87 protein-coding genes, 2 rRNA genes, 3 riboswitches and 1 other annotated feature are annotated in these 81,771 nt (G+C 47.0%); of the genes, 65 read left to right on the forward strand and 24 right to left on the reverse strand.

Going from position 1 to position 81,771, the window contains the following annotated elements; genetic code table 11:
• The 3 genes from ACFVAD_RS21095 to ACFVAD_RS21105 form a co-directional block, all read left to right on the forward strand.
• Window positions 1-202: ribosomal RNA gene (locus ACFVAD_RS21095) — 23S ribosomal RNA — on the forward strand; the annotation flags it as partial.
• 79 nt (window positions 203-281) lie between these two features.
• Window positions 282-398: ribosomal RNA gene (gene rrf, locus ACFVAD_RS21100) — 5S ribosomal RNA — on the forward strand.
• A gap of 379 nt (window positions 399-777) precedes the next feature.
• Complete coding sequence (locus tag ACFVAD_RS21105) at window positions 778-1,314, forward strand: P-loop NTPase family protein (RefSeq protein WP_386645084.1); 537 nt, start codon at window positions 778-780, stop codon at window positions 1,312-1,314.
• 14 nt (window positions 1,315-1,328) lie between these two features.
• Here the strand turns inward: ACFVAD_RS21105 and ACFVAD_RS21110 are convergent, their stop codons facing one another.
• From ACFVAD_RS21110 to ACFVAD_RS21140, 7 genes are all read right to left on the reverse strand, one after another.
• Window positions 1,329-2,105, reverse strand: a complete 777-nt coding sequence (locus ACFVAD_RS21110) for an ABC transporter permease (RefSeq protein WP_386644855.1) — start codon at window positions 2,103-2,105, stop codon at window positions 1,329-1,331.
• Window positions 2,102-2,998, reverse strand: a complete 897-nt coding sequence (locus tag ACFVAD_RS21115) for an ABC transporter ATP-binding protein (protein ID WP_386644858.1) — start codon at window positions 2,996-2,998, stop codon at window positions 2,102-2,104. Before ACFVAD_RS21115 ends, ACFVAD_RS21110 begins: the two co-directional genes overlap by 4 nt.
• Window positions 2,999-3,013: 15 nt before the next feature.
• Complete coding sequence (locus ACFVAD_RS21120) at window positions 3,014-3,199, reverse strand: PLDc N-terminal domain-containing protein (RefSeq protein ID WP_386644861.1); 186 nt, start codon at window positions 3,197-3,199, stop codon at window positions 3,014-3,016.
• Window positions 3,200-3,204: 5 nt separating this feature from the next.
• Window positions 3,205-3,414: a transcriptional regulator gene (locus ACFVAD_RS21125; protein WP_386644864.1), complete on the reverse strand. Its 210-nt coding sequence runs from the start codon at window positions 3,412-3,414 to the stop codon at window positions 3,205-3,207.
• Window positions 3,411-3,740 carry a YxlC family protein gene (locus ACFVAD_RS21130; RefSeq protein ID WP_386644867.1) on the reverse strand — a complete coding sequence of 110 codons (330 nt, stop codon included), beginning with the start codon at window positions 3,738-3,740 and terminating at the stop codon, window positions 3,411-3,413. Before ACFVAD_RS21130 ends, ACFVAD_RS21125 begins: the two co-directional genes overlap by 4 nt.
• Complete coding sequence (sigY, locus tag ACFVAD_RS21135) at window positions 3,733-4,272, reverse strand: RNA polymerase sigma factor SigY (protein ID WP_386645087.1); 540 nt, start codon at window positions 4,270-4,272, stop codon at window positions 3,733-3,735. The genes ACFVAD_RS21130 and sigY overlap by 8 nt, the downstream gene beginning before the upstream one ends.
• A gap of 162 nt (window positions 4,273-4,434) precedes the next feature.
• A complete protein-coding gene (locus tag ACFVAD_RS21140) occupies window positions 4,435-4,878 on the reverse strand; it encodes an Hsp20/alpha crystallin family protein (protein ID WP_386645090.1) in 444 nt (147 codons plus the stop codon).
• A 264-nt stretch (window positions 4,879-5,142) separates the two neighbouring features.
• Here ACFVAD_RS21140 and ACFVAD_RS21145 point away from each other — a divergent pair, with 264 nt between their 5' ends.
• Window positions 5,143-6,390, forward strand: a complete 1,248-nt coding sequence (locus ACFVAD_RS21145) for an MFS transporter (RefSeq protein ID WP_386644870.1) — start codon at window positions 5,143-5,145, stop codon at window positions 6,388-6,390.
• A 65-nt stretch (window positions 6,391-6,455) separates the two neighbouring features.
• On the opposite strand, the gene ACFVAD_RS21150 is transcribed toward ACFVAD_RS21145, so the two are convergent.
• A complete protein-coding gene (locus ACFVAD_RS21150) occupies window positions 6,456-7,988 on the reverse strand; it encodes a glycine betaine uptake BCCT transporter (RefSeq protein WP_386644873.1) in 1,533 nt (510 codons plus the stop codon).
• 208 nt (window positions 7,989-8,196) lie between these two features.
• Here ACFVAD_RS21150 and ACFVAD_RS21155 point away from each other — a divergent pair, with 208 nt between their 5' ends.
• The 14 genes from ACFVAD_RS21155 (at window position 8,197) to purD (ending at window position 22,537) form a co-directional block, all read left to right on the forward strand.
• The gene (locus tag ACFVAD_RS21155) at window positions 8,197-8,751 is read left to right on the forward strand and encodes a DUF2179 domain-containing protein (protein WP_386645093.1); all 555 of its coding nucleotides are present in this window, start codon (window positions 8,197-8,199) and stop codon (window positions 8,749-8,751) included.
• The gene (locus tag ACFVAD_RS21160) at window positions 8,715-8,921 is read left to right on the forward strand and encodes an NETI motif-containing protein (RefSeq protein ID WP_386644876.1); all 207 of its coding nucleotides are present in this window, start codon (window positions 8,715-8,717) and stop codon (window positions 8,919-8,921) included. Before ACFVAD_RS21155 ends, ACFVAD_RS21160 begins: the two co-directional genes overlap by 37 nt.
• A 92-nt stretch (window positions 8,922-9,013) precedes the next feature.
• A riboswitch (purine riboswitch) is annotated at window positions 9,014-9,116 on the forward strand.
• A gap of 135 nt (window positions 9,117-9,251) precedes the next feature.
• A complete protein-coding gene (gene purE, locus ACFVAD_RS21165) occupies window positions 9,252-9,740 on the forward strand; it encodes a 5-(carboxyamino)imidazole ribonucleotide mutase (protein ID WP_386644879.1) in 489 nt (162 codons plus the stop codon).
• Window positions 9,733-10,878 carry a 5-(carboxyamino)imidazole ribonucleotide synthase gene (purK, locus tag ACFVAD_RS21170; RefSeq protein WP_386645096.1) on the forward strand — a complete coding sequence of 382 codons (1,146 nt, stop codon included), beginning with the start codon at window positions 9,733-9,735 and terminating at the stop codon, window positions 10,876-10,878. Before purE ends, purK begins: the two co-directional genes overlap by 8 nt.
• Window positions 10,875-12,167 (forward strand): adenylosuccinate lyase, encoded by a 1,293-nt coding sequence (purB, locus tag ACFVAD_RS21175; RefSeq protein ID WP_204419135.1) that lies wholly within the window; start codon window positions 10,875-10,877, stop codon window positions 12,165-12,167. Before purK ends, purB begins: the two co-directional genes overlap by 4 nt.
• Before the next feature lie 202 nt (window positions 12,168-12,369).
• The gene (purC, locus tag ACFVAD_RS21180; RefSeq protein WP_386644883.1) at window positions 12,370-13,089 is read left to right on the forward strand and encodes a phosphoribosylaminoimidazolesuccinocarboxamide synthase; all 720 of its coding nucleotides are present in this window, start codon (window positions 12,370-12,372) and stop codon (window positions 13,087-13,089) included.
• On the forward strand, window positions 13,082-13,336 hold the full coding sequence (purS, locus tag ACFVAD_RS21185; RefSeq protein WP_386644886.1) for a phosphoribosylformylglycinamidine synthase subunit PurS: 255 nt from the start codon (window positions 13,082-13,084) through the stop codon (window positions 13,334-13,336). The genes purC and purS overlap by 8 nt, the downstream gene beginning before the upstream one ends.
• Window positions 13,333-14,019, forward strand: coding sequence for a phosphoribosylformylglycinamidine synthase subunit PurQ (purQ, locus tag ACFVAD_RS21190; protein ID WP_386644889.1), 687 nt, complete (start codon window positions 13,333-13,335; stop codon window positions 14,017-14,019). The genes purS and purQ overlap by 4 nt, the downstream gene beginning before the upstream one ends.
• A complete protein-coding gene (purL, locus tag ACFVAD_RS21195) occupies window positions 14,003-16,222 on the forward strand; it encodes a phosphoribosylformylglycinamidine synthase subunit PurL (protein WP_386644892.1) in 2,220 nt (739 codons plus the stop codon). Before purQ ends, purL begins: the two co-directional genes overlap by 17 nt.
• Window positions 16,207-17,619, forward strand: coding sequence for an amidophosphoribosyltransferase (gene purF / locus ACFVAD_RS21200; RefSeq protein ID WP_386644895.1), 1,413 nt, complete (start codon window positions 16,207-16,209; stop codon window positions 17,617-17,619). The genes purL and purF overlap by 16 nt, the downstream gene beginning before the upstream one ends.
• A 275-nt stretch (window positions 17,620-17,894) precedes the next feature.
• Window positions 17,895-18,935 (forward strand): phosphoribosylformylglycinamidine cyclo-ligase, encoded by a 1,041-nt coding sequence (purM, locus tag ACFVAD_RS21205; RefSeq protein ID WP_386644898.1) that lies wholly within the window; start codon window positions 17,895-17,897, stop codon window positions 18,933-18,935.
• Window positions 18,932-19,510, forward strand: a complete 579-nt coding sequence (gene purN / locus ACFVAD_RS21210) for a phosphoribosylglycinamide formyltransferase (protein WP_386644901.1) — start codon at window positions 18,932-18,934, stop codon at window positions 19,508-19,510. Before purM ends, purN begins: the two co-directional genes overlap by 4 nt.
• Window positions 19,511-19,698: 188 nt before the next feature.
• A complete protein-coding gene (gene purH / locus ACFVAD_RS21215; protein ID WP_386644904.1) occupies window positions 19,699-21,228 on the forward strand; it encodes a bifunctional phosphoribosylaminoimidazolecarboxamide formyltransferase/IMP cyclohydrolase in 1,530 nt (509 codons plus the stop codon).
• Between the two features lie 34 nt (window positions 21,229-21,262).
• Window positions 21,263-22,537 carry a phosphoribosylamine--glycine ligase gene (gene purD / locus ACFVAD_RS21220; RefSeq protein WP_386644907.1) on the forward strand — a complete coding sequence of 425 codons (1,275 nt, stop codon included), beginning with the start codon at window positions 21,263-21,265 and terminating at the stop codon, window positions 22,535-22,537.
• Here the strand turns inward: purD and ACFVAD_RS21225 are convergent.
• Both ACFVAD_RS21225 and ACFVAD_RS21230 read right to left on the reverse strand, forming a co-directional pair.
• On the reverse strand, window positions 22,509-22,619 hold the full coding sequence (locus ACFVAD_RS21225) for an EYxxD motif small membrane protein (protein WP_386644910.1): 111 nt from the start codon (window positions 22,617-22,619) through the stop codon (window positions 22,509-22,511). The two genes, purD and ACFVAD_RS21225, sit on opposite strands and share 29 nt — an antisense overlap.
• A 135-nt stretch (window positions 22,620-22,754) precedes the next feature.
• Window positions 22,755-23,156 carry a YgaP family membrane protein gene (locus tag ACFVAD_RS21230; RefSeq protein WP_386644913.1) on the reverse strand — a complete coding sequence of 134 codons (402 nt, stop codon included), beginning with the start codon at window positions 23,154-23,156 and terminating at the stop codon, window positions 22,755-22,757.
• 179 nt (window positions 23,157-23,335) lie between these two features.
• On the opposite strand from ACFVAD_RS21230, the gene ACFVAD_RS21235 reads away from it, so the two are divergent.
• From ACFVAD_RS21235 to ACFVAD_RS21245, 3 genes are read left to right on the forward strand one after another with little or no spacing between them, the layout of a single operon-like run.
• A complete protein-coding gene (locus ACFVAD_RS21235; protein ID WP_386644916.1) occupies window positions 23,336-25,081 on the forward strand; it encodes an adenine deaminase C-terminal domain-containing protein in 1,746 nt (581 codons plus the stop codon).
• Between the two features lie 45 nt (window positions 25,082-25,126).
• Window positions 25,127-26,176, forward strand: a complete 1,050-nt coding sequence (locus ACFVAD_RS21240; RefSeq protein ID WP_386644919.1) for a DUF3048 domain-containing protein — start codon at window positions 25,127-25,129, stop codon at window positions 26,174-26,176.
• A gap of 16 nt (window positions 26,177-26,192) precedes the next feature.
• The gene (locus ACFVAD_RS21245; protein ID WP_386644922.1) at window positions 26,193-26,507 is read left to right on the forward strand and encodes a YerC/YecD family TrpR-related protein; all 315 of its coding nucleotides are present in this window, start codon (window positions 26,193-26,195) and stop codon (window positions 26,505-26,507) included.
• Window positions 26,508-26,604: 97 nt separating this feature from the next.
• Here ACFVAD_RS21245 and ACFVAD_RS21250 read toward each other — a convergent pair whose 3' ends face one another.
• Window positions 26,605-26,763, reverse strand: a complete 159-nt coding sequence (locus tag ACFVAD_RS21250; protein WP_386644925.1) for a hypothetical protein — start codon at window positions 26,761-26,763, stop codon at window positions 26,605-26,607.
• A gap of 451 nt (window positions 26,764-27,214) precedes the next feature.
• On the opposite strand from ACFVAD_RS21250, the gene pcrB reads away from it, so the two are divergent.
• The 6 genes from pcrB to ACFVAD_RS21280 all read left to right on the forward strand — a co-directional run bounded on the left by pcrB (window position 27,215) and on the right by ACFVAD_RS21280 (window position 36,262).
• A complete protein-coding gene (gene pcrB, locus ACFVAD_RS21255; protein ID WP_386644928.1) occupies window positions 27,215-27,907 on the forward strand; it encodes a heptaprenylglyceryl phosphate synthase in 693 nt (230 codons plus the stop codon).
• A 68-nt stretch (window positions 27,908-27,975) separates the two neighbouring features.
• Window positions 27,976-30,234 (forward strand): DNA helicase PcrA, encoded by a 2,259-nt coding sequence (gene pcrA, locus ACFVAD_RS21260; RefSeq protein WP_386644931.1) that lies wholly within the window; start codon window positions 27,976-27,978, stop codon window positions 30,232-30,234.
• Window positions 30,235-30,253: 19 nt separating this feature from the next.
• Complete coding sequence (ligA, locus tag ACFVAD_RS21265; RefSeq protein ID WP_386644934.1) at window positions 30,254-32,260, forward strand: NAD-dependent DNA ligase LigA; 2,007 nt, start codon at window positions 30,254-30,256, stop codon at window positions 32,258-32,260.
• Between the two features lie 13 nt (window positions 32,261-32,273).
• Entirely contained in the window at window positions 32,274-33,461 is a 1,188-nt protein-coding gene (locus tag ACFVAD_RS21270; protein WP_386644937.1) for a CamS family sex pheromone protein, read from the forward strand.
• Between the two features lie 429 nt (window positions 33,462-33,890).
• A complete protein-coding gene (gene pruA / locus ACFVAD_RS21275) occupies window positions 33,891-35,438 on the forward strand; it encodes an L-glutamate gamma-semialdehyde dehydrogenase (RefSeq protein WP_386644940.1) in 1,548 nt (515 codons plus the stop codon).
• 164 nt (window positions 35,439-35,602) lie between these two features.
• Entirely contained in the window at window positions 35,603-36,262 is a 660-nt protein-coding gene (locus ACFVAD_RS21280; RefSeq protein ID WP_386644943.1) for a DUF4397 domain-containing protein, read from the forward strand.
• Between the two features lie 356 nt (window positions 36,263-36,618).
• Here the strand turns inward: ACFVAD_RS21280 and putP are convergent, their stop codons facing one another.
• On the reverse strand, window positions 36,619-38,127 hold the full coding sequence (gene putP / locus ACFVAD_RS21285; protein ID WP_386644946.1) for a sodium/proline symporter PutP: 1,509 nt from the start codon (window positions 38,125-38,127) through the stop codon (window positions 36,619-36,621).
• A 433-nt stretch (window positions 38,128-38,560) separates the two neighbouring features.
• Between putP and gatC the strand changes: the two genes are divergently transcribed.
• Genes gatC through gatB form a run of 3 tightly spaced genes read left to right on the forward strand, consistent with a single transcriptional unit; the run spans window position 38,561 to window position 41,766 of the window.
• On the forward strand, window positions 38,561-38,851 hold the full coding sequence (gene gatC / locus ACFVAD_RS21290) for an Asp-tRNA(Asn)/Glu-tRNA(Gln) amidotransferase subunit GatC (protein ID WP_386644949.1): 291 nt from the start codon (window positions 38,561-38,563) through the stop codon (window positions 38,849-38,851).
• 15 nt (window positions 38,852-38,866) lie between these two features.
• Entirely contained in the window at window positions 38,867-40,324 is a 1,458-nt protein-coding gene (gatA, locus tag ACFVAD_RS21295; RefSeq protein ID WP_386644952.1) for an Asp-tRNA(Asn)/Glu-tRNA(Gln) amidotransferase subunit GatA, read from the forward strand.
• 11 nt (window positions 40,325-40,335) lie between these two features.
• A complete protein-coding gene (gatB, locus tag ACFVAD_RS21300) occupies window positions 40,336-41,766 on the forward strand; it encodes an Asp-tRNA(Asn)/Glu-tRNA(Gln) amidotransferase subunit GatB (protein ID WP_386644955.1) in 1,431 nt (476 codons plus the stop codon).
• A 571-nt stretch (window positions 41,767-42,337) separates the two neighbouring features.
• Here the strand turns inward: gatB and ACFVAD_RS21305 are convergent.
• The gene (locus tag ACFVAD_RS21305; RefSeq protein ID WP_386644958.1) at window positions 42,338-42,469 is read right to left on the reverse strand and encodes a hypothetical protein; all 132 of its coding nucleotides are present in this window, start codon (window positions 42,467-42,469) and stop codon (window positions 42,338-42,340) included.
• Window positions 42,470-42,538: 69 nt separating this feature from the next.
• Window positions 42,539-43,420 carry a M15 family metallopeptidase gene (locus ACFVAD_RS21310; RefSeq protein WP_386644961.1) on the reverse strand — a complete coding sequence of 294 codons (882 nt, stop codon included), beginning with the start codon at window positions 43,418-43,420 and terminating at the stop codon, window positions 42,539-42,541.
• A gap of 285 nt (window positions 43,421-43,705) precedes the next feature.
• Here ACFVAD_RS21310 and ACFVAD_RS21315 point away from each other — a divergent pair, with 285 nt between their 5' ends.
• From ACFVAD_RS21315 to ACFVAD_RS21375, 13 genes are all read left to right on the forward strand, one after another.
• The gene (locus ACFVAD_RS21315) at window positions 43,706-44,245 is read left to right on the forward strand and encodes an NfeD family membrane protein (protein ID WP_386645099.1); all 540 of its coding nucleotides are present in this window, start codon (window positions 43,706-43,708) and stop codon (window positions 44,243-44,245) included.
• Between the two features lie 12 nt (window positions 44,246-44,257).
• Window positions 44,258-45,811: a flotillin lipid rafts scaffold protein FloT gene (locus ACFVAD_RS21320; protein ID WP_386644964.1), complete on the forward strand. Its 1,554-nt coding sequence runs from the start codon at window positions 44,258-44,260 to the stop codon at window positions 45,809-45,811.
• A 298-nt stretch (window positions 45,812-46,109) separates the two neighbouring features.
• On the forward strand, window positions 46,110-47,030 hold the full coding sequence (locus ACFVAD_RS21325; protein ID WP_386644967.1) for a diacylglycerol kinase: 921 nt from the start codon (window positions 46,110-46,112) through the stop codon (window positions 47,028-47,030).
• 198 nt (window positions 47,031-47,228) lie between these two features.
• A riboswitch (SAM riboswitch) is annotated at window positions 47,229-47,333 on the forward strand.
• Window positions 47,334-47,501: 168 nt separating this feature from the next.
• Entirely contained in the window at window positions 47,502-47,624 is a 123-nt protein-coding gene (locus tag ACFVAD_RS21330) for a YezD family protein (protein ID WP_386644970.1), read from the forward strand.
• A gap of 94 nt (window positions 47,625-47,718) precedes the next feature.
• Window positions 47,719-48,432 carry a phosphoadenylyl-sulfate reductase gene (locus ACFVAD_RS21335; protein WP_386645102.1) on the forward strand — a complete coding sequence of 238 codons (714 nt, stop codon included), beginning with the start codon at window positions 47,719-47,721 and terminating at the stop codon, window positions 48,430-48,432.
• Between the two features lie 30 nt (window positions 48,433-48,462).
• A complete protein-coding gene (locus ACFVAD_RS21340) occupies window positions 48,463-49,524 on the forward strand; it encodes a sulfate permease (RefSeq protein WP_386644973.1) in 1,062 nt (353 codons plus the stop codon).
• 25 nt (window positions 49,525-49,549) lie between these two features.
• A complete protein-coding gene (gene sat / locus ACFVAD_RS21345) occupies window positions 49,550-50,695 on the forward strand; it encodes a sulfate adenylyltransferase (RefSeq protein WP_386644976.1) in 1,146 nt (381 codons plus the stop codon).
• Between the two features lie 14 nt (window positions 50,696-50,709).
• Window positions 50,710-51,309: an adenylyl-sulfate kinase gene (gene cysC / locus ACFVAD_RS21350; protein ID WP_386644979.1), complete on the forward strand. Its 600-nt coding sequence runs from the start codon at window positions 50,710-50,712 to the stop codon at window positions 51,307-51,309.
• Between the two features lie 12 nt (window positions 51,310-51,321).
• Complete coding sequence (locus ACFVAD_RS21355) at window positions 51,322-52,953, forward strand: nitrite/sulfite reductase (protein ID WP_386644982.1); 1,632 nt, start codon at window positions 51,322-51,324, stop codon at window positions 52,951-52,953.
• Window positions 52,937-53,155, forward strand: a complete 219-nt coding sequence (locus tag ACFVAD_RS21360) for a DUF3906 family protein (RefSeq protein ID WP_386644985.1) — start codon at window positions 52,937-52,939, stop codon at window positions 53,153-53,155. The genes ACFVAD_RS21355 and ACFVAD_RS21360 overlap by 17 nt, the downstream gene beginning before the upstream one ends.
• A 3-nt stretch (window positions 53,156-53,158) precedes the next feature.
• Entirely contained in the window at window positions 53,159-53,935 is a 777-nt protein-coding gene (gene cobA, locus ACFVAD_RS21365) for a uroporphyrinogen-III C-methyltransferase (protein ID WP_386644988.1), read from the forward strand.
• A 17-nt stretch (window positions 53,936-53,952) separates the two neighbouring features.
• Window positions 53,953-54,708: a sirohydrochlorin chelatase gene (locus ACFVAD_RS21370; protein ID WP_386644991.1), complete on the forward strand. Its 756-nt coding sequence runs from the start codon at window positions 53,953-53,955 to the stop codon at window positions 54,706-54,708.
• Window positions 54,689-55,315, forward strand: coding sequence for a precorrin-2 dehydrogenase/sirohydrochlorin ferrochelatase family protein (locus ACFVAD_RS21375; protein ID WP_386644994.1), 627 nt, complete (start codon window positions 54,689-54,691; stop codon window positions 55,313-55,315). Before ACFVAD_RS21370 ends, ACFVAD_RS21375 begins: the two co-directional genes overlap by 20 nt.
• Before the next feature lie 26 nt (window positions 55,316-55,341).
• Here the strand turns inward: ACFVAD_RS21375 and ACFVAD_RS21380 are convergent, their stop codons facing one another.
• Entirely contained in the window at window positions 55,342-55,815 is a 474-nt protein-coding gene (locus ACFVAD_RS21380; RefSeq protein WP_386644997.1) for a hypothetical protein, read from the reverse strand.
• A 47-nt stretch (window positions 55,816-55,862) separates the two neighbouring features.
• Window positions 55,863-56,315, reverse strand: coding sequence for a DinB family protein (locus tag ACFVAD_RS21385; RefSeq protein WP_386645000.1), 453 nt, complete (start codon window positions 56,313-56,315; stop codon window positions 55,863-55,865).
• A gap of 181 nt (window positions 56,316-56,496) precedes the next feature.
• Here ACFVAD_RS21385 and ACFVAD_RS21390 point away from each other — a divergent pair, with 181 nt between their 5' ends.
• From ACFVAD_RS21390 to proS, 3 genes are all read left to right on the forward strand, one after another.
• Window positions 56,497-56,973, forward strand: coding sequence for a hypothetical protein (locus ACFVAD_RS21390; RefSeq protein WP_386645003.1), 477 nt, complete (start codon window positions 56,497-56,499; stop codon window positions 56,971-56,973).
• A gap of 4 nt (window positions 56,974-56,977) precedes the next feature.
• Window positions 56,978-57,739 (forward strand): kanamycin nucleotidyltransferase C-terminal domain-containing protein, encoded by a 762-nt coding sequence (locus ACFVAD_RS21395; protein WP_386645006.1) that lies wholly within the window; start codon window positions 56,978-56,980, stop codon window positions 57,737-57,739.
• Window positions 57,740-57,784: 45 nt separating this feature from the next.
• Window positions 57,785-57,993, forward strand: a binding site (T-box leader).
• Between the two features lie 42 nt (window positions 57,994-58,035).
• The gene (gene proS / locus ACFVAD_RS21400; protein ID WP_386645009.1) at window positions 58,036-59,466 is read left to right on the forward strand and encodes a proline--tRNA ligase; all 1,431 of its coding nucleotides are present in this window, start codon (window positions 58,036-58,038) and stop codon (window positions 59,464-59,466) included.
• 303 nt (window positions 59,467-59,769) lie between these two features.
• Here proS and ACFVAD_RS21405 read toward each other — a convergent pair whose 3' ends face one another.
• A complete protein-coding gene (locus ACFVAD_RS21405; protein ID WP_386645011.1) occupies window positions 59,770-60,681 on the reverse strand; it encodes a ketopantoate reductase family protein in 912 nt (303 codons plus the stop codon).
• 193 nt (window positions 60,682-60,874) lie between these two features.
• Between ACFVAD_RS21405 and ACFVAD_RS21410 the strand changes: the two genes are divergently transcribed.
• Window positions 60,875-61,882: a serine hydrolase domain-containing protein gene (locus ACFVAD_RS21410; RefSeq protein WP_386645014.1), complete on the forward strand. Its 1,008-nt coding sequence runs from the start codon at window positions 60,875-60,877 to the stop codon at window positions 61,880-61,882.
• Window positions 61,883-61,928: 46 nt separating this feature from the next.
• On the opposite strand, the gene ACFVAD_RS21415 is transcribed toward ACFVAD_RS21410, so the two are convergent.
• Window positions 61,929-62,738 carry an SDH family Clp fold serine proteinase gene (locus ACFVAD_RS21415; protein ID WP_386645105.1) on the reverse strand — a complete coding sequence of 270 codons (810 nt, stop codon included), beginning with the start codon at window positions 62,736-62,738 and terminating at the stop codon, window positions 61,929-61,931.
• 371 nt (window positions 62,739-63,109) lie between these two features.
• On the opposite strand from ACFVAD_RS21415, the gene ACFVAD_RS21420 reads away from it, so the two are divergent.
• Window positions 63,110-63,871, forward strand: a complete 762-nt coding sequence (locus tag ACFVAD_RS21420) for a class I SAM-dependent methyltransferase (protein ID WP_386645016.1) — start codon at window positions 63,110-63,112, stop codon at window positions 63,869-63,871.
• A gap of 44 nt (window positions 63,872-63,915) precedes the next feature.
• Here ACFVAD_RS21420 and ACFVAD_RS21425 read toward each other — a convergent pair whose 3' ends face one another.
• Entirely contained in the window at window positions 63,916-64,122 is a 207-nt protein-coding gene (locus ACFVAD_RS21425) for a zinc ribbon domain-containing protein (RefSeq protein WP_224837938.1), read from the reverse strand.
• A gap of 191 nt (window positions 64,123-64,313) precedes the next feature.
• A riboswitch (SAM riboswitch) is annotated at window positions 64,314-64,419 on the forward strand.
• Window positions 64,420-64,559: 140 nt separating this feature from the next.
• On the opposite strand from ACFVAD_RS21425, the gene ACFVAD_RS21430 reads away from it, so the two are divergent.
• The 4 genes from ACFVAD_RS21430 to ACFVAD_RS21445 are packed head-to-tail and all read left to right on the forward strand — an operon-like array spanning window position 64,560 to window position 67,676.
• Window positions 64,560-65,129, forward strand: coding sequence for a carboxymuconolactone decarboxylase family protein (locus tag ACFVAD_RS21430; RefSeq protein WP_386645019.1), 570 nt, complete (start codon window positions 64,560-64,562; stop codon window positions 65,127-65,129).
• A 14-nt stretch (window positions 65,130-65,143) separates the two neighbouring features.
• Window positions 65,144-65,965, forward strand: a complete 822-nt coding sequence (locus ACFVAD_RS21435; RefSeq protein WP_386645022.1) for an ABC transporter permease subunit — start codon at window positions 65,144-65,146, stop codon at window positions 65,963-65,965.
• Entirely contained in the window at window positions 65,965-66,684 is a 720-nt protein-coding gene (locus tag ACFVAD_RS21440) for an ATP-binding cassette domain-containing protein (protein ID WP_386645024.1), read from the forward strand. The genes ACFVAD_RS21435 and ACFVAD_RS21440 overlap by 1 nt, the downstream gene beginning before the upstream one ends.
• A 2-nt stretch (window positions 66,685-66,686) precedes the next feature.
• Window positions 66,687-67,676, forward strand: a complete 990-nt coding sequence (locus ACFVAD_RS21445) for an aliphatic sulfonate ABC transporter substrate-binding protein (RefSeq protein ID WP_386645027.1) — start codon at window positions 66,687-66,689, stop codon at window positions 67,674-67,676.
• A gap of 44 nt (window positions 67,677-67,720) precedes the next feature.
• Here ACFVAD_RS21445 and ACFVAD_RS21450 read toward each other — a convergent pair whose 3' ends face one another.
• Window positions 67,721-68,545, reverse strand: a complete 825-nt coding sequence (locus tag ACFVAD_RS21450; RefSeq protein WP_386645030.1) for a MerR family transcriptional regulator — start codon at window positions 68,543-68,545, stop codon at window positions 67,721-67,723.
• A 151-nt stretch (window positions 68,546-68,696) separates the two neighbouring features.
• Between ACFVAD_RS21450 and corA the strand changes: the two genes are divergently transcribed.
• Window positions 68,697-69,656 carry a magnesium/cobalt transporter CorA gene (corA, locus tag ACFVAD_RS21455; RefSeq protein WP_386645033.1) on the forward strand — a complete coding sequence of 320 codons (960 nt, stop codon included), beginning with the start codon at window positions 68,697-68,699 and terminating at the stop codon, window positions 69,654-69,656.
• Here the strand turns inward: corA and ACFVAD_RS21460 are convergent.
• A complete protein-coding gene (locus tag ACFVAD_RS21460; RefSeq protein ID WP_386645036.1) occupies window positions 69,649-69,822 on the reverse strand; it encodes a hypothetical protein in 174 nt (57 codons plus the stop codon). The two genes, corA and ACFVAD_RS21460, sit on opposite strands and share 8 nt — an antisense overlap.
• A gap of 116 nt (window positions 69,823-69,938) precedes the next feature.
• On the opposite strand from ACFVAD_RS21460, the gene ACFVAD_RS21465 reads away from it, so the two are divergent.
• From ACFVAD_RS21465 to ACFVAD_RS21485, 5 genes are all read left to right on the forward strand, one after another.
• Window positions 69,939-70,637: a response regulator transcription factor gene (locus ACFVAD_RS21465; RefSeq protein WP_386645039.1), complete on the forward strand. Its 699-nt coding sequence runs from the start codon at window positions 69,939-69,941 to the stop codon at window positions 70,635-70,637.
• On the forward strand, window positions 70,630-71,643 hold the full coding sequence (locus ACFVAD_RS21470; RefSeq protein ID WP_386645042.1) for a sensor histidine kinase: 1,014 nt from the start codon (window positions 70,630-70,632) through the stop codon (window positions 71,641-71,643). The genes ACFVAD_RS21465 and ACFVAD_RS21470 overlap by 8 nt, the downstream gene beginning before the upstream one ends.
• A gap of 78 nt (window positions 71,644-71,721) precedes the next feature.
• Complete coding sequence (locus ACFVAD_RS21475; protein WP_386645045.1) at window positions 71,722-72,492, forward strand: ABC transporter ATP-binding protein; 771 nt, start codon at window positions 71,722-71,724, stop codon at window positions 72,490-72,492.
• Window positions 72,482-74,452 (forward strand): ABC transporter permease, encoded by a 1,971-nt coding sequence (locus tag ACFVAD_RS21480; protein ID WP_386645048.1) that lies wholly within the window; start codon window positions 72,482-72,484, stop codon window positions 74,450-74,452. The genes ACFVAD_RS21475 and ACFVAD_RS21480 overlap by 11 nt, the downstream gene beginning before the upstream one ends.
• A gap of 158 nt (window positions 74,453-74,610) precedes the next feature.
• Window positions 74,611-74,949, forward strand: a complete 339-nt coding sequence (locus tag ACFVAD_RS21485) for a hypothetical protein (RefSeq protein WP_386645051.1) — start codon at window positions 74,611-74,613, stop codon at window positions 74,947-74,949.
• 36 nt (window positions 74,950-74,985) lie between these two features.
• Here ACFVAD_RS21485 and ACFVAD_RS21490 read toward each other — a convergent pair whose 3' ends face one another.
• On the reverse strand, window positions 74,986-76,290 hold the full coding sequence (locus ACFVAD_RS21490; RefSeq protein WP_386645054.1) for a uracil/xanthine transporter: 1,305 nt from the start codon (window positions 76,288-76,290) through the stop codon (window positions 74,986-74,988).
• Between the two features lie 253 nt (window positions 76,291-76,543).
• Between ACFVAD_RS21490 and ACFVAD_RS21495 the strand changes: the two genes are divergently transcribed.
• Window positions 76,544-77,416 (forward strand): LysR family transcriptional regulator, encoded by an 873-nt coding sequence (locus ACFVAD_RS21495; RefSeq protein WP_386645057.1) that lies wholly within the window; start codon window positions 76,544-76,546, stop codon window positions 77,414-77,416.
• Window positions 77,417-77,754: 338 nt separating this feature from the next.
• On the opposite strand, the gene ACFVAD_RS21500 is transcribed toward ACFVAD_RS21495, so the two are convergent.
• Complete coding sequence (locus tag ACFVAD_RS21500; RefSeq protein ID WP_386645060.1) at window positions 77,755-77,925, reverse strand: hypothetical protein; 171 nt, start codon at window positions 77,923-77,925, stop codon at window positions 77,755-77,757.
• 236 nt (window positions 77,926-78,161) lie between these two features.
• Between ACFVAD_RS21500 and ACFVAD_RS21505 the strand changes: the two genes are divergently transcribed.
• Genes ACFVAD_RS21505 through ACFVAD_RS21530 form a run of 6 tightly spaced genes read left to right on the forward strand, consistent with a single transcriptional unit; the run spans window position 78,162 to window position 80,915 of the window.
• Entirely contained in the window at window positions 78,162-78,353 is a 192-nt protein-coding gene (locus tag ACFVAD_RS21505; protein ID WP_386645063.1) for a hypothetical protein, read from the forward strand.
• 6 nt (window positions 78,354-78,359) lie between these two features.
• A complete protein-coding gene (locus tag ACFVAD_RS21510) occupies window positions 78,360-78,695 on the forward strand; it encodes a YdbC family protein (protein ID WP_386645066.1) in 336 nt (111 codons plus the stop codon).
• On the forward strand, window positions 78,692-78,838 hold the full coding sequence (locus tag ACFVAD_RS21515) for a hypothetical protein (protein WP_386645069.1): 147 nt from the start codon (window positions 78,692-78,694) through the stop codon (window positions 78,836-78,838). The genes ACFVAD_RS21510 and ACFVAD_RS21515 overlap by 4 nt, the downstream gene beginning before the upstream one ends.
• 2 nt (window positions 78,839-78,840) lie before the next feature.
• Window positions 78,841-79,383 carry a GNAT family N-acetyltransferase gene (locus ACFVAD_RS21520; RefSeq protein ID WP_386645072.1) on the forward strand — a complete coding sequence of 181 codons (543 nt, stop codon included), beginning with the start codon at window positions 78,841-78,843 and terminating at the stop codon, window positions 79,381-79,383.
• On the forward strand, window positions 79,384-80,601 hold the full coding sequence (locus ACFVAD_RS21525; protein WP_386645075.1) for an MFS transporter: 1,218 nt from the start codon (window positions 79,384-79,386) through the stop codon (window positions 80,599-80,601).
• A gap of 5 nt (window positions 80,602-80,606) precedes the next feature.
• The gene (locus ACFVAD_RS21530; protein WP_386645078.1) at window positions 80,607-80,915 is read left to right on the forward strand and encodes a DUF962 domain-containing protein; all 309 of its coding nucleotides are present in this window, start codon (window positions 80,607-80,609) and stop codon (window positions 80,913-80,915) included.
• A gap of 44 nt (window positions 80,916-80,959) precedes the next feature.
• Here the strand turns inward: ACFVAD_RS21530 and ACFVAD_RS21535 are convergent, their stop codons facing one another.
• Window positions 80,960-81,376, reverse strand: a complete 417-nt coding sequence (locus ACFVAD_RS21535; RefSeq protein WP_386645081.1) for a GNAT family N-acetyltransferase — start codon at window positions 81,374-81,376, stop codon at window positions 80,960-80,962.
• Window positions 81,377-81,771: the final 395 nt, after the last annotated feature.

The following is an 81,771-nucleotide window of genomic DNA, read 5'->3' on the forward strand; positions in this document are numbered from 1 at the left end:
TCTTGCCAAAGGCATAGCTGGGTAGCTACGTGCGGACGGGATAAGTGCTGAAAGCATCTAAGCATGAAGCCCCCCTCAAGATGAGATTTCCTTTTGCTTCGGCAAGTAAGATCCCTGAAAGATGATCAGGTAGATAGGTTCGAGGTGGAAGCATGGCGACATGTGGAGCTGACGAATACTAATCGATCGAGGACTTAACCCAAAAACAATGAACGACATTTGTGAATCTTGATAAGAAAAACGTTATCTAGTTTTGAAGGAACATCCTTCAACTGAATATGTCTGGTAATGATGGCGAAGAGGCCACACCCGTTCCCATACCGAACACGGAAGTTAAGCTCTTCAGCGCCGATGGTAGTTGGGGGCTGTCCCCCTGTGAGAGTAGGACGTTGCCAGGCAAGTTTAGAGAGAAGATCAGTGCTTAGGTGCTGGTCTTTTTTTTGTTTTGGTTTTTGTTTTTTGAATAGGTTGTTGTGGGGGGCGGTGCTGAGTAGTGCCAGGCCCCTCTTTTTTGTCTTGGGGAGAAAGAGGTTGGGTGGTTGGTGGAGGGGCCAGGCACTAGTGTGGTGTGGAAGTTGGTTTGTTTATTTATTGTTCTTTAGATGAGAGTGGTGAGGGGGCGGTACTAATCAGTGGCATGCCCCTTTTTGTTTGTTTTGGGGAGAAAGAGGTTGGGTGGTGGAGGGAGGGGCCAGGCACTGGTGTGGTCAGGTTACTTGTCGCCACAAACGATAAATTAGGCTATACTAATAATCTACAACAAAGGGAGGGATTTCCATTAAACGGATTATGGTTATAGGGGTGTCTGCAGGTGCTGGGAAGTCTACGTTTGCGAGGAGGTTGGGAGAGGCATTGGGGATTGAGGTGCATCATCTGGATCGACTTTTTTGGAAGCCGAATTGGGTGGAGGCAAGTATTGAGGAATTTGGACAAGCACAGCAGAAGATAGTTGACGAGAAGCAGGAATGGATCATCGAAGGGAACTACACCGGTACTTTTGATATCAGGGCAGAGTATGCGGATACGATGATATACCTGGAAATTCCACTGTATACGTGCTTGTACCGGGTGATCAAGCGCTGGCTGACAAACCTGGGCAAGACAAGGCCCGACATGGGGGTTGGCTGCAAGGAAAAGATGGAGTGGACGTTCATAAAATTCATTTATAGCACCTATTATCCTCGTAAAAAAAAGATGAGAGAGCGATTCCGCCAATACGGAAAAGGGAAAAACATCATTGTACTGAAAAATAAAAGGGAAATTGAAGATTACATAAGTCGGTTGGAAAATCTAAAAAGGGTGGTTGCCAACTAAGCAACCGCCCTTTTTTAAAATTGTTCGAATCTCTTGAAATTAAAAGTGGCAAACAAAACAAATATTAACGACAATCCAACTGTGGTGAGAATCACCAGCAGACCATTGTCCAATAGCTCCCCGTTCATGAGGACCCCGGATGCATGGCTTCTCAGGTTTGTCGGACTCCATTCCATAAATCTGGTGAACAATCCGGATGAAACGGATAGGACGGCTAGAAGGCTGATGCTGATTCCGGCGATTCCGCTGGATGCTTTAAGTAAGGTTCCTGCAAGTGTGGTAATTGATATGATAAATAGGATCCATAGGCTGTATATGCCGAGACTGGAGAGCATGAGTTTCCAATCGACAGGATTGAATAATAGATTCGTATAATACCAGACAAGTACATAGCTGGCGATGAATGAGACCAGCGCAATAATCAGCTGGGCAGCCCATTTGCTTGCGATGTATTGGAAAGGGCTGACCGGACGGACCATCACAAGTGTCAGGGAGCTGTTTTGCCTTTCCGTTGATATGGCACTCATGGACCCTAGAACGAATAAGAGGGTCCCGATCGTACCGAATTGCCCTAAGGTGGATGCCAGCACTTCTTCTCCTGAAGGAGTCGGTATTTCAATGACTGCCCCTTCAGGCAGGTTGCCGGCAGATTCCAGGATCTGTGGCATGTAATAGGTAGTGATTGGCTGGCTGATGCCGATCAGGATGATGGCGATCGGAAGCCAGATCCATTTTCCGTTACGGAGGCTTTCTGTCAGTTCTTTTTGTAATAAGGTCAGGAAATTTCTCATGAGTTCATCACCTTCATATACGCATCCTCTAGGGAATCTTGTAGTTTTTCAAAATGTAATAGGGTCATTCTATTTTCTACTAATCTGCTTAAAAGTTGATGGGTGCTGAAGGATGTTTCTTCATAGTAAAGGGTCGCAGTATGGGTATCCTGGTAGTCGATATGGGTCAGGCTCGGGATTCCGTTAAAGGTCTGTTCCATTGATTCTGCCGTTTTGATCCTAATGGCGGAGGTGGAGTGGTTCTCCTTTAAGGAAGCCAAACTGCCGTCCCATTTGATTTCCCCGTCTTTCAGCATGATTACGCTGTCGCAAACCTGTTCGGCATCGTGGAGTACATGGGTGGAGAAAAGGATGGTCATTTTGCTTTTCAATTCTTCCAGGATTCTTAGTACATCACGTCGCCCGTTCGGATCAAGCGCCGATACCGGTTCGTCGAGAATGAGAAGCTCGGGGTCATGCAGGAGGGCCTGCGCCAACCCGAGGCGCTGTTTCATCCCACCGGAGAAGCCACCGATCTTTTTATTTTTCACTTCTGTAAGGCTGACAAACTCCAATACTTCGTCAATTCTGACCGCCAACTGTTTTTTAGGCAAATGTGAAAGCTTGCCGGCAAATTGCAGAAACTCCTTGGGCGTCATCCAGGAAAAGAAGGAAGGATGCTGCGGCAGGAAGCCGATCAGCTCGCGATAGTCCTTTTTTGTATGCTCCGGAAATTGAATCGTGCCGGAAGTAGGTGTCAGGAGTCCGGCGAGCATTTGGAGGGAGGTCGTCTTTCCTGCGCCATTAGGACCGAGGAGAGCGACACATTGCCCTTTTTCAATTTGAAAGGAAATGCCTTTCACTGCTTGATGCTGTTTATATGTTTTGGTTAATTGTTTAACTTCTACTAACACGAACTTCGCCCCTATCTAGTTTTTTCGTCCAACAACAAAATATAGGATCGGACCGAGGATGTTGATGAAAAGTATAATGATGATCCACAACCATTTAGGTCCGTTTGTTTCTTCCTGCTTGATGCAGCTTACAAGTGCAGCAATCGTGAGTATTGCTTGCAGTATAATGATCGGTGTGACAATAGCCCAGTTTAATTCCATGATATTCACAGCTCCTTTTTCTTTTTTCTATGGTAAGGCAATATGACGAACAAGAGGTAAAACAAGGTTGGCATGGGAAACTGGATAAGTCCCCATATTCCCCAGAACCAGGCGTAGCTTCCTTTCTTTTTTGCATCGATGAATAGTAGGATGCTTTGTGTCAAAAGAACGGGAATGAGCAGCGGCAGTAGAATGTATAATTCTTTATCGGTCATGATAGGATGCGGCCTTCCTGGTTTCTTTTGGTTAACACATAGAAAATGATTGGTGCCACGATCAGTGCGGATACTTGCGTGACGATAAAGATGGTTGGTGCTTGCAGGACTGCCGCAGTCAATGCAGTCAGGATGACAAGCGCCGTTATGATGAATATGCTCAATTCTTTGTGAAATGCTCTTTTTCTTTCGACTTTTGCGGCGTAAAGCTGTTCGTTCAATGTTTCCAAAGTGGGGATAGGAGGCGTCCCAAGTTCATCAAGCTGTTTCCAGTCCTTTTGGAGCTTTGATATTGTGTTGTCTTTTTCATTATCCTGTCTACTCATCGACTTCCCACTCCTTTCGCAGCATTTTGATTCCATTGTGGACCCGTGACTTTACCGTTCCAGGTTTGATTCCAAGCATGTTTCCAATCTCCTCATAGGTGTAGCCGTAATAGTGCCTTAGGAGTATGGGGGTTCGGACTTTCCCATCCAGCTGATTGAAGTCTGTAAAGGTATCGCTCCATTCCATCCCACTGTTTTGGGAATTCCAGTTCAGCTGTCTGGATAAGGTGTGCATGATTCTCGTGATTTTCTTCTTTTCCCGCTCTTTCTTACGGATGGTGTCGATGTACAACCGGGATGCAACGGAGATCATCCATGTGGAGAATTTCCCTTCCCCTTTGTAGGAGGCAAGGTTTTGATAGCATTTGACCATCGTTTCCTGAGCCAGTTCGCTGCTGGTATCTTCATTCAGGGTTAGCTTCAAAAGATATTTATATAAAAAAGTATAATAGCGCTGAAACAGCAGCGTAAAAGCATCACCGTTCCCGGATATCGCTTTGTTTATTAGAGAAACATCATCTTCCTGCTCCAACTGGATGCCTCCTTTCCATGCGTCAACCATGAGACGCTCCTAAATATAATATCGTTCAACTAAAAATAAAAAATATGTGAAATTAAAAAAATGGACCAACCTGATATTATTCGACATAAATAAGAAAAACCCTGTGGGGGTCTGGCCCCTCCACAGGGTTTTTTATCCTTTTTTTATTCCGTGCTGGATGATGATTTGTTTTTTTGTGTCGCTTGGGATGTGGCGGTGGAGTTGGATGTAGAGGAGGCCGTTTTCGTAGGTGGCGTCGACTTTGTCATCCCGGACTGGAAAGGGTAGTTCGAAGCTGCGCTGGAAGTCGCCCTGGGTGATGCCTTCCTCGATTAGTTCGTAGCCTTGGATCCCCAGGTTGATCTGTCCTTTTACCTCGAGCTGCTGCGGCCGGATGAAGAGCTGCACTTGCTCCGGATTGACCAGCCCAGGGAGACACATGACACATAATAGTTCATTTTCTTTTTTATAGAGGTTCGTCTGGGTCTGCATGTTCTGGAAATATGGCTCAAATCCATTCCAGAATTCATCCCCGAAAAACTGATCCCATTGCTTGCGCCAATCCCCCATATTCTTAAATTGATTAAAAGGCATCATCACGCATCACGCTTCCTTTCTTCCAATATCATCTTTCCCTTAGCCTATGCAACGGAAAGTGGGTAAGTGCCTACTTAAAGTATGTCGAAATATTTTTGAATACAAAGGTTTCCAATTTTGATATATTTCAGATTGGAGGTGTTTAACATGTCAAAAAACTTTACATGTGCACATAAACAATACACAGGGGAAACGACAAAATAATAAGTAACAGCATGGAACATAAATGAAGAAGTGTTGTTACTTATTGGAAGGTAGGTAACAATGAATTCACTTGAAACAAAGCATATCTATTACACGATGCATTTTTTGATCTCGCTTGCGAGCGCTATTATGTTCACCACCTATGCCATTTACTATATCGAAGAGCTTGGGTTAAATCCCTTTCAGCTCATTCTCATCGGGACTGTCCTTGAGATGACGATCATCCTTTTTGAGGGGATAACCGGCGTGGTGGCGGATACCTATAGTAGAAGGTTTTCGATTATCACTGCGACCTTTATACTTGGCGGTGCGTTTATATTGGAGGGCTCGATCCCTTATTTTACGGATGCATTCGCATTTGGGGCTTTGGCTATTTTCGCATCCCTATTAGTGGCGGAGATAATCCGCGGACTCGGTGAGACTTTCCTAAGCGGAGCCGATCAGGCATGGCTTGCGGATGAAGCGGGAGAGGAGACAATAGCTGCCATTTTTGTGAGAACCAATCAGCTTCGTCTAGTTGCAAGTCTTATCGGAATCGTGGGAAGTGTCGTATTGGCCGGCATCGCATTGAATCTTCCTTATATAGTTGGGGGATGCATTTACGTGTTACTGGGGATTTTCCTATGTTTCTTTATGAAAGAAGAAAGGTTTGACAGAGCACCGGCAGCGATCGAAATGCCGTTCCGTGCCATGAAATCCACTTTTGTTTCAGGAATCGGTTTTATCAAAAAGAAGCCGGTTCTCTGGATGCTTCTCCTTGTTACGGTATTGATGGGAGCCGCTTCGGAAGGCTTCGACCGTCTATGGGAAGCGCATCTGTTGGAGGCCTATGCCTTTCCAAGGATAGGGGACTTAAGTCCGGTTGTCTGGTTCGGCATTATCCACTTCGTCGGTACCCTGATCAGCATCGGGGCCATGGAATGGTATCAGCGGAAATTTGATGTGAATAGGTCCCGTGTCATACGAAACAGTTTGTTCTTTTTCACGCTTGGTCAAATAGTCTTCACTGTCATTTTCGGCCTCGCTCCATCCTTCTATTGGGCAATCTTCAGCTTCTGGGTGCTTGGGATCATCGGTTCCATTACAGCTCCGATCTACCAGACATGGCTGAATCAGCAGCTCGAAAGCGGTTCGAGGGCAACGGTCCTTTCCATCATGGGGCAGGGAAACGCCGTTGGCCAAGGACTGGGGGGACCATTTGTCGGAGTTATCGCAACCAGATATTACATCCGAAGCGCGATCGTCCTCAGTGGACTACTGATCATTCCTGCGGCTGTGCTGTATGGGAAGGTAAGGAAGGTGAAATAGAAGAATAGAAATAGGGGCCTGACCCTCAACGCTTTAAAGCGTTGAGGGTCAGGCCCCTTTCAATGTTATTTCATCTTCCGTTCATCAGGTTTTATTTCTGTAAATCTTTCGTCTTTAAATGCCTTGATCAGCGAGAACACCATCAGGATCATGATGATGGCAAATGGGAAGGCGGCGATGATGGAGGCGGTTTGCAACGCTTCGAGGCCGCCTGTCCATAGCAGGATGGCTGCTGCCGCTGATTGGATGATACCCCATGTGAATTTCACAGATCCAGGCGGGTTCAAGCTTCCATTGGTCGTTTGCATTCCCAGAACAAAGGTCGCAGAGTCGGCTGATGTGATAAAGAACGTACAGATTAAGAATATCGCCAATCCTGACATAATCATGCCAAGCGGGTAATTCTGCAGGACAGAGAACAAGGCAACTTCCATTCCTTGTGATTCAATGACGCTGTATACCGGGATGTCATTGAAATACTCCAGGAAAATGGCTGATCCTCCGAATACGGAGAACCAAAGTCCACCGAATATCGTTGGAACCAGAAGTACGCCAAGTAAAAACTCACGGATGGTCCGGCCTTTGGAGATGCGGGCAATGAAAGTGCCGACAAATGGCGCCCATGCGATCCACCATGCCCAGTAGAAAATGGTCCAGTCCTGTACCCATGTGTTGTCCAGATCAAATGGAAACATTCTGAAGCTCATGGAAGGAAGACTTTGCAGATATCCTCCGACTGTTGTCGTGAACAGGTCCATAATAAAGTTGGTAGGACCGGCAAAAAGCAGGAACAACATCAATCCTATTGCCAGGATGACATTCAGATTGCTCAAATATTTGATTCCTTTGTTAAGGCCAGTCTGTGCAGAGAGCATGAACAGAACCGTCACGACCAGTATCACCACAAGCTGCGTCGCGATATTGTTCGTGATAGCAGGCGTGATGCTCGAAAGTCCTCCACTAATTTGAATGGCGCCAAGACCAAGTGAGGTAGCCACACCGAAAATGGTCGCAAAGACTGCGATGAAGTTGATGAATACACCGATTTTTCCATCCACCTTGTTGCCAAAAATCGGACGCAGGATCTGATTGATGACACCTGGTGTTCCTTTACGGAATTGGAAGTAGGCCAGCGCCAGGGCAATCACCGAATAGATGGCCCATGGGTGGAACCCCCAGTGGAAGAATGAATAGCGCATTGCTACCCGGGCTGACTCAGCAGTTTGCCCTTCACCTGTTGGTGGGGCATAGAAATGATACATCGGCTCTGAGGCACCCCAAAATACTAATCCGATACCCATACCGGCACTGAATAACATGGCGAACCAGGTCAGATAACCGTACTCCGGTTCATCCGTGTCCTTGCCAAGTTTAATGCGGCCGTACTTAGTGAATATAAGAATAACACTAAATAATAGGAAAAAGGTGGCGGTCAATAAGTAGAACCATCCAAATTTCTCTACAATGAAGCTCTGGACATCGCCTGTAACAGCATTCAGGCTTGCGTTACCAAGCATACTGGAAGGCAGAACACCCCAGATGATGAATAAGACTGCAACGATAATAGAAACAATAAATACAGGGGTTGTTTTCTTCAATTTGTCTTCACTCCTTTAAAAATGATCATCACTTCTCTCTTCTAAAAGTATTTGTCTCCAAAAGGACAACTATACAAGCCTACCATTTATAGGGCAATGGTCCAATTAATTTGCTTTTGGTGTTTACATGTAATAGCAGATTCCCGTACAATTAGTAACTGAATTTGCAACTAGGAGGCAGAAAATTTTGCTAGAAAACAGCTTTGTTATGGTAGCAATCATCATTTTAATAAATATTGTCTATGTGTCGTTTTTTACTATAAGGATGATTCTTACGCTAAAAGGGCAGCGCTACTTGGCGGCAGGGATCAGTATGGTGGAAGTCGTGATCTATGTCGTCGGCCTTGGGCTTGTGTTGGATAATCTGAACGAGATACAAAATCTGGTCGCCTATGCGTTAGGATATGGAATTGGTGTGATTGTCGGGATGAAGATCGAGGAGAAACTGGCACTCGGCTATACGACCGTCAACGTGATTACCAAAGAGTATGACAAAGATCTGCCAAGGCTTTTAAGGGAAAAAGGCTATGGGGTGACAAACTGGCAGGCGAATGGCCTCGAAGGTGACCGCATGGCGATGCAGATTTTAACGCCGAGAAAATATGAAGTAAGCTTATACCATGCAATAAAGGAATACGACCCGAAAGCATTCATCATTGCGTATGAACCGAAAACAATCCATGGCGGGTTCTGGGTAAAAGCTGTGAAGGAAAGGAAAATCAAAGAATGGGCAAGACGCCGCGAAAACGAAGCTTTGAAGTAATGGAAAACGAAAGCATAGGCCAGTGCCTCGACCGTATGGAAAAAGAGGGGTACAAGCCATCACGGAGAATGGAAGAACCGATCTTCCAAGAGGTGGTAAAGGATGGACATAAAGAAATACTACCAATTGGCAAAAAAATCATATTTGAAGGTAAATTGGTGGAAAAATAACACCAAAATACGAACATTATTTCATAAATAGACCTTAATGTTCATGATATCCGTTGACAAAAACCGAATTTGCCGATAAGATAAACGTAGATAACAACGAAATAATGAAACCTCATATAATTTTGGGAATATGGCCCATAAGTCTCTACCTGACCGCCGTAAATTGGTCGGACTATGAGGGGAAGTTACGATCATCTATGTTTGTTATGGCAAAGGCTTATTTTGTTATGACAGGAGCCCAGGTGGATCGCTTTCCCTCTAGCAGGGGGCGATCCATGCTGGGCTTTTCCTATTTTCAAAAAAAAACAGCACCTGAAAGGATGGAACAGGATGAACGTATTAGTTGGAGTTATCATGGGAAGCACTTCAGATTGGGAAACGATGAAGCATGCTTGCGAGGTGCTGGATGAATTACATATACCATACGAGAAGAAGGTCGTCTCGGCACATCGCACACCGGATTTGATGTTTGACTATGCTGAGCAGGCTCGTACAAGAGGCTTAAAGGTCATTATTGCCGGAGCGGGTGGAGCAGCGCATCTGCCTGGAATGGTCGCAGCCAAAACCACCTTGCCTGTAATCGGGGTTCCTGTTCAATCCAAAAGCCTGAACGGTCTCGATAGCCTGCTATCGATCGTCCAGATGCCAGGCGGTGTGCCTGTTGCAACAGTGGCAATCGGAAAAGCTGGTGCAACGAATGCAGGCCTTTTAGCCTCACAGATGCTCGGTGCCTTTGACGAACAGATTGCTTATCGCCTCGCGGAAAAGAGAGAAAAGACACGCTTGCAGGTGTTGGAAAGTAGTGAGCAGCTTGTTTAAAAAAATCCTACCACCAAAAATGATTGGCATAATAGGCGGCGGACAGCTAGGCAGGATGATGGCGATTGCGGCAAGGGCGATGGGCTATCGAATTGCAGTAATGGACCCGACACCAGATTCCCCATGTGGTATTCTTGCCGATGTGGAAATCACGGCAGCCTTTGATGACAAAGAAGCGATCAGGAAGCTGGCAGAGATATCCGATGTAGTGACTTATGAATTCGAAAACATCGATTACGAGGCGCTGACCTGGTTGGAGGAGAACGCGTACCTTCCTCAAGGAAGTCAGCTGCTCCAGGCTACACAGCATCGTGTGACAGAAAAAAAGGCGATTGAGGCAGCCGGCCTTCAGGTCGCTCCATACAGTGAAGTCCACACGCTTGAAGAGCTCATGGAAGCGGTCGTGGAACTTGGTTATCCAGCGGTACTGAAAACTTGCCGCTTCGGCTATGATGGAAAAGGCCAGGTGGTCCTGAAGGATGAGTCGGCACTTGAACAAGCAGCAGCGCTCCTCGTACATGGAGATTGCGTGCTGGAAAAATGGATCCCTTTTCAAAAAGAAATTTCGGTTGTAGTGGCAAGAGGAACGGACGGACAAATTGCAGCCTTCCCTGTTGCGGAAAACGAACACCGGGAAAACATCCTCTATAAATCAATCGTACCTGCAAGAGTAGCGGAGGAAGTAAAAGTAAAAGCCCTCGAATATGCAGCAGCACTTGCAGAAAGCCTGGGGCTGATCGGGACGCTTGCGGTGGAGATGTTTCTCCTTGAAGACGGCACAGTCTACATCAACGAATTGGCACCGCGCCCCCACAATTCAGGCCATTTTACAATAGACGCCTGCGAAACATCGCAGTTCGAGCAGCACATCCGTGCGATATGCGGCCTGCCGCTTGGAAAAACCACCTTATGGAAGCCAGTGGTAATGGTTAATCTATTAGGGGAGCATGTCGAGTGTGCGTTAGAGCAGACTTCGGACTACGAAGACGTGAAGCTTCATCTTTATGGGAAAAAGGAAAACAAGGAAAAACGAAAGATGGGACATATCACAATCCTAGCTGATACAATGGAACAGGCTTTGGAGCGAGAGGCTTCACTGCAGATCTGGAAGAAAGACGAACGGAGGATTTTAACATGATTGAACGTTATACAAGACCCGAAATGGGCGCTATCTGGACAGAGGAAAACCGATTCCAGGCATGGCTTGAAGTAGAGATTCTGGCATGTGAAGCATGGGCCGAGCTTGGGGACATCCCGAAGGAAGACGTAAAGGTCCTTAGAGAGAAAGCGTCATTTGATATCGAGCGCATTAAAGAAATCGAAGCGGAAACGCGCCATGATGTGGTTGCTTTTACAAGAGCGGTATCCGAAACGCTTGGCGAAGAAAAGAAGTGGGTGCACTACGGATTGACTTCAACAGACGTGGTGGACACAGCGTTATCCTATCAGCTGAAGCAAGCAAATGCCATTTTACAGGCGGACTTGGAGCGCTTTGTCACTATTTTAAAAGAAAAAGCGCAAGACCATAAATACACCGTCATGATGGGACGTACACATGGCGTGCATGCAGAGCCGACAACATTCGGTCTGAAGCTTGCCCTTTGGTATGAGGAAATGAAACGTAACCTCGAGCGCTTCAAGCAGGCGGCAGAGGGAATTGAATTCGGAAAGATCTCCGGAGCGGTTGGAACATACGCCAACATCGATCCATTCGTTGAAGAGTATGTGTGTGAAAAATTAGGCCTGCAGCGCGCACCGATCTCGACACAAACATTGCAGCGTGACCGTCACGCTCATTACTTAGGCACACTTGCCCTAATCGCGACGTCCATCGAGAAGTTCGCAGTAGAGGTCCGCGGACTGCAAAAGAGCGAAACACGCGAGGTTGAGGAATTCTTCGCAAAAGGTCAAAAAGGCTCTTCTGCAATGCCGCATAAGCGTAACCCGATCGGCTCCGAGAATATGACAGGCTTGGCGCGCGTGATCCGCGGCTACATGATGACTGCTTATGAGAATGTGCCGCTATGGCATGAAAGGGACATTTCCCACTCATCAGCGGAGCGCATCATCTTGCCGGATTCCACGATTGCATTGAACTACATGCTGAACCGCTTCGGAAACATCATCAAGAACTTGACGGTATTCCCGGAGAACATGAAACGCAACATGGACCGCACACTCGGGTTGATCTACTCACAGCGTGTACTTCTGGCTCTGATCGACACAGGAATGTCCCGTGAGGAAGCATACGACACGGTTCAGCCGAAAGCGATGGAAGCGTGGGAAAAGCAGGTCCACTTCCGCGAACTGGTGGAAGGCGAAGAGAAAATCACATCCCGCCTCACTGCAGAACAGATCGAAGACTGCTTCGACTACAACTACCACCTGCAGCACGTAGATACCATCTTTACACGACTAGGACTTTAAAAAGGAGTGCTGGGGTTCAGGGAAAGCTTGAGCCCCTGCAATAATAAAAAGACTAATGTGCGTTTTTAAGGTGACTAGCTGTTGATTGGAGCAATAGGCGAAGGCTCCAGCACCGCCCCGCGGAAAGCGCAGCCTAGTGCGGAAATCAACAGCGGTGTTTACCGGGTAAAATTATCTTCCACATCTAAAGGAGGCAACCCCAATGCAAAAAGCAGACCTTATGTACGAGGGCAAAGCGAAAAAGGTGTATGCAACAACAGATGAGAACGTTGTCTGGATTGAGTACAAGAATTCTGCAACCGCTTTTAACGGGGAAAAAAAGGCAACAATCGATGGCAAAGGCCGTTTAAATAACGAGATTACAAGTTTACTATTTTCCATGCTTCACGAAGCCGGCATCGAAAATCACTTTATCGAAAAGAAGTCCGAAACCGAGCAACTCGTCCAGAAGGTAAGCATCATTCCCTTGGAAGTGGTCGTCCGCAACGTGACTGCAGGCAGCATGGCGAAGCGCCTTGGCATCGACGAAGGCATCCCATTGGAGCAGCCGATAGTGGAATTCTACTATAAGGATGACAGCCTGGGAGACCCGCTGATTACGGAAGATCACATTAGGCTCCTGAAGCTTGCCACACCTGCTGAAGTGGATGTGCTAAAGCATCTAGCGCAGAAGGTCAACGCTCTATTATCGGAATTTTTTGTAAAAAGGGGCCTGAACCTCATCGATTTTAAGCTTGAATTCGGCAAAACGGCAGACGGCAAGATCATCCTGGCTGATGAGGTTTCGCCTGACACATGCCGCCTTTGGGATAAAGAAACGAACGAGAAATTGGATAAGGATGTTTTCCGCAGGAACTTAGGAAGTTTGACAGATGCATATGAAAAAATTCTAGCGCGTATCGGAGGAGAGCAGCATGTATAAAGTGAAGGTATTTGTAACGTTAAGAGAGAGTGTACTAGATCCGCAGGGAACAGCTGTTAAAAATTCGCTTCATAGTCTTTCCTACAAAGAGGTGGTGGAAGTGCGCATCGGGAAGTTCCTCGAGCTGACGATTGAGAAAACAGACCGTGACCTTGATGTTCTTGTAAAAGAGATGTGTGAAAGATTACTGGCCAATACCGTGATTGAAGACTACCGCTATGAGGTGGAGGAGGTAGTGGGATCGTGAAATTTGCAGTCATCGTGTTTCCGGGCTCCAACTGTGATGTAGATATGTATCATGCAATCAAGGACGAACTAGGCGAAGAAGTGGAATACGTATGGCATGATGCCACGAACCTTGAGGAGTTTGACGGGATCTTGCTTCCGGGCGGATTCTCGTATGGGGATTACCTTCGCTCCGGCGCCATCGCACGTTTTTCCAATGTAATGCTTGAGGTGCAAAAGGCGGCAGAAGCAGGAAAGCCGATTTTAGGGGTATGCAATGGGTTTCAGATTTTACTGGAGTCAGGTCTTCTTCCAGGGGCAATGAGAAGAAATCAGAACTTGAAGTTCATGTGCCGACCTGTCAGGTTGAAGGTCGAAAACAATGAAACGCTTTTTACATCAAGCTACGATAAAGGTGAGATTATCACCATCCCCATCGCACATGGGGAAGGAAACTATTATTGTGATGAAATAACCTTGGGGAAATTAAGGCGCAATGGGCAAATTGCTTTTTCCTATTATGGTGATAATCCAAATGGTAGTTTACAGGATATCGCAGGTATTGTAAATGAAAAGGGCAATGTACTCGGTATGATGCCACATCCTGAAAGAGCGGTTTCCAGTCTTTTAGGCAGTGATGATGGGTTAAAACTCTTTAAATCTATTGTTCGCAATTGGAGGGAATCACATGTCGTTACTTCTTGAACCAAATCCAGAGATGATCAAGCAAGAGGGCATTTATAAAGAAATGGGCCTCAGTGATGAAGAGTTTTTAATGGTAGAAAAGATTCTTGGGCGCCTGCCGAACTATACGGAGACAGGACTTTTCTCTGTAATGTGGTCGGAGCACTGCAGCTACAAGAACTCGAAGCCGGTTCTGCGCAAGTTCCCAACGGAAGGGCCAAAGGTATTGCAGGGTCCTGGTGAGGGTGCGGGTATCGTGGACATCGGTGACAATCAGGCGGTAGTTTTCAAGATTGAGAGCCATAACCACCCTTCCGCCATTGAACCTTACCAGGGGGCGGCAACAGGAGTGGGTGGGATCATCCGTGACGTCTTCTCGATGGGAGCACGTCCGATCGCGCTATTAAACTCGCTTCGATTCGGAGAGCTGACATCTCCACGTGTGAAATATTTGTTTGAAGAAGTAGTGGCAGGAATCGCGGGCTACGGCAACTGTGTCGGAATCCCGACTGTTGGTGGGGAAATCCAGTTCGATCCTTCCTATGATGGCAATCCACTAGTGAATGCAATGTGTGTCGGATTGATTAACCACGAGGATATCAAAAAAGGGCAGGCGAAGGGCGTCGGCAATACGGTCATGTATGTAGGGGCAAAAACAGGACGTGACGGCATCCACGGTGCAACTTTCGCTTCCGAGGAGCTATCAGATGCTTCCGAGGAGAAGCGTCCGGCTGTTCAAGTGGGCGATCCGTTCATGGAGAAGCTTTTACTTGAAGCATGCCTCGAGATAGTAAAGTGGGACGGCTTGGTCGGTATCCAGGACATGGGAGCTGCAGGTTTGACAAGCTCTTCAGCAGAGATGGCATCCAAAGCGGGTTCCGGGATCGAAATGAATCTTGACCTCGTACCACAGCGTGAAACAGGCATGACAGGCTATGAAATGATGCTTTCCGAATCCCAGGAGCGCATGCTGATCGTCGTGGAAGTGGGCCGTGAGCATGAGGCACAGGAGATTGTAGCGAAATACGGCTTAGAAGCAGTATCAATTGGAAAAGTGACAGATGATAAAATGCTTCGCCTGATTCATAAAGGCGAGGTAATCGCAGATGTTCCGGTGGATGCACTAGCAGAGGAAGCTCCTGTCTATCACAAGCCTTCTGTTGAACCGCTTTACTACAAAGAGTTTCAGGAGATGGAAGCGGACGTACCGGCAGTGGATAGCCACGAGGATACGCTTCTTGCCCTATTGCAGCAGCCTACCATCGCAAGCAAGGAATGGGTCTATGACCAGTATGATTATCAAGTCCGCACGAATACAGTCGTAGTACCTGGCTCCGACGCTGCGGTTGTCCGCATCCGTGGAACAGAAAAAGCGCTCGCAATGACAACGGACTGCAACTCCCGCTATCTCTATCTGGATCCTGAAGTGGGTGGGAAAATCGCGGTGGCGGAAGCGGCTCGTAATGTCGTCTGCTCTGGCGCGAAGCCTTTGGCTATCACGGACTGTCTGAATTTCGGGAATCCGGAAAAGCCGGAGATTTTCTGGCAGATCGAGAAAGCGACAGACGGCATGAGCGAGGCGTGCAGAACACTTGAAGCACCGGTAATCGGCGGAAACGTGTCTTTATATAATGAAACAAACGGTGTAGCGGTGTATCCGACCCCTGTTGTAGGAATGGTCGGGTTGATCGATGACCTTTCACATATCACGACGCAGGAATTCAAAGCTGCAGGCGATCTGATCTATGTGATCGGAGAAACCGGAGCGGACTTTGGCGGCAGTGAGCTGCAGAAAATGACCTATGGCAAGATTTTCGGAAAAGCGCCTGCGATCGATCTTAAAGTGGAAGCATTCCGTCAAGGGCAAGTGCTGGCTGCAATCCGTGCTGGGCTTGTGGCATCTGCTCATGATATCTCAGAGGGCGGACTTGGTGTAGCGTTGGCTGAAAGTGCGATGGGTGCAAAAGGCCTGGGAGCAAGAGTGACAGTCGAAGGCGAGCTGACTTCAGTCTTATTCAGCGAAACGCAATCACGTTTTGTCCTAAGTGTGAAACCGGAAAACAAAGAGAAGTTCGAACAGATGGTAAAGGCGAAATGTATCGGGGAAGTGACTGCAACGAACACGCTTCATATCGAAACGAAATCCCGTGAGGTTGCAGTTCATCTTTTAGTAGATGATATGAGAAGTGCTTGGAAAGGAGCAATTCCATGCTTGCTGAACTAAAAGGCTTAAATGAAGAGTGTGGGGTGTTCGGGATCTGGGGACATCCCGAAGCCTCCCAAATCACCTATTACGGGCTGCATAGCTTGCAGCACCGTGGCCAAGAGGGAGCAGGAATTGTGACAACGGATGGGGAGAAGTTGTCGGCGGTAAAAGGGGAAGGCCTTGTGAACGAAGTGTTCGGAAATGGAAAAATGAATGACCTGCACGGCAAAGCGGCAATCGGTCATGTCCGCTATGCAACGGCAGGTGGCGGCGGCTACGAGAACGTTCAGCCGCTATTGTTCCACTCGCAAACTGGCAGTCTAGCTTTGGCGCATAACGGAAACCTGGTGAATGCCAACGCATTGAAGCATCAACTTGAAAGCATGGGCAGCATTTTACAGACAACGTCCGACACCGAAGTGCTGGCACATCTGATCAAGCGCAGCGGCTATACCCTTTTGAAGGATCGGGTGAAAAATGCCCTTTCCATGCTGAAGGGTGCATATGCATTCCTGATCATGACGGAAACGGAGATGATGGTGGCGCTGGATCCGAATGGATTGCGCCCATTGTCACTCGGAAAATTGAATGATGCGTATGTGGTCGCATCCGAAACCTGTGCTTTTGATGTGGTGGGAGCGACTTTCATCCGTGACATCGAGCCAGGCGAATTGTTGATCATCGATAACGGCGGCCTACATTCAGAGCGCTTCACGATGCATACACAGCGTGCGATGTGCAGCATGGAATACATCTATTTTTCCAGACCTGACAGCAATATCGATGGCATCAACGTTCATACAGCACGTAAAAGCCTTGGTAAGCAGCTGGCAATGGAAGCACCGATCGAGGCGGATGTCGTGACTGGTGTACCGGATTCCAGTATTTCAGCGGCGATCGGCTATGCAGAGTTTTCCGGCATACCGTATGAGCTTGGCCTGATCAAAAATAGATATGTAGGCCGGACCTTCATCCAGCCATCCCAGTCTCTTCGTGAGCAGGGTGTGAAGATGAAGCTTTCCCCGGTACGCGGAGTGGTCGAGGGCAAGCGTGTCGTCATGGTCGATGATTCCATTGTTCGTGGGACAACAAGCAAGCGTATCGTCCGCATGCTTCGGGAAGCGGGAGCAACAGAGGTCCACGTCCGGATCAGCTCACCGCCGATCAAGAACCCGTGCTTCTACGGCATCGACACCTCCACCCATGAAGAGTTGATCGCCTCGTCCCATTCCATCGAGGAAATGAGAGAGCTGATCGGCGCGGATACCCTTTCGTTTTTGACTCCAAACGGCATGGTGGAAGCGATCGCGAGACCATTTGAAGGCGAAACAGGCGGAGCGTGCATGGCATGTTTTACAGGCAAATATCCGACCGAGATTTTCCCTGATACGGTATTGCCGCATGAGAAGTGCTGATTTTTTAAAAAAGGCGGCGGGGAGATTCGTCGCTTTTCTATTGGTGTGGTGTCGAGTGGGGTCGATTTTTGGCGAGCGGATTAAATAATAGAGTTATCGGATTAATTATGCGGAGTCCCGGATTAATTATCGGGGTATGCGGATTAATTATGGTATGAACCGGATTAATTGCCTGATAAAAGTAAGGGAAATCACCGAATATTGCAATGAACAACGGTAAATTGCACAATAACCAACAAAATAAAGATACTTTTTTCCACGGAAGGGAGACACATATGGCAAATGCATACAAGCAAGCAGGTGTAGATATAGAAGCAGGCTACGAAGCGGTGTCACGCATGAAAAAGCATGTGGCAAGAACGATGAGACCAGAATGTTTGGGAGGTCTCGGAGGATTTGGCGGCCTTTTTGACCTATCCGCAGTGAACGTGAAGAACCCGGTGCTCGTATCAGGGACAGACGGTGTGGGAACGAAGCTGATGCTTGCCTTTCATCTGGATAAACATGACACAATAGGATTGGATGCAGTTGCGATGTGTGTCAACGATGTAGTGGTCCAAGGCGCGGAGCCTTTATATTTTCTGGACTATATTGCATGCGGGAAGGCAGATCCCGAAAGAATCGAAATGATCGTAAAAGGGATAGCCGATGGCTGCGAGCAGGCAGGCTGTGCACTTGTTGGCGGGGAGACGGCGGAAATGCCTGGCATGTATGATGAGCAGGAATACGACTTGGCCGGCTTTACGGTTGGCGTTGTAGACAAAGAACGTCTCATCACAGGTGAAAATATCAAACCGGGCAATGTGCTGATTGGCCTTTCGTCAAGCGGAATCCACAGCAACGGCTATTCGCTGGTGCGCAAAATTGTCTTTGAAAAAGGCCAGTTGGATTTGAACCAAAAGTATGAAGGACTTAACCGCACGCTTGGAGAAGAGCTTTTAACACCGACAAAAATTTATGTAAAACCGATTCTCGAAGTGCTGAAAAAATATGATATCAACGGCATGGCGCACATTACCGGCGGCGGCTTTATTGAAAATGTCCCGCGCATGCTCCCAGAAGGGCTGCAGGCGGAAATCGATTATGGCACATGGCCGATCCCGCCGATATTCGACCTTCTGCAGGAAGTGGGAGAATTGAACCGCACGGAGATGTTCAATATTTTCAATATGGGAATCGGCATGGTGCTTGCGGTGAATGAAGAGATTTTACCGGAAGTGGTCCAGATCTTAGAGGCTAATGGAGAAAAAGCCTACCTCATCGGCCGTGTAAAAGAAGGAGAGGGCATTACCTTTGGCGGGGGAGAAATCCGATGAAACGAATCGCCATTTTTGCATCAGGGAGCGGCTCCAATTTCCAGGCGATCGTGGATGCATGCCAGGAAGGTCTGCTTGATGCAGAGCCGGCTCTATTAATCTGCGATAAGCCTGGGGCGTATGCGATCGAGAGAGCGGAACGTGCAGGCATTCAGGCAGTGTCGTTTGTTCCAAAAGAGTATCCGAACAAGGCAGCATATGAAAATGCAGTTTTAGAGCAGCTTCTGGCGAACAGTATAGATTTCATCGTCCTTGCCGGCTATATGAGGCTGATCGGACCAACCCTGCTTTCAGCATTTAAGGGCCGTATTGTGAACATTCACCCTTCGCTTCTTCCGGCTTTTCCAGGACTGGATGCAATCGGGCAGGCGTTTGAATACGGGGTGAAGATTACTGGAATCACCATTCATTTTGTGGATGAAGGCATGGACACAGGACCAATCATTGCCCAGGTTCCGATTGAGGTGGCTGATGATGAGACAAGAGAAACCTTACAAAAGAAGATACAGACAATAGAGCATATTTTTTATCCTAAGACATTACACCAACTTTTATCAAATAAGCTCTTTTCTTAAAGTTTGTTGCTTTTGTCCGTAAAAAATCGGCTTTTGGATTTTTTTACTGCATTAAATACGTCAAGTTTATTGGGTAACCAATATTCCAAATTGGAAAAGAGCAAGAAGACGAGTAATATTACGGGCTATAATTGTATACGAAAGTGTATGCGAAAACAGCCCTTAAATAAAGGAGAGAAAATCACCCTATGAGAGCAATAGTCAGTGTTTCGAATAAAGCAGGAATCGTACCATTTGTACAGCAACTTGTTGAATTAGGTGTGGAGGTTATCTCTACAGGCGGAACAAAATCAATTCTGGAGGAAAATGGGGTCCAGGTAACGGGGATTTCCGCAGTTACAGGCTTTCCGGAAATTCTGGATGGTCGTGTCAAAACGCTTCACCCGATGATACATGGGGGACTTTTGGCGAGAAGAGAGGACGCAAGCCACCAGCAGCAGCTTTCCGAACATGGCATCACTCCGATTGATCTTGTTGTGGTTAACCTCTATCCATTCAAGGAGACGATCTCCAAAGAGGGCACAACCTTTGAGGATGCGATTGAAAACATCGATATCGGCGGCCCTACAATGCTGAGAGCTTCGGCAAAAAACCATCAGGATGTAACGGTGATGGTAGACCCGGCCGATTATGAAGGAGTCCTGAACGAAATCAGGGAATCCGGCAAAACGACAGCAGAAACACGCCGTCGTCTAGCGGCAAAGGTTTTCCGCCATACAGCAGCTTATGACGCCATGATTGCCGGCTATCTGACGGAAGCGGTGGAAGAAGCACACCCTGAATCCCTGACCGTTACGTTTGAAAAGAAACAGGACTTGCGCTACGGAGAGAACCCGCATCAGAAAGCGGCATTCTATGAAGCGCCACTGGCTTCCAAATTCTCAATTGCTGCTGCAACCCAGCTGCATGGGAAGGAATTATCCTACAACAACATCAATGACGCGGACACTGCGATTCAAATCGTGAAAGAATTCACCGAACCGGCAGTTGTTGCAGTCAAGCACATGAACCCTTGTGGAGTGGGTGTCGGGGCAACTGCGCTTGAAGCCTATCAACGTGCATACGAAGCGGATCCGGTTTCCATCTTCGGTGGCATTGTCGCATTCAATACGGAAGTGGACAAAGAGACGGCAGAGCTTTTACATGAGTTGTTCCTTGAAATCATTGTGGCTCCATCCTTCGCAGACGATGCATTGGCGGTGCTGAAACAGAAGAAGAACCTTCGACTGATGACACTCGAGATGGGCGAGATTGGTGGCACTGCGACTCGTTACGCATCCATCCGCGGCGGATTGCTTGTGCAGGAAGAGGACTATGCGGGTCTTGATGAAGCGAATATTACCGTACCGACAAAGCGCGAGCCGACAGAAAAGGAATGGGAGGACCTCAAGCTTGCCTGGAAAGTGGTGAAGCATGTGAAGTCCAATGCCATTGTCCTTGCAAAAGGGAACCAGACGGTAGGTGTCGGCGCAGGACAGATGAACCGTGTCGGCGCAGCAAAGATCGCCATGGAACAGGCCGGAGAAAAAGCGGTTGGGTCAGCACTGGGATCTGACGCATTCTTCCCGATGGATGACACCGTCGAAGCCGCAGCAAAAGCAGGCATAACAGCCATTATCCAACCAGGAGGCTCCATCCGTGACGAGGACAGCATCAAAAAAGCCGACGAATACGGAATCGCGATGGTGTTTACAGGAGTACGTCATTTTAAGCATTGATCCTAGATTACTTTTTACGACTGGAGGAGTTTCAATGAGAGTATTGGTAGTTGGAAAAGGTGGAAGAGAGCACGCAATTGTCTGGAAGCTTTCACAAAGCCCATCCGTAACAGAAATATTTATCGCACCAGGTAATGTTGGAATGGAAGGCCTTGGCACAAATGTACCAATCGATGAAACGGATACGTCCGCCCTGATCTCTTTTGCAAAGGAAAAAGCGGTCGATCTCACAGTCGTCGGCCCGGAAGTTCCCTTATTGAATGGGATTGTCGATGCGTTTCAGGAAGCGGGGCTGCAAATTTTCGGACCAAGCAAAGCCGCGGCTCTGATCGAAGGGAGCAAAAGCTTTGCTAAAGACCTGATGAAAAAGTACGGCATTCCGACAGCAGGCTATGAGGCATTTGATTCGTATGAGGATGCAAGAGTTTATATAGAAAGCAAGGGAGCACCGATCGTGCTGAAGGCGGACGGATTGGCGGCAGGTAAAGGGGTCGTCGTTGCCATGACGGATGAGGAAGCACTTGAAGCGATCCGTGAAATGATGGCCGATTCGAAATTCGGGGAAGCTTCAAGCAAAGTGGTGGTCGAGGAATTCCTTGCAGGCGAAGAGTTTTCGTTCATGGCTTTTGTGAATGGCAAAAAGGTATATCCGATGGTCATTGCGCAGGACCATAAGCGCGCGTTTGATGGGGACCAGGGACCGAATACCGGTGGAATGGGTGCCTATTCACCAGTCCCCCATATCCCGAAAGAGATCGTGGACGAGGCGTTGGAAACGATTCTGATTCCTGCAGCTGAAGCAATGGTCAGTGAAGGGACACCATTTGTGGGGATATTGTATGCAGGCTTGATCCTGACAAAGAAAGGCCCGAAAGTGATCGAATTCAATGCGCGATTCGGCGATCCGGAAACACAAGTGGTATTGCCGCGGCTGGAGTCCGATTTGGGCGAAGTGTTCATGAAGGTCCTCAAGCAGGAGGATTTGGAGCTGGTTTGGTCCGATGAAGCTGTTGTCGGTGTCGTGTCAGCTTCCAAAGGATACCCGGAAGCCTATGAGAATGGTGGGCTGATCGAAGGGCTTGATGAGGTAAACGGGGCGATGGTCTTTCACGCGGGCACAGCAAGGGGTGCGGCAGGGACCCTTGTTACAAAAGGCGGTAGGGTACTGCTTGTGGCAGCAAAGGATCCATCGTTGGTGTCCGCTCAGCAAAAAGTATACGCAGAGCTCAGCAAGGTGAAGAGCGACAACCTCTTCTACCGAAAGGATATTGCCTACAAAGCTATTGCGGCCGGCGTTTCTTCCGTTTGACAAACACAAACAGAATCGCAACAATGCCACCGATTACCGAAGCCAACACAAACGACATATCAGTCAAGTACTCCAAGAACATACGGACCAGCCTCCTTTAATGGGGAAATGGAATGAAAAAGCATAAACTATGTTAGGTTCGACAAGAAGAATGAAATTCCTTTGGGGGTCTGGCCCCCAAAGGAAATTTTTTTCTCTTTTTTACCCTAAGGATGTCTTATGATGGATTATAGGAGCTTGCACCAGTGCCATCGCCATCGCCGTCGCCTTCTAGCTGTTGGCGAAGGTCGTCAAAGTCCAGGTCGAATTCACTTGCTGTTTTTTTGAAGTCTTTGTTGGTGCTGCTTTCTTGCTTGTGGTCGGTTCCGGATTCGTCTCCACCTCCGAAGTCAAAGTCATCATCCTTGTGGCCGCGATTCCCTTGATAGCGCTCAAACAGGTCCGTTATTGGGCAATACTTCAAAATGCCTTCCCCGATTTTCATGGCTGCTAGCAGGGCAACAAGTATGTAGGAATCACGATGTGGCTTTCTCACCATTTTGCTGATAATCCATGCAAGAATGGTAAATCCTGCTGTCAGACGGATCAACGCGTTGATTATTCCGATATTCGGTTTCATAAAAATCTCCTCCTGTTTTTTGTCAGCATGAACTTCTACTTAAAAGATTTCGAAAAATTTCCAAAATCGTTAATGCGGTAAAGACTGTGATATGGTACCATGGTAAAAAGAGGTTATATCACGATAATAAATGGTCAGTAAAAGACCATTTTACTAATGAACCAAAGTAGGTGATAATTGTGCACGAACAGAAATATAGATGGAAAAGTAAAAAGCTGAGAGAACATGTAGCAGTAGTGGACGGAAAGAAGGCGCCTAGCATCATTCTGACCAATGCCACCTACCTGAATGTTCACCTTAAGGCCTGGTTGCAGGCGACTATTTGGATTTACGAGGATCGCATCATCTATGTCGGGGACAATATGCCCGAAAACACAGAGCAGACAGAAGTGGTGGACTGCACCAATCAGTACCTTGTGCCAGGCTATATTGAGCCGCATGTGCATCCATTTCAATTATATAATCCCCTTTCATTTGCCCAATATGCATCCAAATCAGGCACAACCACTTTTGTGAATGATAATTTGATGCTTATTTTACAATTGACAAAAAAGAAAGCGTTTTCTTTTATTGAAGAGATGAACAAAACCGCTGCCACGATGTATTGGTGGTGCCGCTTTGACGCACAGACGGAAATCCAGCAAGAGGACGCCATTTTTTCAACACCTGCGATGAAGGAATGGCTCAATCACCCTTCTGTTCTGCAAGGGGGAGAGCTGACGGCCTGGCCGAAGCTGATGGCTGGGGACGATTTGCTTCTTCACTGGGTCCAGGAGGCGAAGGTAAGGAACAAGCCTGTGGAGGGTCATTTTCCTGGAGCTTCAGAAAAGACGCTGACAAAAATGAAGCTGCTTGGCATCGACAGCGACCATGAGGCAATGACTGGCGCCGATGTGGAAAAGCGCATCAAGCAAGGCTATACTGCAGCGCTGCGCTACTCGTCCATACGACCGGACCTTCCTGTCATGCTGGAGGAGCTGGAGAAATCGGGCATCCATTATTATGACCAGACTTTCTTCACAACGGACGGCTCCACGCCAAGATTTTATGAAAACGGTGTCATTGATCGTACGCTTGCGATTGCGCTCGATAAAGGGGTTCCTGAAATAGAGGCGTACCGAATGGCGTCTTTTAACGTGGCAAAGCATTTTCAGATGGAGGATCTCCATGGAAGCATTGCTCCTGGCCGTATTGCCAACATCAACTTCCTGGCGGATATGGGAAATCCGGTTCCTGCCTCCGTTCTTTCCAAAGGTCAGTGGATCAAAAAAGACAGAGAGCCTATACAAGATGCATTCCCTGCAATGAACTGGGAGAAAGCAGGCTTGGAGCCATTGAAGCTTGATTGGGACCTGACAATTGATGACCTGCAGTTTTCGATGGCGCTTGGAATGGAAATGATGAATGAAGTGATCATCAAGCCTTACTCCATTACATGTGATGTTTCGGGCGACACCTTATCGGAGAAGCATGACCAGTCATTCCTGATGCTGATCGACCGTGCGGGCAACTGGCGCGTTAACACCATCATCAAAGGCTTCGGCTCACATGTTCAGGGATTTGCAAGCTCCTACTCGAATACGGGTGACATTGTCCTGATCGGCAAAAGAAAAGATGATATGATGAAGGCCTTCCAGCATATGAAGGCGATCGGCGGAGGCATGGTGCTTGTGGAGGATGAGCAGGTGGTGTGCGATATTCCATTACCGATCGGCGGGGGAATGTCCAAGGAGCCACTTGAGGACCTGATAGAGCAGGAGACCGCGCTTCGCAATCATCTATTTGCGAGAGGGTACGGCTTCAACGATCCGATCTACACCTTGCTATTCCTGTCATCCACACATCTTCCTTATATCAGGATAACTCCTAGAGGAATATACGATGTGATGAATAAAACGGTACTCTTTCCGTCAATAATGCGTTAAAATATAAAAGTAACTTGAGCAAAGATAAAGGTTGTGCGTAAGTAGATGTTAAATAGAAAAATAATGCTATTGATTGCCTTGATGACAATCCTTTTAATAGGATGTAATACCAATGGATCAAGTCCTAATGCAGGTGAAAGTCCAGTGGGAGAAAATCCTTCCCAAGAAACAGAAAACGGACAACAACAAGAAGAGGAAGAAGATGAAGTAGAAGAAATCTTCCCACTTACAGGCACACCAGGAGAAACAGCTACAGACAAAAGACCTTTTGCGGTTGTCATAAATAATGATGTGAAAGCAAGACCACAATCGGGGCTGCATAAAGCGGATATTGTCTACGAGGTATTGGCTGAAGGCGATATCACCCGGTTACTCGCAATTTTCCAAAGTCAAGTGCCACCCGATTCCATTGGACCTGTAAGAAGTGCCCGGTCCTATTTTATCGACTTGGCAAAAGGCTATGATCCGATATTCGTGTTCCATGGCTGGAGCCCGGTAGCCCGCGAGAAAATCGAAGCGGGGGAAGTGGACGGAATCAACGGATTGTCCTATGACGGGACGCTCTTCAAGCGGGCAAGCTTCCGGGTAGCCCCTCACAATTCCTATATTACGTATGATAATATAGAAAAAGGTTCGGACAGGCTCGGCTACTCCTTGGAGCAAGCTGTACCTGCGCTATCCTTTCACAAAAAAGAGGATATACCAGCAGGAGATGAAACAGGTTACGTGAAAATATCCTATTCCAAAAGAGCGGCTACCCATGTGGAATACAGCTATGAGGAAAATGAAAACCACTATGTACGCTCAAGTGGCGGGGAGAAAAACATCGACCTCGACACATCAGAAGAGATCGTGGCCCATAATATTTTCATTGTAGAATCTTACCACCAGATTGTGGACGATGCCGGCCGCAGAGAAATAGATATCACTTCCGGAGGACGGGCAATCCTCATTCAGAACGGTGTCCGAAGCGAAGTGGAATGGAAAGAGGATGAAGGACGAATCCTTCCATACCTGAATGGAAGTCCCGTACCGTTCACACCCGGGAAAACGTGGATACAGATCGTTCCAGATTTAACTATCGTGAGCTATTAGAAAAGGAGAATAACATATGCAAATTAATAAATTAAGAGGAAAAGAGCTGGATCAGTTATTTGAAGCGGTCCTCTCGCTGAAAGATCTGGAAGAGTGCTATCGATTTTTTGATGACCTCTGTACGGTAAACGAAATCCAATCCTTAGCTCAGCGACTGGAAGTGGCAAGAATGCTGAAGGAAGGCTTTACGTACCATAAAATCGAAACGGAAACAGGTGCAAGCACAGCGACAATCTCCCGTGTGAAGCGCTGCCTGAACTACGGAAACGATGCGTACGAAATGGCATTGGACCGTGTTCATGCGGAGAAGAAGGAAGAAGTTGGAGAGTAAGTTTCTCTCTACATATAGAAGGCGGCCCCGCGCAATGCGAGGGGTCGCTTTTTTTGCCATGGGGACAGGTACAGTGGTCCTTATCCCCGGTTTTGCCCTATCGATAAAAAGTCTCCTGCTTCGTTTTTACCCGGTCGACGCCTTCTTGCACACTTGCTGGGTCTGTGCTCCGCTTTCTTTTTCCCATATAATCCACCATCGCACCGAACGCTAACAGAATGGCAAATCCAATCACGAACCAAAGCCATACAGGCATTTAGGACACCTCCTTTTGAAAAAGGTTTGAAAAAAGCTGCTGGAAAATGATTAGTTCTTTCTAATTTCACGTTGTTGTAATGGATATACCCATTATTATGTTGTGGATAGCCTTTGTAATGTAATTTTAATACTTTTGGCCGCTTATTTGAGTGTCCTGCTGAAGAGGGGTACGGGGTAATCTGTCCGAAATGGACCATAATCTGTCCTCTTTCCCCATTAATCAAGCGGAAACGTGCAGCAATCTGTCCACTTTCCAGGCTAATCGGTCCAGAATCACACTTAATCTGTCTACTTTCCATATAACGGAAAATACAGCGAGCACAAACAACACCACACTAACCCTAAAATAGGTCGCATCTTCCAGAAAACATTCTGCCTACATCTTTTTCGTATTCGCTCTGATTTTGTTATAATAGACAAATGGAAAATTAGAATGGGGGACGTTTGCAGTGTTACAGGAAATACGTGAATGGCAGCACGTTTTTAAATTAGATCCTAATAAAGAGATAACGGATGAAGATTTGGAGCATGTGTGCGAATCCGGGACGGATGCTATTTTGGTTGGCGGAACGGACGGTGTGACATTGGACAATGTCCTGCACCTGATGAGCAGGGTTCGCAGATATTCGTTGCCGTGTGTGCTTGAGGTGTCCAACATTGAATCGGTCACTCCGGGCTTTGACTTTTATTTCATCCCTACCGTATTGAACAGCCGTAAAACCGATTGGGTCGTGGACCTGCATATCGAGGCGCTCAAGGAATATGGGGATATCATGAGCTGGGAGGAAATTGTCGCAGAGGGCTATTGCATCTTGAATGCGGACTGCAAGGCAGCGCAATTGACCGAGGCTAAAACGGACCTGACAGAAGAGGACGTCATTGCCTATGCGAGGCTCGCCGAGAAAATGTTTAATCTCCCTATCTTTTACTTAGAATATAGTGGGACATATGGTGACGTGGAAATGGTTCAAGCCGCGAAAAAAACGCTGGAAACCACACAATTATTTTATGGCGGCGGGATCACATCAAAAGAGCGTGCAGCGGAAATGGCGCAATTCGCAGATACTGTCGTGGTAGGAAATATCGTATATGACAATCTATCAGAGGCCTTGAAAACAGTAGCGGCCGTTAAAAATAAATAAGAGACATTTCCAATAAAATCTAGTAGAATAAAAATAAGAACATATGTTTGTATAGGCGGTGGGAAAACATGCAATATTTAAGTCAAAGACTGCTCGAAGGGTTGAACCCGATGCAGCAGGAAGCGGTAAAGAAAACGGATGGTCCCCTGTTGATCATGGCAGGAGCGGGCAGTGGGAAGACGAAGGTACTGACACATCGTATCGCATACCTCATGGCGGAAAAGGAAGTGGCCCCGTGGAATATCCTTGCGATCACGTTTACGAACAAAGCGGCCCGCGAGATGAAAGAGCGTGTGCAGGTATTGCTTGGACCGGCTGCGGAGGATATCTGGATTTCTACGTTCCACTCCATGTGTGTGCGTATCCTGAGACGTGACATCGACCGCATCGGGATGAACCGTAATTTTACGATTCTCGATACAACCGACCAGCTTTCCGTGATAAAAAATATCCTGAAGGACCGAAACATCGATCCGAAGAAATTTGAACCGCGTACCATTCTCGGTACCATCAGTTCAGCGAAGAACGAACTGATGACACCTGAGGAATATGCGAAGCAGCCGATGGGCCCATATGAACAGAAGATCGGGGAGGTCTACACAGACTACCAGAAGCGTCTCAAGAAAAACCAGGCGCTCGATTTTGATGATCTCATCATGACGACGATTCATCTGTTCAAGCGCGTACCGGAAGTATTGGAGTACTATCAGCGCAAGTTCCAGTATATCCACGTGGATGAGTACCAGGATACGAACCGTGCCCAATATACTTTGGTAAAGCTGCTTGCGGACCGACTGAAAAACCTATGCGTAGTAGGGGATTCCGATCAGTCCATCTATCGCTGGCGCGGGGCGGATATCGCGAATATCCTTTCTTTTGAAAAAGACTACCCGAATGCCGAGGTTGTATTGTTGGAGCAGAACTACCGCTCCACGAAACGTATCCTTGAAGCGGCAAACCGCGTGATTGAAAATAACATCGGCAGAAAGAAAAAAAATCTCTGGACGGAAAATATGGAAGGCCAGAAGATTCTTTACTACCAGGCCGATTCAGAGAAATCAGAGGCGCAATTTGTGGTAGGGAAGATGAGGGAGATCCTTCAAAAGGACCCGAAACGAAAGCTTTCCGACTTTGCGATCCTGTACCGTACGAACGCCCAGTCCCGTGTGATGGAGGAAATGCTGTTGATGTCCAACATCAACTACTCCATCGTAGGCGGCACAAAATTCTACGACCGAAAAGAGATCAAGGACATTCTTGCCTACTTGCGCCTGATTGCAAACCCTGATGACGATATCAGCCTTGCCCGTATCGTCAATGTCCCGAAACGCGGCATCGGCGCTACGACCATTGATAAAGTGGCACATTACGCTGCACTGCATGACATCTCCCTTTTCCAGGCATTGGCGGAGATCGACCTGATCGGGGTAAGTGGACGTGCAACGGCTGCTTTAAAAGAATTCCATGCATTGATCAACAACTATGTGCAAATGCAGGAATATATCTCCGTAACGGAGCTCGTAGAGGAAATATTGGACAAATCAGGCTACAGAGAAATGCTGAAAGCCGACAAGACGATCGAGTCCCAGAGCCGTCTCGAGAATATCGACGAGTTTCTTTCCGTTACCAAGAACTTCGAGGAAAAATACGATGATAAGAGCCTGCTTGCATTCTTGACGGATCTTGCGCTTGTAGCGGATATCGATAAATTGGATGAAGAGGATGAAGCGCAGCAGGAGTCCGTCATCCTGATGACCCTGCATGCTGCAAAAGGCCTGGAGTTCCCGGTTGTATTCCTGATCGGCCTTGAGGAAGGCGTCTTCCCTCACAGCCGCTCCCTTTTTGAAGAAATGGAGATGGAAGAGGAACGTCGCCTTGCTTATGTAGGGATTACACGTGCGGAACAGGAATTGTTCATCACAAGCGCCCAGATGAGAACATTGTTTGGACGTACCAACATGAATCCTCCTTCCCGTTTCATCAAGGAAATTCCGGAAGAACTTATAGAGAACTATGCAAAACAGGAAACAAGAGCGGCATCAAGGCCGACTCCATTCGGAAACACTCGCTCTCCATTCGGCGGCTCTCCATCCGCCCCGGCACAGCGACGTGCGACGTCCTCTGCTGTCAACCGTGGCCTCCAAGCAACAGGCGGCGAAAGCCTCGATTGGGGTGTTGGAGACAAGGCGGAGCACAAAAAGTGGGGAATCGGTACTGTTGTAAGTGTAAAAGGAGAAGGCGACAACAAGGAGCTTGATATCGCATTCCCAAGTCCGACCGGTGTCAAAAGGCTGTTAGCGAAATTCGCACCAGTTACGAAAGTTTAGAAAAGAAAGGGCGACAAGCATGGAAAGAGATAAAGCAGAAAAGCGGGTTCTGGAGCTTCATGATATTTTGAATAGATACAACTATGAGTATCATGTACTGGACAAGCCATCGGTTTCTGACGCCGAATATGATTCCCTTTTGCATGAGCTTCTTACACTGGAAAAGGATTTTCCTGAGCTGCAGACTCAGGATTCCCCATCACAGCGTGTGGGCGGGAACATTTTGGAAATGTTCAACAAGGTCGAGCATCGCACACCGATGCTCAGCCTTGGAAACGCCTTTAACGAGGACGACCTGCGCGATTTCGATCGCCGTGTCAGACAGGGAGTCGGCGATGAGGTCACTTATGTCTGTGAGTTGAAAATAGATGGGTTGGCCGTGTCCCTCCGCTATGAGGATGGGGTGTTTGTCCAAGGTGCGACCCGTGGGGATGGTACTACAGGGGAAGACATCACGATGAACCTGAAGACGATCCGTTCCATTCCTTTGCGCCTGAAGGATCCCGTATCCATCGAAGTACGCGGGGAAGCTTTTATGCCCAAAAGATCGTTTGAAAAGCTGAACGAGGCAAAGCTTGAACGCGAAGAGGAGCCTTTTGCAAACCCTCGCAACGCAGCAGCCGGTTCCCTGCGCCAATTGGATCCGAAAATTGCTGCACAGCGCAACCTTGATGTGTATGTATACAGCTTGGCTGATGCCGGGGAGACAGGCATCGAATCTCATAGCGAAGCCTTGAATTACTTGGAGAAGGTCGGATTCAAAACGAACAAAGAGCGAAAAAAATGCGCATCCATAGAAGAAGTGATCGAATATGTCACAGCTTGGCACACAAAACGCCCAGACTTGTCGTATGATATAGATGGAATTGTCATCAAGGTCGATGAAACGGAGCAGCAGGAACAGCTCGGATTCACGGCGAAAAGCCCCCGCTGGGCCATTGCATACAAGTTTCCGGCAGAAGAAGTCGCGACAAAGCTGCTCGATATCGAATTGAATATCGGGAGAACGGGCGTCGTCACGCCGACTGCGATCCTTGAGCCTGTCCGTGTAGCGGGTACGACCGTTGGGCGTGCGTCCTTACATAATGAGGATCTGATCCGCGAAAAGGACATAAAGCTTGGCGATTATGTTATTGTAAAAAAAGCGGGAGATATCATCCCTGAAGTAGTGAACGTCCTTGTGGAAAAACGCACCGGGGAAGAAAAGGACTTTCACATGCCGACGCATTGCCCTGAATGTGAAAGTGAATTGGTCCGCCTTGAAGGGGAAGTGGCACTTCGCTGCATCAACCCGAAATGTCCGGCGCAGATCCGGGAAGGATTGATCCACTTTGTTTCACGAAATGCCATGAATATCGATGGACTCGGCGAAAAGGTGATTGCCCAGCTGTTCCGAGAAAATTTGATTGAAGATGTTGCAGACATATATAAGCTGACAAAAGAACAGCTTCTTGGACTCGAGCGAATGGGTGAAAAATCCGCAGACAATCTGATCTCCGCGATCGAAAAGACGAAGGAAAACTCCCTGGAGCGCCTTCTATTCGGTCTTGGAATCCGTCTGGTTGGAGCCAAGGCGGCGAAAACGTTGGCGCAGGAATTTGATCATATGGATCGAATCGCGTCTCTTACAAAAGAAGAGCTGACTGCGATTCATGAGATTGGCGATAAAATGGCGGATTCCATTGTGGCATATTTCGAGCAGCCGGAAGCAATGGAATTGATGCAGGAACTGAAAAGTGCCGGTGTCAATATGGAATACAAAGGTCCTAAGAAGGTTAGTGCGGAAGATGTTGATTCCTATTTTGCCGGAAAAACCATCGTCCTGACAGGTAAGCTTGAGGAGATGTCCCGTAACGATGCCAAGGCGGCCATTGAGCAGCTCGGCGGTAAGGTGACAGGCAGTGTAAGCAAAAATACACACCTCGTCATTGCAGGGGAAGATGCGGGTTCGAAGCTGGCAAAGGCGAACGAACTGGGCATTGAAGTATGGAACGAGGCGCAAATGCTTGAAGAAATACAATCATAAGAGGTGTTGTAAGGTGAATAGGTTTTTGGCGATTCTCCTTGTTGTTTCTCTCGCAGCAACGGGCTGTGTTCCCGGCTTTGAGAAAGAAGAAGTGATTCAAGATCCAGGCGAACAGGAAACCATGGAAAAGGCGATTGTTCCAAGATACAAAATATCAGACGACTACTACCAGACGATACTTCCCTTCAAAGCGGGACAGACTCGTGGACAGGTAGTGGCACGCCTAAATAGCAGAGTGGACGTCGAGCAGTTTGAAACAGGTCTCATGCGTCTATCTCAAGAGCCGTTCCCTTCCGATAAGTATCTGTATCAGGAAGGGCAGTATATCGATCGCACGACGGTGAGCCAATGGCTGGCCCGTAAACTGACTGATGCTCAACTTGAGGAAAAGAAAGCGGCTGATAAAAATTATAAAACCCCTAATAATGGACTTAACCCTGTATTTGTAAAAGGGAAGACCACAGAAGAAACGAATAAAAAAAGCCCGATCTATCTGGCTCATATCATGGAACAGAACTATCTGGTGCGCAAAGACGACGGCACCGTAGAACTTGGAGGAGTATCCGTGGGCATTGCCCTGAACTCCGTGCATTATTACAACTTGACAGTTGCTGAAGGAGGCTTTCCAAGGGAATATGCAATTGATGACGATGAGCTCGAAAAGGCCGGAAAAGAAATCGCCGAAGAGGTTGTCCGCCGAATGCGTAAAATAGACGGGCTCGGCAATGTACCGATTGTAGTCGGCCTATTCAAGCAAAGCCCTGCAACATCCATTGTTCCCGGCCACTTCATTGCAAAAGCGAACATCCCTTCAGGAGAAGGATCTGTAAGCAATTGGGAAGAATTGAATGAGGAATATCACCTCTTCCCATCAAAGGATGCAACAGAAAAGTACCGTGACGATGCAGTCCGGTTTGATAACTTCAAGCTCGATATCGATGATTATTTTCCAAATCATACAGGTGTCATTGCAAAAGGGTACTACCGTGATCAGGAACTGCAGCAGCTGAATATTGAAATCAACATGGATTTCTACGGGAAATCAGAGTTGATTGGGTTTACCCAATATGTAACAGGACTTGTCATGGAGCACTTCCCGAACTATATTAATCTACAAGTTTCCATCACTTCCATCAATGGCGAGGAAGCCCTCATCGTCAGAGATGCGGGTGCAGATGAGCCGTTTGTTCATATTTATTAAAAGAGAAAACCCGCTATGAATGGCGGGTTTTTATTGTGTCTTCTGGTAAAGTAACAACAATTCAATGCTTTTTACAAACTACTATTCTTTTCTAAATGGCTGTGTTAGGAGGATAGTGTTGATCTTCAAGTTCTCCAGCTGTTGATTGGAGCAATAGGCGAAGACTCCTGCGGGAGGTAGCGGTTAGTGGAGACCCCACAGGCGAAGCCGAGGAGGCTCCGCAAGCGCCCCGCGGAAAGCGAAGCCTAGTGCGGAAATCAACAGCGGTGTTTAACGGAGTTTACTAAATATAAGCCTTCACTAGCCGAGTAAAGTAAGAGAAAATCGCCCCCTCAGATTTTCCATTAAACAATATTTGAAAGACCCGTAAGTATAGGGTAGAATGAGAAATGTGTGCAAGCGCTTTAGAATGCAAAGGAGGCGAATGTAATGGTATTACCTTACAAACATGAACCATTTACAGATTTCACTAATGAGGAGAACAAGCAGGCCTATCTAGAAGGCTTAAAGCTAGTAAACTCCTACTTAGGACAAGATTATGACCTGGTAATTGGAGGAGAGCGTGTTACGACGGAAGATAAAATCGTATCCGTGAACCCTGCTAATAAAGAGGAAGTTATTGGTCGTGTGTCAAAAGCTGATCGTGAGTTGGCGGAAAAGGCAATGCAGGCTGCCGATGAAACGTTCAACACTTGGCGCAAAGTGAAGCCGGAAGTAAGAGCGGACATCCTGTTCCGTGCGGCTGCAATCATTCGCCGTCGCAAGCATGAATTCTCTGCATTATTAACAAAAGAAGCGGGTAAACCTTGGAATGAGGCGGATGCGGACACAGCGGAAGCAATCGATTTCCTTGAGTACTATGCTCGTCAAATGTTGAAATTAAAAGACGGTATGCCTGTGGAAAGCCGCGTAGGCGAATATAACCGTTATAACTATATTCCACTAGGTGTAGGTGTCATCATCTCCCCTTGGAACTTCCCATTTGCAATCATGGCTGGTACAGCAGTAGCAGCGATTGTAGCGGGTAACACTGTATTATTGAAACCTGCATCTACGACTCCGATCGTAGCGGCTAAATTTGTGGAAGTGATGGAAGAGGCAGGTTTACCTGCAGGCGTTCTTAACTTCGTACCAGGTAGCGGTGCGGAAGTGGGAGACTATCTTGTTGACCACCCTCGTACACGTTTCATTTCCTTCACAGGATCTCGTGACGTAGGTCTACGCATCTATGAGCGTGCTTCAAAAGTAAACCCTGGCCAAATCTGGTTGAAGCGAGTTATCGCTGAAATGGGTGGAAAAGATACGATTGTGGTAGACAGCGAAGGCGATCTTGAATTGGCTGCTCAAGCCATCGTAAAATCTGCATTCGGATTCTCCGGTCAAAAATGTTCTGCGTGCTCCCGTGCGGTAATCGTGGAAGATGTATATGACCAAGTGTTGAACCGTGCAGTAGAATTAACAAAAGAATTAACAGTGGGAGATCCTACTGACAACTCCAACTACATGGGGCCGGTCATCGATCAGGCTGCATTCGATAAAGTCATGAAATATGTTGGCATCGGTAAAGAGGAAGGACGCATTCTTGCAGGTGGAGAAGGAGACAGCTCCAAAGGATTCTTCGTACAGCCGACAATCGTTGCAGACGTAGATCCACAAGGCCGCTTAATGCAAGAGGAGATCTTCGGACCAGTTGTAGCATTCTCCAAAGCAAAGGATTTCGATCATGCACTTGAGATTGCCAACAACACAGAATACGGTTTGACTGGTGCGGTTATCACAAACAACCGTGAAAAAATCGAAAAAGCTCGTGAAGACTTCCACGTTGGGAACCTATACTTCAACCGTGGATGCACAGGCGCAATCGTTGGGTACCAGCCATTCGGCGGATTCAACATGTCAGGAACAGACTCCAAAGCGGGCGGACCTGATTACCTGTTGCTTCACCTTCAAGCAAAAACAACATCTGAAACTTTATAATGCATGTGGAAGCCCAAATCTCATGAGGATTTGGGTTTTTATTTTGAGTGAGATATCACAAAACAGTTGAAAAAAGGCTATTTTTTACATATTATCCTTTGTTCTCTACATACTAAGCATTGTGCAAAGTTCGTTTGCATCCGTCAAATTGAAGGAGGACTATAATGAAAAGATTAATGTTTATGCTCACGGCTTTCTTGCTCATGTTTGTGGTAGTCAATGATGTCTCAGCAGCAGAGAACAGAGTAACAGATGCAAAAGTAAGAATCGTCCACGCTTCCCCAGATGCCCCTGCTGTTGATGTGTATGTCGATGGAACGGCTGTTGTGCAAGATGCAGAATTCAAGGACGCAACGGATTACCTCCCACTTAAAGCAGGCGAGTACAAAGTGGAGATCTACCCAGCAGGGAAAAAGGACAAGGCTGTGTTATCGCAACAGGTGGGGGTGGAAGCAGGCAAAGCCTACACGGTTGCTGCTGCGAACAAGCTTGCCAACCTTGAACTGGTGATTGCGGAAGATTCCACAGAACCTGTAGAAGGGAAAGCAAAGGTCCGTGTGGGCCACCTTTCACCTGACGCTCCTACAGTGGATGTTGGGCTAAAAGGAGGAGATGCTCTTTTCACAGGCGCTTCCTTTAAAGGAATCACTGATTACAAGGAAGTTGATCCTGGAACCTACGATTTGGAAATCAGGACGCCTGATGGAAAGAAAGTACTCGATCTTACCGGAACAAAGCTTGAAGCAGATACCGTATACAGTGTATTCGCAGTGAACACGGTAAATAAATTGGAAGTAATCCTTTTGATTGACTCGGAAAAATGACAAACAGGGTCTTACTATATTCAGTAAGACCCTGTTTTATTGAAATAGCTTAATTTAAACAAACGTTTGATTAAGCGCAGGTGAAAAGTGAGGAGTATCAAGGGGTTCAGCGCTTGGTTGCCAAATTAACATTTTGAAAAGTTATATTGGAAACAGCGTTATTTTCAGCTGAAAAAAGTAAAGTCGCCCGTAAATACTTTCCCGGGAAAGTATTTTTTAAACAAACGTTTGATTAATTTTTTTGCAATCTGAACTGCCCCAAGGGATTGAAAAATTTTCAACAAATTAACTTTTAAAAAAGGATTTTCGAAATAACAAAAAGGAGAGCCTGCATAAGGCTCCCCTCGAGTAAATCATTAATCTACTTTATTATGTTCCTCAACCATTGTTTCTTCCATTTCCGTAAATGTCTCACGGACCTTCTTGCGAGGGAAGTTCGTCAAGTAACTTACGATGATAACTGCAAGTGTGCTCAGGAAGAACCCTGGAATCATTTCATACAAGTATTTGGTTGTGGCAATACCATTGATTTTAAATGGACCATAGATCCAGATCAGAACAGTCAATGCCCCGACGATCATACCTGCCAGTGCACCCCAACGGTTCATACGTTTCCAGTAAAGACTTAATAGCACAACTGGTCCGAATGCGGCACCAAATCCTGCCCAAGCCTGTCCTACAAGATCAAGGATTGTATCGTTTGGCGTGTAGGAAAGGAGGATGGAAACAATAGCGACCACAAGTACGGAAATACGACCGATCAGTACCAGTTCCTTATCTGTGGCTTCTCGGCGGAAGAATGTTTTATAGAAGTCTTCCGTTAATGCACTGGATGTTACAAGCAATTGAGAAGAGATCGTGCTCATGATAGCTGCTAAGATAGCTGCCAGTAAGAACCCTGTGATTAATGGATGGAACAGTACCTGTGAGAATGCAATGAAAATGGTTTCGGGATCGTCCAAATCCATTCCAGTCCGGTTTACGTATGCATAACCGACAAGACCGGTAGCCATCGCACCGATTATGGAAACGATCATCCAGCTCATTCCGATACGGCGAGCTGCTTTGAAGTCACGGATTGATTTGATTGCCATAAATCGTACAATGATATGCGGCTGACCGAAGTAGCCAAGCCCCCATGCAAGCAGGGAGATGATCCCGAGGACGGTCGTTCCTGTAAAAAAGTCCAAATGAGTAGGGTCTATTGCACGAACTTCATCTATCGTTGTACCAACTCCACCCAAGCTTGTAAAAGCAACGATCGGCACAAGGACCAGGGCAAGCAGCATGATGACTCCTTGTGCAAAGTCTGTTAAGCTTACCGCTAAAAATCCGCCGAATAGGGTATATGCTACAACTACTCCAGCTGTCACAAATAGACCCATTCGATAGTCCAATCCAAAGGCACTTTCAAAAAGTGTTCCGCCGGAAACCATCCCAGCAGACGTGTAAAGTGTAAAGAATATGATAATAACGATTGCAGATACAAAACGAAGGATTCGAGTACCATCGTAGAAGCGATTCTCGAAGTAATCGGGTATTGTGATAGAATCATTCGCTACTTCCGTATAGGTTCGAAGACGAGGTGCTACGAGTATATAGTTCAAGTATGCCCCGATGGTTAGACCGATGGCCAGCCAAATACTCGAAATCCCTGTTGCATACATCGCTCCAGGCAATCCCATCAGCATCCAGCCACTCATGTCGGATGCCCCTGCAGATAATGCAGTAACACCAGGACCTAGCTGGCGGCCCCCAAGCATATATTCGGATATGTTATCCGTAGATTTTTTATAGGCATAGTATCCAATCGCCAACATCCCGATGAAATACAAGCCTAAAGATATGAATGTTTCAAATTCCAACAAAATCAACTCCTGTGTTTTCTCTCTTTTTTCAGCAATTTCGGCGCCCCAAATTGCTCTGATACCGGTTACGAGTATCTAAGCTAACAAAGTATTTCCCTTATTTCAAGCGAATGAAACTATTTTCAATAGGTAGAAAAGAGTTGTATCCCTTGAGGCTTGGGGGATAAGAGAGCATTAGAAACAAATTGAAGTAAAACTATTTAGAATTTTCAATCACGTAATATTCCTGTAATTTGACTGACATTTTTAGAACTATTTCTTGTAGTTATTTTCCCCAAAAAAGGATGAAATACATATAAGGCATTTACATTTAATTGTCTTTGTGAAGAAACGTACAAGGAACGGGGGCTCTCTATTGCTTGAGCGGGGTAAAGTTTAGTATGATAAAAGGATATTGTGCAAGTTTCGATATTTTGCGGAGGTGGATAGGATGTCCCGTATTTCTGAGGATCAAGTAAAACACGTGGCACATTTGGCTCGTCTTGCGATCAGCGAAGAGGAAGCGGTAATGTTCACAAGTCAATTGGATGCAATCATTTCATTCGCGGAGCAGCTGAATGAATTGGATACAGATCATGTTGCACCGACCACTCATGTACTTCCTATGAAGAATGTCATGAGAGAGGATGTAGCAAAAGAAGGCCTACCGGTTGATGAGGTATTGAAAAACGCGCCGGATCATAAGAATGGCCAGATTCGCGTACCGACAATTCTGGAATAGTAAGGAGGGAAAACCATGTCATTGTTTGATAAGAAGCTATCGGAATTACATAGCCTTTTACATAAAAAAGAAATCTCAGTTTCGGATCTAGTTGATACATCCTACAAACGTATAGGTGAAGTGGATGGAAAAGTCCAGGCATTTTTAACGCTTGACGAAGAACATGCCCGCAAACAGGCAAAGTTGCTCGACGAAGCGCTTGGCACAGAGAAGGAGCATGGCCTATTATTCGGTCTTCCTGTCGGTGTGAAGGATAACATCGTGACAAAAGGAATCCGTACAACATGTGCGAGCAAGATCCTTGGCGACTTCAACCCGATCTATGACGCAACTGTTGTAGAAAAACTGAAGAAGGCAGAAACCATTACAATCGGTAAAATTAACATGGATGAGTTTGCAATGGGTTCCTCCAATGAAAACTCTGCGTTTGCAGCGACCCGCAATCCATGGGATCTCGATCGTGTACCAGGTGGATCAAGCGGTGGTTCCGCAGCTGCAGTAGCGGCAGGAGAGGTTTTCTTCTCCCTTGGCTCTGATACAGGTGGATCGATCCGCCAGCCGGCAGCATTCTGTGGGGTAGTAGGATTAAAGCCTACATATGGCCGTGTGTCTCGTTACGGATTGGTTGCTTTTGCATCCTCCCTGGATCAAATCGGACCAATCACACGTACCGTTGAAGACAACGCCTACCTTCTGCAAGCGATCTCCGGGATGGACGAGATGGATTCCACTTCTGCGAACGCGGATGTTCCAGACTTCTTATCCAGCATGACTGGTGATGTGAAGGGTCTGAAAATCGGTGTGCCAAAGGAATACCTTGGTGAAGGTGTAAGTGAAGAAGTGCGTAAATCCGTACTGGATGCTCTGAAGGTATTGGAAGGGCTTGGTGCAACATGGGAAGAGGTGTCACTGCCTCACTCCAAATATGCATTGGCTACCTACTATCTATTGTCTTCATCAGAAGCGTCCGCCAACCTGGCTCGCTTTGACGGTGTCCGCTACGGATATCGTACAGACAATGCGAAAAACCTTTTAGAGATGTACAAGCAGACGCGCAGCGAGGGCTTCGGTCCGGAAGTGAAACGACGCATCATGCTTGGTACATATGCGCTGAGTGCCGGTCACTATGATGCATACTATATCAAAGCGCAGAAGGTTCGTACCTTGATCAAACAGGACTTTGAAAAGGTCTTTGAAAAATATGACGTAATCGTTGGACCGACAACGCCGACTCCAGCATTTAAAGTTGGCGAAAAGACGAAGGATCCGTTAACGATGTATGCGAACGATATCCTGACCATCCCGGTTAACCTTGCGGGCGTACCAGGAATCTCTGTCCCAGCAGGATTCGTGGATGGATTGCCAGTTGGCTTGCAGATTATCGCGAAGCATTTCGATGAAAGTACCATTTACCGTGTTGCACATGCGTTCGAGCAGGCAACCGACCATCATAAACAAAAACCACAACTGTAAGGGGTGAGACGATGAACTTTGAAACTATTATTGGACTTGAGGTACACGTAGAGCTAAAGACAAAATCCAAAATATTCTCGGCAAGCCCGAACGAATTCGGCGCAGAACCGAACTCCAACACAAGTGTCGTGGAACTGGGGTACCCTGGAGTGCTCCCTGTTTTAAACAGGCAGGCAGTGGAATACGCGATGAAGGCCGCAATGGCATTGAACTGTCAGGTTGCAACAGATACGAAATTCGACCGTAAAAACTACTTCTATCCGGACAACCCGAAGGCTTACCAGATTTCCCAATATGACAAGCCGATTGGTGAAAATGGCTGGATCGAAATCGAGGTGGGCGGCGAAAAGAAACGCATCGGAATCACTCGTCTTCACCTTGAGGAAGATGCAGGAAAATTGATGCATACAGGCGACGGCTATTCTCTTGTGGACTATAACCGTCAAGGAACACCTCTTATCGAGATCGTTTCCGAGCCGGACATCCGTACGCCGGAAGAGGCTTACGCTTATCTTGAAAAATTGAAAAGCATCATCCAGTACACAGGAGTATCCGATTGTAAAATGGAAGAAGGGTCCCTCCGCTGTGACGCGAACATCTCGCTTCGTCCGGTTGGGCAAGAGAAGTTCGGGACCAAAGCGGAGCTGAAAAACCTGAACTCCTTCAACTTTGTCCAAAAGGGCTTGGAGCATGAAGTGGTTCGTCAGGAGAAGGTACTTCTGTCAGGTGGAGTGATCGAGCAGGAAACCCGCCGCTATGATGAAACGACAAAAGAAACGATCCTGATGCGTGTAAAAGAAGGATCGGATGACTACCGTTACTTCCCGGAGCCGGACCTTGTGGCGCTTCACATCGATGACGAGTGGAAAGCTCGCGTCCGTGCCGAAATCCCGACACTTCCGGATGAGCGCAAACGCCGTTACGTGGAAGAGCTTGGCTTGCCTGCGTACGACGCACAAGTTCTCACCCTGACGAAGGAAATGTCCGATTTCTTTGAACAGACAGTGGGCGAAGGTGCAGATGCGAAGCTTGCCTCCAACTGGCTGATGGGAGAGGTTTCCGCATACTTGAATGCGGAGGGGAAAGAGTTGGATGACGTTGCGTTGACTCCAGCCGGACTTGCCGGCATGATCAAGCTGCTGGAAAAAGGCACGATCTCTTCCAAAATTGCGAAGAAGGTATTCAAGGAGCTTATCGAAAACGGCGGCGACGCAGAGACGATCGTCAAAGACCAAGGTCTTGTTCAGATCTCTGACGAAGGCACTCTTCGTAAAATCGTCGGCGAAACGCTTGATGCCAACCCTCAATCCATCGAGGACTTCAAAAGTGGGAAGGAACGCGCTATCGGCTTCCTTGTAGGGCAGATCATGAAAGCGACAAAAGGACAGGCAAACCCTCCGATGGTCAACAAGCTGTTGCTTGAGGAGATTAAGTTGAGATAATTTTAGTGGGACTCCGGCTTTTGGGCTGGGGTTCTTTTTTGTTGTTTCAGTGGGATGGCGGTGGAGCGGGGTTGCGATGGTGCGGGTCTGGGAAGCAGATTGTGGGATTTGTCGGATTTTGGCGTTCGGGCGAGAAGTAGGTGTAATCGGGCGAAAAGCCCACAACATCGGGCGCAAACTTTGTTTTTCGGGCGCAAATGCGAGAAAGCGGGCGTAAAATCCAATAATCGGGCGTAAACGTATAGAATGGTGGTTTCGCGGATGGAAATGGAGCGCGGTGTAGGGATTTTCATTCCCGGAATTAGAAACGTGCGAGGAAAAGAACCAATTTGTTAGTTTCAGTGGTGCGAACGGCTGGTATTTTGTTTAAATGGGGAGAATGGGGCGTTGTCGGATTCGATGATGAGCTTTTCCACCAAACAAACGAAGCGAAAAGCTCATCATAAAGCCGATGATGAGCTTTTCCACCAAACAAACGAAGCGAAAAGCTCATCATAAAGCCGATGACGAGCTTTTTCACTAAACAAGCGAAGCGAAAAGCTCATCATAAAGCCGATGACGAGCTTTTTCACTAAACGAGCGAAGCAAAAAGCTCATCATAAAGCCGATGACGAGCTTTTTCACTAAACGAGCGAAGCAAAAAGCTCATCATAAAGCCGATGACGGGTTTTTCCACCAAACGAAGAAGCAAAAAGCTCATCATCCCTCAACCGCAACCCACATAAAAAGGGCAAGGCACCGCATTCCCGCAGCACCTTGCCCTCACAAAATCTTAAAACTCCCGAACATCACCCATATATTCTTCCAACGTAATCCCTCTATTAAAAATATCAGTTGCGATATCCACCCCGACATAGCGGTAATGCCACGGTTCAAATGCATAGCCGGTAATATTCGTCTTCCCTTTCGGATAGCGCAGGATGAAACCATAGTGATGGGCGTTGGCCGCGAGCCATTTGCCCTCGGCGGTGTTTTCGAAGCTCTCGACAAGCTCCAATCCTACGCTTTTGGCGGTGATGTCCATCGTGAGTCCGGTCTGGTGCTCACTTGTTCCGGGACGGGCCACATATAGAACGGCCTGTTCGTAGCCATAGGTTGCAATTTCATTTTTGAAAATGGATTCCTGGGTTTCGAAGGATCGGAATCCGGAGCGGGCGTAGAGCTCGATGCCTTCAGAAGCAGCGCCGGCAAACATCATCTCCAATGCTTCGGCAGCCTCCATGCGCAGCTTGGAGCGGTCGCTGTTTTCGTTGCCAAAGGAAAATGGCACATTCGGACGGATCAAATCAGGTGGGCGGTACCCATCCGGCAAGGCCCAGAATTTATTGACCATCACATTGATCGCTGTCGGGTTCGCGACAACAGGGATTGCTTCTTCTTCAGGGGGAGCATCCGATGGTTCGCCGGTCACGGGTTCGCTAGGCTCTTCATCAGTTGGCTCTGCTGGGGTTTCTTCTTCGGGTTCTTCCTCCACAACCGCTACCTCCTTGTTGAAAAATCCTTCCCATTTCTCTTTGGTAGGGGAAAGCTCAGGCGATTTTGAAGAGTGTCTACTGCTTATCATTACAGGTTCTTCACCGGATAAGGTTTCAAGGGGACTGCATGCTGCAAGGAGTGCGATGCAGGATGATCCAATCAGTAACTTTTTTATCATTTGCAATGGTTTTCCTCTCTGTATTGGTTTATTATGGAAGAGATGTAGTTAATTTTTCGTATATTCATAATAGTCTCTATTCTATTTTACACCTTCCACAAGCTTTTAAACAGTTGGTAAATAATCTTTGCCGATTTTTGAAACCTGGGAGGGATTTCTTCCGTATATACTACTGGAAGTACAAATGGGGGAGGCGATCAGTGGAAGTGAAGTTGGGAGTAGCCTGATTAGATTTGGAGAAAAGGTGGGACAAGGAACCTGTCCCCAGGAAAGGACCGATTGCCTATGGCGTTGTTTGGAATGGAAATGATGCAGGTTTATTTTTGGGGCCTCATTGTTTTTGGAAGCTTGACACTTATTTATATTCTGCTGTCTGATATTGTGGATGGAATTTTTGATGTCATACCTGTGGATCCGGCACTTATTTTATCATTTTTGACGGTGTTCAGTGCATCAGGCTATTTGCTGGATAAGTTTTCACCACTGACAGATTGGTTTGTGTTGGGCGCATCCACCGTTATCTCGAGCATATTAGTCACTTTGCTGCATGTATTCGTTTTTGTGCCGATCCGTTCTGCCGAGGCTTCACTCGGATATTCGGATGATGACATGAAAGGGAAGCTTGCCAAGGTCATCATTTCCATACCGAAGGACGGCTTTGGGGAAGTGGTACTGAGCATCGGCGGCAGCACCGTCTCCAAATCGGCGCAGAGCTTTGAGAATGAAGCAATCCCATACGAAACGGAAGTACTGATCATCGATGTCCAAAAAGGGGTAGTTTTTGTGACCCCGTACGAAAAAGTATTAGAATCTTATAATCAATAGGGGGAAAAGCACATGGTATTTGGAGAAATCGCCATCATTATCGCAGTCGTCGCCATCCTGATTTTTGCACTGGTAGTCGTGTTTGTTGCACGCTACAAGACGGCAGGACCGGATGAAGCATTGATTATCACTGGTAGTTATCTAGGCGGAAAAAATGTACACGTGGATGAATCAGGAAACAAGATTAAGATTGTACGAGGCGGCGGAGCGTTCATCGTGCCGGTGTTCCAGCAATCCGATCCACTAAGCTTGCTATCTATTAAACTGGACGTAAAAACTCCGGAAGTATACACAGAGCAAGGTGTACCTGTAATGGCGGACGGTACGGCAATCATCAAGATCGGCAACTCGATCGGCGATATTGCAACAGCTGCCGAGCAATTTTTAGGGAAAGCTAAAGAAGACATGGAAAATGAGGCGCGTGAAGTACTTGAAGGTCACCTGCGTTCTATTTTAGGATCTATGACTGTAGAAGAAATTTATAAAAATCGCGAGAAATTCTCACAGGAAGTACAAAGGGTTGCATCACAGGATCTGGCGAAAATGGGATTGATCATCGTCTCCTTCACAATCCGTGATATTCGTGATAGCAACGGTTACTTAGAATCCCTTGGTAAACCACGTATTGCGCAAGTAAAGCGTGACGCAGACATTGCAACAGCAGAAGCGGACAAAGAAACGCGAATCAAGCGTGCGGAAGCATCCAAAGACGCGCAACGTGCAGAGCTTGAGCGTGCGACTGAAATCGCGGAAGCGGAAAAGCATAACCAAATGAAAATGGCTGAATATCGCAGAGAGCAAGATATTGCTAAAGCTCGTGCCGACCAGGCGTACCACCTTGAGGAAGCGCGCGCGAAGCAGGAAGTAACCGAGCAGCAAATGCAGGTTCAGATCATCGAGCGTCAAAAGCAGATTGAGCTTGAGGAAAAAGAGATCCTGCGTCGTGAGCGCCAGTATGATTCCGAAGTGAAGAAAAAAGCCGATGCGGATCGTTACTCTGTAGAGCAGGCAGCAGCAGCGGATAAGGCCAAACAAATGGCAGAAGCTGATGCAACGAAATATCGCATCGAAGCAATGGCAAAAGCGGAAGCGGAAAAGATCCGTATCGACGGTGTGGCAAAAGCCGACGCACAAAGAGCGCAAGGGGAATCCGAAGCGGAAGTTATCCGCCTGAAGGGTCTTGCAGAAGCTGAAGCGAAGGAAAAGATCGCAGAAGCATTCGAACAGTTCGGCCAAGCGGCTATCTTGGATATGATCATCAAAATGCTTCCTGAATACGCGAAGCAAGTGGCAGCTCCACTTGGTAACATCGATAAGATCACGGTTGTTGACACTGGCAGCAGCGGTGAAAACGGCGGTGCCAACAAAATCACAGGCTACGCAACGAACCTGATGTCCACGCTTCAGGAATCCCTGAAAGCATCATCCGGCATCGACGTAAAAGAGCTGATCGAAAACTTCTCAGGCAAAGGCAACATCCGCCACAGCATCGACAGCCTGACAAACGAAATCAGCACAACAAAAAGCACCGACAAAAAAGAAACAAACGTAGAAGAGCAAAAATAAGCAAGCAGGTTGAAAAAAATTTAAAAAAGAGGGCCAGACCCCGGCAGGAATTTGCTACAGAATGTAGTACTGCTTGGGGTCTGGCCCTTTTTGTTACAAAGTTTACGGTTCTCGAAATTTTCGTTTTAATTGCATCTGATGCTGGGAATAGGCTAATATGTTATCTGGGGTCATTTTGAGGTTGACCCAGGTTCGTTTGGAAATTATAGTTAAATTAGAGTGACTTCAAAAAGTGCCAGTAGACATCGAGAGAATTTAATATAGAAGCGTTTAAATATAAATATAGGATGATGGGAAAATGAAACGAGCGAGAGTAATATATAATCCAACATCTGGGCGTGAAGCGTTTAAAAAACACTTGCCAGAGGTTTTAGTGAGGTTGGAACAGGCTGGATATGAAGCCTCCTGTCATGCTACCACCGGTCATGGAGATGCGACGGTGGCTGCAAGGCTTGCGGTTGAACGCAGATATGACCTGGTTGTCGCTGCAGGTGGTGACGGAACAATCAACGAAGTGGTCAACGGACTTGCGGAACAGGATTATCGTCCACAGCTAGGGATCATCCCGGTTGGAACGACCAACGATTTTGCGCGCGCCCTTGACCTGCCGAGAGATGACATCATCGCATGTGTCGATGTCATTGCAAACGGAGTCCCGATGCCGGTCGATATCGGGAAAGCCAATGACCAATACTTCATGAACATCGCAGGTGGCGGAAAAATGACCGAGCTTTCCTATGAGGTTCCTAGCAAGCTGAAAACGATCATCGGACAGCTGGCCTACTACCTGAAGGGGATGGAAATGCTGCCTTCGATCAGACCGACCAATGTACAGATCGAATATGATGGAAAAATCTTTGAAGGCGAAATCATGCTATTCCTCGTATCACTGTCCAACTCTGTCGGAGGATTCGAGAAGCTTGCACCGGACTCCTGCATGAACGACGGGATGTTTGATTTGATCATTTTGAAGAAAGCAAACATCGCCGACTTTATCCGTGTCGCGACGCTTGCTCTTCGCGGTGAGCACGTGAAGGATCCTCATGTGATCTACACAAAAGCCAACCGTGTAAAGGTCCATACCGATGAGAAAATGCAGTTGAACCTGGACGGAGAGTACGGCGGTCTGCTGCCAGGAGAATTCGTCAACCTGTATCGCCATCTGAATGTACTGGTGACGGAAAAACGTAAAGAGATTGAAATGAATAAGTGTATATAAGAAAAAGCTGCAGGTGTTTTTACATCTGCAGCTTTTTTGCATAGAGGGGAATCGACAAGTCTAGGACCATCCTCCCAAAAAATAAAAAATTCAAAAAAATAGGCAAAAACATTGTTGACAATTCATATGTGTATGGTAGGATTAATTTTAATATCAAGCAGTAACAAACGTAGCTAACATCGTTCAAACAATAATAGACGCTTATCTAGAGCGGCTGAGGGACTGGCCCGTTGAAGCCCGGCAACCTGCTGTAAGCAAGGTGCCAATTCCAGCAAAATGGATACCCATTTTGGAAGATAAGGTGCTGCATATTTAATTTATGCGCCTTTTCCAAATGGGAGAGGCGTTTTTTATTTTCTAAGACCCAAGTTTGCTTACTGTCCAGCTCTGGCGCTTTCCCCCCTTAGAGGCGTCGGAGCATTTGAATAGAGGAGGCGAGCCAATCTGAAATCGGCGGAATGGGAAGATGTCATGGTTCATTTGGAAAGAATGCTGCAATCTGTGAAATTCGGATCTATCACCTTGGTGGTACAGGATGGAAAAGTCATTCAGATCGAAAAAAATGAGAAGGTTCGCCTTCAGAAAAATCAATAGGCGCTGACTAGAAAACTAGAGGCGGTCCTTCTGCATGTACACACATGCAGAAGGGCTGCCTTTTTTCGTGGACAAGAAAGGAGCAGCAAAACAGATGACGGAGAAAATAACGTACAAGAATTGGAAAGAAGTTTCCCATTTTCCGATGGAGACCAAAACAAAAGGTGCAAAGGAATTGCTCGAATGGGCCTACCACACCTACAGGGATAACGAAATTGTCTATGCCTCAAGCTTTGGGGCGGAGGCGATGGTCCTGATTGATCTGATTTACGAGGTGAAGCCCGATGCACACATTGTGTTCCTGGACACTGAGCTACATTTTCCGGAAACCTATGAGGTGATCAGGAAGATAGAAGCGCGGTTCCCAAACCTTCAAATCGAAAAAAGAAAGCCAGCGCTCACATTGGAGGAACAGGCCGCCATTCACGGAACCGCCCTTTGGAAAAGAGATCCGGGACGATGCTGTCAGATAAGGAAAGTGGAACCGCTAAGGGAAGCTTTAACCCCGAAAGAGGCTTGGATATCCGGTCTTAGAAGGGAGCAGTCACCGACTCGTGCACAAACAAACTTTCTGAATCGGGATGATAAGTTCCAGAACATCAAAATCTGTCCCCTCATCCATTGGTCGTGGGAGGACGTCTGGATGCACATCCGCAAGCAAGATCTGCCCTATAACGAGTTGCATGACCATGGCTATCCGAGCATCGGCTGCTTTCCCTGTACGCAGGCGGTCGGCGACGGAGGGGACTCCAGGGCAGGGCGCTGGGTCGGCAGCGGCAAAACGGAATGCGGCCTTCATACAAATTAGGGATGGTCTGAGGTTAAAGGAGGAAGAAGCATGCTAGTTACCATAGCCGTCATCGTTGGTCTTTTTTTCGCCATGAATATTGGAGCGAGCGGTGCGGCAGCATCCATGGGAATCGCCTATGGGTCAGGCGTTGTGAAGAGAAATGCAGCTTTGGTTTTATGTGGGATCGCCGTGTTCTTTGGAGCGTGGCTCGGTGGCGGAGAGGTGGTCAAAACGATGGGAAGCGGGATTGTGCCGCAAAGTACTTTTACCGTTGCGGTGGCACTGATTGTCATTACGTCCGCGGCACTATCCCTATTTTTAGCGAATCTATTCGGCATCCCCCTATCCACGAGCGAAGTGACAGTCGGGTCGGTAGTCGGTGCAGGAATCGTCTATCAATCTGTATTTGCCGGAAAGCTTGCTTGGATTGTACTGTTTTGGCTTCTTACACCGGTAGTCGCCTTCTTCATCGCGATTGCGGCTGCCTGGTTGCTGGAGCATAGATTCATAGACAAATGGGTGAAGTCAAAAAAGTCGGTCCCGGTCTTATCGGTCCTTGTTATCGTGATGGGCGTATTCGAAGCCTTCTCGGCAGGCATGAACAATGTCGCAAATGCCGTTGGTCCGCTGGTCGGTGCAGGCATCATGGACACAGACCAAGGAATTTTTTGGGGAGGATTGTTCGTAGCGGCGGGAGCACTGCTTCTTGGGCAGCGGGTGCTGGAGACGAATGGCAAGAAAATCACGAAGATCAAGCTGGAGGAAGGCTGTGTGATCTCCGGGACAGGAGCGGGAATAGTGACGGCGGCGTCCCTTTTTGGCATACCTGTACCACTCACCCAGATCACGACTTCATCCATTATCGGCATCGGGTTTGTGAAACAGGGAAGAGCGGTGCTGAAAAAGGATATTGTCGTGCAGCTGCTGGTCGTCTGGGTTGTCTCCCCGGTTCTATCGATGGTGCTTTCCTACACATTGATTCAGCTGCTGATCGAACAGAATATGTATCCGGTCATTGCGATGCTTGGCGTGCTCGTTTCCGTGTTCGGGGTGAGATTTTTGATGCTCCGTACAACGGCGCAGGCAATACCGGTATCGAGTAAAGATTAATTTTAAAAAAGAGAGGTTGAATAAAATGTCCTTGCCAACACCACATGGCGGCACACTCGTGCAGGCCTATCATCCAAATTATGATACGAGTCTTATAGAAAGAGAGATTCAAATAGATGCCATCGCCCTGAGCGATCTCGAACTGATCGGGGTCGGCCTCTTCAGTCCGTTGACAGGCTTTCTCGGAAAAGGGGATTACGAATCGGTCGTGGAAAATCTGCGCCTCGAAAATGGCACCGTCTGGTCGGTTCCCGTTACCCTGCCAGTGACAAAAGAAGTAGCAGCAAGCTTCACAAAAGGCGAGACCTATAAGCTTACACACGAAAACGAAACCTACGGCGTGATCACGGTGTCCGAATGGTATGAACCCGACCTATCCAAGGAGGCGAGGGAAGTATACAAAACTGAAGAGCTTGCACATCCCGGCGTCAAGCGGCTATTTGAACGTGGCGACATTTATGTGGCGGGAGAGGTGACACTGATCAAAAAGCCTGACAAGGGTGTTGCGGCAGATGTCTGGCTTGAGCCGAAAGAGACGCGGGCACTGTTTGAGGCGAAGGGCTGGAAAACGGTCGTCGGCTTCCAGACGAGAAATCCAGTGCACCGCGCTCATGAGTATATCCAGAAGGCGGCGCTTGAAACGGTCGACGGACTTTTCCTCAATCCGCTTGTAGGTGAAACAAAATCAGATGACATTCCGGCAGATGTCAGGCTCAGAAGCTATCGCGTCCTCTTGGAAAACTATTATCCGAAAGACCGTGTTCAATTGGCGGTCTACCCTGCAGCAATGCGCTATGCGGGACCGAGGGAAGCGATTTTTCATGCCATCGCCAGAAAAAATTTCGGCTGCACGCATTTTATCGTCGGCCGCGACCACGCAGGTGTTGGCGACTATTACGGAACCTATGATGCACAGCATATTTTCAGCCATTTTACCGAAGAGGAACTCGGCATCAAGCCATTGTTCTTTGAACACAGCTTCTACTGCAATAAGTGCGAAGGGATGGCATCGGATAAAACCTGCCCGCATGGTAAAGACGACAGGGTTATTTTATCAGGGACGAAGGTTAGGGAGATGCTGCGTTCAGGCGAGCTTCCGCCTTCCACCTTCAGCAGAAAGGAAGTAATCGAGGTATTGATCGAAGGACTCAATAAAGCAGCGGCCGTATAAGGAGGAACGTTTTTATGACAAAAGCAACGAACATCACCTGGCATGAAACTGCCATTACAAAAGAGGAGCGCAGGGTGCAGAACGGCCATGGAAGCAGTGTGCTCTGGTTTACAGGCCTGTCGGGCTCCGGAAAATCCACCATCGCCAATGCCGTATCCAAGGAGCTGTACCGCCAGGGCATCAACGAGTATGTGCTTGATGGGGATAACGTCCGGCATGGATTGAATCGGGATCTTGGCTTCTCGGAAAAGGACCGAAATGAAAATATCCGGCGTATCGGGGAGGTGGCGAAGCTCTTCGTCGACAGCGGGAAGATTGTCACGACCGCCTTCATTTCGCCGTTTAGGGCAGACAGGGAGCAGGTCCGTCAGCTGTTTGAAGAGGCGGAATTCATCGAAGTCTTTGTCGACTGTCCGCTTGAGGAATGTGAAAAAAGAGATCCGAAGCAGCTGTACGCAAAGGCGCGCCGCGGGGAAATCAAGGATTTTACAGGAATCGATTCCCCTTATGAGGCACCGGTAAAGGCGGAGATCACCATCCATTCCGAACGTTCTAGTGTGGAAGAGTCGGTAACGACCATTCTTGACTACCTGCGATTACAGAAAATTATCTAGGAGGGGAACAGATTGGCATATGTAAAGCATTGGAAAGATAACGAGAAGTTGAACAAGACGGAGAAGGCGAAGCTCGAGAAGGATGGGCTGCGGATTTTGGAGGACATCCCCTACTACGCACAAAATGGTTTTGCGTCCATCCCGGAGGATCAGTGGGATCTATTCAAATGGGCGGGACTCTATTTGCAGCGACCGAAGGAGGATGGCTACTTCATGATGCGTGTGAATGTGCCATCGGGGATCCTTTCAAAGGCGCAGGTCGAGACGCTAGCGGGGATTGCCAGGGATTACGGTCGGGGTGTGTTTGATATCACGACAAGGCAGGCGATTCAGTTCCATTGGCTGGAGATAGGGCAGATTCCCGATATTTTCAAGCGCCTGGAAGCGGTAGGACTTTCGAGTGCCGGGGCGTGCGGCGATATAACGCGGACCATTGTCGGAAATCCGATCACAGGCCTTGATCCGGATGAGCTGTTTGACACGAGCGCCATTGTAAAAGAGGTCTATGACTTCTTTCAGAAAAATGAGGATTTTTCGAACCTGCCACGAAAATACAAAATGTCGATCAGCGCCAACAAGAAGAACGCATCGAACGCGGAAATCAACTGTGTCTCTTTTACGCCGGCAACAAAGGTGATCGATGGGGTGGAGAAGAATGGCTTCCATCTGAAAGTGGGTGGGGGGTTATCCTCAAGACCTTTCCTGGCAGAAACGATCGATGTGTTCGTGGAACCGGAGCGGACGCTTGAAGTGGCAATTGCGGTTACGACGATTTTCCGCGATTTCGGCTACCGGGAGAAGCGCCATCTCGCCCGCTTGAAATTCCTTGTCGCGGATTGGGGACCGGAAAAGTTCAAGGAAAAGCTCCTGGAATACACAGGTCCGCTTCCTTCCAAGGGCGAGGAGCCAAAGGAAGAATGGAATGCCGGCTATTTCTACGGTGTCCAGGATCAGAAGCAGGAAGGCTTGAAGTTCCTCGGTTTCAATGTACCTGTAGGGCGCCTCGATGCAGAAGAGGTGTTTGAGCTCGCGAGAATCTCCGGAAAATATGGAAACGGGGAGATCCGTACCTGTAACTCCCAGAATCTGATCATCCCGAATATCCCATCTGAAAACGTAGAGGCACTGCTGAAGGAGCCGATTTTCGAGCGCATCTCGATCAATCCGAATTCCTTCATCGGCCATGCGGTGTCATGCACAGGAATCGAATATTGCAATCTTGCATTGGTGGAAACGAAGGAACGGATGCGCCTCATCGCCGAGGAACTGGATGCACGGATCAGCCTTGATGTGCCGATCCGCATGCATATGGTCGGCTGCCCGAATTCCTGCGGACAGCGCCAGATTGCCGATATCGGCCTCCAGGGGATGAAGGTGCGCAATGAAAAGAAGGAAATGGTCGAAGCCTATGAAATCTATGTAGGAGGCACATTGAATAAAGGCGGGAAGTTCAATGAAAAGCTGAAGGGGAAGGTTGAGGCTGATGATTTGACGGATGTCCTCGAGGAGCTGCTTCTCTACTTCCTGGCCGAGAAGGATAAGGGTGAGTCATTCTTCGACTTCGTGGGACGGGTCGGAGTTCCTGCTCTTCAGCATGTACTCGATACTATTTTAGGAAAAGAAATCGATGGCATATCTGTATAGATTTGATGTAGCCCTCGAGGCAAAGGAAATCGTATCCGTTATTTTTGCAGAGAATGATGAAGCAGCATTTCAGCATCTGGATGTGGAACTGGAGAAGTTTTATCTGAAAGGACCAAGAGTAAAGGAAATTATTTTACGAGAGAAAAAACGCCTGGGAAAAAAGAGCGGCTATATTTTAGATCCAGAGGAGAAAGGGTGGTAGCGCATGACAGGAAAGGTGTATTTAGTTGGTGCAGGACCTGGGGACCCCGAATTGATAACGGTGAAGGGATTGCGCTGCCTCGAGAAGGCCGACGTCATCCTGTACGACCGTCTCGTGAATCCTGAACTATTAAACTATGCAAGAAAGGAAGCCCAGCTTGTCTACTGTGGAAAGCTCCCGCATTACCACACTATGAAGCAGGAGACGATCAATCACTTTCTCATCAAATATGCAAAAAAAGGACTGCAGGTCGTGCGATTGAAAGGTGGAGACCCTTTCGTGTTCGGCCGCGGCGGCGAGGAAGCGGAGGAGTGCGCAAAGAATGATGTGCCTTTCGAGGTAGTGCCAGGAATCACGGCTGGTATCGGGGCTGCAGCTTATGCAGGGATTCCGGTCACTCACCGGACGTTAAGCAAAAGCTTTGCCTTTGTGACGGGACATCAGGCAGGGGATAAGGAGGCGGAGCACCAATGGGCCAATCTTGCGCATGCGGTGGATACGATCTGCGTCTATATGGGCGTCTCCCAGCTGCCGAACATCCTCCGTCACCTGCTGGAGAATGGGAAATCCCCCAGAACTCCGATTGCACTTGTTCACTGGGGTACGTTGAATGAGCAGCGGACAGTTGTCGGCACACTCGCAAACATAGAACGCAAGGTGAAGGAAGCCAGCATCAGCAACCCAAGCATGATTGTCATTGGGGAAGTGGTGAAGCTTCACGAAAGATTGCACTGGTTTGAGGAGGAGATTGTCCCTCACTTGCCGGTTGTTCATGGATAAAAGGAGGTTTACCGCCTGTGTCGAAAGCGATTCTGTACATTGGACATGGAACCCGTTCCAAACAGGGAGCGGAAGAAGCGAAAGGATTTTTGCAGAAGGTAATCGAGAAAGTGCCTGTTCGCATTCAGGAGATCAGTTTTCTGGAGCTGGCCGCCCCTTTTATTGCGGAAGGATTTGAGCGCTGTGTGATAAGGGGTGCGACGGAAATCACTGTCGTCCCGATCTTTCTTTTAACCGCAGGACATATAAAAGAGGATATCCCAGAAGCGTTGGCGCCTTTGCGTGAAAGGTATCCCAGAGTGAGCGTCGAGATGGCTGAAGCCTTTGGGGTGCAGGAGAGGATCGTCAGGGGAATCTGTGAGCTGGTTAGGGCGAATGCCGGGGAAGTGACGGCTTTCGACTCCCTTCTGCTGGTGGGGAGGGGAAGCAGCGATCCTGCCATCCATGAAGCCTTTGCTTTGATAAAAGAAGGCATAGGTGAGAGGTTTGGAAACTCCCGGGTGGAGGTATGCTATTTGGCGGCAACCACGCCTTTATTTGCAGAGGGAATCGAGGAGATCAGCAAAGTTGCAGAAGGGAGAGTGATTGTTGTTCCGTACCTGCTATTTGCCGGACTATTGTTGAGTGAAGTGTCCCGTGAGGTGAAGAAAAGACGGGGTGACGGACAGGACATCGTTCTGATCGAGCCGCTGAGCCGTCATCAGGCTATCTTGGATATCGTCGTGGAACGAACGTTAGGAAAGGAGGCGGAATATGCAGCCGCTAGTCATTGATTTGAGAGGAAAGAGGGTAGTGATTGCCGGTGGCGGCAGAATAGCTGCGCGCAAGGCGAAGGTGCTGGATGCGGAGCAGGCGGATATCACCTTTATTGCGCCAGAATTTTCGGAGGAGGTGCAGGAGCTTTCTGTAATAAAAGGATATAAGCTGGTGGAACGGGGAGCGTTGGCTTCGGATTTTACAGAAGCATTTCTTGTCATTCTGGCCACGAACAACCGGGACGTGAACGCGGAGTTGGTTCGTACGCTGCCGCCTTCGCAGCTTGTGTGTGTTGTGGATGAATCCGGAGAAGGAAATGTTACCTTCCCTGCAACGGTGAGGCGCGGCAATCTGCAAGTGGCGGTCACCTCCAATGGTGCCAGTCCCAAGCTGACCCGCAAGCTGAAAAGGGAACTGGAGGAGCAATTTGATCTTTCATGGATTTCCTATACGGAGTTTCTGGCTGAGTATCGGACGATTGTGAAGCGGCTACCTTTGTCCATTGAGGAAAAGGGAGAAAGACTGTGGGAGATATTGGAGGATAAGTATCGATTGGATGAAGAAGCACGTGAGGAAAAGCTAGCAGAATTGGAGCTGCTGTCTGCGAGAGTGATAGGTGGGTAGGGGGCGGGAGGGTTATCCCGGCCCGCTTACTCCAGCTCGATGACATAGGTATAGGAAATTTCTCCGTTATCCCATTTTGCCAATACTTCATAAATGTACCTGCCCTTTTCTGTTGGGGTGTGGAATTTTTCATCCTGGAGTTCAATTTCTTTTTCGCGGTCCTGCTCATTCCAGAGGTAGACCGTAATTGTAGGATCGCCGACAAGCTTAAATGACATTTCCGTGTCAGGCGGAGCAGAAATCGCTTCAACGTTTTCTGCTATCTGATTGGGAGAAGCCGCATCAGTCTGGATAACCTCTGAGGATAATCCCTTTTTCAATTCCCAAAAGTAGTTCCCTTTTTCTAATTTTTTCTCTTCACCGTCAATCATCACGTACCCCTGTTCATCAGGAGGGTATATTTTCTTCCCTGCAGCATCCGTTGCTCCTGTTTTGCCACAGCCTGCTAATGCGAGTAGTAGCAAAAGAAAGAACGCAAGCAAAATAAATTTGGATTTCATAGTTAATCCCCCTTTAAAACACTAGACGGCAACAGGCAGAAAAAGTTTCAAAGGATGGCTTTGATTTGGTCAGCGTGATGGTTATCATGTTTGGCAAGTTCCGTAAAATAATCCGATAGTCTTATAGTAGTCGTACCGATTGTAATCTCCTGCTCCCAATAGTGCGCCTCGATTTGCCCGATCTCCTCCAACAGCTGCCTCCTAGTAGAAAGAAAGCGCCGGATGGTCACTTGATAATCTTCTCTTCTCGCATCCTTGGCCCCGAGTTCGTTTACCACTTTCGGGTTTGGTGCTGCCGGTAATGTTTCGCCAGTCAGAAAATAAGGTATTCTCTTATGTAGGACAAATTCATCCCATGGAATCAGATGGCCGATCACTTCTGCGACGGTCCATTTTTCATGTGAAATGGGTGCTCTCCATTGAGGTTCTGAGAGGTCGCCCAGTGTTTGTACCCAGTTCATGAATTGTTGATGGTGCTGGATGATTTGTGCTTTGGTCATGTGCGGTCCCTACTTTCATTTTCAGATTGGAGGAATGCCTCGCCTCCCTACTATTCTAGTTATACGGAACTATAAATGTAAAGTTTCAAAAAATCTGAAAATAAGGAAGCTATCCCTCTCCATTTTCAGGAAATTATGTTAAGATTTTAAACGAGCGCATTTTTAAAAAGGAGGCAATCTGATGAGTGCCGCAAAATGTAAGGGCTTTATTTTTATTGTCCTGTTCGCATTCCTGCTGGGTGGCTGTAGTGCAGATCCGCAAACGAGCGAGCCCATGGAGGTAAGCCTTAACGAAATGACCTTTTCGGTGGAAGGGGACGAGGAACTGGGCCATCAGCTTTTGACATATGATATCACCTTGACCCATAGTAAGGGGCTTGCGATAAATGTAGATAGCATCGAACCGCTGATTGCCGGTTGGATTGAAGAAAGAATGCTGGACCACGAGATTGTGGAACTGGAGAAGCTCGAAGACAACGACCTAAGAATAAAAGGCACGGTTATGTTTGATTCCAATGAACTATCAAAAGAAGAAATGCTGGAATTGGCCAGTCAGGATGAATCGGTACAGGGAATCCTTTTTCGAACGGTTGCAGGAGCAAGCTATCAGGCCGTGAAAATAGGGACGAAGACAGAATTGATTGAGATTGGGGATTAAGAGCATGCTGGCATACCCTTCACCTACAACGAGGGAAGAGAAGATGAACATGATCCGGACTATAACAGATCGATTGATGAAAAGATATGGGGAGGATATCATAGCGGTAGGTGTGTACGGCTCCACTGCTTATCAAAAAGAGGGCCTTTATTCCGATATAGAGATGCACGTGGTGACAAAGGACGGCGTATCGATTCCGGGTCATGAATTCATTTACGGCAAGTTCAAACTGGAGCTCAGCTGCCGCGAAAAGAGCAAGCTGTTTGAACGGGCAAGAAGGATGGATGATAACTGGTCCATCTGGGCAGGATCATTCGTCAATGTTTTAGCTATCCATGATCCGGAGGGGATTTTTGCTGAGTTGAAGGAAGTACCGTTTCAGGCATCGGAGGAATCGGTGCGGGACATGATGCGGATATTCATGATCTGGGAGCCGTATGAAACGATGGGCAAAATCAGGAACAATTATGAAAATGGGAATTCTAGCTATATTCAGCTTGGAGCAAAGGATCTGGCCTGGCAGACCGCAAAATTGGTCGGGTTGGCCAACCGTACATACTACACAACAAGAGCTCGGACCTATGAGGAGTCTCTGCATTTGAAATCAAAGCCGAATGGCTACCGGGAGCTTGTGGAGTTTCTTGAAGCTGGGGATCTTCGCGATAATGAAACTCTCTATATACTCTGTGAGAATTTATGGTCGGGCCTGAATGCTTGGTTTGAGGAGCTTGGCATCGACTACATGACGAACGAGCTTCCTTTTTAGGAATATTGACAATACATACCAAAGTGGATATAATCTTTTCAAATAATGAAAACGTGGAAGAGGACTAGTAGGATGGTCGCGTCTATTTAGAGAGGGTGCTGATTGGTGAAAGGCGCCTATGGATGTTCATTCGAACCTGCCTCGGAGTTCTGTATCGGATAAGTGTGAAGATGCAGCGGTTCAAAACCGTTACCATGGAAGAGTGTAAAGCGATGCTTTGAATGAGGGTGGTACCGCCAGAAATGGTCCCTTATACGAGCGTGGCTTTTTTTATTTTGATAAAAGAGGTGTTTGCGATGAGCAAGAAGTTTGTAGAGAGAATTACCGGAATGGATGAGGATTTCGCACAGTGGTATACCGATGTCGTGACGAAGGCGGAGCTTGTGGATTATTCAAGTGTGCGCGGCTCGATGATCATCCGTCCTTATGGCTATGCACTATGGGAAAATATCAGGAATGAACTGGACCGCCGCATCAAGGAAACCGGCCATGAGAATGTGTACATGCCGCTTTTCATTCCGGAGAGCCTGCTGCAAAAAGAGAAGGACCATATCGAAGGCTTTGCGCCGGAAGTGGCTTGGGTGACACATGGCGGCGATGAGAAGCTTGGAGAGCGTCTGGTCGTGCGCCCGACATCCGAGGTGCTTTTCGGGGAGCACTACAAAAATATCATCCATTCCTACCGCGACCTGCCGAAGCTGTACAATCAATGGGCGAACGTGGTGCGTTGGGAGAAGACGACCCGTCCATTTCTTCGTACACTAGAGTTCCTGTGGCAGGAGGGTCATACGTGCCATGAGACAGAGGAGCTTGCCCAGGAGGAAACGGTGAAGATGCTCGAAGTGTATGCGGAGATCTGCGAAAAGTTCCTCGCGATTCCGGTCGTGAAGGGGCAGAAAACAGAGAAGGAAAAGTTTGCCGGAGCGAAGCATACGTATACGATCGAAAGCTTGATGCATGACGGGAAGGCGCTTCAGTCCGCGACGTCCCATCATCTTGGGGACGGTTTTGCGAAGGCGTTCGGCATCCAGTTCCTCGACCGCGAAGGAAAGCAGCAGTATGTGCAGCAGACCTCATGGGGCTTTACGACGCGCATCATCGGCGCCATGATCATGGTCCACGGTGATGACCGGGGCTTGGTCGTTCCACCCCGAATTGCGCCAACCCAGCTGATGATTGTTCCGATTGCACAGCATAAAGAGGGAGTGCTTGATTTTGCCTACGACTTGAAGGAGCGTCTGGATGCACAGTTCCGCGTCGGCATTGATGCGAGCGACAAGAAGCCAGGCTGGAAATTCAATGAGTATGAAATGAAAGGAATTCCACTTCGCCTCGAGGCTGGTCCTCGTGATATCGAGCAGAACCAGGTCGTGCTCGTGCGCCGTGATACGGGTGAAAAACTGACGGTATCGGTGGATGGATTGGAAGCGACCATTGCTTCGGTGCTTGAGGATATCCAAGCGAGCCTGCTGGAAAAAGCAAGACAGCATCGGGAGGAGAAGACAAGCGTCGCCGTGACCTTTGACGAGTTCAAGACGCAGCTCGAGGAAAAAGCGGGCTTCATCAAGGCGATGTGGTGTGGCGAGCAGAGCTGCGAGGACAAGATCAAGGAAGAAACAAGTGCAACCTCGCGCTGCATGCCGTTTGAGCAGGAGAGCTTGGCGGATGAGTGCGTGTGCTGTGGTTCGAAAGCGAAGCATATGGTGTATTGGGCGAAGGCTTACTAAAAGAATGATGGCGACCTCCCGCGCTTTTTGTGTGGGAGGTCGCTTTTTTTGGTCGGAATACGGTTTTGGGTAACTTGTTTTTTTCCAGTTATTGTATAGATGACAGATTAAAGCAAAAAGTGGACAGATTAAGGTGGGTTTTGGACAGATTACTGCATGAAGTGGATTGATTATGCATGATTTTGGATCGATTAACCATCGTTTTGGATCGATTCGTAATTTCAACCAAAGTCAAACCCCTTTATTACCTGCTTATAATTAAAAGAAGGGTGCCCCTGTCCGCCAGGAAGCACCCTTTTCACGCTATTGTCCTTCATAAATACGCAAATTGGCGTAGATTTTCTCCAAAGTCGGTACGGAAATCTCTTTGTCTGCCGCAAGCCCAAGCAGATAACCGAAAAAGTGGTCCGCTTCAACCGGTAATCCTTTTTCCATGTCACGCTGCATGGAGGATTTCATGCCAGCTTCGATGCTGTGGAGCTTGTCCCAGTTCAGGTCCACGATATTTTCCGCAATCGGGGCATTGACACTGCGCATCACGGCCGCCACTTCATGCAAGGTATCTTTTACCGTAGCAGCGCCCAGAGAATCTTCCCTGATTGGCCCTATCGGGGAGCGGAACAGAGTCGTCACACCTGCCAAAGTGGCGATAAACAGATACTTATGCCACATATCCCGGTTGATATTTTCAGATAGGACAAAATTGCTCTTCGTACCACCAAACACTTCAGCAAGCTTCATCACACGTTCGGTCTGTTCTCCCGTGCGCTCGCCGAATACCAGATCATGGATGCCACTCGTCTGCACGATGCTGCCCTCTGCATCCAGCGTCGATTCCACAAAGCACAAGCCGCCGAGGACATTCTTTTCATCAAAAGCGGTAACGAGCTTTTCCACATGTGATATGCCGTTCAACAACGGAACGATCATCGTCCCAGGACCGACATACGGTTTGAAATCCTCCACTGCTGCCTCCAAGTGATAAGCCTTCATGGATAATAAAATGACGTCATAGGCTTCCACCTGTTGACCGCTTGTAAGGAGAGAAGGCTGCAACACTGCATCCCCATGTACACTTTTGACAACCAGGCCGGTCGCCTCCAGCTGTTTTTTCCGCTTCTCCCTTACCAAAAACGTCACGTCTTCGCCTTTTTCCAACAGCCTGCCGCCAAAGTAGCCGCCGACTGCCCCTGCACCAACAACAAGTATTTTCATAGAGAGTTCCCCCTTTGATATTCTATATTTTCTATTGTATCAGGTAATGGGATGAACTGTTGCGGAAATGATTCGCAATATTTAGTATGTTGCCAGAAGAGAAAGAAGAATAATATGGTAATATTGTTAGTGAGTCCCTAACCAATTAGTAGTTGCATTAGCCATTGGAACAAACAATAGGATGTGTGAGTAAATGAAGATAAATAGTGTGATAGAGGAAAAAGCCAGGGAAATTGATTTTTCTGGTGTAGTATGGATGCAGGACAAAAATGGAGATGTATATAGTTCTGCCTACGGATATTCCAATCGGTCTGATAGATTGCCAAATAAGGTGGAAACCAGGTTCGGGATTGCTTCGGGCTGCAAGCTTTTTACCGCCATTGCAATCGGACGGCTGGTACAGGAAGGGAAGCTGGGTTTCGAGACGAAAATCAGTGATGTTCTAGAGTACGATTTTCCTGAATTTGATAAGAGTGTGACCGTTCATCACCTGTTAACCCATACCTCAGGAATACCGGATTATTTTGACGAAGAGGTAATGGAGGATTATGAGGATCTGTGGAAAAGCAGGCCCATGTATCAAATAAAGCAATTGGAAGATTTTTTGCCAATGTTCCAGCAGGGTAAAATGATGTTTCCGCCTGGTGAGAGATTCCATTACAATAATGCCGGATTTGTTTTATTGGGCATGGTGGTTGAACGCGTCACCGGTGAAAGCTTTACGCATTATGTCGAGGAGAATGTATTTCTTCCTTGTGAAATGAAGGGCTCAGGATATTTCTCCTTCGATCAATTACCTGCCGACACTGCGACAGGCTATATAGACAACGAAGATGGAACCTGGAGAAGCAATATCTATTCAGTACCTATCAAAGGTGGAGCGGATGGCGGTGCTTATGTAACAGCACCAGATATGGGGAAGTTTTGGACAGCCTTAATGGGACGGAAATTATTGAATGAAGAAATCACAAGCCGGCTTTTGACCCCGCATGTAGAGGTGGGGGCAGATAGATATTATGGGTACGGTATCTGGATCGACAAACGAAACGATAGCATATATAAGTATCATGTTATGGGATATGACCCCGGTGTAAGCTTTGCCTCTGGTTACTATCCGGCTACAGGTAACATATTGGTTATTCCATCGAATAAAGGTGTAGGGCCACATAAGTTGATGGCTGTCATTGAAAAAAATTTGTGAAAATAAAGAAAGGCATGTCTCCCAAGCTGACATGCCTTTCTTTTCATCAGGATAATAGTTTCGCCTTCGTAAACCTCTCATTTTCATCTATCCAACCCTCATATTCCTTGGTGTTGATACAGACTGTCTTTCCGTATTCATTCGATTGAATAAGCGCCTTCACCTTTCCTCGTTTATTTTCATGGTTATTCAGATCGAGTTCCTTAGAAATGTCCTCAAAAATAGATAAGATCAGATTTTCTTCCGCTTTGGTGGGATGGATAACGTTAAGTCCTATGCGTTTTACCTCATCCCTATAGAATCGAAAGTTATGATGGGTATTGGATTCCAGGAAATGATGGATGATTTCTTCCGGTGGACGGCTGCTGCGGGTGCCAAGCAGGTGAGGGGCATACGTCCTTATCTGTGAGACGGTTCTTTCCGCATGTCCGATCAGTAAGGGGTGGACCTGACTTTCAATAAGCGCATGTAACGACTGTGTTTGATCATTAGTGGACATGTTCGAATTTTCATGAGCAATGGACTTAAAATAGTTCATATCGCGCCAGCTAATATTCATGCCATCGTTAATACGTTCATTCCGGACAGATGGATCAAACGGGCTTAAAGATGCCTGTTTGGTCATGAGCAGTTGGCTTGCACCAAGTGACAGTAGTGTTCCTGCACTATGGGCTACATTCGGGATGATAATCTCAAACTCTTTGAAATACTGCTTGATCAGATTCACTATATTAAATGCCGTGGTAGTATCCCCGCCGCCAGTTCGCAAAAATAGAGATAGCCGTTCCGATTCATCCATAGCCTCGAGATGCCTAGCCAGCGGCTCCAGGACATCTTCATAAATACCGCTAACCATCACGAGGATGCTTGTGCCCCGCTAGCTTTCCAAGGATTTGATATATTGTGATCTCATTGTTTTTCCCCCATTAAAAAGTGCTTGTTCGAATTTCCGGATAGTACCTGTATATGTTGAAAAAGTAAAATGTAGAACTTTTTCAATACTATTAATATCGTCAAATTTCCAGATAGCTAAAACATCGAAATATGGTAATATTTACAGAATAGGTACAGTAAGCGGCAGAAAACATTCGAAAGTTTTGATAGGATTAGGAGAAAAAAGAAAGGACTGCAGAATATGAATCTATTGGAGCATGATATATAAGACCGTTCTCGCGGACCTCCGGCGGGCAATCCTACACAAAGCATAATAAAATTGGAGGTAATCGCATGTTAAATGACAAATCATTCATCCACTATTTAAAAGAGGCCGAACAGGATTTTTCGGGTTGGGATTTTTCTTATGTGACGGATACAGGACGCATGGCTGCAAGCCTACTATCCTGGTCTTACGGCAGCATGGCGAAAAAGCTGATCACAGAAGCGACAAGCTTGCTCGATATGGGAACAGGGGGCGGAGAGCTTCTTGCCAAACTCCAGCCGTTTCCACAATCCGTGTTCGCAACGGAAGGTTACAAACCCAATTTTCCCATCGCCACAAAGCGGCTAGGCCCATTGGGAGTAACCGTGGTCGAGATAGAGGAGGACAATCTCCTCCCTTTTGCAAAAGGTCAGTTCGACCTCATCATCAACAAACATGAAGCCTATTCTGCACCCGAGGTAAGAAGGGTCATCTCGGACAGAGGGATTTTTCTGACGCAGCAGGTCGGAGGGGCGGATTGTGCCGAAATCAATGAAGCGCTCGGGATACCGTTGAACGACGAGTATCTCCACTGGCAGCTGGACTTCGCTAAAAGAGAGCTTGAGGAGAATGGTTTTCGTATAACTTTATTCAAAGAGGAATCGCCTATCCAGCGTTTTTATGACGTGGGGTCATTGGTTTATTATTTGAAGGCCATTCCTTGGCAGCTACCGGACTTTGAGGTTGTTAAATATAAGGAACAGCTTTATAGCATCCACCGCAGCATCGAGTCAAAGGGTTATTTTGATGTCACGCAGCAGCGGTTCATCATAAAAGCTGAAGCAATCTAAGAGGAGGGCGTCTCCATTGTTTGGGACGCCCTCTTTAAAGAAACTCACCCACCAAAAAAGAAATCCAACACATTCGAAGCTGTGGAAGTGTCCTTATTATAGAATTCCGAGTAGCCGCAGTTCTTGCAGAATACGACGATGAAGCGGTTATGCTGGATATCGAACATTTTGGAAAGCCCTGTTCCGGTTGTGGCGATTTCTTTTGTTCCTGCGTTGGTGGATCCGCATTTGATACAGCCTTTTTCTTTCATGTAAAATTCCCCCTTAAATAGTTTTCCTTCTACTAGTAGTTAGTACGCAGAGAGTGGAAGGAGGTTTCGTACTGAAATGATAAATAGTTATAAAAATTGAAAAAGTTCTTGTGAAGTAAATAAATACCTGTTAAGCTAATAAACAATTAAACTTACCTGTTAACTACGAATTAAATTAAATTATGATTTACTTCTTATTAAGAGAGGTGGAGGGTCTGGCCCTGCGAAACCTCAGCAACCGCAATCGAATGATTGAATGGTGCTAATTCCAACAGAGCATGCTCTGGAAGATGAGAAGGGGATTTTTTTGATAAACCCTCTTCTTATTTATTGGAAGGGGGTTTTTTTATTGGGGGGAATAGTGCATATCTTAAACCAACCAAACATATAAGTTTAATTATATTTTGATGCTCGAAAAAATGGAGGGGGAAAACAATTTGTCAACATATCAAGAGGTTCGCAGGAATCTAGGAGAGGCTCTGAAAAAAGCGCCGAAACCATTCAGAAAATACCGCAATTTTGCAGATGAAGTATGGTCTGAAGGTTCACTTGATTCAAAGACCAAGGAAATCATTGCGGTAGCAGTAACTCATGTAACAAAATGCAGCTATTGTGTGGATTATCACACAAAAAAAGCCAAAGAGGCAGGAGCCTGTGTAGAAGAACTGGTGGAGGCTGCGGTACTATCGGCATCGATACAGGCAAATCCTTTACTCGACGATGAAGAGAACATTCGAGTGTTTTCTTCCAAAAGTGCAGAAGAGTTCTTTACATATCCAATAACCGAGGATTGTTTTCACCTGGATAGAAAAACGAAGATCTTAATAGGGTTATCCATCAGCTACGCCTTGAATAACCGCTACAGTATCTCGTTGTTCAGGGAGCAGGCAGTAAATTGGTCCATCAGCGAAGAGGAAATCAAGGAAACAAGCAGTATTGCATCCGCCCTGTTAGCAGGTGCAGCTATCAGGCACATCGATGAAGTATTGCTTGCTTATGGTGAATAACAGGAGGAATTCAAATGTGGAAAGGAAAGAATAATAGATTTGTGAATCATGTTCTCCCCTGGCTGGTCCCAATCATCTTTATCGGAGTGTGGCAGGTGCTCGGGCAGGCAGGTTATATCGCCAAGAACTTTTTGCCAACCCCATTAAGTGTGGTAGAAGGAGCAATCAGGCTCACCAGGTCAGGTGATCTTTTCGATTACATAGCGGTGAGTACAGGAAGGGCATTGATAGGGTTTTTGATAGGAGGCTCGATTGGGTTTGTACTTGGTCTGGTGAATGGAACCTTCTTGATTTTTGAAAGACTGTTCGATACTTCCATCCAAATGATCCGTACCATTCCCCACTTGGCTTTGATCCCATTGGTCATCATCTGGTATGGGATCGGGGAGGAGGCCAAAATATTCCTGGTAGCCCTTGGTGTCGCTTTTCCCATTTATTTGAATACCTTCCATGGAATCAAAAACGTGGATAAGGGACTGCTTGAAATGGGACGCATCTACCGTCTTAAGCCATTGCAGCTGTTCACGAACATCATTCTACCAGGAGCATTGCCTTCGATACTGGTTGGAGTGAGATATGCCCTGGGGATCATGTGGATGTCGCTGATTGTGGCGGAGACGATCGGTTCTGATTCCGGAATCGGCTATATGGCAACCTCGGCAAGGGAATTTGTGCAGATGGACATTGTGATATTGAGTATCATTTTATATGCGTTGTTAGGGAAGCTGTCAGACTACATCGCGACCATACTTGAACGAAGGTGGCTGCAATGGCATCCCAATTTCTTCAAAAGCAAGAAACGTTCGACAAGAAAGTTGAAAAGGAGAGCGTTATAGTGGCAGGAGTAGAGATCAATATTAAAAATCTGGACAAAAGCTTTGGTTCGTTGAAAGTGCTGCAGAATATCGATTTCCATGTGAAAGCAGGAGAGTTTGTAGCCATTGTGGGTAAGAGCGGCTGTGGGAAGAGCACCCTCCTTCGAACGATAGCGGGATTGGAGAGCATAACAGGGGGAGTCATCACCTTCAACAGCAAAGAGGTAAAAGGAGTGCAGGAAACAACAAGAATGATGTTCCAGGATGCGAGGTTGCTCCCATGGAAAGACGTGCTGACCAACGTCAGGGTAGGAAATTCCGATCGCACCAAAGCGGAGCAGGCTTTGGGCAATGTTGGCCTGCTTGAAAAAAGCAGCGAGTGGCCAGGGGTTTTATCCGGCGGACAGAAGCAGAGGGTATCACTTGCACGGGCTTTGGCAGGAGATCCGGATCTGATTCTATTTGATGAACCGCTGGGTGCACTGGATGCCTTAACAAGAATTGAAATGCAATCACTGATTGAACAGCTTTGGAAGCAGCAGCGCTTCACCTCGATATTGGTGACACATGATGTCAGTGAAGCGATCATTCTCGCTGACCGGGTCGTCCTGATAGAAGATGGAGGGATCTCCTTGGATGTGAAAATTGATTTGCAGCGTCCCCGTGTAAAGGATGCGAGGTTTACAGATTACGAGAACATGATTCTTGAAAGAATTTTGGATAAGGGAGAAGGAGTGTAGAGATGAAGAGAATTTTATTAGCAATAATTGCGATTGCAAGCTTATTGGTAGCAGCAGCGTGTGGTTCCTCGGACAGTACGGGAGGGGATGCATCTGGTGCAGGGAAAAAGGTGATCATCGGCTATCAAAAAGGCAACACGCTGAACATTCTTAAAGCAAGGGGGAATCTGGATGACAGACTGAAGGAAGAGGGCTATGAAGTAGAATGGAAGGTCTTTACCATCGGAACAGCCTTGCTGGAAGCATTGCATGCAGGGCATATAGATTTCGGCCATGCTTCAGATGCGAATAGTGTCTTTTCCCAAGCAGGTGGAAAGCCGATTCAATATGCAGCTTCCGAAACGCCCTATCCTAAAGGGGTCGCCCTTGTAGCGAAGAAGGATTCAGGACTTGAGAGTGTTACAGATTTGAAAGGTAAAAAAGTAGGCGTGACAAAAGGCGGGAACATGCATTATCTTTTGCTGAAGGCACTGGAGAAAGAGGGATTGTCGGAAAGTGATGTAGATGTTGTCTACTATGCGGACGCCGCTGAAGGATCAGCCGCTTTTTCATCCGATAAGATCGATGTCCTGGGAACATGGGATCCTTATCTATCCATTGTTGAAAGTTTGTTTGATACAAGAACAATTGTGAATGGAGAAGGGTTAACGGAGAATAGAACCTTCTATTTCGGTTCTGAAGAGATTTTGGAAAACAATCCGGAGCTTGTGAAAATCATTTTGGAAGAATTGGAGAAATCCAACCAATGGGCAAACAAAAACAAAAAAGAGGTAGCCGAAATTCTTGCGAAAGAGCTTAATCTCGATGAAAAACCATTGATTAACGCAAATGAAAGAAGGGACTTCGGCGTATTGAAAGTGGACGAAAACGCCATAAAGGTTCAACAGGATCTGGCGGACACCTTCCACGGAATCGAACTGTTCCCGAACGGAATAGAGATATCGGATGCAGTGGAACTTAATCCGGATTGGCTCCCGGAAGGAATAGAATAAACAAGAACAAAGAACCCACTGAATGTTCAGTGGGTTCGTTCTTGTTATTCAATCGGCACCTGCAGCTCAGTCACATACTCACTCGTATCCTCCGTCACCCAGTCCCCTTTATGATAGATCTCCCGCACAGGACCACTCACGCTGTAGCGGTTCTCCGCAATCCACTCAAACAAGGCACGCGATGTTTCTCCAATAGTGGAAAAAGGTCCTTTATGCACCACACAAGCCATTTTTTCCACGGCAGGCAGTTCGTGCACTTTCACGGTCGCATTTCCGGGTATCACCTTCGTGATCGGCTCTGCAACCTCCAAATCGATTGCAGAATCAGTATGAACATACAAACCTGAATGGTAAATCGTCATACAAGGTATGGTCCGCTTGGCTTCTGAACGGTCAATGTGATCGTTTACCTGTCCCCACAGCCTTTCGCAAAATGCATCAAAGCTCTCTTCTTTAAACTCTTCCCTGATGGACGCCACTAATATCGGCTCCACTTTTTTAATTGAGATGTCATTCATCATCGGTACCCCTCCGTTTTTTATGAGAAAAATGTTGGTACGGAGACGTTCGAGTCTGTTGGTTTCCTGTTCGAGCTGTTTTTCCAGGGATTCGGCTTTCGATTCGAGCATAGGGATGAGTTCCTTGGTGACCGGCGTGTCCCCAAGGACCTTCCCGATTTCCCCAAGTGAAAATCCCGCATCCTTAAGCGCGGCGATTTTATTGATGAACACCAGCTGCCCCGCGTCATAATAACGGTAATTGGTATGCGGATCGACAAAGCCTGGCTCTATCAAGCCGATGCTCTCATAATGGTATAACGTATGAATTGACAGGCCACTCATCTTAGCAAATTCCCCGATTTTAAACATGCTTCCACTCCTCCAAACAGACTTTACAGATGTGCACCTCTGCCGTCTATCTTAAGTATAGGGCCTAGGGTTACCCAAGAGTCAACGCCTGATTTAAAATTTCCGGAAAAGGGGTATAAGTAAAGGAAAGAAACAGCGAGAGGAAGATACTGTGATACGAATTGCGGGAATGACAAAGGATCATCATTTAAATAAAGATATATCGATCGACAACTTGGATATGAACGCCTATAAATGGGTGTGGGTGGACTTTGACCAGCCTACAGAAGCGGAAATTGGGCACCTGGAGACTACTTTCCATTTTCATCCCCTGGCGATTGAGGATTGTATACATAGACTGCAGCGGCCGAAGCTGGATTATTATGAGGACCATACGTTTTATGTGACACATTGCATCGAGGAAAAGGATGAAGAAATCACCAAAGAGGAACTGAATTTCTTTTTGGGAGATAAGTATGTCGTCACCTTCCATCATGCCCCTTCTAAAGAGGTGGATGAGGTGTGGGACAATTTGATGGCGAGTCCGAAAAACGTAAAAAAATGGGATGAACATTACGTTTTCTATGAAGTCCTGGACAATGTCGTAGATAATTATTTTCCATTCCTTTATAACATGGAGGATCAGCTGGACAAGATCGAGGACAATACCCAGAACAAGTCGATGAACCAACTGATGGAGGAGCTGTTCGATACGAGGTATGCGTTGTTGAACTTGAGGCATACGATCAATCCGATGCGCGATCTGCTTTACCGGATGCTGAATTCGCATCGCTTGAGTGGCGTTTTGAAAAGAAAAGAATATTTCTCTGATATCTATGACCACCTTCTCAAGCTCTCTGAAATGGTGATGAACAACAGGGAGTTGACGGCAGATATCAGGGACAATTATCTTTCCTTGAACTCTCATCAATCGAACAATGTCATGAAGGTCCTCACCATCATCACGTCCATCTTTGCACCGTTAACCTTTATTGCTGGGATCTATGGAATGAACTTCGAGAACATGCCAGAGCTGAGATATCATTACGGATACTTTGTCGCGCTTGGTGTCATGGCGGTCATGGGTGTGAGCCTGTTCATCTGGTTCAAGATGAAGGGATGGTTCAAGTGACATTGACGAGCCACTCTGTAAATTGAAAAATAATCGACGAGGGCTGCCTGGTAAAGGTGGTCTTTTTTATGTGCGGATCCAAAACCGGGAGATTCGGATCCGAAAATGCGGATACCGGATCCAAAACAGGACAATCCGGATCCAACGTTCCATCGAAAGGATCCAATCGGGCAAAAACCTCCACAATTTTCTCAAACCCTGATAAGTTTCTGTTAAAATATACCTGTAGCACAAGTCTACCAATCTACAGGAACCATGCTTTTTAAAAAAAGGAGTTTAACCATGCACAGATTGATGCTTATTGAAGATGATGGGCAGCTGAGTGAGCTGATAAGCGGCCATTTGGGACGGTACGGGTATGAGGTGCATGCACCGACGGATTTCCGGAATATCGTCTCGGAATTTACGGCTGTTCAGCCGGATCTAGTTTTATTGGATATTAATCTGCCATATTATGATGGTTATTTTTTATGCAGGAGCATTCGCCAGCAGTCGAAGGTGCCGATCATCATCATTTCTGCAAGAAGCTCGGAAATGGATCAGATTATGGCGATCGAGCTTGGTGCCGATGATTATATAACAAAGCCTTTTACGTTTGAGATTCTCCATTCGAAGGTGAAAGCAGCGATACGACGGACATATGGGGAATATGCAGGACAGGACAATTCAAATGTGTCGGTGGGATCGCTGAGCGTGGATAATCACACGCTTAGCGTAAATTTCAAAGATAAGAAGCTTGATCTTAGCAAAAACGAATTTAAGCTATTGAAAAAGTTGATGGAAAAGCATCATACATATATTTCGCGGGAGGCCTTGATGGAAGAAGTGTGGGACACGTTGACGTTTGTCGATGATAATACGTTGACGGTCAATATGACGCGGATCAAGCAGAAGCTCGCATCGCTCGGCTTGCCGAACGTAATAACCAGCAAGAGAGGGGTGGGCTATATGCTGAATGTTCCGGGTGAATCCAATGATTAAGTTGGTTTTCATGAAATACCTAAAAGACCGAATGCTCCTCATCCTTTTTTACCTCCTCAACATGGCAGCTGTCATTACCTTTTTCCATCTAAGCGAACCCGCAAACACGGAGCTTTGGTACCCGCTGTCGATAGGGGGCTTCCTGCTGGTTGTCTACCTGGTCGTGGATTGGTTCCGCTATTATCAACCAAGTCAGGCGCTCGAGCAGATGCTCCAAAATCAATATGCGGAGTATCAACCGCACACAGAAGAACAGAAAACATTTCAACAATGGATGAGCAAGGCGAACCATGAGCATTCAAGAGAGATGAACGACCTAAAAGAACAGAATAAGGAAAGACTCTATTTTCTTTCCCATTGGATACACCATCTCAAGACGCCGGTTTCCGTGATGGAATTGATAGTCCAGAATGAGAAGGATACACAGGATAACCCGGCGGTGCTGGAGAAAATCCAGCTCGAGAACAGACGGTTACATACTTCCATTAAACAAGGGTTGACGATGATCAGGATGGATAGCTTTGAAAATGACCTGGAAGTCCAGGGGGTGGACCTGCTTTCATCCTTGCGAAAAATCATCAATAGTAGAAAAAGTGAGTTTATCTATCATTCTCTTTTTCCGGTGATTGAGTGTGAGGAGGAGGCATCTTACATCATCACCGATCCAAAGTGGAATGAAGTGATGGTGGAGCAGATCATCTCCAATTCGATTAAATACTCGACCATGAAAAAAGGCACCAAAAAACTGCGGCTCGTCGTAGCCAAGGAAGGTACAGACACGCTGCTTTCCATTATAGATGAAGGGACGGGTATTCCGTCCTATGACGTGGAGCGGGTGTTTGAGCCGTTTTTCACAGGAGAAAATGGGAGGAAGTTCCGGAACTCTTCAGGCATCGGCCTTTACCTCTGCAGGAAAATTGCCGACAAGCTGAACCACACGATCAGCATCGAATCGGAAGCAAAAAAAGGAACCACGGTCACCATCCGATACCTTACAAAACTGTAAGGTATTTTTAGTGGGGAAAATGGTTGCAACTGTATGTACCCTTTAAAATGAAAATAGAAAGAAGAGGGGGACATTGAAATGACAGAACCAATCTTAAAAGCCAGCAAGCTAGTCAAAATATATGGGGAATCCAGCGGCGAAGGCTCCACAAAAGCGATTGACGGGGTGGACCTGTCGATAAATAAAGGCGAGTTCATCGCGATCATGGGGCCATCCGGGAGCGGCAAGACGACACTGCTCCATTGCTTGAGCGGCATCGATAAGCCGACTTCAGGCGAGGTGGAGATCAAGGGACGCGTGATCAGCTCCATGAGCGGAGAGGAATTGGCACTATTCCGCCGCAGGGAGCTTGGATTTGTTTTTCAGGAATTCAATCTTCTGGACAGCCTGACGGTAAGGGAAAATATCCTCGTCCCGATGGTGCTGGAGAAGAGGAATGCAAAGGACATGGAGGAAAAAGTGAATGAGCTCGCCCATCTATTCGGGATCAATACCATCCTGAGCAAATACCCTTTCAAAATTTCCGGGGGTCAGCAGCAGCGGACAGCTGTCAGCAGGGCGCTTGTGAACGATCCCGGCCTTGTTTTTGCCGATGAACCGACCGGCAATCTCGATTCCAAATCTTCCTCGGTCATCATGGAGTGCTTCGAGAAAATAGTGGAGGAGCTTCAAACAACGGTCTTGGTGGTCACGCATGACGTGTTTGCGGCGAGCTACTGTCGCAAAGTGGTCTTTATAAAAGATGGGCGAATTGATTCCTATATCGTAAGAAAAGGTGACAGAAAAGAGTTTTTGGACCAGATCATGGATAACCTTGCCGTGCTTGGAGGCAGAAGCCATGACCTTTAATCAGCTTGTCTGGAAGATGGCTAAACAGAATAAGGGGAAATACATTTTTTACTACTTATGCAATAGTTTCGCTGTCATGTTCTTCTTCATGTATGCCACGGTTTATTTTAACGAGAAGATAGTAGAAGTAAAGGAGCTGGAATCGATCCAGGACGCACTTGCCATTCCGGGGGTGGCACTGATCGTCTTCACGGTCTTTTTCATCAACTATGCCCACAGGGTTTTCACGAGGAGACGGCGGAAAGAATTCGGATTGCTGATGACCCTGGGCATGTCCAACCGGGATATCGTGAGGCTCCTGCTGGTTGAAAATGGCGTGATCGCGGCAGCCTCCATTGCAAGCGGGCTATTGGCCGGGACGGTTTTTTCAAGACTGTTCTTTCTGATATTGATGAACAGTGCCGGGATGGGGCAGGTACCGTTTCATCTTTCCTTCGAGATGTTCAGCTATTCCATCGCAGCCTTCTTAATCGTATTTCTTATATCTGTTGGAATCACGCTTTACCTTACGTTATTCCGATCGCTTTCAGATAGCCTGAAAAGCGACCGAGTTGCCGATACGATCATGCTGCGAAGCCCTTTGCTTGGCGGATTCGGGGTCGCGCTCGTCATCGGCTCGGCACTGATGCTCTATTTCAACTATCTGAATGAGTCAAATCCGGGTGGTGATGGACTGACCCTCTTGGTTTGGACCATCGCGCTCTTGTTTGGCCTCTATATCGCGCTTTCGCAATCGATGAGCTTCTTAATTGAAATGGCGAAGAAACATAAACCCTTCTATTATCGGAAGCTATTATTTTTGACGAGTCTGGAATATAAATTTAAGCAGCTTACTGCGATCCTGATGCTGGTGACAGTCATGGGAATGGTGACGATTTTCTACACGACGTTACTCTTGTTCATCTATTCGGGTACAGAAAAACAGGTGGTTGAAAATCACCCATATGACATTGCGTTTGTAGAGACGGAAACGAAAAACATCCTATCGGAGGAAGAACTAGTTTCCCTATTGGATGAAGAGGATAATCCCATTAAGGAACATATTGCGATAGAGCTATTCGACTACTATGAACAGGATGCAGTTTGGGAGGAGATAACCAACCGCTATACATTCATGCGCATATCTGATTTTAATCGATTAACAAATATGGACAAAAAGGTAGGGGATGGAGAATACCTCTACTTCCACAATCAACTGCTTGAATATGCCGGTGGGATCAACATTTTTGAAAATGGCCTCTCTCTTGATAACAGGCAGATCACCTTGTCCTTCAAGGAAAAGATCGTGGAAAAAAAGCTCAATAGCTTGAATTATGATTTTTCGGAGTTTGTGGTTGTCAATGATTCGGAGTTTAATAAGCTGAAGCCCAGGTTGGCTATGGAAGAAGCAGTCATCCATCTAGTCAATGTGGAAAATTGGAAGGATTCATCCTCTGCCGTGGAGGATTTGACGCAAAAATTGGAGGACAGCAATAACTCTACCCCACCGTACGGCAATGAACGCTTTTCCTATATGGCGGAAGAGGACCTCTTCCAGCCTGCATCCAAAATAGCAGATTACAACTACCAACGAAACTCCAGCGGGATCATGTTCTTCGTCTCCACCTTTATCAGCGTGCTCTTCTTCTTCGGTTCGTTCATCTTGCTTTATCTGAACGTCTTTTCCAATATCGAGCAGGATAAAGAGAAATATCGCAAGTTGCATAAACTCGGAATTACGAAAAAGGAAATCCAGCGCCTCATCGCGGGTGAGCTGAAGGTGCTGTTCTTCTTCGCACCGCTGCTCGGAACGGCCGTAGCCTTCCATTACATTGTCGTGTTTGCCAAGGATGCGGGGGGAATCATGCAGAACCCAAGCTTTTTCCTACACTTCCTCACGATTGCGGGCATCTATCTCGTAATTCAGACAGGGTACTATTTTTACTCGAAAAGGAAGATGATGAGGCAGTTGGAAATATAGCTGTAGAAAAACGGGCACAACCTGATTGGCGGGTTGTGCTTATTTGCATGGAATCCCTTTGTAAAATGACATTTTTCCCTGCAAATCATTCAGAAAAAGGAAGCCGATTCGTGTATACAAATGTGCTATAATCGAAATATAAAAGGGAGGTGTGAAAAATGGATAACGAAAAAATGTTAAAGGTAATCATGGAGCGGATGGATAATCGATTCGATAGGATAGATCGGCGCTTAGATGCGATGGACAATCGATTGGATGCGATGGCCAATCGATTGGATGGAATGGCCAGTCGATTGGATGGAATGAACAGTCGGTTAGATGGAATGGATCAGAAGCTTGACAGAATTGAAAAAAACCAGCAAGAAGATATTCAAAGTATGCTGGGATTGATTAATGGTAAAGTGGATCGCATTTCCTATGAGCTTGATTATCTTAGCGAAAAGACCGGCAGGCATGATACCAAAATAAACACTCTTGAAAAGAAAATCACGACATGAAATCGGTACAAAAAAAAGCCTGAGAAACAACATTTCTCAAGCTCTCCTAACTTCCTTATCCTCAAACTGTCCCCAATTCGTGACTTTTTCCAACACGATGGAGAGCAGTACCCCCATGATCAATCCGTTTGTCAAAAACGGCTGCAATAATACGGGCATCGGTCCAAATACGGACGGTGACGTATTCATCAGGCAAACTCCCAACAGTACCGGAGCTGCAAGACGGAAGATCGTATCCGAATTGAACACCGCTCCACGCAAGCTTCCATAAGCAGTACCGAACAACTGCAGATATGCCACAAACAATACCGCATTCCCGACAGTCATCGGCATCGTTACGAGGAACGAGGTCAATGGAGGCAGCAGCCCGATCACAGCAAGCAGCATCCCGCCTATAAAGAACGGCCGCTTATCCAAAATGCGTGTACTTTGTAAAAATCCAATGGTGGAAGTGAATGGCGTGTACGGTACAAGCCCGAACAAGGACGCCACCATCGAAAATAATCCTGTAAAAAAGAACGAGTTCCGGAACTGGCCAGGATTTGCTTTTTCACGATAGAGCTCTGCTGCTGCCTGAACGGAAGCAATCGTGTTGCTCAGATTCAGCATGCCAGCGAAGAACGCAACGGCGATAATGCCATATTCCAGATTAGGTGCACCAAGTGGAAACAACCCGAAGGAAAAGGCCGCGGCTGGCGATTCCTGTCCGCTTTCCGGGAATAGAACCACATACAGAATCCATCCCACCACAATTCCAATCAGTATCGCAAAGTTCCCGATCACTTTTGGTGCCTTTATTTTCAGTACACTTACAAAGATAACAAGGAATAGAGATAGCAAGCTGACTCCTACGTTCATGGTGCCGTCGTCTGTAATCCCGAGCATCCCCTGGAAGAATACCATCATAAGCTGGAATGTCAGCAGGAATAAATAGACTGTCATTACCATCGGTGTGAAGATTCTTGGTAGGATGGTGGTCCAGCCGAAAAGGGCCATCAGCATCGTCACACCGCCAGCCAGCAGAAGTCCTGTAGCCAGACCGCCACCGATCTCCGTGAAGCTCATGCCAAGTGAAGAAGCAGTCAGGCCAAGGTTCAGCATCACGCCCCATAATAGACCGGAGTGCCCTTCCAATAACGGATAGCGGTGGCCCATCCAGCCCTGGAAAATGCACGCGAGACCAGTGAACAAGAGCGATGCACTCAGCATCATCCGGCTCGCTTCCGGTGAAACGTCAAAAGCCGCCCCAATCGACAGTGGGACGACTACCGTGTTGGCAAAAATAAAAAACAGCCATTGTATCGATGAAAAGACTGTAAAGGATGATAGCAGATTTTTCATAGTAAAACTCCTCTTTTATCTGTTTCCACAAAAACTTCGATTTCCTGAAGGGGGGCCACGCGTTTTTTCGAATCGTTTGAACCCCATATATTCACAAGTATTAAAATAAAAATCAATATCAAAAGAAATAGAATTGTTCGCATATATTCATCCTGCCTTTCCCCTAATATATGGTACCATATGTACAACTATATGTATGATATTTGTTTTGTTGAGAAATCATAGGTAAAACATATGATTAGGAGGGAGAACCATGGATATCCGGCAGTTGCGCTATTTCACTGTTATTGCGGAGGAGAAAAACATATCCCAGGCCGCCAGAAAACTGCATATGTCCCAGCCGCCGCTGAGTCAACAGCTGAAGCAGATGGAGGAGAATCTTGGTGTTGCGCTTGTCTACAGAGAGGGTAAAAAGCTCCATCTCACAGAAGCAGGGGAGAGGCTCTACCATCATGCGGTACAGATCACCAAGCTGATGGAGGAGGGCATGGAGGAAGTGAAAGAGGTGGGACAAGGACTGACGGGAGCGCTGAAATTCGGTGTGAACACACTGTCTGAAACCTCTCTGCCACAGCTTCTATTTGAATTCCGGGAGCAATACCCCGCCGTTACCTATGAAATCCACCAAAATGAGTCAGTGCAGCTTTTTCAGCTTTTGAGGGAAAGAGTAATAGATCTTGCAGTTATTCGTTTTCCTGTGCATTCCGAGGAGTTTGCTAGCATCATGCTGAAGACCGAGCCGTTCTATTTTGTAATAAGTGAGGTTTGGACCGGTGAGGTAACGCTCTCGAACATTGCTCAGGTGCCGCTCATTCTGCCTAGCACCAAAGGACAGGGACTTTATGACTTCACAGTTCAATCCTTTACTAAACACGGTCTGACTCCCAATGTTGTCTGTGGGTGCTCGGATCTGACTCTGCTTGCCAGGTTGGTCCAGCAAGGGTTCGGTGCGACGTTGGTTCCGGAGAATGCGATGCACGTGTTTTCGAAAACAGATGTTCATTCCTATCTCATGGAGGATGGGGAGCTTGTGTCCCAGTATGGAATTGCCTGGATGAAAAAGTATTATCTGTCCAATGTGGCGGAGCGGTTTTTGGAGATGTATCGGCGGAGTGTTGGTGGTTAGTTTTACTGGCTTAGGAAAGTTAAAATAACTGTCTGCAGCTAAATATTATTCGTTCTGAATCATGTTCATGTAATGTGCCTAACTTTTGCGTTAGTTCTGAACCATGTATGGAGATTATTTTTGAGGTTCGTGCTACTGAAGGTTTTAATAAGCCGGCGGTTTCCCAATATTATATACCTACGTCAAACCCATTCCTGGGAACTTTACTGGTGACAGGGGCAATAATAACATCGACATCAAGTGCCAATTCGTTTCCAACAATAATTACAGGGAGTTTTTTGGTTTGGAGGATATCCTTAAAAAGTACATTTGCCAGCCAAACATCGCTCTAAAAAAAACTATTTTTCATTATACACATCATCCTCCTCGTTATCCCACCACTCATAATTTTTACTTAGTAAAACAACATCTTTTGTCAGGTATTTTTCTTTAATTTTTTCTAATACCTCTTGTCTTTCACGTTCATCTAACCTATCAAGTTCTTCCATTATTTTTTCTGAGATAGACATGTATTTCACCTCCTCCATTCAATTACTACTATTATAGCTCATATATCTTAAGGAACAACCTTGGAGGTATGAACTTAAGACATTAAATTCCATTTTAAATCCTTATAACCGGTTCCGTGAGTCACATACTACTTTTTATCAATTAGTAAGCCGAAATTTACATTTTCTAGTGAAATTACCATTCTATTATGTTACATTTTTTAATATTCAATCATTTCTGGCTGAAAGGAGTCACGATGAAGCTTAGTGATAAGAAAAAAAGCGTTCAGTCGTTGTATCGTGAGAAGGTAAAGGCCAAGGAGAAGAAGAGTCAATTAGAAATTATGGTTATTTCCATTATAATCATCATTGCGCTGGGATTGGGAATTTTTTACGGAATCGGGCCGTTTGTGAAAAAGGATGATCCTGTCATTTACAAGGTGGAGTAGAACGGGGTGGAAGGTTTGCTGGTCAAATACATTAAGTGTGAGGTAGAGGAAGAGAAGAAATCTGCATTCTCGAAAGCCCAGGAGGAATGGGACCATCTGGCTGAGGTGGAAGGTTTTCTGGGACAGTTTGGTGGCTGGAGCGGGAGTGGTGAAGCGGTGATTTTCGGATTTTGGGAGAGCAGGGAAGCCTATCAGTATTTTATGGAGCATGTTCATGACACCATTTTTCTTGAAAACAAACAGGGCAAAACGTATCGTTCCATAACGGTCACGCTGTATGAGGGGGAAGTTTACAAGCAGGGATGGATAGACAATATCGGTTCGGCTGCAGGTTATATGTGAGCGATACCGCAAACGAGGAATCCGCTGTTACATTTTTTAATGAAAAGCGGGAAAGCCTTAGCATAGCATTTTCGGAAATGGATGGTGCAAGTGTAATAGACTTGGAGCCAAAATGGAATGTGATGAAAAAAGGAGAGAATTAATCATGGCAACTCTTGAGACAAAACGACTTATTCTGAGACCTGTACATACAGACGACGCAGCACGGATAGAGGAACTGGCAAGTGATTATGAGCTTGCAAAGACAACGTTGAATGTTCCGTCACCTTACCCGGAAGGCGGAGGAAAGGATTTCGTTGAAGTGTTCAGCAAAAAGGAAAATCTTGTGCTGTTCGCGATGGTGGAAAAAGAGAGTGATAGTTTGATAGGGCTGATTAATCTCAATCTGACTCCAGCCTATGAACGCGGGGAGCTTGGGTACTGGGTCGGTCGGCCTTACTGGGGCAGGGGATTTGGAACGGAGGCTGCTCAGGCGGTGACGGAATATGGCTTTGACGAGCTCAAGTTGAATAAGGTTTTTGCAGGGGCATACAGTGATAATCCTGGATCTTGGCGCATCATGGAGAAGCTCGGCATGACGCATGAAGGAACCTGGAAGCAGCATGCCAAGAGGTTTGGGCGCTACATTGACCTGACTTATTATGGACTTTTACGGGAAGACTACGAAAAAGCCAAAGCGGGTGAGTAGATGAAAAGCTGGAAGTTTCCTTTTCTGCTGCTTGCAGGAATCGGCGTGTCGTATCTGGGAAACTGGATTTACCTCATCGCTATCAATCTATCGATACTAGACCTGACCGGTTCGGCAGCTGCGGTTGCCGGACTTTACGTGATCCGGCCGATAGCGATCCTGATTACGAATACCTGGGCGGGGAGTGTCATCGACCGGGTCAATAAAAGGAAGCTGATGATAGGAGTGGATGTGGTACGGGGACTGCTTGTCTTCCTGATCCCGTTCATCGGGTCCTTGTGGGTCATATATTTTCTGCTATTGCTGATTAATATAGCGGGTGCTTTTTTCGGCCCGAGCTCTTCTGTATACATAACGAAATTGATTCCTGCGGCAGGCAGAAAACGGTTCAACTCACTGATGAGCATGACAAGCTCAGGCGCCTTTCTGTTGGGACCAGCGATTGCAGGGGTGCTTATCATGCTTGTGGGGACGGAGCTCTGCATTTTCATCAACTCGGCAACATTCCTGGTTTGTGCGTTCTTCATCTACCTATTGCCGGATGTCGATGATCTCGTAAAAGAAAAGCGGGAACATGTCACCTGGAGAATGCTTGTTGGAGACTGGCGGATTGTAAAAAAGTTTGCGCAGGGCGCCACCTACTTCATGGTCGTGTATCTTTTATTCCAGGGTGCGATGCTGACGGGATTTGCGCTCGATTCACAGGAGGTTACGTTCATCAAGCAGCATCTGTTGCTGACCGATCAGGATTACGGATTGATCGTGAGTCTGACGGGTCTTGGGGCATTAGCAGGTGCGGCGGTTGCTGCGATGGTGGCAAACAGGGTGCCGCTTCGGGTATATATCGGTGCGGGGATGCTTTTTACGAGCGTCGGGTATTTGTTGTTTTATGCATCCTTCAGCTTCTGGACGGCCACTTTGGCTTTCGTGTTTCTTGGATTTTTCATGGCCTTCGCGAACGCGGGCTATGCAACGTTTTTTCAACAGAGTGTACCTGTTGAGATCATGGGTCGGTTCGGCAGCTTGGCTGAAATGCTGCAGGCGATTGTGCAGATTGTGTTGACCTTGATACTTGGTGTCGCGGCAGATTGGTTTACGATCCAGACGGCATGCATCGTTTTCAGTGTTGCTGGGGTGGTATTGGCTGTGGGACTGGTTATCACGGTGTTGCTGCCGTCCAAACAGGTCCATTTTAACGAGGGGAAATTGGAGGCGTAGTAGGGATGAGGGAGCGTATTCGAAGTGACCTGATTAACTATCAGAAGGCGCACAGCAATAAGTGGAACCAAGTGCTGCATTACTTCGCGTTCCTGTTTGCGTTTCTGGCGTGGATTTTCCTGTTTATCAATGTTTACGTGACAATCTGTTTGGCGGTGCTGCATTACCTTTTTTCGTGGATTGGTCATTTCTACTTTGAAGGAAATAAGCCAGCCTCGTTCAAACGGCCGTGGCTTGGGTTTTATGCGGGGTTTACTTGGTTTTTTATGAGGAGTTTCGAATTGGTGACGGGGAGAAGGGTGTTGCCGAAATAATGGAGGAAACGCTTGGGAGATGGGATCCCAAGCGTTTTTGCGTTCTATGGCTTTACTTTGAACATTCCTGTCATATTTGGAGCATAATTTTTAAAATCATACTTTTTATAAAAATCTCCTTTTCCCTCAGCGGCGAACAATCCGATAAATGCTTTAGTTGGAGCATGTTCATCTATATTTTTCATTAAATCGTCCATAATGGCTTTACCTATTCCGTACCCTTGGTAATCAGGATGAACCACAATATCCTGAACATAGAAATAGATGGCACCATCCCCTACAATCCTACCCATACCGATTATTTCGTTCTTGTCCTTCACAACAACAGAATAGAGTGAATTTCGAAGAGATGTTTCCGCAACATCAAAGTTCATATAATCTTTCCATCCGACACTTGAACATAAGTAAATGTATTCATCCAGTGTTGGATATGTATTTTTTAGAATCTCATATTCTATCATCCAGTTGTCCTCCTTTTCATTCGCATCTATTACTTATTATTCAGGGAATCTAAAAATCCTTCATGGTTGTCTTATATATTATAGGCTGATGGAGGGGGATGGTACCGTCACGGTCGGGTGAAGGCAGGAGGGGCGGTGCGAAAGAGAGGGGTTTGTACCGTGACTTTGGTGGAATGGTAGGACAGGCGGTGCGAAAGCCCGGGAATGATTCCCCCACCCCAGTATACCCGCCCGAATGAAGAAATCAAAAGCCCAGAATGATGCGCTCACCTCAGGAAACCCGACCAAGTGAAGGAATCACCTCGGTTGAGACCACCAAACCCGGAAACCGAGAGAATGGTGGTATCAAAAGCTGCGGTTGAGACCACCAAACCCGGAAACTGAGAGAATGGTGG

The organism is Sutcliffiella sp. NPDC057660, assembly GCF_042800035.1.
GTDB lineage: Bacteria > Bacillota > Bacilli > Bacillales > Bacillaceae_I > Sutcliffiella_A.

Bases quoted from the DNA above. Each gene is read 5' to 3' on its own strand.
- ACFVAD_RS21110 (WP_386644855.1), bottom strand. From the start codon at position 2,105: ATGAGAAATTTCCTGACCTTATTACAAAAAGAACTGACAGAAAGCCTC.
- ACFVAD_RS21120 (WP_386644861.1), bottom strand. From the start codon at position 3,199: ATGGAATTAAACTGGGCTATTGTCACACCGATCATTATACTGCAAGCA.
- ACFVAD_RS21125 (WP_386644864.1), bottom strand. From the start codon at position 3,414: ATGACCGATAAAGAATTATACATTCTACTGCCGCTGCTCATTCCCGTT.
- ACFVAD_RS21130 (WP_386644867.1), bottom strand. From the start codon at position 3,740: ATGAGTAGACAGGATAATGAAAAAGACAACACAATATCAAAGCTCCAA.
- ACFVAD_RS21140 (WP_386645090.1), bottom strand. From the start codon at position 4,878: ATGATGCCTTTTAATCAATTTAAGAATATGGGGGATTGGCGCAAGCAA.
- ACFVAD_RS21145 (WP_386644870.1), top strand. From the start codon at position 5,143: ATGAATTCACTTGAAACAAAGCATATCTATTACACGATGCATTTTTTG.
- ACFVAD_RS21155 (WP_386645093.1), top strand. From the start codon at position 8,197: ATGGTAGCAATCATCATTTTAATAAATATTGTCTATGTGTCGTTTTTT.
- ACFVAD_RS21160 (WP_386644876.1), top strand. From the start codon at position 8,715: ATGGGCAAGACGCCGCGAAAACGAAGCTTTGAAGTAATGGAAAACGAA.
- purE (WP_386644879.1), top strand. From the start codon at position 9,252: ATGAACGTATTAGTTGGAGTTATCATGGGAAGCACTTCAGATTGGGAA.
- purB (WP_204419135.1), top strand. From the start codon at position 10,875: ATGATTGAACGTTATACAAGACCCGAAATGGGCGCTATCTGGACAGAG.
- purC (WP_386644883.1), top strand. From the start codon at position 12,370: ATGCAAAAAGCAGACCTTATGTACGAGGGCAAAGCGAAAAAGGTGTAT.
- purS (WP_386644886.1), top strand. From the start codon at position 13,082: ATGTATAAAGTGAAGGTATTTGTAACGTTAAGAGAGAGTGTACTAGAT.
- purL (WP_386644892.1), top strand. From the start codon at position 14,003: ATGTCGTTACTTCTTGAACCAAATCCAGAGATGATCAAGCAAGAGGGC.
- purF (WP_386644895.1), top strand. From the start codon at position 16,207: ATGCTTGCTGAACTAAAAGGCTTAAATGAAGAGTGTGGGGTGTTCGGG.
- purM (WP_386644898.1), top strand. From the start codon at position 17,895: ATGGCAAATGCATACAAGCAAGCAGGTGTAGATATAGAAGCAGGCTAC.
- purN (WP_386644901.1), top strand. From the start codon at position 18,932: ATGAAACGAATCGCCATTTTTGCATCAGGGAGCGGCTCCAATTTCCAG.
- purH (WP_386644904.1), top strand. From the start codon at position 19,699: ATGAGAGCAATAGTCAGTGTTTCGAATAAAGCAGGAATCGTACCATTT.
- purD (WP_386644907.1), top strand. From the start codon at position 21,263: ATGAGAGTATTGGTAGTTGGAAAAGGTGGAAGAGAGCACGCAATTGTC.
- ACFVAD_RS21225 (WP_386644910.1), bottom strand. From the start codon at position 22,619: ATGTTCTTGGAGTACTTGACTGATATGTCGTTTGTGTTGGCTTCGGTA.
- ACFVAD_RS21230 (WP_386644913.1), bottom strand. From the start codon at position 23,156: ATGAAACCGAATATCGGAATAATCAACGCGTTGATCCGTCTGACAGCA.
- ACFVAD_RS21240 (WP_386644919.1), top strand. From the start codon at position 25,127: ATGTTAAATAGAAAAATAATGCTATTGATTGCCTTGATGACAATCCTT.
- ACFVAD_RS21245 (WP_386644922.1), top strand. From the start codon at position 26,193: ATGCAAATTAATAAATTAAGAGGAAAAGAGCTGGATCAGTTATTTGAA.
- ACFVAD_RS21250 (WP_386644925.1), bottom strand. From the start codon at position 26,763: ATGCCTGTATGGCTTTGGTTCGTGATTGGATTTGCCATTCTGTTAGCG.
- pcrA (WP_386644931.1), top strand. From the start codon at position 27,976: ATGCAATATTTAAGTCAAAGACTGCTCGAAGGGTTGAACCCGATGCAG.
- ligA (WP_386644934.1), top strand. From the start codon at position 30,254: ATGGAAAGAGATAAAGCAGAAAAGCGGGTTCTGGAGCTTCATGATATT.
- pruA (WP_386644940.1), top strand. From the start codon at position 33,891: ATGGTATTACCTTACAAACATGAACCATTTACAGATTTCACTAATGAG.
- ACFVAD_RS21280 (WP_386644943.1), top strand. From the start codon at position 35,603: ATGAAAAGATTAATGTTTATGCTCACGGCTTTCTTGCTCATGTTTGTG.
- gatC (WP_386644949.1), top strand. From the start codon at position 38,561: ATGTCCCGTATTTCTGAGGATCAAGTAAAACACGTGGCACATTTGGCT.
- gatA (WP_386644952.1), top strand. From the start codon at position 38,867: ATGTCATTGTTTGATAAGAAGCTATCGGAATTACATAGCCTTTTACAT.
- gatB (WP_386644955.1), top strand. From the start codon at position 40,336: ATGAACTTTGAAACTATTATTGGACTTGAGGTACACGTAGAGCTAAAG.
- ACFVAD_RS21305 (WP_386644958.1), bottom strand. From the start codon at position 42,469: ATGATGAGCTTTTTGCTTCTTCGTTTGGTGGAAAAACCCGTCATCGGC.
- ACFVAD_RS21310 (WP_386644961.1), bottom strand. From the start codon at position 43,420: ATGATAAAAAAGTTACTGATTGGATCATCCTGCATCGCACTCCTTGCA.
- ACFVAD_RS21315 (WP_386645099.1), top strand. From the start codon at position 43,706: ATGGCGTTGTTTGGAATGGAAATGATGCAGGTTTATTTTTGGGGCCTC.
- ACFVAD_RS21320 (WP_386644964.1), top strand. From the start codon at position 44,258: ATGGTATTTGGAGAAATCGCCATCATTATCGCAGTCGTCGCCATCCTG.
- ACFVAD_RS21325 (WP_386644967.1), top strand. From the start codon at position 46,110: ATGAAACGAGCGAGAGTAATATATAATCCAACATCTGGGCGTGAAGCG.
- ACFVAD_RS21330 (WP_386644970.1), top strand. From the start codon at position 47,502: ATGGTTCATTTGGAAAGAATGCTGCAATCTGTGAAATTCGGATCTATC.
- ACFVAD_RS21335 (WP_386645102.1), top strand. From the start codon at position 47,719: ATGACGGAGAAAATAACGTACAAGAATTGGAAAGAAGTTTCCCATTTT.
- ACFVAD_RS21340 (WP_386644973.1), top strand. From the start codon at position 48,463: ATGCTAGTTACCATAGCCGTCATCGTTGGTCTTTTTTTCGCCATGAAT.
- sat (WP_386644976.1), top strand. From the start codon at position 49,550: ATGTCCTTGCCAACACCACATGGCGGCACACTCGTGCAGGCCTATCAT.
- cysC (WP_386644979.1), top strand. From the start codon at position 50,710: ATGACAAAAGCAACGAACATCACCTGGCATGAAACTGCCATTACAAAA.
- ACFVAD_RS21360 (WP_386644985.1), top strand. From the start codon at position 52,937: ATGGCATATCTGTATAGATTTGATGTAGCCCTCGAGGCAAAGGAAATC.
- cobA (WP_386644988.1), top strand. From the start codon at position 53,159: ATGACAGGAAAGGTGTATTTAGTTGGTGCAGGACCTGGGGACCCCGAA.
- ACFVAD_RS21375 (WP_386644994.1), top strand. From the start codon at position 54,689: ATGCAGCCGCTAGTCATTGATTTGAGAGGAAAGAGGGTAGTGATTGCC.
- ACFVAD_RS21380 (WP_386644997.1), bottom strand. From the start codon at position 55,815: ATGAAATCCAAATTTATTTTGCTTGCGTTCTTTCTTTTGCTACTACTC.
- ACFVAD_RS21385 (WP_386645000.1), bottom strand. From the start codon at position 56,315: ATGACCAAAGCACAAATCATCCAGCACCATCAACAATTCATGAACTGG.
- ACFVAD_RS21390 (WP_386645003.1), top strand. From the start codon at position 56,497: ATGAGTGCCGCAAAATGTAAGGGCTTTATTTTTATTGTCCTGTTCGCA.
- ACFVAD_RS21395 (WP_386645006.1), top strand. From the start codon at position 56,978: ATGCTGGCATACCCTTCACCTACAACGAGGGAAGAGAAGATGAACATG.
- proS (WP_386645009.1), top strand. From the start codon at position 58,036: ATGAGCAAGAAGTTTGTAGAGAGAATTACCGGAATGGATGAGGATTTC.
- ACFVAD_RS21405 (WP_386645011.1), bottom strand. From the start codon at position 60,681: ATGAAAATACTTGTTGTTGGTGCAGGGGCAGTCGGCGGCTACTTTGGC.
- ACFVAD_RS21410 (WP_386645014.1), top strand. From the start codon at position 60,875: ATGAAGATAAATAGTGTGATAGAGGAAAAAGCCAGGGAAATTGATTTT.
- ACFVAD_RS21415 (WP_386645105.1), bottom strand. From the start codon at position 62,738: ATGGTTAGCGGTATTTATGAAGATGTCCTGGAGCCGCTGGCTAGGCAT.
- ACFVAD_RS21420 (WP_386645016.1), top strand. From the start codon at position 63,110: ATGTTAAATGACAAATCATTCATCCACTATTTAAAAGAGGCCGAACAG.
- ACFVAD_RS21425 (WP_224837938.1), bottom strand. From the start codon at position 64,122: ATGAAAGAAAAAGGCTGTATCAAATGCGGATCCACCAACGCAGGAACA.
- ACFVAD_RS21435 (WP_386645022.1), top strand. From the start codon at position 65,144: ATGTGGAAAGGAAAGAATAATAGATTTGTGAATCATGTTCTCCCCTGG.
- ACFVAD_RS21445 (WP_386645027.1), top strand. From the start codon at position 66,687: ATGAAGAGAATTTTATTAGCAATAATTGCGATTGCAAGCTTATTGGTA.
- ACFVAD_RS21450 (WP_386645030.1), bottom strand. From the start codon at position 68,545: ATGTTTAAAATCGGGGAATTTGCTAAGATGAGTGGCCTGTCAATTCAT.
- ACFVAD_RS21465 (WP_386645039.1), top strand. From the start codon at position 69,939: ATGCACAGATTGATGCTTATTGAAGATGATGGGCAGCTGAGTGAGCTG.
- ACFVAD_RS21470 (WP_386645042.1), top strand. From the start codon at position 70,630: ATGATTAAGTTGGTTTTCATGAAATACCTAAAAGACCGAATGCTCCTC.
- ACFVAD_RS21475 (WP_386645045.1), top strand. From the start codon at position 71,722: ATGACAGAACCAATCTTAAAAGCCAGCAAGCTAGTCAAAATATATGGG.
- ACFVAD_RS21480 (WP_386645048.1), top strand. From the start codon at position 72,482: ATGACCTTTAATCAGCTTGTCTGGAAGATGGCTAAACAGAATAAGGGG.
- ACFVAD_RS21485 (WP_386645051.1), top strand. From the start codon at position 74,611: ATGGATAACGAAAAAATGTTAAAGGTAATCATGGAGCGGATGGATAAT.
- ACFVAD_RS21490 (WP_386645054.1), bottom strand. From the start codon at position 76,290: ATGAAAAATCTGCTATCATCCTTTACAGTCTTTTCATCGATACAATGG.
- ACFVAD_RS21495 (WP_386645057.1), top strand. From the start codon at position 76,544: ATGGATATCCGGCAGTTGCGCTATTTCACTGTTATTGCGGAGGAGAAA.
- ACFVAD_RS21500 (WP_386645060.1), bottom strand. From the start codon at position 77,925: ATGTCTATCTCAGAAAAAATAATGGAAGAACTTGATAGGTTAGATGAA.
- ACFVAD_RS21505 (WP_386645063.1), top strand. From the start codon at position 78,162: ATGAAGCTTAGTGATAAGAAAAAAAGCGTTCAGTCGTTGTATCGTGAG.
- ACFVAD_RS21520 (WP_386645072.1), top strand. From the start codon at position 78,841: ATGGCAACTCTTGAGACAAAACGACTTATTCTGAGACCTGTACATACA.
- ACFVAD_RS21525 (WP_386645075.1), top strand. From the start codon at position 79,384: ATGAAAAGCTGGAAGTTTCCTTTTCTGCTGCTTGCAGGAATCGGCGTG.
- ACFVAD_RS21530 (WP_386645078.1), top strand. From the start codon at position 80,607: ATGAGGGAGCGTATTCGAAGTGACCTGATTAACTATCAGAAGGCGCAC.
- ACFVAD_RS21535 (WP_386645081.1), bottom strand. From the start codon at position 81,376: ATGATAGAATATGAGATTCTAAAAAATACATATCCAACACTGGATGAA.